This window comes from Candidatus Scalindua japonica, assembly GCF_002443295.1.
GTDB lineage: Bacteria > Planctomycetota > Brocadiia > Brocadiales > Scalinduaceae > Scalindua > Scalindua japonica.
Genome location: NZ_BAOS01000043.1, coordinates 1 through 81,777, shown reverse-complemented (window position 1 = coordinate 81,777; position 81,777 = coordinate 1). Strand labels below are relative to the sequence as shown.

The 81,777-nt window shown below is 39.6% G+C and carries 70 protein-coding genes, 3 tRNA genes and 6 pseudogenes; 34 read left to right on the top strand and 45 right to left on the bottom strand.

Going from position 1 to position 81,777, the window contains the following annotated elements; all coding sequences use genetic code 11:
• Nucleotides 1-376: 376 nt before the first annotated feature.
• Nucleotides 377-689: pseudogene (locus SCALIN_RS24205) on the bottom strand (GIY-YIG nuclease family protein).
• Between the two features lie 542 nt (nucleotides 690-1,231).
• Here SCALIN_RS24205 and SCALIN_RS20015 point away from each other — a divergent pair.
• From SCALIN_RS20015 to SCALIN_RS20010, 3 genes and pseudogenes are all read left to right on the top strand, one after another.
• Nucleotides 1,232-1,699: a hypothetical protein gene (locus tag SCALIN_RS20015; RefSeq protein ID WP_096896205.1), complete on the top strand. Its 468-nt coding sequence runs from the start codon at nucleotides 1,232-1,234 to the stop codon at nucleotides 1,697-1,699.
• A gap of 65 nt (nucleotides 1,700-1,764) precedes the next feature.
• A pseudogene (locus SCALIN_RS24200) lies at nucleotides 1,765-2,085 on the top strand (putative transposase); the annotation flags it as partial.
• Nucleotides 2,082-3,461 carry a putative transposase gene (locus tag SCALIN_RS20010; RefSeq protein WP_096896204.1) on the top strand — a complete coding sequence of 460 codons (1,380 nt, stop codon included), beginning with the start codon at nucleotides 2,082-2,084 and terminating at the stop codon, nucleotides 3,459-3,461. The pseudogene SCALIN_RS24200 and the gene SCALIN_RS20010, both read left to right, overlap by 4 nt.
• A 254-nt stretch (nucleotides 3,462-3,715) precedes the next feature.
• On the opposite strand, the gene SCALIN_RS20005 is transcribed toward SCALIN_RS20010, so the two are convergent.
• From SCALIN_RS20005 to SCALIN_RS19940, 15 genes and pseudogenes are all read right to left on the bottom strand, one after another.
• A complete protein-coding gene (locus SCALIN_RS20005) occupies nucleotides 3,716-4,888 on the bottom strand; it encodes a radical SAM/SPASM domain-containing protein (protein ID WP_162532432.1) in 1,173 nt (390 codons plus the stop codon).
• Nucleotides 4,881-6,044 carry a radical SAM/SPASM domain-containing protein gene (locus tag SCALIN_RS20000; RefSeq protein WP_133112096.1) on the bottom strand — a complete coding sequence of 388 codons (1,164 nt, stop codon included), beginning with the start codon at nucleotides 6,042-6,044 and terminating at the stop codon, nucleotides 4,881-4,883. Before SCALIN_RS20000 ends, SCALIN_RS20005 begins: the two co-directional genes overlap by 8 nt.
• A 151-nt stretch (nucleotides 6,045-6,195) precedes the next feature.
• Nucleotides 6,196-7,398, bottom strand: a complete 1,203-nt coding sequence (locus SCALIN_RS19995; protein ID WP_096896201.1) for a radical SAM/SPASM domain-containing protein — start codon at nucleotides 7,396-7,398, stop codon at nucleotides 6,196-6,198.
• A 99-nt stretch (nucleotides 7,399-7,497) separates the two neighbouring features.
• Nucleotides 7,498-9,207 (bottom strand): cytochrome D1 domain-containing protein, encoded by a 1,710-nt coding sequence (locus tag SCALIN_RS19990; RefSeq protein ID WP_203415591.1) that lies wholly within the window; start codon nucleotides 9,205-9,207, stop codon nucleotides 7,498-7,500.
• An 812-nt stretch (nucleotides 9,208-10,019) separates the two neighbouring features.
• A complete protein-coding gene (fusA, locus tag SCALIN_RS19985) occupies nucleotides 10,020-12,080 on the bottom strand; it encodes an elongation factor G (protein ID WP_096896199.1) in 2,061 nt (686 codons plus the stop codon).
• Nucleotides 12,081-12,122: 42 nt separating this feature from the next.
• A complete protein-coding gene (gene hisH, locus SCALIN_RS19980) occupies nucleotides 12,123-12,794 on the bottom strand; it encodes an imidazole glycerol phosphate synthase subunit HisH (protein WP_096896212.1) in 672 nt (223 codons plus the stop codon).
• Nucleotides 12,794-13,465 (bottom strand): OmpA/MotB family protein, encoded by a 672-nt coding sequence (locus SCALIN_RS19975; protein WP_162532431.1) that lies wholly within the window; start codon nucleotides 13,463-13,465, stop codon nucleotides 12,794-12,796. Before SCALIN_RS19975 ends, hisH begins: the two co-directional genes overlap by 1 nt.
• A gap of 157 nt (nucleotides 13,466-13,622) precedes the next feature.
• Complete coding sequence (locus tag SCALIN_RS19970; protein WP_230406665.1) at nucleotides 13,623-14,222, bottom strand: prepilin peptidase; 600 nt, start codon at nucleotides 14,220-14,222, stop codon at nucleotides 13,623-13,625.
• Nucleotides 14,223-14,504: pseudogene (locus SCALIN_RS24195) on the bottom strand (prepilin peptidase); the annotation flags it as partial.
• Nucleotides 14,505-14,546: 42 nt separating this feature from the next.
• Complete coding sequence (gene recJ, locus SCALIN_RS19965; protein WP_096896196.1) at nucleotides 14,547-16,487, bottom strand: single-stranded-DNA-specific exonuclease RecJ; 1,941 nt, start codon at nucleotides 16,485-16,487, stop codon at nucleotides 14,547-14,549.
• Nucleotides 16,488-16,656: 169 nt separating this feature from the next.
• Nucleotides 16,657-17,412, bottom strand: coding sequence for a hypothetical protein (locus SCALIN_RS19960; RefSeq protein ID WP_096896195.1), 756 nt, complete (start codon nucleotides 17,410-17,412; stop codon nucleotides 16,657-16,659).
• Nucleotides 17,409-19,055: an NADH-quinone oxidoreductase subunit NuoF gene (gene nuoF, locus SCALIN_RS19955; RefSeq protein WP_133112092.1), complete on the bottom strand. Its 1,647-nt coding sequence runs from the start codon at nucleotides 19,053-19,055 to the stop codon at nucleotides 17,409-17,411. Before nuoF ends, SCALIN_RS19960 begins: the two co-directional genes overlap by 4 nt.
• 16 nt (nucleotides 19,056-19,071) lie before the next feature.
• Nucleotides 19,072-19,545 carry an NADH-quinone oxidoreductase subunit NuoE gene (gene nuoE, locus SCALIN_RS19950; protein ID WP_203415590.1) on the bottom strand — a complete coding sequence of 158 codons (474 nt, stop codon included), beginning with the start codon at nucleotides 19,543-19,545 and terminating at the stop codon, nucleotides 19,072-19,074.
• A gap of 104 nt (nucleotides 19,546-19,649) precedes the next feature.
• Nucleotides 19,650-20,471 carry a phosphoribosylformylglycinamidine synthase I gene (purQ, locus tag SCALIN_RS19945; RefSeq protein WP_096896194.1) on the bottom strand — a complete coding sequence of 274 codons (822 nt, stop codon included), beginning with the start codon at nucleotides 20,469-20,471 and terminating at the stop codon, nucleotides 19,650-19,652.
• A gap of 290 nt (nucleotides 20,472-20,761) precedes the next feature.
• On the bottom strand, nucleotides 20,762-21,049 hold the full coding sequence (locus SCALIN_RS19940) for a ribbon-helix-helix domain-containing protein (RefSeq protein WP_096896193.1): 288 nt from the start codon (nucleotides 21,047-21,049) through the stop codon (nucleotides 20,762-20,764).
• 520 nt (nucleotides 21,050-21,569) lie between these two features.
• Between SCALIN_RS19940 and SCALIN_RS19935 the strand changes: the two genes are divergently transcribed.
• On the top strand, nucleotides 21,570-22,406 hold the full coding sequence (locus SCALIN_RS19935) for a PEP-CTERM sorting domain-containing protein (protein WP_096896209.1): 837 nt from the start codon (nucleotides 21,570-21,572) through the stop codon (nucleotides 22,404-22,406).
• A gap of 144 nt (nucleotides 22,407-22,550) precedes the next feature.
• Here the strand turns inward: SCALIN_RS19935 and purL are convergent, their stop codons facing one another.
• Together purL and SCALIN_RS19925 are read right to left on the bottom strand one after the other, a co-directional pair.
• Entirely contained in the window at nucleotides 22,551-25,457 is a 2,907-nt protein-coding gene (gene purL / locus SCALIN_RS19930; protein ID WP_096896192.1) for a phosphoribosylformylglycinamidine synthase subunit PurL, read from the bottom strand.
• Nucleotides 25,442-26,308: a prephenate dehydrogenase gene (locus SCALIN_RS19925; RefSeq protein ID WP_096896191.1), complete on the bottom strand. Its 867-nt coding sequence runs from the start codon at nucleotides 26,306-26,308 to the stop codon at nucleotides 25,442-25,444. The genes purL and SCALIN_RS19925 overlap by 16 nt, the downstream gene beginning before the upstream one ends.
• Before the next feature lie 267 nt (nucleotides 26,309-26,575).
• Here SCALIN_RS19925 and SCALIN_RS24190 point away from each other — a divergent pair, with 267 nt between their 5' ends.
• The 11 genes from SCALIN_RS24190 to SCALIN_RS19870 all read left to right on the top strand — a co-directional run bounded on the left by SCALIN_RS24190 (nucleotide 26,576) and on the right by SCALIN_RS19870 (nucleotide 33,399).
• Nucleotides 26,576-26,773 carry an AbrB/MazE/SpoVT family DNA-binding domain-containing protein gene (locus tag SCALIN_RS24190; RefSeq protein WP_096896190.1) on the top strand — a complete coding sequence of 66 codons (198 nt, stop codon included), beginning with the start codon at nucleotides 26,576-26,578 and terminating at the stop codon, nucleotides 26,771-26,773.
• Nucleotides 26,770-26,988 carry a PIN domain-containing protein gene (locus tag SCALIN_RS19915; RefSeq protein ID WP_133112090.1) on the top strand — a complete coding sequence of 73 codons (219 nt, stop codon included), beginning with the start codon at nucleotides 26,770-26,772 and terminating at the stop codon, nucleotides 26,986-26,988. The genes SCALIN_RS24190 and SCALIN_RS19915 overlap by 4 nt, the downstream gene beginning before the upstream one ends.
• Nucleotides 26,989-27,291: 303 nt before the next feature.
• Nucleotides 27,292-28,248, top strand: coding sequence for an acetyl-CoA carboxylase carboxyltransferase subunit alpha (locus SCALIN_RS19910; RefSeq protein WP_096896188.1), 957 nt, complete (start codon nucleotides 27,292-27,294; stop codon nucleotides 28,246-28,248).
• A 193-nt stretch (nucleotides 28,249-28,441) separates the two neighbouring features.
• Nucleotides 28,442-28,621: a hypothetical protein gene (locus tag SCALIN_RS19905; RefSeq protein WP_133112088.1), complete on the top strand. Its 180-nt coding sequence runs from the start codon at nucleotides 28,442-28,444 to the stop codon at nucleotides 28,619-28,621.
• Nucleotides 28,602-28,895 carry a Fic family protein gene (locus SCALIN_RS19900; protein ID WP_162532430.1) on the top strand — a complete coding sequence of 98 codons (294 nt, stop codon included), beginning with the start codon at nucleotides 28,602-28,604 and terminating at the stop codon, nucleotides 28,893-28,895. The genes SCALIN_RS19905 and SCALIN_RS19900 overlap by 20 nt, the downstream gene beginning before the upstream one ends.
• Nucleotides 28,896-29,094: 199 nt before the next feature.
• Nucleotides 29,095-29,619, top strand: a complete 525-nt coding sequence (locus SCALIN_RS19895) for a DUF4878 domain-containing protein (protein ID WP_096896185.1) — start codon at nucleotides 29,095-29,097, stop codon at nucleotides 29,617-29,619.
• Nucleotides 29,620-29,647: 28 nt separating this feature from the next.
• The gene (locus SCALIN_RS19890; protein ID WP_096896184.1) at nucleotides 29,648-30,169 is read left to right on the top strand and encodes a hypothetical protein; all 522 of its coding nucleotides are present in this window, start codon (nucleotides 29,648-29,650) and stop codon (nucleotides 30,167-30,169) included.
• 7 nt (nucleotides 30,170-30,176) lie between these two features.
• The gene (purN, locus tag SCALIN_RS19885) at nucleotides 30,177-30,875 is read left to right on the top strand and encodes a phosphoribosylglycinamide formyltransferase (protein ID WP_230406664.1); all 699 of its coding nucleotides are present in this window, start codon (nucleotides 30,177-30,179) and stop codon (nucleotides 30,873-30,875) included.
• Between the two features lies 1 nt (nucleotide 30,876).
• Nucleotides 30,877-32,985, top strand: a complete 2,109-nt coding sequence (locus SCALIN_RS19880) for a tetratricopeptide repeat protein (RefSeq protein ID WP_096896183.1) — start codon at nucleotides 30,877-30,879, stop codon at nucleotides 32,983-32,985.
• A 235-nt stretch (nucleotides 32,986-33,220) separates the two neighbouring features.
• Nucleotides 33,221-33,296: transfer RNA gene (locus tag SCALIN_RS19875), tRNA-Cys, on the top strand.
• A gap of 17 nt (nucleotides 33,297-33,313) precedes the next feature.
• Nucleotides 33,314-33,399: transfer RNA gene (locus SCALIN_RS19870), tRNA-Leu, on the top strand.
• A gap of 98 nt (nucleotides 33,400-33,497) precedes the next feature.
• Here SCALIN_RS19870 and SCALIN_RS19865 read toward each other — a convergent pair.
• From SCALIN_RS19865 to pyrB, 3 genes are all read right to left on the bottom strand, one after another.
• Complete coding sequence (locus tag SCALIN_RS19865; protein ID WP_096896182.1) at nucleotides 33,498-34,109, bottom strand: hypothetical protein; 612 nt, start codon at nucleotides 34,107-34,109, stop codon at nucleotides 33,498-33,500.
• 61 nt (nucleotides 34,110-34,170) lie between these two features.
• Nucleotides 34,171-34,620 (bottom strand): aspartate carbamoyltransferase regulatory subunit, encoded by a 450-nt coding sequence (gene pyrI / locus SCALIN_RS19860; RefSeq protein ID WP_096896181.1) that lies wholly within the window; start codon nucleotides 34,618-34,620, stop codon nucleotides 34,171-34,173.
• The gene (pyrB, locus tag SCALIN_RS19855) at nucleotides 34,617-35,540 is read right to left on the bottom strand and encodes an aspartate carbamoyltransferase (RefSeq protein WP_096896207.1); all 924 of its coding nucleotides are present in this window, start codon (nucleotides 35,538-35,540) and stop codon (nucleotides 34,617-34,619) included. The genes pyrI and pyrB overlap by 4 nt, the downstream gene beginning before the upstream one ends.
• A 203-nt stretch (nucleotides 35,541-35,743) precedes the next feature.
• On the opposite strand from pyrB, the gene SCALIN_RS19850 reads away from it, so the two are divergent.
• A complete protein-coding gene (locus tag SCALIN_RS19850) occupies nucleotides 35,744-36,940 on the top strand; it encodes a cofactor-independent phosphoglycerate mutase (RefSeq protein WP_096896180.1) in 1,197 nt (398 codons plus the stop codon).
• On the opposite strand, the gene miaB is transcribed toward SCALIN_RS19850, so the two are convergent.
• From miaB to truA, 8 genes and pseudogenes are all read right to left on the bottom strand, one after another.
• Entirely contained in the window at nucleotides 36,905-38,302 is a 1,398-nt protein-coding gene (gene miaB, locus SCALIN_RS19845; RefSeq protein ID WP_096896179.1) for a tRNA (N6-isopentenyl adenosine(37)-C2)-methylthiotransferase MiaB, read from the bottom strand. The two genes, SCALIN_RS19850 and miaB, sit on opposite strands and share 36 nt — an antisense overlap.
• A gap of 417 nt (nucleotides 38,303-38,719) precedes the next feature.
• Nucleotides 38,720-38,956, bottom strand: a complete 237-nt coding sequence (locus SCALIN_RS19840) for a hypothetical protein (RefSeq protein WP_096896178.1) — start codon at nucleotides 38,954-38,956, stop codon at nucleotides 38,720-38,722.
• Between the two features lie 197 nt (nucleotides 38,957-39,153).
• Nucleotides 39,154-40,353 carry a diguanylate cyclase gene (locus SCALIN_RS19835; RefSeq protein WP_096896177.1) on the bottom strand — a complete coding sequence of 400 codons (1,200 nt, stop codon included), beginning with the start codon at nucleotides 40,351-40,353 and terminating at the stop codon, nucleotides 39,154-39,156.
• A gap of 290 nt (nucleotides 40,354-40,643) precedes the next feature.
• A complete protein-coding gene (locus SCALIN_RS19830; protein WP_096896176.1) occupies nucleotides 40,644-41,345 on the bottom strand; it encodes a type 1 glutamine amidotransferase in 702 nt (233 codons plus the stop codon).
• Nucleotides 41,326-42,609 carry a phosphomethylpyrimidine synthase ThiC gene (gene thiC / locus SCALIN_RS19825; protein ID WP_096896175.1) on the bottom strand — a complete coding sequence of 428 codons (1,284 nt, stop codon included), beginning with the start codon at nucleotides 42,607-42,609 and terminating at the stop codon, nucleotides 41,326-41,328. The genes SCALIN_RS19830 and thiC overlap by 20 nt, the downstream gene beginning before the upstream one ends.
• 102 nt (nucleotides 42,610-42,711) lie before the next feature.
• Entirely contained in the window at nucleotides 42,712-43,434 is a 723-nt protein-coding gene (locus SCALIN_RS19820) for a pseudouridine synthase (RefSeq protein ID WP_096896174.1), read from the bottom strand.
• A gap of 48 nt (nucleotides 43,435-43,482) precedes the next feature.
• Nucleotides 43,483-43,806, bottom strand: a complete 324-nt coding sequence (gene metG / locus SCALIN_RS19815) for a methionine--tRNA ligase subunit beta (RefSeq protein ID WP_096896173.1) — start codon at nucleotides 43,804-43,806, stop codon at nucleotides 43,483-43,485.
• 106 nt (nucleotides 43,807-43,912) lie between these two features.
• Nucleotides 43,913-44,643 (bottom strand): annotated as a pseudogene (gene truA / locus SCALIN_RS19810) (tRNA pseudouridine(38-40) synthase TruA).
• A gap of 786 nt (nucleotides 44,644-45,429) precedes the next feature.
• Here truA and SCALIN_RS19805 point away from each other — a divergent pair.
• Both SCALIN_RS19805 and SCALIN_RS19800 read left to right on the top strand, forming a co-directional pair.
• Nucleotides 45,430-46,539, top strand: coding sequence for a glycoside hydrolase family 99-like domain-containing protein (locus SCALIN_RS19805; RefSeq protein WP_162532429.1), 1,110 nt, complete (start codon nucleotides 45,430-45,432; stop codon nucleotides 46,537-46,539).
• Entirely contained in the window at nucleotides 46,529-47,464 is a 936-nt protein-coding gene (locus SCALIN_RS19800) for a radical SAM/SPASM domain-containing protein (RefSeq protein ID WP_162532428.1), read from the top strand. Before SCALIN_RS19805 ends, SCALIN_RS19800 begins: the two co-directional genes overlap by 11 nt.
• Here SCALIN_RS19800 and SCALIN_RS19795 read toward each other — a convergent pair.
• Entirely contained in the window at nucleotides 47,428-47,940 is a 513-nt protein-coding gene (locus SCALIN_RS19795; RefSeq protein ID WP_096896170.1) for a hypothetical protein, read from the bottom strand. The genes SCALIN_RS19800 and SCALIN_RS19795 overlap by 37 nt on opposite strands.
• Before the next feature lie 603 nt (nucleotides 47,941-48,543).
• Here SCALIN_RS19795 and lsrF point away from each other — a divergent pair.
• Both lsrF and SCALIN_RS19785 read left to right on the top strand, forming a co-directional pair.
• Nucleotides 48,544-49,332, top strand: coding sequence for a 3-hydroxy-5-phosphonooxypentane-2,4-dione thiolase (lsrF, locus tag SCALIN_RS19790; protein WP_096896169.1), 789 nt, complete (start codon nucleotides 48,544-48,546; stop codon nucleotides 49,330-49,332).
• Nucleotides 49,333-49,549: 217 nt separating this feature from the next.
• Entirely contained in the window at nucleotides 49,550-49,990 is a 441-nt protein-coding gene (locus tag SCALIN_RS19785) for a universal stress protein (protein ID WP_096896168.1), read from the top strand.
• An 18-nt stretch (nucleotides 49,991-50,008) separates the two neighbouring features.
• Here SCALIN_RS19785 and SCALIN_RS19780 read toward each other — a convergent pair whose 3' ends face one another.
• A complete protein-coding gene (locus tag SCALIN_RS19780) occupies nucleotides 50,009-50,728 on the bottom strand; it encodes a DDE-type integrase/transposase/recombinase (protein WP_096896167.1) in 720 nt (239 codons plus the stop codon).
• A gap of 320 nt (nucleotides 50,729-51,048) precedes the next feature.
• The gene (locus SCALIN_RS19775; protein ID WP_096896166.1) at nucleotides 51,049-51,204 is read right to left on the bottom strand and encodes a helix-turn-helix domain-containing protein; all 156 of its coding nucleotides are present in this window, start codon (nucleotides 51,202-51,204) and stop codon (nucleotides 51,049-51,051) included.
• A 228-nt stretch (nucleotides 51,205-51,432) separates the two neighbouring features.
• On the opposite strand from SCALIN_RS19775, the gene SCALIN_RS19770 reads away from it, so the two are divergent.
• Both SCALIN_RS19770 and SCALIN_RS19765 read left to right on the top strand, forming a co-directional pair.
• Nucleotides 51,433-51,657: a hypothetical protein gene (locus tag SCALIN_RS19770; protein ID WP_096896165.1), complete on the top strand. Its 225-nt coding sequence runs from the start codon at nucleotides 51,433-51,435 to the stop codon at nucleotides 51,655-51,657.
• Nucleotides 51,635-51,708 (top strand) — tRNA-Ile (locus tag SCALIN_RS19765). Before SCALIN_RS19770 ends, SCALIN_RS19765 begins: the two co-directional genes overlap by 23 nt.
• A gap of 751 nt (nucleotides 51,709-52,459) precedes the next feature.
• Here the strand turns inward: SCALIN_RS19765 and SCALIN_RS19760 are convergent.
• From SCALIN_RS19760 to SCALIN_RS19750, 3 genes are all read right to left on the bottom strand, one after another.
• The gene (locus tag SCALIN_RS19760) at nucleotides 52,460-52,978 is read right to left on the bottom strand and encodes an MBOAT family O-acyltransferase (protein WP_096896164.1); all 519 of its coding nucleotides are present in this window, start codon (nucleotides 52,976-52,978) and stop codon (nucleotides 52,460-52,462) included.
• Between the two features lie 62 nt (nucleotides 52,979-53,040).
• Nucleotides 53,041-53,565, bottom strand: a complete 525-nt coding sequence (locus SCALIN_RS19755; RefSeq protein ID WP_096896163.1) for an MBOAT family O-acyltransferase — start codon at nucleotides 53,563-53,565, stop codon at nucleotides 53,041-53,043.
• The gene (locus tag SCALIN_RS19750; RefSeq protein WP_162532427.1) at nucleotides 53,555-54,220 is read right to left on the bottom strand and encodes a hypothetical protein; all 666 of its coding nucleotides are present in this window, start codon (nucleotides 54,218-54,220) and stop codon (nucleotides 53,555-53,557) included. Before SCALIN_RS19750 ends, SCALIN_RS19755 begins: the two co-directional genes overlap by 11 nt.
• 521 nt (nucleotides 54,221-54,741) lie before the next feature.
• Between SCALIN_RS19750 and SCALIN_RS19740 the strand changes: the two genes are divergently transcribed.
• Genes SCALIN_RS19740 through xerD form a run of 3 tightly spaced genes read left to right on the top strand, consistent with a single transcriptional unit; the run spans nucleotide 54,742 to nucleotide 58,099 of the window.
• Nucleotides 54,742-55,113, top strand: coding sequence for a cyclophilin-like fold protein (locus SCALIN_RS19740; protein ID WP_096896160.1), 372 nt, complete (start codon nucleotides 54,742-54,744; stop codon nucleotides 55,111-55,113).
• Nucleotides 55,114-55,119: 6 nt separating this feature from the next.
• Nucleotides 55,120-57,213 (top strand): glycine--tRNA ligase subunit beta, encoded by a 2,094-nt coding sequence (gene glyS, locus SCALIN_RS19735; protein ID WP_096896159.1) that lies wholly within the window; start codon nucleotides 55,120-55,122, stop codon nucleotides 57,211-57,213.
• A complete protein-coding gene (gene xerD / locus SCALIN_RS19730; RefSeq protein ID WP_096896158.1) occupies nucleotides 57,203-58,099 on the top strand; it encodes a site-specific tyrosine recombinase XerD in 897 nt (298 codons plus the stop codon). The genes glyS and xerD overlap by 11 nt, the downstream gene beginning before the upstream one ends.
• Nucleotides 58,100-58,231: 132 nt before the next feature.
• Here xerD and SCALIN_RS19725 read toward each other — a convergent pair whose 3' ends face one another.
• Entirely contained in the window at nucleotides 58,232-59,803 is a 1,572-nt protein-coding gene (locus tag SCALIN_RS19725) for a phosphomannomutase/phosphoglucomutase (RefSeq protein ID WP_096896157.1), read from the bottom strand.
• Between the two features lie 781 nt (nucleotides 59,804-60,584).
• Here SCALIN_RS19725 and dnaA point away from each other — a divergent pair.
• Together dnaA and SCALIN_RS19715 are read left to right on the top strand one after the other, a co-directional pair.
• A complete protein-coding gene (gene dnaA, locus SCALIN_RS19720) occupies nucleotides 60,585-61,940 on the top strand; it encodes a chromosomal replication initiator protein DnaA (protein ID WP_096896156.1) in 1,356 nt (451 codons plus the stop codon).
• A gap of 254 nt (nucleotides 61,941-62,194) precedes the next feature.
• Nucleotides 62,195-63,571: a nucleotide sugar dehydrogenase gene (locus SCALIN_RS19715; RefSeq protein WP_096896155.1), complete on the top strand. Its 1,377-nt coding sequence runs from the start codon at nucleotides 62,195-62,197 to the stop codon at nucleotides 63,569-63,571.
• A 233-nt stretch (nucleotides 63,572-63,804) separates the two neighbouring features.
• Here SCALIN_RS19715 and acsA read toward each other — a convergent pair whose 3' ends face one another.
• Entirely contained in the window at nucleotides 63,805-65,532 is a 1,728-nt protein-coding gene (gene acsA, locus SCALIN_RS19705) for an acetate--CoA ligase (protein ID WP_096896153.1), read from the bottom strand.
• Between the two features lie 23 nt (nucleotides 65,533-65,555).
• Nucleotides 65,556-65,687 carry a hypothetical protein gene (locus tag SCALIN_RS23565; protein ID WP_261341059.1) on the bottom strand — a complete coding sequence of 44 codons (132 nt, stop codon included), beginning with the start codon at nucleotides 65,685-65,687 and terminating at the stop codon, nucleotides 65,556-65,558.
• 210 nt (nucleotides 65,688-65,897) lie between these two features.
• Here SCALIN_RS23565 and SCALIN_RS19700 point away from each other — a divergent pair, with 210 nt between their 5' ends.
• Together SCALIN_RS19700 and SCALIN_RS19695 are read left to right on the top strand one after the other, a co-directional pair.
• Complete coding sequence (locus SCALIN_RS19700) at nucleotides 65,898-66,947, top strand: 2-hydroxyacyl-CoA dehydratase family protein (RefSeq protein WP_230406663.1); 1,050 nt, start codon at nucleotides 65,898-65,900, stop codon at nucleotides 66,945-66,947.
• The gene (locus tag SCALIN_RS19695) at nucleotides 66,941-68,002 is read left to right on the top strand and encodes a CehA/McbA family metallohydrolase (protein WP_096896152.1); all 1,062 of its coding nucleotides are present in this window, start codon (nucleotides 66,941-66,943) and stop codon (nucleotides 68,000-68,002) included. The genes SCALIN_RS19700 and SCALIN_RS19695 overlap by 7 nt, the downstream gene beginning before the upstream one ends.
• 17 nt (nucleotides 68,003-68,019) lie before the next feature.
• Here SCALIN_RS19695 and SCALIN_RS19690 read toward each other — a convergent pair whose 3' ends face one another.
• Nucleotides 68,020-68,370 (bottom strand): hypothetical protein, encoded by a 351-nt coding sequence (locus SCALIN_RS19690; protein ID WP_133112084.1) that lies wholly within the window; start codon nucleotides 68,368-68,370, stop codon nucleotides 68,020-68,022.
• 419 nt (nucleotides 68,371-68,789) lie between these two features.
• Here SCALIN_RS19690 and radC point away from each other — a divergent pair, with 419 nt between their 5' ends.
• Together radC and SCALIN_RS19680 are read left to right on the top strand one after the other, a co-directional pair.
• Complete coding sequence (gene radC, locus SCALIN_RS19685; RefSeq protein WP_096896150.1) at nucleotides 68,790-69,551, top strand: RadC family protein; 762 nt, start codon at nucleotides 68,790-68,792, stop codon at nucleotides 69,549-69,551.
• Nucleotides 69,552-69,572: 21 nt separating this feature from the next.
• Entirely contained in the window at nucleotides 69,573-70,163 is a 591-nt protein-coding gene (locus tag SCALIN_RS19680) for an MlaC/ttg2D family ABC transporter substrate-binding protein (RefSeq protein ID WP_096896149.1), read from the top strand.
• A gap of 65 nt (nucleotides 70,164-70,228) precedes the next feature.
• Here SCALIN_RS19680 and SCALIN_RS19675 read toward each other — a convergent pair whose 3' ends face one another.
• From SCALIN_RS19675 to SCALIN_RS19660, 4 genes are all read right to left on the bottom strand, one after another.
• Nucleotides 70,229-73,384 carry an efflux RND transporter permease subunit gene (locus tag SCALIN_RS19675; RefSeq protein WP_096896148.1) on the bottom strand — a complete coding sequence of 1,052 codons (3,156 nt, stop codon included), beginning with the start codon at nucleotides 73,382-73,384 and terminating at the stop codon, nucleotides 70,229-70,231.
• A gap of 144 nt (nucleotides 73,385-73,528) precedes the next feature.
• Entirely contained in the window at nucleotides 73,529-74,650 is a 1,122-nt protein-coding gene (locus SCALIN_RS19670; RefSeq protein ID WP_096896147.1) for an efflux RND transporter periplasmic adaptor subunit, read from the bottom strand.
• Nucleotides 74,643-75,074, bottom strand: coding sequence for a MarR family winged helix-turn-helix transcriptional regulator (locus SCALIN_RS19665; protein WP_096896146.1), 432 nt, complete (start codon nucleotides 75,072-75,074; stop codon nucleotides 74,643-74,645). The genes SCALIN_RS19670 and SCALIN_RS19665 overlap by 8 nt, the downstream gene beginning before the upstream one ends.
• A gap of 301 nt (nucleotides 75,075-75,375) precedes the next feature.
• On the bottom strand, nucleotides 75,376-76,080 hold the full coding sequence (locus tag SCALIN_RS19660; RefSeq protein WP_203415585.1) for a type II secretion system protein: 705 nt from the start codon (nucleotides 76,078-76,080) through the stop codon (nucleotides 75,376-75,378).
• Between the two features lie 81 nt (nucleotides 76,081-76,161).
• Here SCALIN_RS19660 and SCALIN_RS19655 point away from each other — a divergent pair.
• Both SCALIN_RS19655 and SCALIN_RS23660 read left to right on the top strand, forming a co-directional pair.
• Nucleotides 76,162-77,069: pseudogene (locus SCALIN_RS19655) on the top strand (tyrosine-type recombinase/integrase).
• Nucleotides 77,066-78,185, top strand: a pseudogene (locus SCALIN_RS23660) (IS91 family transposase). Before SCALIN_RS19655 ends, SCALIN_RS23660 begins: the two co-directional pseudogenes overlap by 4 nt.
• Before the next feature lie 110 nt (nucleotides 78,186-78,295).
• Here the strand turns inward: SCALIN_RS23660 and SCALIN_RS22450 are convergent.
• The gene (locus tag SCALIN_RS22450) at nucleotides 78,296-78,457 is read right to left on the bottom strand and encodes a hypothetical protein (RefSeq protein ID WP_162532133.1); all 162 of its coding nucleotides are present in this window, start codon (nucleotides 78,455-78,457) and stop codon (nucleotides 78,296-78,298) included.
• Between the two features lie 305 nt (nucleotides 78,458-78,762).
• Here SCALIN_RS22450 and SCALIN_RS19640 point away from each other — a divergent pair, with 305 nt between their 5' ends.
• A complete protein-coding gene (locus SCALIN_RS19640; RefSeq protein ID WP_096896143.1) occupies nucleotides 78,763-81,294 on the top strand; it encodes an O-antigen ligase family protein in 2,532 nt (843 codons plus the stop codon).
• A gap of 114 nt (nucleotides 81,295-81,408) precedes the next feature.
• Here the strand turns inward: SCALIN_RS19640 and SCALIN_RS22445 are convergent.
• A partial coding sequence (locus SCALIN_RS22445) for a hypothetical protein (RefSeq protein WP_162532426.1) occupies nucleotides 81,409-81,777 on the bottom strand: 369 nt, incomplete at its 5' end.

The window sequence follows — 81,777 nt, the reverse complement described above, 5'->3', positions numbered from 1 at the left end:
TTATGATTCCTGTTGAATTTACTAATGATAATGGAGAAACTATTCTTTTCCACCAAACTAAACCAAAAGTCTCAATGCCTGATAATGAAATTATCCTTGTAAGTATCATTCTCTTTCAATATGAGGAAATTTAGACTCTCGTTAACAATTATTGAATTTCCTATACGTCAAGTTATGTCATCTCAGGAATAGCATGCGTAAAGAGTGTGATACCTGAACATGTTTCTCATATACTTACCCTCGCATATTTGTATCCAGAAACTTGCGAAAATGACATCTTTGGAACAATACATGAAACAAGCAATAATCTAACCAGGCAATGCTGTTTAAGCACATACTTACAAAATACAACGTGAAACAATAACACCACTATTTGTCATTCCCGAATGCCTTTATCGGGAATCCAGCTCTCTGCAATATCATTCCAATCAGGATTAACCCGTTCAACTAGCTCCAACTTCCATTTTCTATTCCACTTCTTTAACTGTTTTTCTCTTTGTAGTGCCGTATAAATATCATTTGTCTCTTTATAATAGACAAGAGAATGAACCTTATATTTTTTGGTAAAACCCCCCAACTAGATCGTTTTTGTGTTCATAGATTCGCCGTTCAAGATTATTAGTCACTCCGATATAAAGTGTTCCATTTCGCTTACCGGCAAGGATGTATACATAATAGGTGTTTGCCATATAAATATGCCCTTGAAATATTCAGTTTATAATTACTTCCAATATTTTATTAGCTCTCAGTAGTATTCGATCAGGTTCTTACACTTACCAATTTTGTCATCTCAGGAATAGCATGCGTGAAGACTGTCATACCTGAACATGTTTCTGATATACTTGCTCTCGCATATTTGTATCCAGGAACTTGTAAAAATGACATTTTTGGGACAATACATGAAACAAGCAACAATCTAACCAGACAATGCTGTTTAAGCACATACTTACAAAATACAACGTGAAACAATAATACCACTATTTGTCATTCCCGAATGCCTTTATCGGGAATCCAGCTCTCCGCAACAGCATACCAATCAGGATTACCTCTCTCCATAATCAAATAAGCAAGGCACATTTCCAATAGTAACTTCACACCTCCTGACCTCGGTACAAAGCCCAATTAGCCCTAACACTTCAAGAATATGTAGCTTATGGCCTTAAAAGCGGTTAAAGTAATAAGCATACTGGTGATTTGGAAAAGAGACTGAAAACAGGAAGGAGTCCCTCTTATGCCACAAATGCTTTTACCTATATTTACGACTGAAGTAACTTTAATAAACCCACTTATTGGTTTTGCCAAAAGGGACGGACGTGTCTATTATTTTAATGGTCAGATGCCAATCTTTGTACACGATGAAGGAGATTTGAATTCATTTAAGATGTTTATGGCACAGCTTTTTGTAACAGGCAATGCGACACAGTCTGAGATTAATAAAGTCTTTGGGTTAAACCCGATCAATATGAAACGCTGGTCAAAGAGATATCGAGAGGGTGGGCCGGGAGCTTTTTATCAAAGAGAAATAAAACGAACACCACGAGTGATGACACCTGAGGTAATAGACACAGCACAAGCATTGCTCGATGAGGCACATACCGGTAAGGAAGTAGCTGAAAAATTGGGATTGAAGGCTAATACATTATACAAAGCGATCCGGGAAGGGAAATTGCGTCAGAATAATGATTTAAAAAAAAAGTAGAAAGTCCAAGTAATAAAAGCCAGAGAAGCAAAGAAGATAGAGAAGCGGTATTAGGGCAAGGATGTACACGGCTACAGGAGCGTATTAGCGCAAGCATTGGAGAATTAGCAGAGGCAACAACGTGTTTTGAAAAAGCCAGTGATGTTACAAATGGAGGAGTTCTTTTTGCGTTACCGGCACTTTTAGCAAATGGATTATTAAAGCATACCAAGAAGTATTTTTCACTTCCCAAAGGTTATTACAACCTGCAACATATATTTATCACATTAGCCTTTGCCGCGTTGCTGAGAATAAAGAATATTGAATCTCTACAGTACCATAGTCCCGGTGAGCTGGGAAAGGTGGTTGGCCTTGATCGAGGTGGCAGAGGTAAAGACTATGCGTGAAAAGCTTGGTATATTGGGCAAAGCAGAATAATGCGCAGCAATGGAATAGTGAGTTGTCAAAAGAGTGGATGGGGTCTGCAGGTGTGATAGCCGGGTTGTTGTATGTTGACGGCAGAGTAAGAGTTTATCATGGAAAAAAGACAAAACTGCCTAAAAGGTTTGTAACACGTGAAAAGCTTTGTTTAAGGGGAATGAGCGATTACTGGGTTAATGATGCTATTGGTCAGCCGTATTTTGTGGTTAGCAGCGCTCATAATAAAGGGTTGCTGTCGATATTGAAGACCGAGATCATACCGAAACTCCTCAAAGAAGTCCCCAACCAACCTACTGAATCAGAGCTTACAAGAAACCCACAATTATCAAGATTTTCAGTTATCTTTGATAGAGAGGGTTATAGTCCTGAGTTTTTCAAGCAGATGTGGGAAGAGCAACGTATCTCGTATTATACATACAGGAAATATGCGGGTAAGGATTGGCCAGAAGAGATGTTTAAAGAAGAGGAGGTTAAATTGCATAATGGTGAGGTAGTGCGAATGATGCTTGCGGAGAAGATGACAAAGCTGTCAAAGAAAGTTAATGTAAGAGAGATTCGCAGGTTGACTCAAAGTGGTCATCAGACGGCAATAATCACAACGGATTTTATCCCTGACATGGCGGTGATAGCGGGTACAATGTTCGCCAGATGGTCACAGGAGAACTTTTTCAAATACATGCGTGAACACTTTGGGATTGATAGACTTATCGAGTATGGTACAGCTCCTGTTGATGAGACAGTGAAGGTGGTAAACCCTGCTTATAGAGATATTGAGAGTAGGATAAGAAGTGTAAGCCAGAAGCTTGGAAAGAGGGTGTCTGAATTTGGGCAAATAACCTTGGAACTCGAAGACAAAAACATTACAGAAGAAGATGAAGAGATGAAAAAGTATGTAATAAAAAAATCACAATTGCAGGAAGTAATTGAATTGTATAGAAATGAGGTGGCAGGTTTAAAGGAACAACGCAAACAGATAGAGAAGAGTATTGAGATTGGAGAGTTGCCGGAGTGCGAGCAATATAGTAGTTTAACAAATGAAAAGAAGCATATTGTGGATACAATAAAGATGATAGATTATAGAGCAGAGACAGCTATGGCAACAATGATCGAGCCAAAACTATCACAGAGGAAGACAACAAGGGTGTTGTTACGGCAGATATTTTCGACAGAAGTAGACATTGAACCAGACATAGAAAACAAGATATTAAATGTATCACTTCATAGTCTAAGCAATGAGAGGTCAAACAAAATAGCACTTAAACTTTGCAAGCAACTCAATGAAATAGAAACAGTTTTTCCTGGCACAGAAATGCGGCTTGTTTACAAATTGGTCTCCTTGTAAAGTCACCGAAGTCAGGATGTGTGAATTTATTGATACCGGATTCCCGATAGGCTTGTCCTCATAAAATGGTGAGAAATTCAGGAATGACAGATGGTGAAATCATATTGGGCATGTTGGATATATCCTGGTCTCTGACTTACCATGTTTCGGGACACAAGAGACCTGGGTACTATGTTCAAGGGCACGCGTTCGTTCCCCTACGGGTCAGAAACTTTACAATAAAACGCTCTTATTTAATTTTCTGTGTTTCACCATCATTTATTGCCTGCAATTGGAACTGCCGCTGTAATTTCGTCCTCAGTCAGATAGCAGGCCGGGTCCGCTGCGAAGGAATCGCCGCAAATTTCGTCTGCCCTGGAGCCGCATCCCCTGCAAAGATCTTTATACAAACATCTCCCACACCTGCCTTTGAGATAATGCGTTTTATCCCTCAACTTAGTAAGAACCTCGTTTCCTTTATCAAAACAGATGTCGCTTAGTTTATTCTCCCGAATATTGCCAATCGTCCGGCCCTTCCAGTATGGGCAAAGGTGTACACCACCCCGGTAGTCCACATTAACAATTCTGTCTCCTGCCGGACATCCGCCCTGCCTGGTAAGGAGTTTTTTTATCTCAGCAGCAAGCTCCGGTTCGTTTTCCGCAACACGTTTCATCAGGTAAACGCCATCGTCATATAATTGTTCGGTAACAACTTCCATCTCCGGGTTCTCCATCGCGTAATCAATAAGAGAGTCGATGATTTTACGTCTTTCTTCTTTAACGGTCTTCCAGTCTCTTTCTCCAAAATGCTGACAAACCGCGAATCTTTTCAGTCCCGCATTTTCAATAGCCTTGATTATGGAAGGCATCCGGGATAGATTGAAGTCTCCAATTGTAATCCTCACACCACATCCCACACCTGCATTTCTGAGGTACTCCATCACAGGAGAAGCTTTCTCCAACCCTGCAATAACGTCCATATTTCCACCTATCTGAGAAAACCCGTCCATATCAATTCCTACATAAGAAATACCGGACTCCGCAATTTCCCTGGCAATGCCCTCTGTTATTAGAGCGGCATTGCTGGATAAAATAACTCTCAGTCCTTTATTATGAGCGTGTCCTGCAAGTTTGAAAAAATCATCCCTGGTTAAGGGCTCGCCCCCGTAGACAGAAATCATAGGGACCTTTATTAACGCCATCTGGTCTATAAACGCTAAAGCTTCCTGCATAGTCAGCTCATCACTCTCCGCCTCAAGAGCTGAGTCGAGATGGCATATATCACAGGAAAAATTGCACTTACGGGTAATATTCCAGGCAACCATGGGAGTTTTAACATTTGCGTACCTGATGAGATGTTTTGGCACCTCATCAGCCCTTTTGTTGTGGTGTTTTTTAACATCCCTGGCCGTCTCCCTTACCTTGAGCAACCGGCTGAAGTTAATCATGCCGTAGCTCCTCATGCACCGGTTTATGAATTTCCTCTTCGGTTAAGTAGCAGCTCGGATCAGGGGTGCAAAAGTCATCATAAACCGCGAGGGCCCTGGCCCTTGAGCCGCCCCTGCAGATTTCCAGAAACCTGCATTCAGCGCACTTGCCACGAAACAGACTTTCCCTGTTTCTGAGTTTCCAAAGAAATTCATTATCACTGTTCCAGATTTCTTTAAAACTTCTCTCCCTGATATTCCCCAGTTTAGCCTTCAGGTGTTGACTGGCATAAACATTACCTAGTTCGTCTATATATGCGAGTTTTTCCCCGCAACCTTCTCCACCGTTACGCAGAAAGTGTTCATACACTGATTTTGCTTTTTGTGGGTCTTCTTTCAAAACTTTCATGTAAATATAAGCGGCATCAGCATAGTTTCCAACAGTGAGAACTTCGAGGTCGTGGTTGCAGCTATTTATCTCAACAGTTTTTCTGAACAAGTCATCTACGGCCCGGCGTCGTTCATCAGGCGACAAGTCGTTATTCATTAGTTCTATCCCCCGTCCCGCATATTCAAGATGATAAACGCAGAGACGATGAAAACCTTCCTTAACCAGTAATTCCATAATCTGTGGAAGTTCATGGCAGTTGTTCCGGGTTATGGTGAACCTCAGACCTGTTTTTATCCCTGCATCGCGGAGGTTGCGCATTCCCTGAAGAGCATTGTTATAAGCATCTCTACTACCCCTGAAGTAGTTGTTCGTCTCGGCAAGGCCATCCAGGCTGACACCAACATAACCAATGCCGGCATCTGCCGCATTTGATGCTATCTGCGGGGTTACTACAGTACCATTGGAAGAGGCTATGATCATCAATCCTATTTCCCTGGCATAACGTCCCAATTCGAAAACATCCGCCCGTAAAAAAGGCTCACCACCGGAAAGTATCATAAATGGAGAGCCACAGTCTGCCAGTTCATCAAGCATTTTTTTTGCTTCATCAGTCGAGAGTTCACCAACAGAGGCAGTGTTACCTCCGGAATAACAGTGCATACAGTTCAAATTACACCTTTTCGTCGTACACCACACCACAACCGGGGCAGTACCTTCCTTTCGCTTGTGGCGAAGGGCCTTGTTTTCAAGCGTCTCCGATACCAGTATTCTGCTAACTTCTATCACCTGGAAATCCTAAGTTAAAGTGATTAAAAAAGTCTAATTTATGAATGTTGTACTTCATGGGATGCGGAAAACATGGACAAACAGGAAGAGTGCTTGTCCATGGCACCCCGGTTGTGAATGTTTCTGTCTATGCTGAGTTTATTACCTGAATTTACCGGGTGTTAAGCAATCTGACCTTTTCTCCGCTAATCTCCTCCTCGGTCAGGTAGCAGGCGGGGTCTTCGCCAAAAGGGTCGCCGCAAGCAACCTCTGCTCTGACTCTACATCCCTTACAAAGGTGATTAAGTTTGCACCTGCCACACTTGTCTTTGAGATAACGCGTTTTGTCCCTCATCCTGGCAAGGATCTCTATTTCTTCGTCAAACCAGATTTCGCTGAACTTCCTTTCCCGAATGTTGCCTATTGTCCGGCTCTGCCAATATGGGCAGAGATGCACATCTCCCCGATTGTCTATATTCGCAAGCCCGTCACCTGCGGGACAGCCGCTCTGCATGGAAAGGAGTTTCTCTACCTCAGCAGCACGTTCAGGCTCGTGTTCTGCTACATCCTGCAGCAGATAAATACCATCGGCATAATTATCGGCGGTAACAATGTTCATGCCGTTGCTTTCCCTGGCCTCCTTTATTACGTAGTCCATTACCTCTCTCCTCTGATCGTTGAAGATGTCCCAGTCAATAATCTCCTTACCTCTCCCCCCGTACACGAGCTGAAAGAGTGAGAATCTTGGTATTTTTTCGCTCCTGGTCACCTCAAGGACCTTGGATAACTCATTGTAATTCTGATTGGTAATGGCAAATCTTACGCCTGTTTTTACCCCGGCCTCCATGAGATATCTCAATCCCTGAATCGATTTCTCAAATGCCCCTTCGGCACCCCGAAATTTATCATGAACTTTTTCTGTACCATCCAGGCTGACTCCTACATAGGCGAAGCCGGCCTCCTTAATCTTCTTCGCTGCTTCTCTGGTAATAAGTGTACTATTGGTCGATAGTATAGTTCTGAGCCCCTGTTTCATAGCATACACGTTAAGATCATATAGATCGTCCCGCAGCAGTGGTTCTCCGCCGGAAAAAACCAGCATGGGTGATTTGATCGCCACCAGATCATCGATCATGTCTATCGCTTCTCTGGTAGTAAGCTCTCCATTATCAGGTTCTTCCTCTTCTCCAACCGCGTTAATATAACAATGAGAACAGCTCAGATTGCACTTCCTGGTTGTATTCCAAACTACCATGGGAGAGGATGTTTTAGAGAAACGAAGCATCCATTTTGGCGTCTCATTCTTTACTGCCGAATATCTTTTTATCTCGTTCAGTGTTTCTGTGCTTTGTAAAAGCTTCGTACAATTTATCATCTAACACCGCGTCTTTCAATCTTGAGAAAACAAAGAATAAAAGAGGCACGGACAAACAAAATTTACCCGTGCCTTCCTATAACCTACTAAAACAACCTGTTAATACAAATCATGCACTGTGTTATACACATTGAACTTACCTGTAGGGGTGAGAAGGTTAGGAATCCTCGTTTTTACTTCCAAGGTCTTGTCGTCCATTACCACTATCTCACCTGCCTTACCCTTCTCAGCATCGCCCAAATTACCCCAGATACTTATCCAGACTTCGTCTCCAGCTTTATTATACTCCATGTGCACTGCCTTACCATAGTCCGCAAGTTTTATTTCCTTGAAAACACCTGCTGCCATATTTGCCTTATCATATACAGCAACAGTGGTTCGATACTTCGATTTCTTACTGAGTGGAGTATCAAGCCAGACCCATTTACTATTCGGATGGGTCTTTATAAACAGGTTGCCAGAGCTAAGCGATTTTATTGTTCTGACTACTTTCCACGCACTATCCGGATGATTCTCCGGGTCCGTACCTATCACTGACACCACACTATCACCAATGTGCCCGGAAGCCCAGACCGGACCAAACTCAGGATCAACCCAGTTTGCCCCTCTTCCCGGATGCGGCTTAATGCCTCCCGTCTCGACAAGGGCAGCAAGTTTCTTTTCCTTGGCATCTATTACGGCTATTTTGTTCCTTGCGTTCGCAGCTACAAGGAAGTATCGTTTGGTTGAATCCCAGCCTCCGTCATGCAGGAAACGCTCTGCCTCAATCATTTTAATTCCCGGATTGCTTGGGCTTGAATAATCTACAAGCCATACCTGTCCGGTTTCCTTAATATTCAATACCCATTCAGGCGCGAAGTGTGACGCAACAATACTGGCCACACGAGGCTCTGGATGAAACTCTTCTGTGTCGTATGTAAAACCGAGAGTGCTCACAATTTTAATAGGCTCAAGAGTGGCACCGTCCAGTATCACAAACTGAGGCGGCCAGTATCCGCCCACCACAGCCAGCTTGTCTTCATAGCCTTTGAATTTGCTCACATCGATGGATCTCGCATCAAGCGAACATCTGATCTCTGCAACTGTATCAGGCTTTTTCATCCAGAGGTCTATCATAGTTGCCTTGCCATCCCTGCCTATGGAATAGACGTATCTTCCTGACATTGACATCCTGACAATGTGTACCGCATAACCTGAATCAATCGTGCTCACTACTTCTTTGGTGTCACCATCAATAATTGCTATCTGACCGGCATCGCGCAGAATAACGGCAAACATATTATCAACATCTCGATCGTGCTCCGGTTTAGTTGGGCGTTCTTCCGGTGGAATTATCACTTTCCAACTGCCTTTAACCTTCTTCATATCCCACTGAGGCGGAACAGGTGGTTCGTTCTGAATATACTTTACCAGGAGATCTGTCTCTTCCCTGGTAATAGTACCCATTTTCCCCCAACCAGGCATTCCACCACCAGTCCCAAACCATATGAAATCTCTGAGCTTTTTATTTCCCTTTCGTTTCATTTGATTTGGTGTCAGATCCGGCCCAGTGGCCCCTTTTCTTAAAACACCGTGACAACCAGCACAGCGATCAAAATAAATCACCCTGCATTTTTCAAACTCTTCAGGAGTCAGGACAAACTCCGTCTCCGATGCGACCTCTGTAGCAGCTTTTGTCACCTTCTCTACAACTTTTTTTAACTCCTTGACAACCGGGTTTGGCTTAGCTGCCTCCTCATTGGCTTCCACCTGTGTACCACCTGCCATAAAAGCAACGACTAACATTAATGCAATTAACAATTCTCGCATAACTTTCACCTCCATGAAATTGGCTTTGATAAAATCATTTTTTCGCTAGAGTCTGCACTTTCCCTTTTGTCTTTAATTCCTTTTCAGCAAAAATAGAACTGCACACATCAATTGGACCAACTGAAACTACTATCATCTAAATTTCTTTTTCAACAAATTTAACTAAAACATCTTCCATCAATGAAAGATTTTACACTCCTCCCTTCATAGTCACAGTATCATAGTTTCTAAAAAAGAAAAAATATTATATTAATTTATAAACTACGTTTTATAGACTTATCAGTATAAACGATATTAAATACCTGTAATCCCAACGCATTCACTATACAAGGCATCATTTGATCGGGTCAACTGCCACCAATGACCTGTTATGTAAATATTCCCCAATAACATATTGTAAGAACTACCATGAAATGATTTCATAAATGATACTGTATTTTATATTACTATCTGAATTATATAAAATACGCCACACATTTAAAAGGATTGAATTTGTATAAGTGAGCAAAATATATACCGTTTACAAGGCAAGCTGTCGAGACAACCCAAGTTTCTGCATCCCATAGACATATGCAAATTTTCTCTATAAAAAACAAGCAACTTGATTATCACTTCTTTTCTTTCTTTTGACAATCTGTAAATTCATATTGTAATTCAGGAAAAAAAGAACAATTTATCGGAATTTAACAGGTTACACAGAAGTACTTAATTCACAAAGACCCATATATTGCTTATCAAGGAACCAACCATGGATTACAAAATTATCAAAATACTTTTTCCAGAACTCTCTGTTAAAAACAACCTTTCCTCTTTTAATCCACCTTTTCAGTTTCCTTCTTTGACTGCTCAATAATTGGCGGAACAAGGTGCGATGGAACAACATCATAATGCGAAAACTCCATCGTATAAGAACCCCTGCCACCTGTCATTGATTTCAGTTCGGTTTCGTAGTTTTTAATCTCCTCCATAGGAATGCTTGCCTGAACAACCTGAAGGTCTCCAAAAGAGTCCATACCCTGCACCCGACCTCTCCTGGAAGAGAGATTACCTGTAATATCACCCATAAACTCAGAAGGAATAGTTACCTGTATGTTAACCACAGGTTCCAGTAAAACGGGTTTCGCATCGTTAAATGCGAGCTGAAATGCCTTTGATGCCGCGATCTTAAATGCAGCTTCGGAAGAGTCAACATTATGAAAAGTACCGTCGTATAGTTCAACTTTGACGTCTACTATCGGATTATTACTCAGGATCCCCTTTGCTATTGTTTCCCTTAACCCCTTTTCCACCGCCGGAATATATTGAGAAGGTATTGCTCCACCAACAATCTTACTTACATATTCAAAACCGCCACCCCTCTCCAGAGGTTCTATACGCAAATATACCTCTCCGTACTGCCCCTTGCCCCCCGTCTGCTTTTTATGTTTATATTGTGCGCTTGCTTTTGTAGTAATCGTCTCTTTATGAGGGATTTTTGGTTGTCGCGACTCTACATCAATGTCATAACGGCTCTTTAATCTACTAAGGATAACATCCAGGTGTAGATTACTCATCCCCGTAACAACTAATTCATGCGTTTGAACATCTCTCGACACCTTAAATGTACTGTCTTCAGCCACCAACCTGTTTAGAGTCTCACTTATCTTTTGTTCCGCCCCGCGGCTTTTAGGTTCAATAGCCAGAGAAGCCATTGGTTTCGGAAATTTGATATCATCAAACTTCACGATAGCATCAGGATCACATAATGTGTCTGAAACCGATATATCTTCGATTTTTGATATTGTAACAATGTCACCCGGTATCGATCTTTCTATTTCCTGCTGCTCTTTTCCGAAAGTCCTGAACATATGTCCAATTTTTTCATTCTTCTTTGAACGTGTGTTATAGATTTCAGGATGGCCTTCCAGAACGCCTGAATATATTCTAAAAAAACTAAGTTTGCCAACGAATGGATCTGTAATAGACTTAAACACCTGCGCGCTGAAAGGAGCACTTTTTGAAACCTCTATCTCCTTTTCCTCTTCTGATACTTCACCCCCACTCACACTCGAGCACTTACAAGTCAAACATTTTTCCGGAGAAGGTGTATATTCCGCAATCACATCTACAATACCCTCGACACCAATCCCCTCCTTGTTCTCGCAACATAAAACAGGCACAATACTACCTGAAGCAATTGCCGTACTCAAACATCCCTGAAGTGTTTCCAGTTTTATTTCCTTTCCGTCTAAATACTGTTCCAATTGTTCATCACATACTGACACAATACCTTCTACCAGCTTCTCACGGTTCTCAACAACATCACCAATCACTCCATCCGGAACTTCATCAGACTGGTTTAATATATCCACCACTCCTTTGAAGTCAGGCCCATGTCCTATAGGTAACATTAACGGAAGACACTCTTCTCCAAACGAACTTTGAATAGAATCAAGAAGTGCAGGAAAGTCAATATTTTCACCATCCATCTTTGTAATTACGACTACCCTGGCAAGTCCTTCATCACTGGCAATATCCCACATTTTCTGTGTGTTTACCTGTATACCACTTGTTGCGGCAACTACTACCACTGCAGTTTCTACTGCATTTAAAGCACCTATTGCACCACCTATAAAATCCGGATACCCGGGCGTATCAATTACATTAATCTCTTTACCATGCCAATTACAATGAAGTACTGAAGAATCAATGGTGGTCTTTCTCTCTTTTTCTTCCGAATCAAAATCGGACACAGAAGTGCCATCATCAACGCTACCTAAACGGGTGGTAGCTCCTGCCTTAAACAGAATACCTTCAATCAGAGAAGTCTTTCCCGACGCACCATGCCCAACAAATGCCACGTTTCTAATATCTTTCGTTTCATATTGCCCCATTGTCGCCTCCTTAGAGAGTTCACTATTATCAATTCCTACAATTTATAATTCACCAAAATTCCTGAGAATTGCCAATCCGTATTGCTGACTCTTCTCAGGATGAAATTGCGTTGCAAATATATTGTCAATTGATATCATGGATACAAATGCGGCGCCATAGTCTGTTTCCGTAGCAACAACATCCTTTCTGTCAGGAACCACAAAATAAGAGTGTACAAAGTACATATATGGATCAGCCGGTAAACCTTTTAAAAGAGGCACTTCCTTTCTGGCCTGTATTGTATTCCAGCCCATATGAGGTATTTTCAGTCTCTGGTTATTTACAACAGGCAACCCGCCAAATACCTCTTTCTGCCCGTTCTCATTATTTACATTCAACCTGTCAGCGTTAAACCTGACTACCTCACCGGAAATTATATCCAGACCTTCATGTACTCCATCCTCATAACTTCTTGAAAAAAGCAGGTGAAGCCCAAGACAGATCCCCAGAAAGAGTTTGTTTTGTTTTATATGGCTTCTTATCGGCCCAATTAAATTTCTTTCCTGTAAACCATCTATCGCGTCCTTAAAGGCCCCAACACCCGGCAATACAATTTTATCAGCGTTTTCTATAATTTCAGCTTTATCAGTTACAACAGCATCAAAGCCGACCTTTTCAAACGCCTTCCCTACACTCCGCAAATTACCCATTCCATAGTCAATTATAGCTATCATCATTTTGATAATACAACAATCTCCACCCGTCGGTTTTTCTTTTTACCGCTCTTATTTTTATTGCTGGCCACAGGTTGATACTTTCCGAAACCTGCAAGATATAGTTTCTGAGGGTCCAAATGACAAGTATCTATCAGGTAATGAAGCACCGTCGCAGCCCTCTTTGCGGAAAGTTCCCAATTGGAATTATAGACTTGTTTTGTGCGCTTAATTGGATCACTATCCGTATGCCCCTCAATCCTGATAGTCTCATTTGGAAAATCTTTTTTAATGACAGAACATACTTTAGTTAAACTAGTTTTTGCAGATTCCTTCAGCTTAGTCTGTCCTGAATTAAATAAAACAGAAGACGGCATGACTACGGAAATATGCCCGTCCTTAACCTTTACACTTGCACCCGTCCCTCCCAGTCTTTGTGACATGCTTCGTCTTGTATTTTCCAGCCTGTTTTTTTCTGCAATCAGTCTTGCATTTTCTCCCTTACTTGCAGAGAATTGACTACTCAAACTATTATTTTGACTACTTAACCTGTTGTTTTCATTTTGTAACTCATCTATTCTCTGAGTCATCAAGGTTTTTTCTTCCCGGAGACTCGTCAACTCCGCACATCCTGCAAAAAGCACGATCAACGACAAAAAGAAACATTTTACAAATCCTGACTTTAAACTCATAAACACCTCCATTCTCTAAAATTAATATCTCATATTTAATAAATGTCGGTAAGAAACCAGACCTACGAGGGAAAAAATGATGTTATTGCATGGCGGGTTTCCCCGCCTGAATAGCGAAGTCTGGCAGGTTACTCGCTGACTTTGAAATTCCCACGCATTAGAATAAATATAAAAAAAGGTTTATATAAACATCCAGATAATTATCAATAATATCAGCAGAAATATCTTTAAACAGTAAACATATGAATGCTGCCAGTGATAAAAACGGACCATAGGGAATCATCTTACCCTTCTTCGAAATAAGCCTGGGTATACCAAACAATAATCCAAATAAAGGGGCTAAAAAAAATGTTGCAACACCTAGTTTCCATCCTAAAAAACCACCTATAACACCCATAAGCTTTACATCACCAAAACCCATCGCATCCTTTTTTAATACCAGTTTACCTATAACACCACAAAGGAAAATCATTCCTCCGGAAACAAAAATCCCTATCATAGATACCTGCAGCGAGTTCATCCATTGGTTGGCACTATTATCAAAAAACCCCAATGCACTATTCAAATTAAGACACCCCGTACACAGAAGACCTGCTATCGGGGCCAGGATCAACCCTGTATACGTAATTTCATTTGGTATGATATAAAACTTGAAATCTATAAACGAACCAACAATAAGAAGGCAGCAAAAGATCAGGTAAAAGATATAAGCACAAATCAAACCGCCTTTTACTATTAGAACACTATGGAATAGCAAAAGGAATACAACACCTGTTATCACCTCTATTATAGGATATAATGCTGAAATCTTATGCTGACAATGTCTGCATTTACCTCTGAGAAACAGATAGCTTAAAACAGGAATATTATCATACCATATTATACGTTTACTACAATTAACGCATTTAGAACCCGGCCACAACAATGAGGTCCTATCGGGGATTCTACAAATACAAACATTTAAGAAACTTCCGATAACGAGCCCAATGCCGAAAACCCATATTTGAATTATAATTCCCTGTAAACTTAAGTATTCCACTTTCTGAATTGTGTGTTATATTAATAAAACGTTATTCCGTTTTCAAGGAGAAATATCTTTGAGCTCAAGCTCTATATTCTCACCATTCATCATATTATTATTGTTATACAGCCGGTTTGTCTCTTTCCTGTATGGATGCCTGAGTACATATGCAATTGAACAATTTCCATTGTTTTGCTTAAGGACATCTATTTTATCCCCCAATCCAAACCCGACTGTTTTGAATGAAACGTCTCCTTGTCGAACATAGAAACCCAAATGTTTACCATTGACTCCAAAACGACGTATTTGGCCGACAGCCTTTACATTCCTGGTAGCAAACACAGGAACCTGATTACCTTCTCCATGGGGAAACAGACATTGCATTTCTTTGAATAAAGAATTCGAAATTGACGACAATCTAACCTCCATGTCTATATTCAGCGTAGGGGACAACCATTCCCCCTGCATCTGCTCTGCTGAAACTGCATTGAATATTTCCCTGAATACAGAAATATCCTTTTTTAATATTCTTAATCCCGCAGCTTGCGCATGTCCTCCAAATGATATCAGTAGCTTCCTGTCTGAGAAATATTCCTGGCATTTTACCAGTGCGTTATATAGATTGAAATCAGGTACAGATCGAGCAGACCCGTGCCCCATCTCACCATCAATCGCAATTATAATAACCGGCCTGTAGAATTCTGATGCAAGCCTGGATGCAACGACACCGACAACTCCCTGATGCCAGCCGTCATCAGATATTATTATTGCCATTTCCGAATTGACATCCACATCATTTAATATCATCTTCCTTGCCGATATTAATATTTCACTTTGTATTTTTTGCCTTCTCTTATTTTCGCTTTCCAGATATTCAGCAAGTTCCTTTGCTTCATTTTCGCACTTTGCAGTCAACAACTCTACACCTTTTTTTGCATTTCCCACTCTACCGGCAGCATTAATTCTTGGCCCTAAATTAAAGCCTACATGATTTGAATGAATTGTTTTGTCTTTTAGCCCCGCAATCTCTTTTAATGCTTTAATTCCGGGATTGCTAGAATTTTCCAGAGAACTAAGACCGTATTTTGCTAATATCCTGTTTTCCTGTTTTAAAGGGACTACATCTGCAATTGTACCTAGAGCGGTTAACCCTATCGCATCCATCAGAAAATCTCTAAACTCAATCGCAACCTTCTTATTCGGTGTTTCTGACTGACGCTCCTTTTTATGTCCATTCATATCATCAGGACGGACCGTGGAATGGTCAGTACGAGTAGAAGCCATTTGTCCTAATGCCCATGCAAGCATAAAAGCGACTCCAACACCGGCAAGCTCTCTGAAAGGATAATTTGATGTTATCAGTTTAGGGTTAATAAGTCCGAAAGCATCATCACAGCCACAAGACACCGGGTTCACTGCGTCAGCATTTTTTCCACTATCAGGCGATTTGTCACCTGGCTCATGGTGGTCAGTGATTATAAGATCAATACCTTTTCGTCTGGCAACTTTAGCCTCATCAAAAGAATTAACACCACAATCAACCGTGATAATAACCTTTGTTCCCATTTCGCTTAACTTCTCGATTGCCTCAACACTTAAACCATAGCCCTCTTCTAAACGATCAGGTATGTAATAATCTATTGTTGATTCATGATTCCAATATAATCCGGAAAGTGTCTCAAGACACTGCACCATCAATGCTGTAGCAGAAATACCATCAACATCATAATCACCATACACTGTGATTTTTTCACCCTTGCTTAATGCATCAATAATCCTCTCGCTTGATTTTTTAATATCAGGCAATAACATTGGATCACTAAGCAGAGACAACTTTGATTGTAAAAATATTTCTGCAGATTGTATATCCGTCAGACCACGGTTAATCAACAATTGAGATAATAATGGAGATATACGCAGCGCGTTAGAAATCTTTGTTTGAAGATTTATATCCAGGGGTGGGAATATCCATTTCTTTTGAAACAATTCTTGAACGGTCATTCGCTTTATAAAAGATTAAGAGAGTCTAAAGTGAACTAAAAGTAGCGACAAAAGTGTGAAGAAAGTTAAAGAGCCTAAAGTTATAGAGTGTTATTATTTACTTAACTTTAGTCACTTCAAACCCGGTAGCCTGTCCATCTTCCTCATTCAGGTGGGAGGACAGGCTACTCTATGATCCAAAAAGAACATCATTCATCTTTTCAACAAACGCTTGATTAGAATAATTTGCTTCTGAACAGGGGTTTACTATGTAAAACGGCACATCAAACCCAAAAGCATACATGTTTTCTATGCATTCGTTAATCTCTTCAGGGGTATGGATTTTTTGTGTATTAATAACAATAAAATCTATTTTATTAAGAAGTAATCTTGCTGATCTCTTAATTTTATCTAACGAGGGAGACACCACTAAAATCGAAACATCAGCACTTTGAACACGAAGAAAACTGTTGCCTTCAATTAACAGATTATGTTCTTTTTCAAAACAATCTAATGCCGCCTTAATTGCAGTTTTCTCTACATTTGCATCAGATTGGACCCAGACAACGTTAGAGGCTCCAGCCCGGAATAATTGATCAGTATCTTTTCCTTTCTCCCTTAAAATGCTATCACTTGTTACAATTTTAAAAGGCTCATATCCATCATCACACGTATGACAATCTGTGTGCCTGGGACAGGAGCCCTCGTGCCTTATTGTAATTTTTAAAGCGCTCCATGGGCGTTCCGCAAGAGATATGTCAGGTGTATGTTCAACCGTCCCATAAGAAGTTTTACCTGCGTGCTGCAAGACACGACTATACCTGCCTGTTTCCTCATTATTTTTATTAAATAATGGCGATTGAACAGATAGATTGCTTAAAATAAATGATGCGATAGTAGTCTTACCTACTCCACTTGACGTTCCCGCAACTACGATTTTTTTCATTTTATAAGAGCTTCATATTCGTTCATGAAATACCTGATTGTAGATAACACTGGATTTGGTGCTGTTTGTCCAAGTCCACAGAGAGAAGCAGTTTGTGTAACATGCGCCATTTCTTTTAAATCCTCTACATCGCCTCTGGTACCTTCACCTTTTGTTATCTTGATCAATTTGTCCAGCATCTTTTTAGTACCAACCCTGCAAGGCACACACTTACCACAAGATTCTTCCTGTACAAACTCCATAAAATATTTTGAGATATCAACCATTGATGTCTCATTGTCCATGACGATCAGACCACCAGACCCCATTATAGCGCCAACGTCCTTTACCGATTCATAATCTATTGGTAAATCCAGATGTTCTTCAGGAACACAACCGCCTGAAGGGCCTCCCATCTGTGCCGCCTTAAACCCATGACGACCCGGCACACCACCTCCTATATCAAAAACAATCTCTCTCAAGGTTGTTCCCATTGGCACCTCCACCAGACCGGTATTCTTTACCTTTCCTGCCAGTGCAAATATTTTGGTCCCCGCACCGTTCTTTGTACCAAGCTGTTTATACCATGTAGCGCCTTCAGCGATTATTATCGGTACATTAGCTAAGGTCTCTACGTTATTAATATTAGTTGGCATATTCCACAATCCGGAATTTGCGGGGAAAGGTGGACGAGGACGCGGCATTCCTCTTTTACCTTCAATTGAGGCAATCAGGGCGGTTTCTTCACCACAGACAAAAGCACCTGCTCCCATTTTAATTTCCAGATCAAAATTGAAACCGGAACCAAGAATATTATTACCCAGTAAATTCAGTTTTCTGGCCTGCGAAATCGCATTTCTAAGATGGTTGACTGCAATTGGATACTCAGCCCGAACGTAAACAAAACCTTTTTCAGAACCAATTGCGCGTGCGGCAATCAGCATCCCCTCAATGACTGCATGAGGGTCGCCCTCCAGAATGGCCCTATCCATAAATGCCCCTGGATCACCTTCATCGGCATTACATATTAAATACTTAGTATCACCTTGTGCCTTTCTACAAAACCCCCACTTAAGCCCAGTGGGAAAACCAGCACCTCCACGCCCTCTCAGACCCGCAGAAGTAATTACACTGATTATCTTTTCCGGATCAAGTTCAAAAAGAGCTTTTGCAAACGCATCATATCCTTTATTTTCTATATATTGCTCAATACTGTTTGGATCAATTATTCCACAATTTCTCAAGACAATCTTATTCTGTTTGCTATAAAATGGTATATCTTCCAGATAAGGTATTTTTTTACCGGCTTCGGCATAACATAGTTTCTTTATTACCTCACCCTTTAAAATTGTGTCGGATATAACATCAGGCACAATATCAACGGTAACCCTACCGTAAAAAATACTAGGTGCATCAGGAGGATCTATAGTCATAACCGGTGCCCTTGCACAGAGACCCTGACATCCTGTCTCAACAACCTCGACCTTGTTCTGTAATTTCTGTTTTTTAATCTGCTTACTGAACTCTGCATAAACTTCTTCAGCTCCCAGGGCCCTGCAGCCGGTCATGCAAATGGACACTTTGACCTTATCCTGCTTACGTTTCTTATCACTTGATTTCTTCATAGTAATAAGATCATCATACGAATTTAATTTTTTCAGCATTTTCTATCCCTAACTATTAGTTTGAATATCCTTTAACAATATCCGTCACTGTATCTGTCGTCAACTTACCAAAATATCTGTCATCTACCATCATTACAGGCGCAAGAAAGCATGTTCCTATGCAGGCAACTGTCTCAAGAGTGAATTGGTAATCTGACGTAGTCTGTCCTTCGACTACGTTTAAGTGCTCCTTTACTCTTTGTTTGACATCTTCCACTCCCTTAACATGGCAGGCAGTACCGGTACAAATTTTTACCGCATGCTTACCACGCGGTATCAGAGTAAATTGTGAATAAAATGTTGCAACTCCAAAGATCCTTGTTAATGGCACATCCGTTACCTTTGAAATCTCCTTCATTACAGATTTTGGCAAATATCCATATTCATCCTGAGTTTTCTGTAAAATTGCTATCAAGTTAGAATCATAATCATGGCTATATTCTGAAATTATCCTGGCCACAGGCTTTAAATTTACGGTTTTCTCTCCCACATCTCCTCCTTATTAAATCAGTACTTTCCCGCCAAAAGATACATTAGGCCGGCAGTCACTAGTTTAAATATTATTTTGCATCATAAAACATAAGCCACTTAATATCACGTACTGAATGTCCTGCGAATATAATTTATGGCATTCCTGAATATGGCAATCCCATCGCCTTCTGATTTCAATCCTTCCCTCGTCCACCTGGGATGCTGAGTTGGATCAATATGACGTTCAGGATGTGGCATCATGCCAAGAACCCTACCCGTAGAATCGCATACCCCTGCAATATTACTAGATGAACCATTAGGATTCCATGGATAGTTTGCTATATTACCATCTTTATCAACATATTTAAATACTATTTGCCTGGATTTATCAAGTTTATCTATATCTTCCCGGTTCCCTGCGACAAATTTACCTTCTGCGTGAGCTATTGGTACATATATTAAACTATCATCATCAACAAAAACAGACTTATTTGAAGATGATTTTAAATATACCCATCTATCCTCAAATTTGTTTGAATCATTGTAAGTCAAAGTATACCGTTGTTTATTACCGGTTAAATATGCCTCTTTTCCATTCACTCCGGGCAACAAACCCATTTTCATTAAAACCTGGAAACCATTACAGATACCGATTATCAGTTTACCATCGTCGATAAACCTTTTAAGTTCATCCAGTATATGATGTCTGATCTGATTTGCCAGGACCTTTCCTGCAGCAATATCATCCCCATAAGTAAACCCACCAGGCAAAACAAAGATATGATAAGGGCCCAAGAGGCCCTTTTCCTTTACTAATTGATTGACATGAACTAAATCAACATCAGCGCCTGCTTTTTCAAGTGCATACTGTGTTTCATAAGCACAATTTGTTCCTGCCGTACGAAGGATTAAAGCTCTGGGTTTATTATTATTTTTAACTTCCATCGTTATAATTTAGCCATTTCAGGTCCAGACATGACTCTCGGCAAAAACCGGGAGTATCTCCTCTCTTTCGAGAGGAGTCCGCAACTGGAATCCTCTCGAAAGAGAGGATGTTTATGCATTTAATATTTATATTTATAAATTATAAAGTAAGGGTTGCCTGATATTTATCCTTTCGTTCTGTATAATAGACATCTTTTTCATCTTCCCACGCTCGTCTTCCCAAGCATAAGTAGTACAAGGGCGAGAATTGAATAAGATAAGTCGTACACAAAAGAACTGAGTAATTATAATCATCTCATAAAGTAAATGCAAACCGTTTTAAAACTACATAATTCCCCATTATGACGCAATCTGTCTTTAAACCCTGCAAGGATTTCGTCACGGAATTTGTCAAGGAAGCCGCTTTTCTCTGACTTAATCAGTTTGGCGCTGATGTATTCGCTTTCGTCCAGTTCTTTCCGAGCTTTGCGAATGAGATCGTTTATAACATCGCTTTTATTACGAAACTCTTCTCTCTTAATTTGGGATTTAATCCATTCGTCATAGGGGGGGGTAAATGAAATACTTGTTCTGCTCATATTTTTAACCTCCAAAAAAGTGATGTAATTATTGTGTGAAAATGCAGCGTTATTTCACCTTTGTCAAGTGTCTTTTTTGTCTTTATTACTTAATAGGATATTTTGTATCAAAGTATGATAATCATATCTGTTTTTTTCTCTCAATCAGGTTGATGTAGTTTCTTATAGTGTACCCTATTTCATCTGATAGAATACCCTGATCGTGAGTGTCTAACCATCTGTAGAAACTCTCAAAGTTTTTATCTCCATAATTAGCTCCTAATTATACAACGCAGTTGATATACGTGGTTTTAATTGTTGATATAAATAAATGTTTGTGGTATAATTAAGTCTCTTTTTAAAAGGGGTAGTTTTATGTAATACCTTCTGGCGCAAGCTTTTATTACTCACATTATAATGGTACAATACATTAATATATATAGAATACGCATTTAGACAAGAGCAATCTCTAGGAACTACAGAGTAAATATTGAGGTTTTACGTAGCGTTATTTTTTAAAATAGAGGGAAGGAGAATAGGTATGAAGAAATTATTAATAGCATTAGTTGCGGCTGCAATATTAATAGTATGTGGAAAAACCTTTGCAGCACCCATTGATCTTTCAACATGGCTTGAAGAAGGACCAGGTGGGGGTACATGGAATGTAGCTGCCGATAATAACTCAGTGTTACAAACAGTTAATTCTGCAACACCCACCTTTTTCATAAGTGATAACCCATTTTTAAATAATACATTTGAAAGTACGATCAGCGTTAATAGCTCATCAGGTGACAATGATTTTATAGGCTTTGTTTTTGGTTATAATGCACCGTTCAGTGCTAACGGAGACGCAAATACAGACTTTGATTTCATACTTTTCGATTGGAAACAAGGGGATCAGGATTCTGCGACTGAAGGATTTCATCTTACAAGGGTTTCAGGTGACTTTTCAGATAATGTAATTAATCATAGCACCACAGGAGTTTCAAATTCTTTTTGGAGCCACGTAGACCAGGGACAGGCAAACGACGAATTTACTGTCCTTGCATCCGATACAGGTTCAGGTAAAGGCTGGGCATACAATACTGATTACGACTTTGAACTAATATATCAACAGAATAGAATACAGATATTCATTGACGGGGGAACATATAATAACGAAAATATTTTTGATATAAATGGCGTATTTGGTGCCGGTAGTTTTGGCTTCTATAATTTCTCTCAGAGCCAAGTGACATATGCGGGAATAACACAGGTAGTTACTCCTCCAGCCATTCCCGAACCTACAACCATAGCCCTACTCGGCATCGGACTAGTCGGACTTGCAGGTGCAGAAGCAAAACGCAGATGTAAAAAGAAAGCAGCTGAAAAAAGCTAGGTAATTCTTTAACAATATTGCTAAATTATACAAGACACCTACATTCTTCATAAGCAGGGATGTAGGTGTTTTCCTCTCTTTCGAGAGGAGTTCAATTCTGGAATCCTCTCGAAAGAGAGGCTGATTACGTTTTTTACATTTAAATCACAACCTCAGCGTTACCTGCCATGCCTCTTTAAGATCAGAAAGTTTTTCTGAGATCACTTTTTCACCGCTTAATGAAAGAATAGTAAAAATATCATTATCCATAACTTTTCCTATACAGCCATACGGAGCGCCTTTAATTGCCACCTCAAACTCTTTCTGTTTTTCCGGCTGCACTTCAACAATGAACCGTGTATTAGATTCCGAAAAAAGAACAGTATCGTCCCTGACTGTCCCTGTGTCAAAAGGCACTTGTGACAAATCAAGCTCCATTCCATATCCGCCAGCAAAGCTCATTTCTGCTGCAGCAACAGCAAGCCCGCCTTCCGAACAGTCATGACATGATCTTACCAGGCCATTTCCTGTCGCATTTGCAAGTAGATCCATCGTTTTCTTTGCAATCTCTGTATCTACTTTTGGGACTGAATTTCCTGTAAAACCGTGTGTAAAATAATAGTGTGAACCACCAAGCTCATTTTTTGTCATACCAACAATATAAATCAGATTACCGGGTGATTTCACATCCATTGAAATCGCCCTGGTAACGTCAGGCATTACACATATGGCAGAGATCAGTAGTGTCGGTGGTATAGCAATAGTTTTGTCTCCCGCCTTAAACTCATTATTTAAGCTGTCCTTGCCGGATATAAATGGGGCCTCATAATGTAAAGCAGTATCATAACACCCTTTTGACGCCCTTACAAGCCCTCCAAGACACTCAGGTTTATCTGTGTTGCCCCAACTGAAGTTGTCCAGAAGGGCAACTTTTTCCAGGCTGCCGCCCACGGATACAACTTGTCTCAGGGCCTCATCTATTGCCGAAGAAGCCATATGATAAGGATCTATTTCACCATATTTAGGATTCATACCATTTGATACAATTATTCCTTTGTTGGAGTCTAAAACCGGCCTGACAATGCACGCATCACCCGGGCCCTCATTATCTACTCCCAACAGAGGCTTCAGAACACTTCCACCCTGCACTTCATGATCATATTGCCGGATTACCCACTCTTTGCTACAGACATTCCATGAAGAGAGGATTCTTTTTAAATCTTCACCATAATCCGTTTTCTCCTTCAACTCAGGCTCTTTATGTGACGGCAGATGCCACGTTGCCTTCCGTGTAATCCTGGGGAGCCCATCATGCAGAAAGGCCATTTCAATATCAGCAACAGTCTCACCCTTATATCTTAAGTGCAGTCTTCTATCTCCAGTAAACTCTCCAATAAATGTAGCGTCTACTTCTTCTCGTTCAAAGATATCTCTAATCTCTTCCCTGTTTTCAGGTGGTACGGAAAGCACCATTCTTTCCTGGGCCTCGGAAATCCAGATCTCTGAATACGAGAGTCCTTCATATTTAAGGGGTACTTTTTCAAGATCAACAACCGCGCCAAGCGATTCTCCCATCTCTCCCACGGCTGAAGAGAGACCTCCAGCACCGCAATCGGTAATATTATTGTATAACCCTCGGTCCAGTGCTATCAATAGTGCGTCCGCAACTTTCCTCTCCATTATAGGATCACCAATCTGGACAGCGCCCCCGGATACGACCTCTGATTGATGAGTCAATTCTACCGATGAAAAGGTTGCCCCGTGAATACCATCCCTTCCCGTTCTGCCGCCCACAAGCAAAATTAAGTCACCTTTATATGACTCCTTTTCACACTTGTCCTTTGCAATTAACCCCGCGTTACCACAATAAACAAGTGGATTGCCTGTATACCTTTCATCAAAAAAAATAGCTCCATTCGATGTAGGGATCCCCATACGATTACCATAATCCCTGACACCCGAGACAACACCTTTAAACACTCTTTTTGGATGAAGGACCCCTTCCGGAATATTTCCATGAAGCATATCCAGCGGTCCAAAGCAGAAAACATCTGTATTTAAAATGGGCTTGGCTCCCAGTCCTGTACCCAATGTATCCCTTATGACGCCACCGATTCCAGTATTGGCGCCACCATAAGGCTCAATTGCAGATGGATGGTTATGTGTTTCAACCTTGAAACAGATATTATAATTTTCATCAAATTCAATTATACCGGCATTATCCTTAAATACAGAAACGCACCACGGTTTATTCAATTCCGAAGTAGCTTTTACTATTGTATTGGCAAGAAGATCATCTATATACTCTCCATTATAATCTATTATTCCCTTAAACGTTTTATGCATACAATGTTCAGACCACGTCTGAGCAATTGTCTCCAGTTCAACGTCGGTCGGGTTTCTACCAAGTTTGGCAAAATGCTTCTGGACAGCCTTCATCTCAGTAACAGTCAAATACATCTGTCCCTTCTCACTAATCGCCAGAAGCTGTTCATCATCCGCATCCAGTATTGCAAGAGTCTGTTTTTTGAAAACATAGTCTACTGTTTTATTTTTATCTTCATAAAACAGATTATCTTTGCCGATGAAAACATCTTCTATAATTTTGTTAGCAAGCACTTTATTTGCTATAGTTTCAAGTTGATCAGTCGTTAGTTGACCGGTTATCAGAAACCTCTTTGCAGTTTTTACAGACCTTGCACTCAAACCCAGATCTTTGATTCCCTTGATCACAGTGGATTCCACCGGGTCCATCACACCTCGTTTACGGGTTATCTCAATTGTATGAATATTATTACTACTCCATTTCCGGCCAATCTTGACTTTTTCTGCCTGTATATCATCAGACGGTCCATCAATGCAAATATAATCCTGTGTAAGTCCGTCTATCAACAATTCACTGCAGATTTTCCTGATCTCTCCTCTGGACAGGTCCCCCTCTACCAGGTACACCTGTACCATACGGATTTCATCTACAGATGTAATCCCAATATGGACAACCTCTGAAACTATTTCATTCCCGATAGCATCAGGAAAGTTTTCTTTAGTAAAAACCTCTATTCTTGTTTCCATTTTTTCTTATCACGTACCGTCTTGGCCTTTATTAATTTTTCTAATACATTATTATCATTTCCATGCTCCAGGTCATCTAAAGTAGACTTTACATCCTCAGAAAAGCATCTCAACGCATCAATTATTTTTTCCTTATTCTGCCTGCTGATGCTCAACCACAGTTCAGGATCTCCTGAAGCGATCCTGGTAGTATCTCTCAAACCGCTGGCGGCAAACTTCCAATGCTTCTCTTTAACAACACCGGCAAGAATAGATGCGACAAAATGAGGCAGGTGGCTGACAAATGCCAGAATTTCATCATGTTCAGATGGAGACATAATACTGACTTCAGCACCCAGCGCCTGCCACATATCTGAAAGTTTTTTTATGTTTTCTTTTATATTAAGAGTTGTCGGGGTAAGCACACAGACGCTACCATCGAAAAGGTCTGGTCTTGCCGATTCGATACCTCTCTGCTCCGAACCGGCCAGTGGATGAGCGCCTATGAAATCAGGTGGTACCCCATCATATTGACTCCTTATCTTATCGTTTATCTGAGAAACTATATAATCTTTTGTACTCCCGACATCAGTAAGAATTGCCGATTTTTTCATCAAGGGAATTATTTTCTCAGCATAGTCAGGTATGAGACTCACAGAAGTTGCTAATATTATAATGTCAGCCTGTTTTACCGCTTCTTCAGCTTTAAGTGTACCTTCATCTATTGCATTGATCTTAAGTGCTTTATCTATAGATGTCTTACGATGGCCAACACCTATGACAGAAGTTGCCAAACCCCTCTCCTTCAGACCAAGTCCTATTGAACCTCCTATTAAACCCGCCCCAACTATGGCAACAACTCCAAAGTTCACAGAACTTAGCTCCTTTCACTTGCGGACTTCTTGTATTTTAAAAATAACAAATTTATGGGAAACTGCCGAGGTATAATATAACAAAGCGCTTAACCATTCAAGTAGAAATGAAAACACTAATTTCAATATTTTTCACAAATAGGTATGATCGATTGGGTTTATTGACTCATTGACATACCATTTGAATATTGTTACACTCTCGCAGTACGTAAAACACATTTTGCGAGGTAAAACATGCCTGTTTCAGTCGTATCATGAAAAGGACAATTGGTAATACCAAAAGAGATAAGAGATAAAATTGGTATAAAACCTAAACAGAAAGTACTGTTAAAGGTAGTAAAAAACCATGTAGAAATAGAACCTATTCCTGGCAATCCTATAGACTATTTTTGCGGTATATTTAAAAGAAGGAACTTCTCGTACAACAGCATTGTTAAAACAAAGAACCAAGGACAAAAAGCGTGAAGAAAAAATATTTGCTTGATACATACGCTCTTCTTGCATATCTAAAAGAGGAAAATAGTTATGAAAAAGTAAAAAATCCTCTTTCTTCAGACAATACGCAAATGTTAATGAACGAAATAACTATCGGTGAAACATTTTATATTCTTGAAAGGGGGCGAGGTATGGAAAAAGCAGAATACTTTTTGAATATTTTTTTCCATCACTGCCCAAAATAACCGTTGGAAATAGACTGCAGGAAGTAATTGCATCAGCAAGAAACAAAGCTGAATACCAAATCTCTTATGCCGATTGTTTTGCGGATGCTACTGCATACAAAGAAAAGGCAACTACCAACACAGGTGATCAAGAATTCAGACTTGTCGAAACGCTTGTTAATGTTGAGTGGTTGTAGGACCAACTTTAACAACTCTATATTCCCTTGATTTGCATAAAAAAACTGCTAAAATTAACTGAGTTTCACATGAACAGTTAAATAATTCAAAACCTTATAAAATTTTTAGAAAAACAGATTTATATATATGACTAAAGGCACTCAAACAATCGAAGATACAATTCTTGAATTAGAACAACGAATTCAAGAGCTCAAGGATGATACAGAACAAGACAACTCATCTGATCAAATAGAACAACTGGAAAAACAGAGATTAAGCCTCCAGAAGAAAATGTATTCCAACCTTACCCCATACGAAATTGTAAAAATTGCACGTCATCATTTAAGACCACCTTTCTCTGATCATCTTAAACTGATAGTTGATGATTTTATAGAGCTCCACGGAGATCGCAATTACGGGGACGATAACGCAATAGTCACAGGTTTTGGTACTATTGGAGGCAATAAGGCCCTGATTATAGGTCAACATAAAGGAAAAACAACAAAAGAGAGAATTGACAGTAATTTTGGGATGCCCAATCCCGAAGGTTACAGAAAAGCATTACACAAAATGAAACTGGCAGAGAAATTTAAGCTACCTATAGTTACCCTAATCGACACACCGGGTGCAAATCCTGATATAGGAGCAGAGGAGCGTGGTCAGGCACATGCTATCGCCATTAACATTGCGGAAATGAGCAAGCTGAGAACTCCTATAATCTGTATTGTGATTGGGGAAGGTGGAAGCGGTGGCGCGCTGGGAATCGGCGTGGGTGATAAGTTCTCTATCCTTGAATACGCCTATTGCTCAGTTATTTCACCTGAAGGTTGTGCGGCTATTTTGTGGAAAAGCAAAGATAGCACAGAAGAAGCTGCAAATGCACTGCATTTAACGGCAAAGGAGTTATACAAGTTGAAAATAGTAGACGAAGTCATCCCTGAACCAACAGGCGCGGCGCACAATAACCCGGAGGAGATGAGTAGGATATTGAAAGAAACAATAGTCCGGTATATAGAAGAACTCCAGGTGATACCTATAGACAAATTAGTCGATAAAAGATATCAAAAATATAGGAAAATTGGTAGTTTTCTGGGTGGAGAGTAACTAACCGAAGTCTGAACATTTAGTTTTTATGTATGAGTTGCTACCTAAACAGCCTTTATAAGAAATATTTTTTTGCCCGCCTTAACAACTTATTATTATTCGGGCAAGGAAAACCAACCCTTCCGATATGGCCAAATCCTATGCTATTCAGCAGACATCGGTATTAAGTAATCTGCTTAAGGAGGTAGAGAGCTTGAAAACAGAAACAGAACGCTACCGACCTTTCGCTGAGAATATATGGGAAACTATTCAAGAAAAATTACGTCTGGACTGGACTTATAATTCTAACGCCATTGAAGGAAACACTTTAAACCAGAGAAAAAACTGCTTTCTTCCTGAAAGAGGGGCTTACAGTGCAAGGCAAACCTTTTAAGTACTTCCTGGAAGCAAAAAACCACCACGAGGCCATAGGTTTTCTACTTGAAGTAATAACTGAAACAATTACCCACTATAATTTTGTAAGAATCCATCCTTTTGATGACGGCAACGGCAGATGCGCACGGATATTGATGAATCTAATCCTTATGAAGAAAACCTACCCTCCTGCTGTGATTAAGAATGAGGAAAGTCAGATTTATCTTGAAACATTAGGCATGGCAGATCGAGGGGACATGGCCTCATTTGTCGAATTTGTAACAAAGTCGTAACTGGATACTCAGGAAGTGATGATTGATGAGCTCAAAAAAGAGAAAAAGCACACATAACTAAGCTTACATTCAAAAAGAAACGAGAAGAACAAAACATATTTTGCTTGATTGTATATCTCAAAATCCCATAATAGATAGTATTAAGTATGAGAAAAATCAGTAGCATCCAGGTGATAAAGCCAGGAAAAGTAAGAAATTAATGAGAAAACTTACGACGATTATCTTGATTCTTCTGATTTCCAGTCCGTTCTTTGGCTTTGGGAAGAAAACGCCTGATCGAATAGTGATAAAATACCTGAAATCTCTCTATTCAAATAACCCGAAAGAAACATACAGCTATCTATCAAAAGCAGACAAAAATATAATAAGCAAAAATGAATTTATCAAACAGAATAGCCTTGAAGACCCTTTTATTCAGGATATTGCCAAAACCGTCTCATCGTTGCGTAAGTACAAAATAAATGAAACAGTAATTAATTGTAATTATGCGACAGTTAGAATCACAGTTACTTCTCCGGACATGTCTAAAGTTTATGGAGAGATATTTGGGCCTTTTCAAGGCCCGAAAAATATGAAAAACACTCAGAATGCGGCAAGAAACCTGCTAAAACAGTTCCTGAAAAAGGGCAACGTACCAATGATTAAAGAGAGAGGAACTTTTACTTTGGTAAATGAAGGCGGCTTCTGGAAAGTCCTCCTAAACCTGAAAAAAAGTAGTACTTAAATCGATTTATTAAATTAAGGATAACATTATGAGAGAGATTTTATTAGATATTGCTAAAAGAATCAGCTTCAATTTTAATCAGTTACAGAAAAATTTCGAAGATTGGTTCAGAAGTAAATTTGAAAATATTGTATCTATCAAAGAATCCTATGAAGAAACCAGTTCATGTACATACGAACAAAATTATACACAATTTGGTAAAGAACGTGAGTATCTGATTGATTTACACAAAAGAATCCTTGAGAAAGAACATCACGAAACAGAAGATTTGAGGATTCTCATACAGAATTTTTATAATGACTATGATGAACTGCTCCGCAAATACCGTGGAATAATACCTCTGGACTATTCAACAGATATTATCCCGGACAAAGCTCACGCGGAAGAAGGATGTGAGATCGAAACAGAAATTCTACATTTCTTTCCGTCAAATTCCAAAAGAGAATTAATTATTGAACAGACAACAGAAATCATCAAACATGTTCAGGAGGAGTCCCTATCTGACACTCCTGTTTGGATTAAAGTTACCCAACATAAGGGAATAAAATAGGACCAGAGTGCAATACAAAAACAGGCCGATATCTCGACAAAAGAGAACATTGAATCCCAATACACCAGGTAATTTACCTGTATCCCAAACCATTAATCTGGCAGTACTTGTATCCGGTAGCGGCACAACACTTCAGAACCTTATTGATAAAATAGTTAATAACACACTTAATGCCATAATCCGGATTGTCGTAAGCAGTTCTCCTGATGTCTATGGCATAAAGAGAGCGGAACAAAACGGTATTCCTGCGGCTATAGTTCATTACAAAGATTATAACCAGTCTGAAACTTTCAGTAACAAAATAATAGAAGAGATTGAAAAATATCCAGTAGATCTGATAATACTTGCCGGTTTTCTGCATCTTTTCAAAATACCAGATGCTTACACCGGCAAGGTGATGAACATTCACCCTGGATTAATTCCTGCTTTCTGCGGTAAAGGATATTATGGTCATCATGTCCATAAAGCCGCAATTGAAAGTGGTGTCAAAATCTCAGGTTGTACAGTCCATTTCGTTGATAACGAATATGATCGTGGGCCAATAATTATCCAGAAAACAGTAAATGTTCACGCAGATGACACTCCGGACACACTTGCACAAAAAGTCTTTAAAGAAGAGTGTTTAGCGTATCCTGAAGCAATACGCCTCTTTGCCGAAGGAAGATTAAAAATTGAGGGAAGAAAGGTCAGGGTTTTAAACCAATAATATGAAAATTAAACTTTTATCAGACACAAAACAGTTTCCATTTTTACCTGTCAGCAAGCTTTTGATTATTTCAATAATTTGCCTTATTTTAGTACAGAAAAGCACTCCGTCCTCTGCTGTTTCTGTATTGAGAGTTGAACCTTCAGTAATCGAACTCCAGAACCTGGCATTTTATAACTTAAGAAGAGGAAAATATGTTGAGGTTTTCAAGAACTGTGAAGAATTACTGACAATCAACAAAAAGAGTATTCTCGCCTATGAGCTACTTCAAGTCGCGTATGCCAGTATCGGTAACGTTGACAGGGCACAGGAGTTGATTGATTCATTAAAAGATGTTTCAAGTAATCTATCGCTTGCACATCTCTCCAAAGGTATAATCCTGCTTTCTCAGAAGAAATTTGACAAAGCAATTGAAGAGTGCCGGGAATCTATAAACTTAGACAAAGACAACCCCCTCGCACTCTATTACCTCGGAAGGATATATTCAGACAAGAAAGAGTTTGAAAAAGCAGATGAATATTTCAGGAAAGCGGTTGAGAGTGAACCGGAACTTGCTTTGGCTTACACAGGTCTTGGCGTAAACTACCTGCTCCTGGGAAATGCAGAAGAGTCCTTCAAAAACTATAACAAAGCCCTTGAAATTGACCAGAATGAGCATATGGCGCGGATGGGCCTTGCAACAATATTTATAGGGTTGAAGAACTATAACAACGCTATAGAACAATTTAAACTTGTAATTAAAAAAGTCCCCACTTTTATCAGGGCGCGTCAGAGCCTTGCCGCACTTTATCTTCAACTTGGGAAATTCCAGGACGCAATCGAACAAGCTAACGAAATCCTTGAAATTAATGCAGACATTGCACCCGCATATCTGATTCTGGCCAGATCTTTTTCATATTTGGACAACTTTGATGATGCCGTCAAAAGTATTAAAAAGTTTATAGAAAATCAGAAAACTAGCTTTGAGGGGAATTATCTATTAAGCACTTTTTATTTGGCAAGCGGAGATATTAAATCAGCAAAAAGCGCAATAGAGAAAACCGAAAAAATAGATGCGACAAGAGGCAACATGATGATAGCCATGGCGCTGATCAATCACATTGAAGGTAATTATAATCAGGCAGAAGTTTATCTGAAAAAAGCGCAGAAACTTACTCCGGAAATCCATCAACCGATGATCAACATTTTTTTAACAAACCTCTACCTCTCACTAGAGAAGTACAAATCGGCAGAAAAGAGTTTAAAAATCTCCGATAATTTCATTAATGGATTCAAGTCAAATAATCTTGATCTGAAATCTGATGAAGAAAAAGCAAAATCCTTTGCCCACACAAACCTGGCAATTTTCTTCTATCTGAATAAATGGTATGACAAGACAATTAAGATGTGTGACGCGGCATTAGTTATCCATCCGGATAATCCTGTCACTTTGTATGTAAAGGGTAAAACATTTATTGATAAGAAAGATTTCAGTCAGGCATTTATACAATTTAATAAAATAGTTGAAGTAAATCCGGACTTCTTATCTCCACACTATGATTTAGCAAGGCTTTATCTGATAATGGGCAAAACAGAAAAATCTATTGAAGAATACAATAAATTGACAAAGTTAGACCCGAAAAACGCGTCAGTCTACCTATCGCTCGGAAATATCTATTCCAGACAGGGGAAAACCGATAAAGCCCTGGAAAAATACAGACAGTTTATTACATTGGCACCAGACTCTCCTATTGGACATAATGAACTGGCGTATCACTACGCTGAAAGTGAAACTAATCTTGATGAAGGACTGGAACATGCCCTGAAAGCAGCAAAGCTATCGCCAAAGGAACCGTCAATCCTTGACACATTGGGCTGGGTATACTTCAAAAAAGGCGATTATAACAAAGCCATCGAAAACCTGAAATCTGCAAGTGTATTAAGTCCAAACAGACCAACAATACGGTACCATCTTGGAATGGCGTATTATAAAAACGGTGATATCAAAAACGCTTTAAATGAATTTAACAATTCCCTGAAAATTTCTGGAAGATTTAAAGAGACATCAAAAGTGAAGGAGATGGTTACATTAATTGAAGGCAAATTGAGTCGGACAGAGGAGAAAAATTAAGAACCTGACCTGACAAGTCGGAAAAATGAGATTATGTTCCTATCAATATTATTCCTCTTGCAATTTATGCTTTAGCATATATAATCGCATCTTTAAATTTATCGCATTTTTTACAGTAAAAAGAGTCCTCTTTTTCTTTTTACTGTGTTATGCGGTGGTGAGTAGAAGAGACAACAACTGTGTGAATTGATTAACAAATCATCACAGTGCACATAAGAGAACAACCGATTTAAGAGGCGGCATGGCCAAGTGGACTAAGGCAGTGGATTGCAAATCCATTATCCAGGGTTCGAATCCCTGTGCCGCCTCCATTTTTTTATGATTTGTTGGGCGGGTGGTGGAATGGCAGACACGAGGGACTTAAAATCCCTTCCCCGCAAGGGGGTGAGGGTTCGACTCCCTCTCCGCCCACCAATCAGATACTGCTGTAATTTCTAGCGAATGACACGGACAAACGAGTTTGTCCATGCCACCATTTAACTGCACCCGCACAGAAATTGCCGCGTGAGATATTATCCATAAATAGCTTTCTCACGCGCTATACGTTTGAGTTCCTGTGTATAATCTTCTGAGGCGATCCCTGTCCCTACAGCAACCTTCTTTATATGCCTATTCAGCTTTATTATCTTCCCTGCAACCTGCTCTACCTCTTCCAGCTCTTTGCTGACTTTCCCCTGCATTTTCTCTATCTTCTGTTCAAGACTACCTACGCCTTTACCTTTACCTTTTGAATTTGCCTTTGTCTTCCCCTTTGATCCAGCGGGTTTTATCCGTATCTTTGCCTTTTTCGGTTTCGCTTCTTTGTCAGCCTCTATTCCACTAATCTCCTCCTCGATTTTAGAAGAGAACTCTTTTACTTCTGAATCAGAAAACTTTCCCAACTCACGGATATGCTTCTCCATCTCTTCATTCATCTGGTTTAGCTCTATACGAAGACACTCTATCTTTAAAACATAGCGTTTAATTGAAGCCGCGTATTTTGTCTGTTCCTGAAAACTCTTCAGATCAGCAAGCTTCTCTTTCCATTGAGAAACAGCACTCATATATTTCTCAATTTCATTTCTTATCGAATTCTTTTTAGCAATATTACTCTTAAGCCTCTTTTCAACAATTGTTTCTGCCATCTCTTTCTCTCCATTCTCAAACCAAATTTAATTTCTAACTCTCTTCTCTTTTTTATTTACGTCAAACCAACTCAATATCATCCACACACATATGACGTTCACAATAGTGACATCTTATCCTTATAGGATTTTTGTTTATTACATGGAATCTACTTAGTATCTTCTGATGATTACTTACACAATTAGGATTAAAACATTTCATAAATTCCTCTATAGAGTCCGGAATATCAACAGTAAATTTCTTTACAACTTCCGAACCCTTGATGATATTTACTGTAGCATCCGGCGCTATCAGTGATATCTTATTTACCTCCTCCTGTGTAAGTAGCTTACCGCCGATTTTTATAATACCTTTTTTACCTAACTTCTTGCTGGACAAATTAAAACCAATCAGCACTACCTGCTCTATTTTCTGGATGTTCAAAATATTGGCAACCTTGAATGTGCTTTTATTTGCGATCTGGTCAATTACAGTACCTTCTTCAATTGCTGAAACCTCTAGTTTTTTCATTGTATAACACCTAGTACTGAGGCTAAAAGCGCTTCTCTTACCGGAACTCCACTATGGGCCTGTTGAAAATATACCGCGTACTCTGTGGAATCAAGGCTTTCATCCATCTCATCCACTCTCGGCAACGGATGAAGTATTTTAAGGCCGTCTTTAACATTAAGCTCATCCATAACTGATTTGCTGAGCTTATAAAGTCCTCTTACCTTCTCATACTCCACAGGTTCAGCAAATCGCTCTTTCTGTATCCTTGTACAATAGAGAATATCAAGCTTATCGCTGACTTCAGATATAGAATTGACTTCCTGAAACGAAACTTTCTTCAATTCCAACTCCTCCAGATAGTCTTTAGGCATTCTGAGACTTGGAGGTGAAATAAAGTACATATCAGCATTAAAATGAGCGAGAGCATACGCCAGCGAGTGAGCAGTTCTGCCATATTTCAGGTCACCCAGAAATCCAATCGACAGATTCTCAATCTCACCTTTTGATTTCTGTATAGTATAAAGATCTACAAATGTTTGGGTCGGATGCTGGCTCGCCCCATCACCGGCATTAATAACAGGTATATTTACTGAGTCTGCCGTAAGCCGTGAAGCACCCTCAAGAAAATGCCTTAAAACAATAATATCACAATAACCCTCAATAATTTTAACGGAATCCCTTAACGATTCACCTTTTACGGTAGACGTAGTACCTAAATCATCAAACCCTATAACTTCTCCTCCCAGCCGTTTCATTGCCGCTTCAAAACTGAGTCTCGTCCGTGTAGAAGGTTCAAAGAACAAGTTTGCAAGTATCTTTCCACTTAAAATACCATGGCGATCTTCTTTTTCCATCTTCCCTGATATTTCCAAAATATATAATATCTCTTCTTTCGTAAAGTCTAATATCGAGATTATATCTTTGTCTTTTAAGCTTATCATTCTTCGGTATTAACCTGTTGGCTTATATTTAACTCCTGATATTATCAGAGAGGATTTAACATGACAAGGAAAAAACATATGAATGGTAATGGCAAGTAGTGTTTTTACCGTTATTTACACTCAAATTGTATTGATATAATATCTGGTGTCTGTTATATTGAATATCTTAGAATAATAAGGATGTAGAAAGGTTAAATTTAATGAAATATTGTATCATCATCCCGGATGGAATGGCCGATTATAAATTGGAGAGACTCAATGGAAGAACTCCTCTGGAAGCGGCTAGAACACCAAATATGGATGATTTATCATCTAATGGAATTTTAGGTGTCGTTAATACCGTACCTGAAAAATTTAAACCAGGCAGTGATATCGCTTGCCTTTCGGTATTAGGTTACAACCCGGAAGTCTATTATACGGGTAGAGCACCGCTTGAGTCTGCAAGCCTGGGTATCGAACTGGGGGAAAAGGATTGGGCCGTTCGTTGTAACCTGATCACGGCAAATGATGGTATTCTGGAAGACTTCAGTGCTGGTCATATTTCGGACAATGAGGCAAAACTTATCATCTCTATACTTAATGAAAGCTCAACAGGAAAAAACGTAAGATTCTATGCAGGAAAGAGTTATAGAAATTTAATGGTTTATAGCGGAGATGTTGAGCTAGAAGCTGACTGCACCCCCCCTCACGATATCATAGGTAAACCAATAACACAAAATTTACCGAAGGGTAAGGGTAGTGAAGTATTACTGGACTTAATGCAGAATTCTTACCAGTTACTTGAAAATCATAAGGTAAATAAAGTCAGGATTGATCTCGGGGAAAACCCGGCAAATATGATCTGGTTGTGGGGACAGGGGCGGCGTCCATCATTAGCAACTTTTGAGGAGTTACATGGAATCTCTGGCGCAGTCATAACAGGTGTAGATTTATTAAAAGGCATGGCGAATTATATTGGTTGGAACATTATAGATGTGCCTGGAGCCACTGCATATTTAGACACAGACTATGACGCGAAAGCACAATATGCGATCAAAGCGATAGAGACACATGATCTGGTTTTAATACATATTGAAGCACCGGATGAAGCGGGACACGAAGGAAATACTCATGAAAAGATCCGGGCAATTGAAAATATTGATAAAAAAATCGTCGGTCCTGTTCTAGACGCACTGAAGAAGCATGATGACTTTCGAATTCTAGTCCTCCCAGACCATTATACACCAATAAGCAAGCGCACCCACACTTCAGAGCCGGTACCTTTTGCCATTTATGGCTCTATTTCAGGTAACAAAAGTAAACTGACATTCTCTGAATCAAACGCGGAACAGACCGGATTGAGGGTAAAAAAAGGGTATCAATTAATGAGTCATTTTATTGAAGGGACTATCTCTTAAAACACCAAAAAGAGTTAAATCCGTTGAATCTTCAATTTCAATATTGACAAGTTTTCCCGACAGGGAAGCAGAGACATCAGCTTGCTTAGTTCCTTCAGGCAGGTTAAATACAACAATCTGGTTCTGCCTTGTCCTTCCGCTTAATCTGCCCGCGTTCGTTTTACTACCGCCCTCCACCATAACCTCAACAAACTTTCCATGCATCTTTCTGTTTTCTTCAGTACTTATTTTTTTCTGTAAATCTAACAATATATGATTTCTTCTCTTTTTTATTTCTTCATCCACGCTATCAATCAATTCTGTTGCTGCCGTTCCTGTCCTCGGTGAGTATTTGAAAATAAAACTGTTTTGAAAACGAACATCATGAAACAGTCTCACTGTATCTTCAAAATCTTCTTCCGTTTCACCTGGAAACCCTACAATAAAATCACTTGCAATCTTAATACCGGGCACCATTGACTTTGCCATATCAACAAGCCCTTTATAATGTGCTGAAGAGTACTGCCGTCTCATTTTTTTTAATATTTTATCTGAACCTGACTGTACCGGCATATGTAAATATTCACAAACTGTGGATAACTCTCCAACCGATTCTATAATCTCTTTAGTCATGTCCTTCGGATGTGAGGTAACAAAACGAACTCTTTCTATACCATCTATTGGGTCAAGTTCTCTCAGCAGGCTAGCTAAAGTAACTTTCCCTTTCAAACCTTTTCCATATGAGTTTACATTCTGGCCCAATAGCGTAATCTCTTTACATCCATCATCTGCAAGTTTCTTAACCTCGTCAACAATGTCTGTAACGGACCGGCTAAACTCTCGCCCTCTGACGTACGGTACGATACAATAAGAGCAGTAATTATCACAGCCCCTCATAATGGATACAAAAGCGTTGTGTTGATTTTGTCTCTGAGTAACCAACCTGTCGAAATTCACCTCTCCGTCTTCATCAATAGCCAGAATTTGTCTGTTGTTTCCACTGATTTCTCCAAGTAACTCTGGGAGTCTGGAAAACATCCTGGTTCCGCAAACAAGGTCAACATGAGGCATACGTTTGAAAATCCTGTCTCCCTCGTTTTGAGCCATACAGCCAAGGACACCCAGGATCAATGCCGGGTTCTTTTCCTTTTGGTCTCTCAAACTTCCCAGTTGTGAGTATACTTTATGTTCAGCCTTATCACGTACACTGCATGTATTCAAGAGGATAACATCCGCGTCGTTCTCATCTTCGGCAAAAGAGTAACCTTTTTTTACAAGAGAACTTATTGACAACTCCGTGTCCAGCTTATTCATCTGGCAGCCAAAGGTCTTGATAAACACTCTCGGCAAATTGTTTTTTAAAGCTTCTGGATCACTAATCATCTTTCAGTTTTCACTTAATCAGAAATTTATAGGCAATTTATGTAAGAAAAAAAATTATCCTCTTTGTATATTACAGAACCGGACAACTCCCGGCAAATGGTGATATTTTTCACCTGGCTTATTTTGTTTATAACACTATCAGCGAGGTTAAATCTGCCTGGATATGATAAGTTTGATTACCTGCCCCGACATACCCAACACTGACAGGCGACAATCATTCTGGTTCAGACGAGGTAACTTTTCGGGCAAGCATCTTGCGCTACTGACGGGAAGAACAAATAAGGCTTTAATAGAACTCTGTTTAAACGCCGTCACACTTTACCCCTGCCAGATGACCACATTAATGGATTATCACTATAAACCGACCTTGACAAGGTAAAGCTTTTTAGTAAATAATTTGCTAATCAATTTTCAGATCTAATCCATATGACTGGCGGCTTCATTAATTAATGGGAGAAGAGCTTCAATCTCATCTTTCGTTAATCTCCCCAATTTAGCGAATCTGAGCTGCCCCTGACTGTTTTTGTTCTCTCTGGTAAGCTGCAGTTTTTTGGTTCCCTTATTATAGGAAAAAATACTTGCAGTCAATCTCTCTTGATCATTTTCCCAGGATTTTGCGAAAACACATTTATCCAATTCTTTGTCATACGGCATTTTAACCTCCTGATATGCTTTATTAAGTTAAAATAGTACCATCAAATTGTATTTGTGATAATTCTTTCCTCTTATTTATTTAAACATCATTTATATATCAATAAATCTCTTAATGTTGTAATTATATTATCGTCAATCACAAAAATGTGTATGTTTTGCACAAATATACTAAATGTGACAAGTCATAATGTCAATGATTATAATTGCTTATTATTGACTTTTTTGTCTAATGTTTTTTTCTCACATATACATTTCCGGATATATTTTGAAAGATCGTTCTTAACGGCATTATCAACTTCGATGAATGAAATCCCAATATCTAATTGATTGGAATTGAATTTCTCAACACGGACAACTGTCCCGATAATTAAAAGTGGGTTATCAGATATACCAGTGGGTATCTGAAGTTGTACTTTAGTGCCTATATCTATAGAATAGTCCGATTTAAAAAGAAGCCCTCCAGCACTCAGGTCTGAACTTTTTGTTTCACCGGCAACGATGTTCTCTTCAGAATAGACTTCCTTAACGCGAAGGTCAGTGATAAAATCCACTCGAATGAAACGTCGCCTGTTCTCTGAGTAAATTACAACGTTATTCTTACCTGCTTCTTTCGCTTTATAAACAGCAATATCAGCATTTTTCAATAGACATTCTGCATCAGTTGCATCTATTGGCAATGTTGCCACACCTCCACTAATTGTCAAATTGATTAACTGGCCTTTATAGTCAAATTTTGTATTTTCCACCTTCTCACGGATCCTCTCTCCCACTACAAAAGCATCAGCTTTTCCTGTTTGTGGAAGAATAACTACAATTTCTTCACCCCCATATCGTGCGGCAATATCTATAGCTCGTATTCCTCCAATAACTATCCGCGCAACATGCTCCAGGGCACTATCACCTGCCAAATGCCCAAAGGCATCATTTACTTTTTTAAAATCATCAATATCAAAAAACAAAATTGATAACTCCTGTCCATACCGATTAGCACGTTCCGTTTCACGCAAAAATATTTCATCAAAAGTACGTCGGGAATGAAGACCCGTAAGGCTATCGTATCTCAAAGAATATAGCGCATCTTCCAGGACGCATATCTCAATTATTATAGGATTTTTCATGGATTTATTAATTGTGCAAAAGTAGTCACAAATTGCGGTTCTCAAGTTGACACCCCAACCCAGTGATTCACTCATGCTTTTTCTATGAGAGACAACCTGTTTCCAATAATCTTTTGCCTGATCAGGCGTTAAATCGAGATGTGTTAATACACTGAAAATAACCGGACACACCTCGTCGCCAAATTTGTCGATAATGCAATTAAGCTCAGCGATAAGCTTATCATCATCAATAGAAAATTCATCCAGACAGCTCAACACTAGATTTCGTATAGTTTCCACAAATAGATCTTCCTTATATTATCATTAGAAAAAGAACAAGGTGTCTTGTCTTAAATATTGCCGGTATCGAGTTATCATAAAAACAGTTAACAACCCTTATGAAATCCATCACTATTTCAGCAACGGTTTATTATTTGTAGATTAATGAAAGAGTACTGATTTTATTTAATGGCTAACGATGCGCATAATTGTATAGTACGGCAAACAATATATACACAACAGCTTATAGTAGAAATGTTGGATATTAAAAGCAAGTGGAAAATGGTTGAAACCGAATAGTTACTAATAAACTATATCATTTTAACGAAGTTTGAGCAAAACAGCCTTGCCTGTGCCTTGTAACTCTCAGATTTTATTTTTGTATCAGCAATAATCCGGTCAGGATCAACAATACCTTTTAATGAATCGACCTCATCTCTATAAGCATCAATCCATTGATAAATCATTTCGTCAGTGACTTCAACGTGAAACTGCAGGCCATAAATGTTACTACCTACCCTGTATGCCTGATTTGGACAAAGATCTGACTCGGCAAGTCTAACAGCCCCGTCAGGAATATCAAACGTGTCGCCATGCCACTGAAATACGTCAAACACTCCATGAAAGCCTTGAAACAGAGGGTCACCGAAACCACTCTCAGTCAAAGATACGTTAAACCAACCGATCTCTTTTTGAGGATTTTTCTTTACTGATGCGCCCGTTGCTTTTGCGATTAGTTGAGCACCAAGACAAAAACCTAACGCCGGTAACTTATTTTCTATAACCTCTTTTAAATATTCATTTTCTTGTTTTAGAAACGGATGTTTATCCTCTTCATATACGTTCATAGGTCCACCAAGTACAATAACTGCAGAGGTATCAGAAAGAGAATCCGGTAAAGCTTCTCCGTTGAAAACGTCTATTACGTCATAAGAGATGCCGTCGTCATTTAAGAATTCGCCTATAGTTCCAGGCCCCTCAATATCAATATGTTTAATTATCTGGACTTTCATCTGCCACTTTAAAAACACAGAATTCAGCACACATTGAACATACGTCGATATTCTGTGGCGTGCCTTTTTCTCTTATTTTCCTTGCATGTGCAGGATCAATACACGTTGAAAATTGCCCTTCCCAGTCACGCTTTCTCCTTAGTTGAGACATCGTCCTGTCCCATTCCCAGGCAGATTTTATCCCTTTTGCAATATCAGCAGCATGTGCTGCAATACGCGCCGCAATCACACCATCATGCACATCTTCAGGCTTTGGCAGCCCCAGATGCTCTGTTGGTGTTACATAACATAGAAAATCAGCTCCAGCGGATGCCGCGATAGCCCCCCCTATTGCAGAGGTGATATGATCGTATCCCGGAGCGATATCTGTTACAATTGGTCCAAGAACGTAAAATGGTGCTCCTTTACAAAGTTCTTTCTGCAACTGGATCTGAGATTGGATCTGATTCAGGGGAACATGCCCGGGACCTTCTACTATCACCTGCACATCCGCATCCCACGCTCTTTGAGTAAGCTCCGCCAATACGTTTAATTCATATACCTGTGCTCTGTCAAACGCGTCCGCTAAAGCACCGGGTCTCAACGCGTCACCCAGGCTCAAGGTTACATCGTATTCATACGCAATTGCCAATATTTCATCAAACTGTTCATAAAGAGGATTCTCTTTCTTATGAGAAGATATCCAATCTACAAGAAAAGAACCACCCCTGCTAACGACGCCACAGATTCTTTTATCGTCTACCAGATGTTTTAAAACACCCTGTGTGACGCCGCAATGGACTGTAATATAGTCAATTCCATCCTCGCAATGGCGCTTTATCGCATCAATCATACTTGTAGCGGTCATATCTCTGACAGAGTTTTTCTGTTTAACAGCATCAACCGCAGCTTCATATATCGGAACGCTACCTATGGTAATCGAACAGTTTCTCATTATTTCCTGTCTGATTTCACGAAGATTACCCCCCGTGCTGAGGTCCATAACTGTGTCTGCCTGTGCGTCTTCAGCAGCACGAAGTTTTTCCAGCTCTTCTTCCACTCCGTGATAGTCAGCCGATGTGCCTATGTTTGCGTTTACTTTAGTTCTGAGGTCTTTGCCGACACCACAGATTTTCTTAATCGAATGCTTCTTATTGCATGGAATCACGGCTTTTCCATCAGCTATGTTTGACCTTAAAGTTTCGACATCGCAGTCTTCAAGCTGTGCAACCCTCTCCATCTCAGGCGTGATTTTGTTTAACCTTGCCTGCTTCAACTGCGTCATTTATATTTCTCCGTTTTTCTTTTTGTAACAGAAACTAATCAACTGACTGTACGCTGGGCAGTGCACACCCTACAGACATATCATTAATGTTCGCTTAAAGTGCTAATTAACAACCGCAAGCGAGTACAAACTCTTAACCTCTTCTTTGCTTAATGCCCTGTATTTTCCAACCCTTAGACTATAATGCATTTTCAAAGGCCCGATTTTAATTCTTTTCAGTGAAATCACCGGATGGTCTATTTTAGCAAGAATACGTCTGATTTCTCTGTTCTTACCTTCTCTTAGCACTATCTCCAAAGCACTGTGCTTGTATCTTCTGGAAATAATTTTCACCCTGGCAGGCATTGCCTTACCCTCAGAAATCCAGACACCTCGTTTAAGAACCCGTATTGCCGGATCTGAAACCCTTCCTTTTACTACTACCTGATATGTTTTCTCTATTCCATACCTCGGATGGGAAAGCAGATTCGCCAGTTCACCATCGTTAGTTATTATGATAAGCCCTTCACTATCTTTATCCAGCCTGCCTACTGTATATACCCTTTGCTCTATATGATTTAACAAATCAATAGCCCTGGGATCTCTGGATTTCGCCACATTTGTACAAACATATCCCCGTGGTTTATTGAGAAGAAAATATATCTTTTTCTGCTTTTTTATGAGTTCTCCGTCACAATAGACATTGTCCCTGCCCGGGTCTATCATATGACCAAGCTTTGTTACTCGTTTACCATCAATTGATACTCGACCTGATTCTATTAAGCTTTCACATTTACGCCTGGAACCCAGACCTGCCTGTGCCAGGAATTTATGGAGTCTTTCCATGATTTATTATATAGAAAACTTAAGAATATACGCACTATTCTAGTTATTTTACTGGACCCTGGAACCGGGCCCAACATCTTTCTCTGTAGTGAGCAGTACTACATCATCACCATCCCTTGCGGCAAGGAGCATACCCTGGCTTTCAACACCTCTTAAAACAGCAGGTGCAAGATTATTGACAACAACTATTTTCCTGCCAACAAGTTCTTCCATACTGTAATGGTTCTTTATGCCTGCCACCAGCTGCTTCTCTCCATCCCCTGCGTCAACCCTTAATACCAATAGCTTGTCCGCATTAGGGTGTTCTTCTACCGCTTTTATCACTGCTACCCTTAAGTCTATTTCAGAAAAATCCTGAATACTAATTGTCATATTATCCTCACTGTAACGCCATTAAGATTCACTTTTTGATTGGCCATCGATTCTAACAGATGTCTTTCTTGATTAGCAAGCTAAAACTGTATCCCAAACAGTACCGCTAATACTTGACCTTCAAAAGGCACAAACCATTTGCCGAAACAGTATTCCCCGCCTTTGCCCTGACCCCGGATTTTACGATCTTCTTAAACTCTGTTAGCGTCATCTTCCCCCTGCCAACTTCAATCAACGTGCCAACAATTGACCTGACCATTTTGTATAGAAACCCGTCGGCCTCTATAGTAAACGTCAAAAAGTTTCCCTTTTTTTTATCTCCAGCCTTATTATAGTCCTTACACTACTGATAGCTTCTGATTTTGATTTAAATGCGCTGAAATCATGCTTGCCTATCAGGGCCTTTGATGCTTTCTGCATCTTCTCAGCATCTAAATGCATACTGTAATGAAGACAATAATCCCTGCCAATAGCATTTCTGTTTTTCCTGTTTAAAATAGTGTAACGGTAAATTTTGGATTTTGCGCTATACCGGGAATGAAATTTATCAGGAACTTTTTTCGCTGATTTGACTACGATATCTTTCGGAAGATAAGTATTGATAGCCTGTACTAAATTATAGATGGTAATATTTGATTTCGTTTTAAAATTGGCAACCTGGCCAATAGCATGGGTACCGGCATCCGTCCTACCAGAGCCATGAAGATCTATCTCTTCGTTAACAACTCTCTCAATAGCCTTTCTGAGTTTCTCATGGATTGTAATTCCGTTCATCTGCTGCTGCCAACCAGCATAATTCGTACCGTCATACTCGATAATGAGTTTAATATTATTCACGAGAAGTTTCTACAAGTAGTGAAGCACTTTTAAAATACAAACAGTGCCTTTTAAAGAGTGGTTAAAGATTTGATAATATACAAAATATATTGATAAATAAGATTTTTCATTCTGCTTCGCTCTATTCAGAATTATACTTACTGCAAGTCATTCTGAGGAAGGAACAACCTCTGCCAGACTAATGGCAGGCGGGGAAGAATCTTTACTTTTGAATTTCCAATACTATGAACTCAAAAACGAGCGAACAAAAAGGGGTGTTCGGTGGCGAAGCTACCCAGATAAGCCCAAAACTGGGTAATTTACTGTCAAGGCTTTTCCCCGACACCAACACCCCCGTTATATGACAAGACCAGAGTTAATCATTTAATAATGTTTGCCCTTGCAAGCACAAAGCATTGCAATCCCTGTTATTTTATTTACTACCTCTTTATTTGTCAACCATGAAAAAATGAGTCAGTTTACCTCAGAAACATCCGGTTAGATTTTTGCGTATTACAAATTAATGCTCCAAAATTTTCATTCCAGCCCGGCAGTCAGGTCGGCAATCCGTTCGGACGTGAACGGGTACCTATTCCGGGAGGCATGCTTTAAGCGGGTATCCAGATTGAACGAACCACCCGGATACCCGATAAAGGAATTCTGATATGATAAAAATGGTATCCGCAAAAACCTAACCCGACACGACTGAAAAAAAATGGAATAATTGAGAAGAAAATGATACAAATTAAAACTATATGCAATATCGACATTTGAACTTTGCATTTTAGTCTGAAAGGATATAAAAGGTTGAACTATTCAATAAATAATACAAAAATCGGCGCGTATGTATATCCGGGCTGGCACGCATGTGATGAACGGGACAGCAAATTCCAACCGGGCTGGAGTGAGTGGGACCTTGTCTTGAAAGCGCCGGAACGTTTTCCTGGTCACAACCAGCCGCGATTACCTGCAGATGGGCCTTACGATGATTCAGTCCCCTCTACCGTTCAGAAACAGGTAGGACTTGCCCGTAAATACGGTGTGGACTTCTTTGTATATGGTTTTTTCTGGTCTCGAGGAAAACGTGTTTTCGACGCCGCATTGGATAAGGGATTTCTCGGTATGGATAGTGGTGACAACTTTCCTTTTACCCTGATGTGGGCAAATCGTATGCCACGTGGAATTCTTCCGGTTAAACACAATTCCAGTCCCGAAATTGGTCCGGGCAGACTTGTTTACACAGACCCGGATGATTTTGTGGAATTGATTAAATATCTTGAGAAAAAATACTTCTCAAGACCAAACTATCTTCGTGTAAACGAAATGCCCATGTTCTCCATCTTTGACAGTACTTTTTTTCTACGACAGTTGGGAGAAGGGCTCGCGTCCCTGGCAATCCATAAGGCGAAAGACTATCTTAGAAAAAAAGGATATCCCGGACTTCATCTTATGGCAATAAATCCGGCGCCTGCTAAAATTGGTGAGTTTAAAAAGGCAGGATTTGACAGTATCAGCCACTATGTCTGGCTTCCTGACTGGAAGGGTAAATACCAGCAGGATTATGCAGAATTGGTAAAAAAACGAAGCCGTGAATGGAAAGGCTTTGCTGATAAATCAGGACTTACATACTTTCCATCTGTATCACCCGGTTGGGATGCCACACCTCGTGCCGCAATAAAAGGCTACCATAAACCTGAACGCTATCCCTGGTGGCCTGTTGTGGTAAACGAAAATCCCGCACTCTTTTCCAATTTTCTTGGCCACGCAATAAACTATACAATGAAATTCAATAAACCACAACTCTCCTTCATTGCGTCCTGGAACGAATGGAGTGAAGGACATTATCTGGAACCGGACAAGCGTTATGGTACTGCCTGGCTTGAAGCGGTCAGGAAGGCAAAACAGGATGCCTTCTGACTGGACATTTGTATCTGTAGACATCGAACTTACCAACCGGTGCGTAAGCGAATGTCTAATGTGTCCGCGAGATGATATCACCAGACCGAAAGGCATGATGTCAGAAAGTGTGTTCAATGTCGTTTCAGAGAAGCTTGTCAGAGAAGGAAGCCTGATTACTTTTTCAGGTATTGGTGATCCTCTTTCTCATCCTGAGGTTTTCGAATGGATATCTGGCATACGTGAAAACAATTGTGATGTGGGAATAGTGATAAACCCTGAATCATTAAATAAGAAAATCTCACACAAGCTTATTGAGTCCCGACCAAACTCAATTACCGTTTCATTTCCAAGCATAAAAAAAGTGGTATTTGAAAAACTTTGCCCAAAGATATCTTTTGAAGATGCTTTAGAACGGACACTGGGATTGGCTGCCCTATCTCGTGGTAATGCGGGTTTGAGAGTGTCGGGCATAACGACTGAAATAAACAGTGATGAGCCGGAAGATTATCTCTGTTTCTGGAAAAAGCGGGATATAAGAGCTGATATAACCGCATGTCACGGACGAGGAGGAAACCTGAAGAACCTGGAAATATACAAACCGGAAACTATTGGGTTGGACTCCGGAAAGTGCGGCTTGTTTCAATTTCACACTTTTGTAACATGGGAAGGTGAAGTACTGGCGTGTTGTCACGACCTGACCGGTGCTACAAGTATCGGTAACCTGAGCAATGATGATGTTTCTGTTATTGCCGAAAGGAAGCGGAATATCCTGAGAGGCCCTATGCCCTTTCCACTCTGCCAACAGTGTGACGAACCACTGAGACTCCAGCCTCCTGTTCAAAGAGATCCGCCAAAAAACAAAAAAGAGCGATGGAAGTTCTTTAGTTCAATCAGGCAGGATAATTTTTATTCTCCTGCCTCTTCTTCTATAAAAGTCCCGTAAGGACCTCGAATGTTAATAGAATCATGCTCTTCCAGTGCTTTTTTGTTCGGTGTGGTAATCTTAACTCTTCCGTTTATCGTCTTAAAAGGAGATTGTGATATCCCTACCCTGAAGGAATTGCCCAGAATTTTTGCTTTATTAAAATGCTCTTGAGTATAAGTGTAAACCAGATGGACAGGACTCTTACCTTTTTTACTTACAAGAGATTTCCCTTCCTGGTTATAGAGAGTTATAGTCAATGCTTTATACTCCGGTTCCCAGGAAGCATCAGCCTCAATATCACCTGGATATTCTGCTGTAAACAGTATTTCTCTTGATCGCACATCACTGCCTTCCTTAAAAACACTGGGAAGATAGAATGAGTGCTCTGCTTTACCGGCAAGAACATATTTCCGGTTAATTGTTGCAAAAACAACCACCATTACAATGCTTATCAGTATTACTATATATATTCTGCCGGACAAAAAACGACTCATTTCCAACCCTCCTGTATAGAGATAAACCTCACTACACTAATATGTTATGCATAGTTATCCTGCAAAGATGGAATTGTCATAATCCCTGTACTTGCCATGTTTAAATTATTTGTTAATAATAAGTTACTCGATATAAAGCAAACAATATACCCTGACGAGTAAGTTCAGAAAAATGAAGTCTTCATTTCTATATTTCCCTCTTTATTTCTCACGCCAAGCCACAGAGATCACCAAAAAATCACAATAAAAGAAATTGTAAGATAAAAGCCTTTTTTTCTCTTTGCGTTCTTTGCGGCTCTACGTGAAAATTTTTTCCTTTTGAGGTATTATAATATGATGGGTTTTCCGTTGACAGAACAAATTGAATTTCCTATGCTATCACTCCGTCTTATATGAAAAAGGAAGTTTTTTCTGAGTAAAGCTTAAGAAACGAACTAGATATCGAGTACAATGAAAACTTCCTTCGACTCCGCTCAGGATGACGTCACACTGTGAGTTCTGAACGACGTCACACTGAGCATAGTAGAAGCGTTATCAACACTGAATCTTATACATTAAATTGATAAATATACGAAATAACATTTTAATTATGGAGGTGAAGAAATGGATTGGGGAATGAAAAACAGGCTCTCTTCGATAATGGGATCTGACGGCAAATGTATGTTCATGCCTATAGATCATGGGTATTTCCTGGGACCCACAAATAATCTGGAGAAACCCGGAGAGACCATTAAACCGATTATTGAATACTGCGACGCGCTTTTTGTCACAAGAGGAGTTTTGCGTGCAGCCATAAACCCGGATGACAGCAAACCGATCATCCTTCGAGTATCCGGAGGTACCAGCGTGGTTGGAGGAGATCTGGCAAACGAGGGGCTTACTACTTCGATAAAAGACGCTGTCAGGCTCAATGTCTCCGGTGTAGGTCTGTCTGTCTTTATTGGAAGCGATTACGAGCGCCAGACACTTCTTAATCTTGGAAAACTCGTAGACGAGTGCGAAGAGTACGGTATTCCGGTAATGGCAGTTACTGCTGTCGGAAAAGAGCTGGAAAAACGTGACGCTAGATACCTTGCACTATGCTGTCGAATCGCTGCAGAAATTGGCGCCAAGGTAGTTAAAACCTACTGGTGTGAAGAGTTTGAAAAAGTTACTGAAGGCTGTCCTGTTCCAATAGTTATAGCAGGCGGACCAAAGTTTGATACTGAACTTCCGGTGTTTGAGTTCGTCCATGACGGAATGACAAAGGGAGCCATCGGTTTAAACCTTGGGAGAAACATCTGGCAGCATAAGCATCCTGTAGCGATGGCTAAGGCCCTGCATGCAATTATCCATAAAGGTGCAAATCCTCAGGAAGCCAACGACATATTCAACGATACAAAGAATGGATAATACCTAATAACTAGCGATTCCCCACGAAAATCACGAAATACATTAAAGTATTTTTTGTGAATTTCGTGGGGTTTGCAAAATCCCTATGTGCGTCGTTGTGGCACCGCTTCGAGAGTGGAACATGACCAGGGATGAATCGTTTGCAAAATCCCTATGTGCGTCGTTGTGTATCTATTAATATAATTAATAGACTTTTTTGACAAACCGGAGAAGGTAAATGAACATTTTAGTTGCAGTTGATTTATCCAGTGCTTCGCAAAAGGTGTTGTCTAAGGTAAAAACTATGGCCTTGGCTTTTTCCGCAAAAGTATGGATACTGCATGTTGCTGAACCCGAACCTGATTTTGTTGGTTATAAGCCTGGGCCACAGACCGTTCGTGATCAAATTGCACAGGAATTACACGAAGAACGAGAGAAACTGCAAAAAGAGGTAGATAATTTTCGCGCATCCGGAATTGATACAACATCTCTTTGTGTTCAAGGTGCAACGGTTGAAGTTATTTTGCGTGAATCTAATAAATTAAAAATTGATATGATAGTAGTTGGTTCCCACGGCCATGGCACTGTACATAACTTGATAATTGGTAGTGTAAGTGAGGGAGTATTGCACGGCTCTTCTTGTCCGGTCCTTGTCATACCAACACATGGACGTGCTTAATGAAAGAGGACATCACATTTAACCCAGGTTGCCACCGTTTAAATACGCCTTACGGGCTTCTATTGGCGTGTTCCAGTTCAACAACCCATGTATTCTCTCAGTATTGTATTTGTCAATAAACTCTATTGTCTCATCATATGCCTGACCATAACTATGAAAATATCTCACCTGCATAAACTCAATTTCCAATATTGAATTAAATGCCTCCACATGGGCATTCTTGTTTGGTGTTGCAGGTGGTATTAATTCATGTATTACCTCATTGTTATAACTTTCCATGTTCTTTATAAACACCTTTGAGGTCATCTGGCTTCCATTATCGCTCCTTATTATCAGTTGGTTTGTATCTAATTTATGCTTCTCTACAGCTATGTTTAATGCCAGTACCAGGTCTTTGCCTGTACAACTCAGACCTATGTGGTAATTCACTACATAGCGTACAAATACATCTATTATTATTAATATGAAATAAAATCTCTCTTCACCATGTATATATCCATATTTCAAATCCAATTCCCATAGCTCATCCGGCTTACTTATCGTACGGTTCTGGCATATACGCCTACCTTTTACCTTTGACACCTTCTTTCTTCTGGGCAACAATAATTTGTTCTCTTTGCATAAACGGTATACCTTCTTGTGATTCACTATGTAACCATAATCTCTCCACAAATAATGACTTAGTTTGTGATAACCTCCGGCATTGACAAACTCAATCTTACTTCTGTAAGCCTTCAAAGCACATAGTATTGCTTCATCGTATACTCTTTCTCCTTTTTGATTAAATGAATATCCTGGCAGAGGACGTCCTCTGCTCTCCTGTCTCTTATCCGTTCCTTTCTTATTTACGTGATTGTACCAGGTTGCGTTTGGTACTCCACTGTACTTTATTACCTGCTGAGTTTTATTTCCTCCATCTATAAATATCTTACTGACTACTAATCTTTCAGCCAGAGTTGGTGGCTTTTTTTTAAAAGTTCCTTCAATATCTCATTTTCTAATTTCACACCCTTTAGTTCGGTTTCCAACTCTTTTACGTTTCTCTTGCTCTCTTTTTTCTACTTGTTCTTATACCTCCTGATCCATCCATAAATCGTCGTTACCGGTATATCATGCTTACTGGATACCGCACCATAATTATTAGTTTCAATACATTCTTTTACTACTTGTTCTTTCTGCTCTTCACTATAACTCTTTAATAAACGTCTCTGCATTTCTGGCCCCTTTCTGGTATTTATACTATCAAATTAGGAACTTTTTCTCCCCATTATATAGGGGGCTAAAGAGGAAGCAAACCAGGGAAAACATGCTTAGTTCTACCAACTGCCTTACTAAAGAAGAGAGCTGATGCCTGCTTTTAATTATATGCAGGATGCAATTGTTTGAATATACGTTGATTGGTAAGAAAACCCAGATTTACTTCTCAAATCAGAAAGATCAGAATGAAAATCAAAGCAAATAATACACCTATAAGAGAACTAAAGATCCAGACAGTAAAAAAGAGAAAAAGCCCTCTCGACTTCCAGCATAACTTAAGAAAAACAAAACACTTGAAACCAGACCGAAAAATTGATAAACTCATACTCTTGTATTGTAGTTTTTTTGTTACAAGATACTTGAGTATTAAGAGTACTGATCATTTCGGGGCCCATAGCTCAGTTGGTTAGAGCAACGGACTCATAATCCGTGTGTCCTAGGTTCGAGTCCTAGTGGGCCCATTTATTCCCTTATTTCTATTCACGCCTGGCTTATTGATAGTTCTCTCCTGTTATATTCTGTTTTTCTATCGTAATGTTACTACAACCTAACCAGATAAACTGGAAAACTAGAAATCCGAATGTCAAAGAAACAAATGTTCTAAACAAAAAATATGTTTAACACTGAATGTTTAAGATTTTAGCATTTGGGTTTTGTATTTATTTCGAATTTCCGATATCCCAATCTGTAGGGCAGGGAAATTCGATTTTCTTTGCCATAATTGATCAAAATATTTTTGTTAAGAGACTAAGTTTGACAATTCTTGATTATTATTGATGCGATCTCTAAAGAATAATCTGGCAAAAAACCGTTTTGCAACACAAGTTTTAAAACTGAAAATAGATAAATTGTTTTTTCCCATATACACCCAAAAGTATCAACGCAATTATCAATCCATCGTAATAGGCCATACGGAGATAATACCTTGTGTTCTGCCCCAGTTTCTGGTGTAAGCGTAATATGCCGCGCATAGTATCATGCATCATTACAATCAATATGAGCGCCAGACTAAGACAACATTCAAATCCGGTTATATTTATGAGTATGAGTGAATCTTACAAACACCTCTCAAATCCATTGTCAGAATCCTATAGATGTCATAAGGGAGACCGCTAAACATATTTGAGAGGATAATACCCGCATCTCTAATAGAATTAGCCCTGAAAAAAATCCACGCTACAAGTACCAGGTGGAAGGTAAGAAATACAGCTACTATTTTTTTAATCCGGGAGAGTTTTCTATACCAATAATATTCAATATTTTAGCCTGTAGTTTTTTTGTTCGCATATATATTATCAAATAGAGGCCATGTATTGCTCCCCAAACCAGAAATGTCCAGTTCACGCCATGCCACATCCCGCTGATAAGGAATACAGCCATAATATTATATATCCAGCGAGATTTAGATACACGATTGCCGCCCAAAGGCTTATATACATAATCCCGAAACCAGGTGGATAGTAAAATATGCCATCTTTTCCAGAATTCAGAGACTGAAGCAGCTAAATAAGGATAATGGAAATTTTCCATAAGATCGAAACCCATTATCTTTGCAGAGCTGATCGCAATCGCAGAATATCCGGCAATATCAGCATATATCTGAAAAGCAAAGAAGTAAGTAGCCAGCAAGAGCGGTGCTCTATAAAATTGATGCGGAGCACTGTAAACAGAGTCGACATAGACAGCTAAACGATCAGCCACAACTACTTTCAGAAAAAACCCCCAAAGCATTATTCTGAACCCACTGACAAGGCGCTGGTAATTAAATTGATGGTCTTGCAGAAATTGGGGAATTAAATGCGAGGCCTTTCAATAGGACCAGCTACCAGCTGCGGGAAAAATGCCACATAAACTGCAAAACGTCCCAGATGTTTCTCCGGTTCAATGTGACCACGGTACACGTCTATGGTATAGTTAATGGTTTGAAATGTATAAAATGATATACCTAAAGGCAGAAGAATATCCAATTGGGGTACATTGTAGATAATATCAAACTTGTCACATAATCCCTGCAAACTTGCATTCAAAAAATTGTAATATTTGAACGTAAATAACAGCCCTAAATTGGTCACCAGACTTGTGGCTAATAAACCCTTTCTTTCTATCCCACCCTCAGGAAACCTGACCATGAGTAGACCCGCTATATAATCCACTATTGTGGAAGCTACAAGCAAAATTGCGTAATTAACTTTCCAGCGGGTATAAAAATAGTAGCTTGCCAGTAGAAGAAGCACCCACCTCCAACGCTGCGGTATAGAATAATACAGCAATACCACTATTGGAAAAAAGAATATAAAATGAAGAGAGTTAAAAAGCATTCAGCACCTTTTCTTTTCTAAAAACCTTTTCAGGTATCAAAATTCGGTAAATAAAATTATGACCATCAACATTCAAGTGTCCGTCACGGATAAAATAGAGTTGATTACCCTTAGATACAGCATTTTTCACTGCGGGCAACAGGTCAAGACAGGCGATATCGAAGCGTTCACATAGTTGAGCTAATCGCCTGTTTGGTTTTTCTAAATCAATACTTGACGGATCCTTACCGTATTTTCTTGTAAATCTTTCATAAAGTATGTTTGAACTCTGAAACTCAAACGGAATAAAAACAACATAGAGTTCTGCGCCCGCTTTACCGGCATAATTTTTCATCGTTTCAAGAGTCTTAGACAATAATTTCCAACCATAATCTATTTCAGGAGAGTCTTTTATTCCGTCAAAGTCTAAGCAAATAATAAAATGGATAGGTGTTCTCCTCAGAACTTCTAATCCAAATTCTGTTTTCTTTGAAGAGAGAATTTTTTTAATGGTTGTATGAGTAGTAAAATAGTCCATAAAACTCAAGTACTTTTTGGTATTATTCTCAAAGATAAATTCTTCATTCCACTTTGCTACATTAGAATGACAAGTCAGCATGTCATTCTGAGGAAGTAACAACCGAAGGATCTCAACGTCTCCAACTTTGACATTCATATACGTTAATTTAATTGGACGGTCATTCATCAAAAAAAAGTCGCATATTTACCAGGCAGTCTTTTTCTGTAGCTCTTTTGGGAAACAAACGCTACTTTTAACCACTTACCTGATAATGTTTCAGGATTGCTCAATTCAGATTAAACCTATATAAACGATATTCCTTGTAATGGTTTTTAACTTATGATAGATTGATCAGGTGTTTCCAGAAAAACTATAATTAACGGCTATAACCTCTGATTAGAGATTTGAGTGTTCAGGGATGACAGCTTATGGGTTATTTCGGATAAGTGGGGCGATTTTAAAAAACATCAAGAATTTGGGAGGGTAAGCGCGTTGGATATACTGAATAATAGAAACAGGTTGTTAATGCTGATGGCCGGTGTTTTGATGGCGTTGTCCTTAACATTGATAATTTTTAATTTTACTGGTACTATAGAATATTCGAAGCGTAATACAATTACGTTTTCTATGCTATTTGCTGCAGCAATATTCTTTTTTATTAAAAACATGAGACGGCAATGAGAAAGATCAGGATAATTACATGTGACGTTTCTGCCGTCGCAGGGCTTTCAAGCAGTAATACGTCTGACGCTATCTGGGATGCTTTACCCATTGAGAACAGTGTAAATACATGGGGAGATGAAATATATTTTGACATTCCAGTAGATTCACCGCTAGATGAAACAGCAAAAGAGGTAGTTGAAAAAGGTGATTTGGGTTACTGGCCAACGGGAAAGGCCTTCTGTATATTCTTTGGCCCGACACCGGCCAGTCAGGGTGATGAGATACGTCCTGCCAGTGCTGTTAATATTGTTGGCAAGGTTGAAGGTGATGTTGATATATTTAAGAGTGTGCGGGATGGTACGAGTATAAAATTAGAAAGAGTTTAAAATATTATGTCAAATCTGTTATTAGAAATAGGAACTGAAGAGATACCGGCAGGTTATATCGTTCCTGCTCTTAAACAAATGGAAGAGTTGTTTGCGGAGCAGGTTAAGAAGAACCGTCTGTGTTTTGACACTATACATACTACCGGTACACCTAGACGCCTGGTGTTATTTGCCAGCGGTTTACCACAGAACCAGGAGGATATTGTTCAGGAGATAAAGGGACCTTCAGCAAAAGTTGCTTTTGATGAATCAGGAGTGCCAACGAAAGCGGCTGTCGGCTTTGCGAGTTCACAGGGTGTAAAAGCTGAAGATATGATAGTTAAGGACACATCCAAAGGGGAATATTGCTTTGCCGTTAAAGAGATAGAGGGGAAGAAAATATTTGATCTACTACCGGAAATGTTAACATCTATCATAACATCAATCAACTTTCCAAAATCTATGAGATGGAAATCTGATAAATTATATTTTGCACGACCGATACGCACAATTATGGCACTTTTTGATAAAGACATAGTCAACCTCGAATTAAACGGTATAAAAGCAGGACGTAGTACAAACGGCCATCAGTTTCTGTCTGACAATGTTATAGAGATTCCCTGCGCCGATTATGAAAAATATAAAGAGAGGTTAAAGAGCGAAAAGGTAATAGTTGAGATCGAGGAAAGAAGAGAGATTATCAGGAAAGAGATAAACTCTCTTCTTTCCGTTTACAACACTACTATGAAAGATGAAGAATTACTTAACGAGGTAACAAACCTTGTTGAGTTTCCTGGTGCGGTAAAGTGTGGTTTCGAAGATGAGTTCCTGGCAATCCCATCAGAAGTTGTTGTAACCTCGATGAAGGACCATCAACGGTATTTTCCTGTTAAGGATAAAGACGGTAAGCTGTTACCTGAGTTTATTGTAATTACCGACAGAGATTCTGCTGATGGCGAGATTATCAAAAAGGGCAATGAGCGTGTTTTACGGGCAAGACTTGCAGATGCAAACTTTTTCTGGAATGAGGACAAGAAGATAACTCTTCATGACAGGCTTAAGGATCTGGAAGGGGTTGTATTTCATGAAGATATGGGAAGTTATCTGGACAGAAGTAAAAGGATTGGCGACCTGGCATGTTTTATTGCTGAGACGCTGGGTTTTTCTTCTGACAAGTTGGCGTTGGTCAAACGTGCGTCAAGTTTATGTAAAACAGACCTTTTGACAGAGATGGTAGGTGAGTTTCCCAAGTTACAGGGAATTATGGGTCGTGAATATGCTTTTGAACATGGTGAGGATGAAGAAGTGGCCCAGTCGATTGCAGAACATTACTTACCACGATATGCCGATGATATACTGCCGGAGACCGAGATTGGCACCGTACTCAGCCTGGCTGACAAATTTGACCTTATTGCCGGATGTTTCGCGGCAGGTCTGATTCCTACAGGCTCTCAAGATCCTTACGGGCTCAGAAGGCAATCACAGGGAATTATACGTATCCTGGAAAAGAAAAGTCTCTGTTTATCATTAAAAGATATTTTTGAGAAATCATTGTCAAACCTGACTAACGTATGCCCTGATGGCGACAGTAGTAAGGTTTATGGACAGATAATAGATTTTCTTAAGGACAGGATAAATAACACCTATCTTGAGAGAGGCTATCGTTACGACATCATTGAATCCGCAATGAAGTCGGGTTTTGACAATATATCTGATCTCTTATGTAGATTAGAGGTTATCACAAAGATTTCCAAAACTACCATCTGGCAAAAGCTTGTGGCAGTTGTAGAGAGAACATTCAATATAGGGAAAAATTGTACAATCCACGGAGAAGTAAATGAAGATCTGCTGGAAGAGGAAGAAGAGCGTAAATTGTGGGCTGTATATAATAAGGAAAAAGAGAACCTGCTTGCGTATTTCCCTACAGGGAAATATGAAGAGTTTTCACTTGCATATAATGAGGCATTTGCAAAACCGATCCATGATTTCTTTGAAAAGGTTTTTGTAAATGTAGAGGATGAAAATATAAAGAATAACAGACTCTTGTTAGTCAAAAAAGTGAACGAACTCTATGTTGAAAACATTGCAAATCTGGCGTTTATCGTTGAAAATGATAGATGAACCACTAGTAGAATCATTTCTAAATTATCTCATCGTTGAATGCGGTCTTTCTGAAAATACAATTAAGGGGTATAAGGGAGACCTGCACAATTTCTCAAACTATCTACAGGATGCGAATGTTAAACATTTTCAGGATTTACACGCAAAAATGATAGTAGGCTTTATAGAAAGCGAGAAACAGAGAGGACTTACTGAAAATTCTATCTCAAGATGTCTCGTTACTATAAAAATGTTCTATAAATATCTGGTTATGGAAGGAAAGATCTCTGTAAATCCAATGTCATCTGTCAGTACACTTAAACTCCGGAAACATCTGCCGGAAGTGCTTCATTATAACGCGATAGAGCAGATGCTTCAGGCACCGGACGGTAATGATAAGCTCGGAATACGGGATAAGGCGATGTTGGAGCTTATGTACGCCACAGGTGCGAGGGTTTCTGAAGTCGCGTCAATTAAAGTGAGTTGGATAAACCTTGATTATGGCTTTATCAGGTGTCAGGGGAAGGGTTCTAAACAACGTATCGTACCTATGGGTTCGGAAGCGGCAAAGGCGATCAAAAGATACCTGCAGGAGGTGCGCCCCGTACTTTCAAAAATAGAAAACGATGAACCTATACTGTTTCTGTCCAGAACAGGTAAAAAGTTGAGGCGCGAGAACATATGGAGCATCGTGAAGAAGTATGCCATGAAGGCAGGGATTCGTTCAAACATTTCTCCACACACATTAAGACATTCGTTCGCGACACATCTGCTGGAAGGAGGAGCGGATTTGCGATCAGTACAGGAGATGCTCGGGCATTCCAATATCTCTACTACCCAGATTTACACACACATCGACCGGAAACATCTTAAGTCCACACATCAGAAGTTTCATCCAAGGGCGTAAAACCCTTTGTAATAACTCACAATTACAAACAAATCTAAACCCGTTAGTATAATCGGCAGGTTTTTGTCTTCTGTTCGCCCCATACACACCTGAAAATAACGATCAAAAGACTGGAGTTTGTTTCTTTGGTGTTTATTCTCTCTCAATAATATCTATCACCTGTTTCTTCCTATGTTCCATTATTTCCTTTGTCTTTCCTTCCAGATTCAATCTGAGTAACGGTTCAGTATTAGATTTTCTTACATTAAGCCACCAATCACTATATTCAATAGTAACTCCATCCAGATAATCAACCTTGCCATCTTTAAAGTGTTGGGCAATCTGTTCTATCTTTTTATCCTTATCCTCAACCTTAAAATTTATTTCTCCAGTTGAGCAATATTTTCTCAGAGGCGCAATCAGGTTAGACATTGGCACATTTCTACCACTCAAAATGTTTAAAACTTCTATCAATGCAATTAGTGCAGAGTCCGCAAAGTAGTTTTTTCTGAAATAGTAATGTCCGGATAAGTCGCCTCCAAAAACGGCATTTTGTTCCCTCATGATCGCCTTTATGTGAGAATGACCGACTCTTTCCCGGTACGGATTTCCACCAGCCTTTTTGATCTCTTCAGGCAAAATCCTGCTTGATCTCAGGTCATATAAAATTGTAGCCCCTTTTTCCTTCTGCAGAAGTTTCCGCGCTATTATAGCCGCAATTATATCACATCCTATTTCCCGGCCGTTTTCATCTACAAAGACACATCTGTCCGCATCACCATCAAATGCTACGCCAAGGTTGCTTCCGGTTTCACGTACCTTGGACTGTAAATCACTCAGGTTTCTGCTATCTAAAGGGTTTGGCTCGTGGTTTGGGAATGACCCGTCAGGTTTGAAAAATAACGGTACTATTTTGCAAGGAAGATCTTTGAAGATGATAGGTATCATCTTTCCCGCCATCCCATTTCCCGCATCTATCACTAATTTTAATGGTTTCAGATGTGTGGCAAAGCTAAGGATAAATTTTTTGTATTCATTAATTATATCTTTCTCAATAATATTACCGTGATGTTCAGAGACAGGTAAGTCAGTTTGTCTTGCTATTTCTGATATAGTAGATAAACCTGTATCAAAGCTGATGGGCATAGCCTGCTCATGGCATAGTTTGAATCCGTTATAATTTGATGGATTATTTGACGCAGTAACCATAATTCCAGCATCGTAATTACAACTGCCTACAGCAAAATAAGTAGTATCTGTAGACACCTCTCCAATATCAATGACATTTACTCCTGCTTTAGTAATACCTTTCATCAGGGAGCTTGCTAATGCATTCGATGAGAGCCTGATGTCTCTTGCCACTACAATGTTATTAATATCCTCTTTTATGCTTTTTAAGAAAAGCACTGTTGCTATTCCTATCTTCTCAGAAGTATATTCGTCCAATTGTTCCGGATATTTACCTCGTATATCATAACATTTAAATATCAAACGGTTGATTGCCTCATCCTGATTCGTAGATAATTGCAAAATCTTCCTTGTACCGGTGTCCATGGGCGTATACTCCTCCACCTCTTCTGTAGATGTACTAATAGACTTATCTCTATGGCGACAAACAGGACATTTAGGATAAAGTACTCTCTGCCTGCCTCTACAGACAGACATACTGATCTCATAACCGTCACCAGGGCACTGGAGTTTACGTTTTACAAAATATTTTGCCATAACCTCATAAAAAAATAAATGCTGTATGAAATAATTATCAGGTGCTAATGGTAAAAAAACTTTTCAAATATGTAAAGTAAAAATGAGTAACAGAATATTTACTTTGTATTTGACAAAGGGTTTTCCACAATAGACAAAATCTGAGCATGTCAGTAAAATTTGCGATCCAGATAACTACTGTTGTTTATTAGCCGATTATATTAATTACTTTTTGTATAAAAACGTTTAATGGTTTTCGGTCAGGATTACAAATATCTTTACTCTCAGGTTAAATTATTAATTTATTTAGTATTTAAATAATCTTGATAATTTTATAGGTTCGAAATAATCGCATTTTTAAATTCACAAGTTATCCACAAGTTATCCACAATCAAAAAACATGAAGATTATAAGGAGGAGCACCTATAGACATGGAGAGCAGTTTATATAAATACGCTTGTGTAAACATGTTATGTTGTTCATATTTAAAATAACAAAATCTGCAAAAAAGAAGTTTATTTTTTTATACATAATGTTTTTAAATAGTAAATATTTCAATAAAATTTAAAAAAAGTTATTTCATTGAAGATTAAACCTCAATCTTATTGATATCAAAAGCCTTATGGATTTTGAAATTATTTACCAAAGAAATATAATGAAATATTATCTTTTTAAGTTTGACACAAAGTTTGATTTTGATAATATTTCGTTTCATTAAGGCTTCAAAAAATTAAAAATTCTCTATTTTTATTTTTTAGTTTTTCATTCTCAATTTGTACTGTTCCGACGTTACCCACTTTTCATGAACTGTTCTACAACAAAAAAGTCTACGGATCTCTGGCAAAATGTTCTTGATGCAATCAAGGCAAAGGTTGGCATAAGGCAATTTAATCTGTGGTTTAAAAATACCCACGTAATCTCATTCGATAATGGGTCTTTAAATATAGGAGTGCCAAATCAATTTGTCCTGACAAAGATTAGTGAAAACTATGAACCTCTGATAAAAGATTTGATAGAGAATATTACTGAAATTAATCCCTCAATTAATCTTCATGTAAAAGACAACTGCCATTCTGAGAAAAGTACCAAAGCAGTTACCGGCAATATTAAATTTGAAAAACCATTAAATCAAGACAACGGTTTTATAAGTAACAATAAGCTGTTGTTAGACAACTATGTAGTTGGCGGGTGTAACAGGTTGGCTTATGCCGCAGCGCTTGAGATTTCAAAACCTGGACCTGTAGCTTTTAATACGCTTTTCATACATGGGTCTATTGGTGTAGGAAAGACCCACCTCCTTCAGGGTATTTGGAACCGATTAAAAACAGAATCCGGTTCCGTAAGTGCTGTTTATATGCCTGCTGAGAATTGGACAAATGAATTTGTTTATGCTCTTAAAGGCGGCAGGCTTGAATCATTCAGAAAAAAATACAGGGGTGTAGATATATTCCTTGTTGATGATGTTCATTTCCTTGCCAATAAAAATGGAGTTCAGGAAGAATTTCTTCATACCTTTAACACCTTACACGGATTATCCAAGAGAATAGTATTTGCAAGCGACGCGCATCCAAGATTTATGAATCAACTTAAAGAGAGTCTTGTCAGCAGGTTTATGTCAGGGATGATTGCGAAAATTGAACAGCCCGGGTTTAATACCTCAATACAGATTTTACGATCTAAGACGGAGAAAACGAAAAGAAGGATTCCTGATAACGTCCTTGAATTTATTTCTGAAAAGTTCAATGATAGCGTCAGGTCAATGGAGAGCGCAATAACCACGGTAATGGCTTACGCGAACATAAATAAGGTAAAGATTGATCTCAAGCTGGCTACTGAAACCCTCAGCGAACTGTACAATAATAAAAAATGCATTACTTTAAAGGATATAGAGGGAGTAGTGATCAGTCATTATAACGTTTCACGAAATGATATTCAATCCGGCAACAAATCAAAGAATATCGCGCTTGCCCGCCAGATATGTATGTACCTGGCAAAAAAACTTACAGACTTCTCGTATCAGGAAATAGGAAAATATTTTGGGAACAAAAGGCATACTACCGTTATTTTTGCCATTAAAAAGATAAAGGAAAAAAGTAAGAGCTGTGCTGAGTTCCAATCACACATAGAAAATCTGATTAGAATGGCAAAGAAACAATAATTTCCAATTCCTCTGTTTTCTACTCCAATTTAAATTAATAAAAATTATCAAACCTAAATTTATGAGATTTTCCCAGATAGGTTTTGTTAGTATTAATATTAATTTTTCTCCGACTCACACTTCAATTATTTCCTGTAATTTATAAGTTGACAACAATTATGCATAATTGTACAGTGATTAATCTGTAATATACGGATTGTATATTGTTATATACCACTTTGTGGATTTAATAAAAGTAAAAGAGATATTAATTAATGGGTAATGAAAAAACTATTTTGTGTATTGGCGCGGGTTATGTCGGTGGGCCAACGATGGCGATGATTGCCTTGAAAAATCCTGATTACAAGGTGATAGTCGTTGATATTAATAGCAAACGAATAGATGCATGGAATTCTGAAGAACTCCCTATATACGAACCTGGGTTATTGGAAGTTGTGCACAATGTGCGTGATAAAAATCTGTTCTTCAGTACTGATGTAGAAAACAGTATCAAAGAAGCTCATATAATATTTGTGAGTGTTAATACTCCTACAAAAATGTTTGGTTATGGAGAAGGGTATGCCGCAGATTTACAATACTGGGAGAAGACGGCCCGACAAATACTGAAGTTGTCTGATGCTAGTAAAATAATTGTGGAAAAAAGTACCCTGCCTGTTAAAACCGCAGAAGCCATGGAAAGAATACTTAATTCGAATGAAAAGGGTATTATTTTTGACGTGTTGTCTAACCCGGAGTTTCTTGCAGAAGGTACCGCGATTAAAGACCTTGAAGACCCTGACAGGGTGTTAGTCGGATCCAGAGAAACCGAATCAGGATTAAGAGCACGCAATAAAATTGTTCAGTTATATTCTTCATGGATTGGTAAGGAAAAGATACTAACGTCAAATGTGTGGAGTACAGAATTATCAAAGTTGACTGCGAATGCTTTTTTGGCACAACGCATTTCATCAATCAACAGTATTGCTGCACTTTGTGAAGAAACAGGAGCCAATGTACATGAAGTGGCACATGCAGTTGGCACTGACAGCAGGATAGGCCCCAAATTTTTAAATGCAAGCGTTGGATTTGGAGGCTCTTGTTTTAAAAAGGATATCTTTAATCTTGTTTATCTTTGCAGACATTATGGATTGGATGAAGTAGCTGATTATTGGGAAAGCGTTGTAAAAATGAATGAATATCAGGTGGAACGCTTTGTCCTGAAAATGTTGAAGTCAATGTTTAATACCATCGCCGGGAAAAAAATTGCGCTATTCGGTTTTGCTTTTAAAGCAAATACCGGCGATACAAGAGAATCTCCTGCAATTTATGTTGCAAAGAAACTATTAAATGAAATGGCTAATGTCGTGATTACAGATCCAAAAGCACTTGAGAATGCAAAAATTGAACTGAAAGAATTTGATGGAAATGTTGAATATTGCCCAGACCCATATGAAGCCGCGAAGAATGCTCACGCAATTGCGGTATTAACTGAATGGGAGTGCTATAAGTCTTTAGATTATAAGAAGATTTTTGAATCAATGGAAAAACCGACATTCATTTTTGACGGCAGGAATACTTTACCACACAAAGATCTTTTTGAAATTGGGTTTAATGTTATTCCGCTTGGCATGCCGGAGTTAAGTCATTTCTGATAATAATATGAGGAAGTTTAAAATCGGCTGGACAGTTCAAACCTTCAGGTATGAGTTACACTACACCCAGGCCCAGATCCCAGGACATTCGCCTGTCGGACTGACATGGATAGCGCCAGTAGACTGTAACTCTGAGTATAAGGATTTTAGAATCTGGCAGGAATCAACTCCCGTTGGCGATTTCCGTCAGGAGATGGTTCCTGCTTGAGTGCTTAATTAATATCAGTAGCTTATTACTCTTCTAATGTAGATAAATCTCCTGTAGGTAGTCCTAATTCTCTTGCCTTCAATAATCTCCTCATTATTTTACCACTTCTTGTTTTAGGAACATCTTTTGTAAATTCAATTTCTCTGGGGTACGCATGAGCAGCCAACCGTTTTTTTATAAATCCCTGTATCTCCTTCTTAAGCGTCGGTGATGGTTTGTATCCCCGATTGAGAACAATAAATGCTTTTATGATTTCACTTCTTTCTGTATCAGGTATTCCAATAACACCTGCTTCAGCGATTGCTTTATGCTCAACTAAAGCACTTTCTACCTCAAACGGTCCTACGCGATGACCGGCAGTATTGATGACGTCATCCGCTCTTCCCACAAACCAGAAATAACCGTCATTATCCATATAAGCCGTATCTCCTGTGGTGTACCATCCGGATATTTTAAAATATTCATTATATTTTTCCTCATTTGCCCATACCTTTCTCAGCATGGATGGCCAGCCGCTCTTTAAACCCAAAAGGCCATGTTTCCCGGGGGCCAGTACTTTGCCTTTTGAATTAATAATCTTCGCGCTGATACCCGGAAACGGTTTACCCATCGAACCGGGTTTAATTGGAAGACTTGGAAAATTGGCTATCATTATTGAACCGGTCTCCGTTTGCCACCAGTTATCGTGAATAGGCAGATTATAAACCTGAAGTCCCCATTTAATAACTTCCGGATTGAGTGGCTCTCCCACACTACATATATATCTAAGGCTGCTTAAATCATACTTTTTAATAATCTCATTGCCTGCCTTCATAAGCATCCTTAAAGCAGTTGGAGCAGTGTACCATACGGTTACTTTATATTTCTCTATAATTGAGTACCATTTATCCGCATCATACCTGCCGTTGTATACTACTTGCGAAACTTTATTTAACCACGGACCCCATATACCGTAAACAGTCCCAGTCACCCATCCGGGATCTGCTGTACACCAATACACATCATCATCTCTCAAGTCCAAAGCCCACTTAGTAGTAATATAATGGGAAATCATATCATTATGGACGTGAGTAACTCCCTTTGGCTTTCCGGTAGTCCCTGATGTATACAGAACGAATAGATCATCTTCCGGGTCTACCCATCTTATTTTAAATGACTCTGATGCTTTATTTGTTTCTGATTCATAACTGTGTTCATCCTCATCAAGATTTTTTTCAGCATTTACCAGTATAGTGTGTTTAAGCGCAGGCAACTCTTCTTTTATTTCGTCTATTCTCTGACTTAACTCAGGTGTAGTTATAAGTACGGTTGCTTCACTGTCATGAAGACGATCTTTTACCGCTTCGGGTCCAAACGCGGAAAACATTGGCCCTGCAATGGCGCCAAGCTTTGCTATTGCAATGATGCTTACATATAGTTCATGTGTCCTGGGTAAAAACAGAAAAACCCTGTCTCCTTTCTCTACACCCAGATTTCTTAATACGTTGGCTAATTTAGAAGATTGCCTTTTTATATCTGAAAAGGAGAACCGTTTCTCAACGTTATCTTCGTCCTCCCAGTACATGGCTATCTTATCCTTGCAGCCATTTTCAGCATGCCTGTCGATTGCCTCGTGAGCAATATTTACTCCATCATCAGAGAAGTGATCAAAACATCTGTTGATATCATCCCAGTTAAAATTTTTATAGGTTTTCTCATAATTTACTAATCCGTGCTTGACGGGAGTTTTATAAATTGTCTCTTTATATTCCATAGTGTAATCTCCAAAATGATATGTTATTGTCTATAAAAAATCTCATCCATTTGCCGGTTAGTTGAAAATTTCTTTTCTCCAATCGCAATACCGTCAAGTTGAAGAAATAGACAGTCCTTATCAACGATATTATTTTGAATTGGCCCCAGATCCATTACCGGTCATCCACGATAAACCATAACCATTCTTTTACCCTGTCTTGACCAGCGAACGATTTTTTACATTGTTTCTAAATTCTAAAACAGAAACAGATTTCAGTATTTTTTGTCTCTGAAAAGCTGACATAAAGCAATCTTTAGTTTCATGTTCATTATATTATGATGTTTGTGTTGCATATTCAACTATTTTCCGTGATAATGTCACTTATGAATTCTGCAAATCTGGTTAATGTCGGTATGTCTTTCCCAATGTCTTACCGAATTTCTGTTGATAAAGCGATTGGGATCACGACAACTGTGCCAATTGAAATTGTTTATGCCGCTGGATATGTGCCTATCGATCTGAACAATATCTTTATCTGTAACGACGACTCAGATGCGCTTGTTGATTTTGCTGAAATTAAAGGATTGCCCAGAAATACGTGTGCATGGATAAAGGGTATATATTCAGCAACAAAGAAGACTGGAATAAAGAAAATCATAGGGGTTGTCCAGGGAGATTGTAGCAACAATCACGCCTTAATCGAAATCCTGAGAAATGAAGGTATTGATGTAATTCCTTTTTCATATCCTCACGATAGAAACAGGGATTTACTTTATAAACAATTAGATTTTCTCGCCAATTCTCTGGGGATCGATCTTGATAAGGCACATCAGATGAAACTTGTATTGGATGGAGTGAGAAAATCCGTTCATGAAATTGATCGTCTGACGTGGGAGGAAAACAGGGTCACAGGTGATGAAAATCATATCTGGAATGTCTCTACCAGTGACTTGATGGGAGACTATGTACTTTTTGAAAAAAAAGCTTCAGACTTTCTTGAGGAAGCTGAAAAACGACCGGCTTTTGACCCTGAAGTAAGACTTGGGTATATTGGTGTACCTCCGATCTGCTGTAACCTGTACTCTTTTCTAAATGAGTTGAGAGTACATGTCGTTTTTAATGAAGTACAGAGACAGTTTAGCATGCCGTATCAAACCAAGACTTTAATAGATCAATATACCAGTTACACATATCCCTATGATATGCGCTATCATATTGATGACATAAAGAAGCAGGTTGCAACGAGGAAAATTGATGGAATTATTCATTATGTACAGAGCTTCTGCCACAGGCAGATATTTGACAGGCTTATTCGTCAATATATAGATACTCCCGTGTTAACACTTGATTGTGACCGCCCCGGTAGATTAAGCGGGTCCATGCGAACAAGGATTGAGGCATTTGTTGAAATGCTTAAAAATACCAAATGTTAAAAGACTATAAAGGTGCCTGTCATATACATACAGAGTATTCTGATGATACGAGCATTCAAATACCCGATGTCATAACAAGCGCGCAAGCTGCAGGTCTGGACTTTGTGATACTATCAGACCACAATACTTTTCTGCCAAAGTCGGATGGATGGGAAGGTTGGCATGATAACCTGCTGGTTGTAATAGGAATGGAGGTTTCTCCAATTCATGACGGACATTTCCTGACACTTGACTCTAAGCCGTTAGCTGACAGCAAGTACATTGATATTAAGAATTACATAAATATGCCGTCCGTAGAATGCATTGAAGAAGTTCTTGTCAGTGGAGGCTCCGTGTATCCTGTACATCCCCTTGGTAAAAAAAAATGGTCATTTGTTGTAAATGTTGAGGCATGGCGCAATTGGGAACATACCGGATTTGCGGGTATTGAGATATGGACTTACATGCATGACTGGATCGATGACCTTAAACTATCAAACCTATGGCACTTCTATAAAAATCCAAACCTGCAGATAAAAGGACCAGACCCGGAATTACTGTCTATATGGGACAAGTTGGGGCAGGAAAGGAAGGTAGTTGGAATATCCGGGCTTGATGCTCATTACAGAGAAATCCCGATTATAAAGAAGCCACTCTTCACATATGAAGAACTCTTCAAGACAATTCGTACTCATATTCTTGTTGAACATGAACTATCAAAGTCTGATGATGCTGTTCGATTAGTCTGTGATGCGCATAAAGAGGGAAGGTGCTATGTATCATTTGATTTACTGGTAGATGCAACAGGCTTTAGCTTTACTGCTGAATCAGGAGGCAATATTTATTTTATGGGAGATGAGGTCTGCGATGTTCAAAAAGAGCTTCGTTTTTACATCAAATCTCCTCACTATGCCAATATTAAACTCCTTAGAAATGGAAAAATTCTTAAGGAATTAGAAGGCGACTTCTTAGAATTTTCAAGTACCGAGAAAGGTGTATACAGGGTGGAGGCATACATAGAAAATCGCCCCTGGGTGTTTACCAATCCGATCTACATCAGAGAATATAGTTCCTGAAGCCCGAACATAGGAGGTCAGTATAATCCTCTATTTGACAATTCCGTTGTAATATCCGAAAGTCTTAACTTATACTGTTCTATTTTTGTTGTCATATTCTCCATAGTATATGCATTTAGCGCAATGACCAAAAATATTGCGGGATTACCGGTAAAGTCTATGTTTGTGACATTAATATGTGAAGATTTACGCTCATTGATTTTTTCTTCCAGTTCGCTTATTTTGTGTTCTATCTCAAGATATTCATTCTGCAAATCATATGTAGACATTTTTTCGATTGAGGTTACCGGTGTCTCTCGCGTTGCAGGTTTTAATGTGGCACATCCAGTAAGTAAAAGTATAGCAAATAATATGATGATTTTCTTCATTACAATCTCCGTGAAATGCACCTTATCATATTTTGTAGTATCAAACAATATTAATAATGTAATTTAAGAGCTTCCTGGACTTGCCAGAACACACCTTGACACTTCCTTAGCGTATAATAATCATACTATCACTTTTTCCTATTGCTTTTCATAAGCAACCAGACTAATATAATCCAGGTATCTGTATTGACTACTGTGTTTCATAATCTCACAGATTAGATACTCCAATGGATTATGGATACGCATGCATAATTAAGTTTATTTTTACATGGAAGTAAATTAAAGAACCATCTTGCTAAATATAGCGTTCACAAAATATTCACGCGAAGAGCAAAAACGGCAAAACTATTTTCTTTTGTTTTCTTATCATTCTGCGGCTTAGCGAGAGGTTCATAAGATTTAATAGGGCAATAAATACTATGACAGGGAGGTCAGAAGAAAAAATTTATGAAGACTCAATAACCAATTGGCCTGAAGAGGAGAGACCAAGAGAAAGGTTGTTAAAGTCAGGCGCGCATGCCTTAACAAATGCAGAGTTACTTGCGATATTACTGCGAGTCGGGGTTAAAGGGAAGAGTGCGGTTGATCTGGCGAGACAGATAATCAGGGAGGCGAATGGTCTGAGAGGGCTGGACAGGCTGGAACCGAAAGATTTGTACAGCATTAAGGGACTGAGTCACGCAAAAATAGCACAAATAAAAGCATCTGTAGAGTTGGGCAAAAGGATTATTGAGGAGTCTAGAAAGGTTGAAGGAGTCGCCTCATCATCCAGAAAAGCATATGACCTACTCTTCCCGAGGATGAGGGACCTTAAAAAAGAGGTTTTCAAAGTGGTGTTTCTTAATAGTCAGAACCAGGTCATAGATGTCGTTACTGCCCATGAGGGCACGGTAACGATGAGTAATGTGTATGTGAGAGAGATTATCAACCTGGCAAATAAGTTTGGAGCGGCAGCCATGATCTTTGCACATAACCATCCATCCGGTGAACCAAAGCCAAGTAATGAAGACAAAGATATCACTGAAGAGCTTGTCTTTGCCGGCAGGATTATGAAAATAAAGGTGTTAGATCATATAATAATTGGTGAGCAAAAATATTTCAGTTTTGCCGATGAAGGGTTGATAAAACGTTATAATACAAATTTTGATATGAAAAAATTAAGTTTGTCTGGACACGGATAAAAAAAGATAGAAAGGAAAGTTATGAAAAAAATTGCCTGTTTATTGTTAGTTATTCTTATGTTTTCTCAGGTTACGGTTGCTGGTGTCGAATCTGAAGCCGAAAAATTACTGAAAAGATCAGTGGATAAAGTATTTACCGTCCTGTCTGATAAAGAGCTATCAACAGATCAGAAGAAAAGTAAAGTTATCAAGGTTACCAATTCAGTCTTTAGCTTTTCCCTAATGGCAAAATTATCTTTAGGTAAGACACATTGGTCCCGATTCAATGCTGAACAGAGAACCGAGTTTTTAGATCTCTTTACTCAATCGTTTCAGAGCTTTTACGTTTACAAACTGGACCTTTTCAGTGATGAAAAAGTTATTTTTCAACCCGCCACTCTTGTAGAAAAGAAGAAAGTCTGGATACCAACGGTTTTAATATCAAAAGGGGAAAAATATTTGATGCTGTACAGGATGTACAAAACCAGAAATGGCTGGAAGATTTATGATTTTGAAGTCGAAGGTGTCAGCATGCTTCGATCGTATCGTTCTCAGTACAACCATATGATTAATAAAGTCGGTATTGAAGGCTTGCTGGCAAAAATGAGAGAAAAAACAGAAGATAATGAGTAGTATACAATTAACGAAGTGACAACTTTTCCAGGGTGGTATGGACAAATTCATTTGTCCGTGAATCTCTATACGGCCTTACCCCATCCTAAACCCACTTTAATATCCATAACCAGACTGAACACTGCCGGGATCAGAAGGAGTGTAAAGACAGTAGAAACGATCAGACCTCCTAATACTACACTGCCAAGACCGCGATAAAGTTCACTTCCTGCACCCGGGAATATAACCAACGGCAACATCCCGAAAACGGTTGTTGTTACGCTCATAAATATTGGACGGATACGTGTCCTCACACTCTCTATAAGTGCCTGACGGGCTTCCATCTTCTCATCCCGTATGTTATTAAGTGCCTGATGCACTATCAGGATAGCATTATTTATCACCGTCCCTATTAATATGACAAATCCAAGCATAGTTAGAACATCCATCACCTGTAATGTAAACAGGTTCAGGAAGGCAAGGCCAGCAAATCCTCCAACAGCAGCTAGAGGAACACTGAACATTATGACTATCGGATACAGGAATGACTCAAAGAGCGCGGCCATTAGCAGATATGCAATCGCAATAGCCAGGACCAGGTTCCACTGTAACGCTCTGCGCGCCTCCTGAAGCTTGTCAGCAGTACCAGCCAGATTAGCTTTATAAAGGCCTCCCAGTAAACCTTTCTTCACCATTGGTGTAATTATTTTCGTATCTATTATGTCAAGCGCTCTTTCCAGCGGAACTATACGCGGAGGGATTACCTGTATTACGATAGAGCGCTCCCTCTCAATATGGTCTATCTCTTCCGGCCCTACTCCTAACTGTATATCCGCAACAGTACTCAAAGGTACATAATCACCTGAAGGAGTATAAATGAATATCTGCTCCAGGTCCTGAGTTCGTTCAATATATTTGCTCTGTCCGAATATCACAAGATCTATTTTATCTCCCTGGTGCCAGTAATCACCGGCATAAGCCCCGTCAACCAGAGCGTCTGTAATATATCCAATATCAGCAGAGGTCAATCCCAGTTCAATCGCATGTTCCAGCCGAGGCCTGATCTGCAGTTCCGGACTCCCAAGCTCAAGGCTGGGTACAGGACGGGCCTGTGTACCGGGAGGAAACACCTGTTTCACCTGCTCAAACACCTGGAAACCATAATATATAAGACGGTCCAGATCAGGCCCGGAAAGTTCAATATCTATTGTACGGCCTCCACTCAATCCGCGTTCAAACAGACTTGACTGTTGTACAATCGTTATCATGCCTGGTATATTCCCACATACCCGCCTCAGAATGGGGATAAGCTCCGCCGCCCTTTCAGGTTCAGCAGATATCATACCCATGAAGACCATTCTCCCACGGGAAACATAAAACCCGTGCTTGATAGGCGGCCCATCCAGCATTTCAGCCTCTTTTGTTCCAACTTTGGCAGACCAGTAAGGACTCAGTTCCTTTTCCAGGACTAACCCGATAGATTTCTGTTCTTCCAGGCTATAACCAGGAGGAGGCAACATGATAGCCAGAATCAAGTTCCGATTACCTTCAGGCAAATACTCCATTTCCGGAACCATCCACCATGTGAGAAATATTGAAATAACAATCAAAACAACAATCGTGATCAAACGTCTACTTAATGTATTCGTTAAATAAACTACAACTCCTACAATCTTATCAGTTAAATTACGTCCAAATAAAACCAGTCGATTATTGCTTGATGAATCAGTCTTACCGAGAGACCCATCCTTCTTTCTGTGGGAAAGAATTCTTGCCGCCGTAGTCGGTATTACCGTGATGGCAACAATGAGTGATAAACCTACCGCAAAGCTTATTGCCAGCGCTATATCCCTGAACAGTTGTCCGACTTCCTGTTCAACAAGGATCACAGGAATAAATACTCCGATTGTAGTCAACGTGGACGCCAATACGGCTCCCCATACCTCAGTGGTCCCTTTGTAAGCCGCATCAAAAGGCCCCTCACCTGACTGCCAGTGGCGAAATATATTTTCCAGGACTACAATAGCACTATCAACCACCATTCCGACAGCAAAAGCTATCCCAGCCAGGCTAACCACATTCAGTGAACGTCCCAGGAGGGTAACCATGAGAAAAGTACCTATTGCGCTGATCGGTATTGCCAGACCAATAACAAGTGTACTACGCCAGCTTCTGAGGAATAAAAGGAGCACCATTACCGCCAGGAGACCACCGACAACAACATTCTGCTTCACAAGGCCGATCGATGACTTTATATATTCAGTCTCATCATAAACCTGTTCCAGCGCTAACCCCCTGTCTCTCAACAAGTCTTCATTTAACTCACTGCACGCCTCTCGTAATCCCTCCATAACTATCAGAACATTAGCCCCCACCTCCCTCTGTGCGTTTACAGCAACTGACGGTTCATTCTTCTGTCTGACAAATGCTTCTAGCTTTTTGTATCCAAGCTTTACTTCTGCTATGTCCCTGATATAAACGGGGATATCATCACGCCTTGTAATGACCATGTCCTCTATATCTTCAACGGACTTAAACTGCCCCAAAGTCCTTACCGTAAACCTGTTTTTACCCTCATCTATATCTCCTCCACTTATATTTATATTTGTAGAAATAAGGGCCTTGCGTACGTCTAAGATTGTAAGCTGACTACTGGCCAACGCATGTGGGTCTATAACAACCTGCATCTCCCTCTCCGCGCCACCATAGATATTACTGTTTGCAACCCCCGGCACTCTTTCAAACCTTGATTCGATATGGTCTTTGGCAAAATCCCGCAACTTATTAATATCAATATCGTTTCCCGGAAGAGTTCGTAACGTAAACCACGCAATAGGACGGTCACCGGTATTTACCGCACTGATAACCGGTTCGTCCACATTCTCAGGATATTCCTGCACCTGGTCCAGCTTATTAGCAACATCCAGAAGTGCCGCATTTTTATCCACTCCAACCACAAATTCCAGTAAAATCTCACCACGCCCATTAAAACTCTTAGATGTTAATTTTCTCAGGTTTTCAACACTTTTCAGCATCTCCTCCTGTTCATGAATAATCTCCTGCTCAACTTCCTCAGGACTCGCCCCAATCCAACGGGTCACTACTGTTATCTGGGGTTTTTCTACATCGGGAACGAGTTGAACAGGAATACGGAATAGAGCAAGAAGGCCAAAGAGTAATACAAATATCGACCCCACTGCCACCTTAACCGGATTGTGTGTTGAATATTCTATAATTTTCATAATTTAACGATGGACGACATACGATGCATGCAGGATGAAAGACGACGGATAATAGAAAGCGAAACTATCAACCTCTAAACCTCTCACACTTTTAACCCCACCACCCTTTTTCTCTCTTCCATAATCCCTCTTCTTTTATCCTTCTTAATTTACCAGATCTTCTCTATCGTCAATCTCACCAATATCCATCCTTCCGATCACCTGAATGTCTTGGGTATTACGTACACGCTCATTACCCCTTACAATCACATCAACTCCCGGCTTAACATCTCCCGTAATCTGAATTAGATTTTTGTAAGCAATACCGGTCTTAACGGGAACCTCTCTAACCTTTCCATCCACTGCCAAGTAAATAAACTCCCCACCTCCACGTCTCACGACACCATCTTTCAAGATCATTGTTGCGGATAATAAAGATCCTATCTCAAATGTCGCCTCCGCAAACATGCCACTTTTAATGGCCTCATCTTTGTTATCTATTTTAACAAAAACCGGAAATGTTCTGGCACGTTTGTCTGCCTGGGGGACGATGTGGACAATATGACCGGCTCTTGTCAGGTCCCCCAACGCCGGGAATCTGACATTACTCTCATCACCAACACTCAAGCCTTGAATATACTTTTCCGGGACCGGGACCCTGACTTTCACAGAGTTCATCTGCAACATGGAAACAACGCTATCACCCTTTTTAAGCCATTGACCAACTTCAGTACTCTCTTCAGTAATCCTGCCATCAAATGGTGCCGCAATTGTACACTTACCAATATCATCCTCAATAGCTTCTACCACTGCCTCCTGTGCTACCAACCTGGTCTCAAACTCGTCAAGTTCCTGATGTGAAATCGTCTTACCCTCATAAAGCTCCATGGCACGTTGATACTTAATACGTGCAAGATGTTCATCCGCCTTTGCTCCTTTAAGCTGGATTTCCAGAGTAGTTGTTCTGAGTTTCGCCAACACCTGCCCCTTCGTTACATAATCACCTCTTTTTGCGGGAAATTCCACCACCAATCCTTCTACCTCACCGGCTACAATACTTTCCCTGAGCGGAAAGACAGTACTCACCATTGTAACCGGTTTGCGCACATCCTTCCGGACAATGCGTGATACAACTACAGGGGCTTTGTGCACTTGTCCCTGCGCCAGACTTTTGTTAGAAATAATAAACAAAAAAAGTGTGCAAAAAACTACTATTACCAAATATAATGACATATTATCTCTTTTCTTTTTGCTATTATATATAGTTTTCCACCCCGAATTATCCATTCAGATTCTCCCGTATTTTTTTCAAAATCTTTTGAAGATTTGCAACATCCTTCGTTGAAATCGCTTTAACTGCCTCGCCTCTCACACCATGAGCACATTCAGTCATTTTCTTCCATACATCTTCTACCTTCTTTGTTGGAGAAATTAATTTCTGTCTACGGTCACGAGGAGATACTTTACGTCTAATCCAGCCCTTTTTCTCCATTCTATCAAGTATCCGTACCATTGTGGGACCCTCAACACCAATCAGTTCTGCCAGTTTAACCTGAGAGATTTCTCCCTCCATGGCAAGGCATGAAAGAACCTGCCATTGACTGAAAGTGGTCCCATAGTGCGCCAATTCAGCATTTAAGGCTTTTCTTAAAGCCCGATATGCCATCGCTACGGAATAACCAATATTTTCCTTAAAATCATATTCTAACATTTTAGTTAGCCTGCTATTTAATAGTAAACTATCATTCTATAAATATAATAATAGGAAATCAAGATAGAAAACTTCTCGGCTTAAGCGGACTTTGAAGAGAATCTTAAGAGTGGACAATGCCCACCCTATCCTACTATCAAATTAATTATTACAGACAAGAGAGGGGGATTTTTAAGTAATAAATGAATGAGCATTTAAAGGAAGGTATAAGATGCTGTCTTATAAAAAAAGAGGAACTTAACGTTTAAACAACGTAAGTCCCTCTTTTTATAAAATATTCTGTTATTTCTAAAACTAATAATTATTGAGTACTGTCTTGAGTTATATAGGTATCAGTTCCACCTGCAGTAGCTGCATCATCTCCATAAATATCATCTCTCGTAATACCATCAGCCGCATACCAACCTGCATTTTGTGAAATAACAAATTCTACGTGCCCATCCACATAAACTACGTTTTGTCCTCTGCCGGCAACGTCTGCTGCATTTGCCGGTTTTACAGTACCACCATGGTTTGGTGAATTGGTACTTGGAATTGCAGGCACATTGGCGTTTGTATTTGAAGGACGGTCTGCGACAAGGGCCACATCGGCATCATCAGCCTGTGTATGAAAGCGATCATATCCATAGCTACATTCGTCCTTTTCAAAAGGATCATTTGCAGTAATACCAGCATTAGTTGCAGTAGTAACAAATTTATCGCTGGGGCAGTTAAACGTACGTGGATCTGAAACATAATCCGGCCAAAGCAAATTGAGAGATCTCATTGAGATTTGAGAGCCAGCAGTAGACGATGGGAAATTCTCATTATTTTCATTTGCAAACATGATTAACCCCATACCTATCTGTTTCACATTACTGGCACATTGCGTCCTCCGAGCTGATTCCCGTGCCCTGCTCAATACAGGGAGTAATATTCCGGCAAGAATACCGATAATTGCAATTACAACTAATAGTTCAATAAGTGTGAAACCTTTGTTGGACGAAGCCGCTATCGCGGAGAACAAAATCGGAAATTTATTATATAATGTAACCTCACACCCTCAACGGGAGGGTGAATCTATTAACAAATAGGAGGTTACAGGTCTATGAAAACATTATCTCAATCCGATTTCAACAAAAATTACCAAACGCATCTAAAGCACCTACGCTTGAAAGGACTCCGGCCAAAAACAATCGAGGCTTATTCACGTGCCATCCGACGGATCGGTGATTATTTTGACAATCAGATACACGATCTATCTGAACAGCAACTACTTGACTATTTTTCCAATCTCCTCAATACCCATTCATGGAGCGCAGTCAAATTAGACCTCTACGGACTAAAGTTTTTCTACACTCATGTGCTTCATAAGCGTTGGGAGCAAGTAAATCTTATTAAACCACCCAAAACGCAACGTTTGCCCGATATTGTCACCATTAATGAAGCCCACCAACTTTTCCAGGTGACGAGAAAACTCAGTTACCGGGCCTTCTACTTTGTTCTTTACAGTCTTGGTCTCCGCCTGGGTGAAGGACTACGTCTTGAGGTTAGCGATGTCGACCCTCAGCGAATGCGGGTGCATATCCGCGATAGCAAAGGCAATAAAGACCGTTTCGTACCCCTGCCAAAGGTAACCCTGAATCTCTTACGCCGTTTTTGGCTTGTTCATCGCAATCCTGTCTTTCTATTTCCAGGCCGTCATGGTGGCTTGAAATCAGCCCACCTGGCAAAAACACCTCTGAATAGAAATGGCGTTCAGGCCACTCTGCGTAAGGTAGCCCGGGAGTGTGGAATTAAAAAAAAATTACACCACACAGTCTGCGACACAGCTACGCAACCCATCTGATTGAGGCGGGTGTTGATCTGCTTGAAGTACAAAAAATCCTCGGCCACCACAGTATTTTAACCACTGCCAAATATACCCACCTGACCTCTCATACAAATCGTAATGCCTTGCAATTAATTAATGATTTGATGAATGGTTTTTCCATAGAATGGGGGAATGTTATATGATATCTCTCTCCTCTATAATTGAGACCTTCATTGCTGACTTTATCACTCTTTATCATGGTTCGATCCTGCCAAGTCAATTCAAAGCCCTGGCAGCCATGAAGGATTGTCGCACTACGCAAAGCCGCGTCATGCTGGTCCAATGTAATGACTGTGAAAAACAGGTTTTTGTACCGCACTCCTGCGGTAACCGCAATTGTCCTCATTGTCAGAGTCATGAGTGTCAGCAGTGGTTGGAGCGTCAACTGAAAAAAGAAGTGCCTGCTGACTATTTTATGCTCACCTTTACTATACCCAAAGAGCTTCGATCATTAGCATGGCAGCATCAACGCTTGCTTTACTCGATAATGATACAGTGTTGTTGGGAAACCGTAAAAACCTTTGTCCAAAATGACAGCGTATTACAAGGAAACGCTGGAGCCATCACTGTTTTGCACACCCACTCTCGCTCTCTCGATTACCACCCGCATATCCATCTGGTAATGCCAGCCGGGGCCATCAATCAGAAGAAAAAGCTTTGGAGCTTCAAAAAAAGCGAAGGAAAGACGCGGTACCTTTTCAATCACAAAGCGCTGGCTAAAGTGTTTCGAGCAAAAATGCTCGATGCCGTGAACAAAGCGGCTCTTACGCTTCCAGTTAATTATCCCCTAAACCTTGGGTCTCGATTGCAAATTTGTCGGCAACGGTGAAAAGGCACTGGTCTATCTTGGTCGTTATCTCTACAAAGGGGTCATTCAAGAGAAAGATATTATTACGTGCAAAGATGGTCAGGTGACCTTTCGTTACCAGGATAGTAAGAGCAAAAAAATGCTCACAAGAACACTTCCCGGCCCGCAGTTTCTCAGGTTGATTCTCCAGCATGTTCTACCCAAAGGTTTCAGGCGAACACGGAACTTTGGTTTCCTCCACCCTAATAGCAAACGCTTGATTGCATTGCTTCAGTACCTTACCGGTATCAACCCGAATAAGTCGTCAGCCTGGTTCAGAGAGCGTCCAAAGCTTACGTGCAAATGCTGTGGAGGAATAATGAAGATCATAAAAACGATGATACCTCCATCACACAAATCCAGGTCTTTCCCCTACAAGTTAACAAAAGAGGAGGCTGTTCTGGTTATGTAATCGAATCCGCTATGCATCTAAGATTTGCAAAAACGGCATTATCGGGTCGAGATGGCCCCCGTTTGCCCAAATTTGAGGTAAAATGGCCGAAAAACCATGTTCTGTAGCTCCTAAAGCATGACGACAGCAATTGAAAAATCCACTTCTTTGGCTTCATAGCTTCTGCGGTAAAAAAGAGAAGCAATCTTCATAAGATATTTTCTTATACAATGTTTAGCACCCAAACAACGGGCTTGTCCAACAAACGGTTCAGATTGTGGTTCGTCCCTCACACAATCTAACCTTATTCGTTAGATTTTAATATTTTCATCAATACACATCCCCTTCCTAGTTATGTGTTACAAACAAGTGTTTATTTTATATTATCAAGGAATAATTTTTACATTGTATTTGGTTCATGCAAGCATTAAGGTAAGCATTTACAAATTAGCTATGTATTTGGGGGGATTATAGCTTTGCAAAAACACTTGTGTCAAGCGTTTATTGTGTTTGATCTTACAAGCACTAAGCCTTGTCTATCTGAAAAAAAAAGAAACCTTTTTTGATTTTACCACTAGTCTTTTGTTAAGAAATTTGTATGAATAAAGAACCTCTTGCAGCGAGACCAACAGGAACGGGAACAATTCCTTACTGTGATCAAATAATAATAGCAATGCTGTTAGTCATCATCATCGCTGTTCCACTCTTCTTTGATATTCATATTCACAGCGTCTTCGATCTGAGCAAGATTACAATTCTTTATATCTTGACCTTTTCCATACTGGCAACATGGTCTATAAAAACCATGATAACAAGAGAGTCTAAATTCACTGCCAAGTTTGAAGATATCCACGTTTTACAACTCTTACAGCAACCATTGATGCTGCCAGTTTTAGCTTCCCTGTTTATCACCGGATTTGCCACGGTATTTTCCATAAATCCGTTTTTAAGTTTAGCAGGTACTTACAAACGATATGACGGTTTGTTATCAACTATTGTTTATATCTCACTCTTTTGTGCAATTATACGTTTCATAGATAAAAAGAGGTTGAACTCGCTTTGTAACATAATAATCTTAACGGCATCTCTTGCCTCTATATATGGAGTCTTACAACATTTTGGTTTTGATTTGTATAAATGGAGTACATCCTTTGGTTTTGGAATCAGGGTTTCCGCTACTTTTGGACACCCAGCGTTCTTTTCTACATTTATTATTATGGTCACACCTCTTATTCTTATTAAAATTTTTTCAAATTCAGTTTTCCGGTATTCCACAGTTCTCTATATGGGAATCCTTACACTGCTTATCGTTGCGTTTTATTACACAAAGACACGGGCCTCTTTTCTTGGCCTTCTTATCTCAAATATATTTTTCTTTTCTCTTATTGGGAAAAATAACCTTTTGGCAAACAAGACAAAAACGATTGTTACCATAACCATTATAACAGGTATTTCCATTTTCTTTAATATCAGTGATAGAACATCGGTTGTCGGTAGGTTCATAGACGATGTAGAACCCGCCATATCAGCTTTAGATAGTAAGGACACCTCTCTCTTTACGGAAGATTCTTATAAGGATATCGGCATTGCAGGCAAATTGAAGGGTACAATGTTTTTGAGGGCTTTTCAATATATGAGCGGTATTAAGATTATTCAGGACTATCCCATCCTGGGAATCGGACCGGAAACATTGGGCATGATTTACCCTCAATATCTTTCAAAGGTTTACCGTGAAACAGGTGAGCATCGTGCATTCAAAAACCAGAACAGAATTCACAACGATTTTTTAGACATAGCTGTCTCCAGAGGTTTGACAGGACTGGGAATCTATTTGTGGTTTATCTTTGCCTATGCAAGAATGGTCTGGAAGGGGTGCAGGAAAGCCGATACGCCTGATAAGATACTCATAATAGGCCTTTGCGCCAGCTGCATTGCATACTTTATACAAAACCAGTTCAGTTTTGGACATGTTCCCATACTTACTCTATTCTGGTTTCTTATTGCGATGTCGGTTGTTGCATCTCGTACTGGATATTCCCTGCCTCATGAGATCCCCGTCCGTGCCCGTACCTGCCCGACTGCGTCATTCAGGCGGGCGGACGGGGAAAATCCAGAAACACATAAACCAGAATCAACCAGGTGGATTGGCCGTCTCAATGTCAGGACATGCGGGAAAAATATTTTCTGCAGCTTTATTGTATGTTTAATGGCCCTGTTTACCACCCTCAGTCTATTTCGCTATAAGGCAGACCTCTACTTTGAACATGGGCGGAGGTCGCTTAACAAGAATGAGTTAAGAGAGGCAATCCTGAGCTATGAAACAGCTGTAAAGTATAACCCTTTAACATTAAACTATCGTAATGTACTGAATGGTATCTATCTGAAGATGGCAGAATCATGTGTAAATAAAGAGAGTAAAGAAATTACGAAAGACTTGCCTGGCATTTATTCAAGTAAACAGACATCAGCGTGGTTTACAAAAGCAATTAACGGAGCAAAACAAGTACGAAAACTCTATCCGGGAGATTACCATTCCGCCTTTACCCTTGGACAAGCCTATCATATTCTGGACAGAATAACTAACGAAGATATGAGTAAGGAAGCAATTAAATATTATATCAAAGCGACCACTCTACACCCTTTTAAATTTGAGCTACGGAATAAACTTGCGCGGCTTTACACGGAAAAAGGCCAATATCAAAATGCAATTAATGAATTAAAAGAGGCAATAAATATTTCGCCTGCCAACCATGCTCCCTGCTTAAACCTTGCCAATGTATTTATAGATGACGGAAAACGATATGAAGAAGCGGAAGCGGTCCTACTCAAATTCACTGAAAGAAACCCTGATAAAAAGATAATCGATATTTACAGACTCTTATGTTTTGTCTACGCCAAGACAACAAAATGGGAAAAAGTCCTGGACCAATCAATGAATATAATTCAAATCGACCGGAAAAACCTGGAAGCACATAAGTATGCAACCATGGCTAATTTTAAACTTGAAAGGTACGACGATACGCGAAAATTGTGTAATGACATTTTAGAGTTGGCAGAACACACAAACAACACGTACAACCAATATGCAAAAGAGATACTGGAGCTCTTGTCAAAGAAACAAATGTTCTAAAAAAACATGTTCAATACTGAACGTTTAAAATTTTGCAATTGGATTATGTATTTGTTTCTAATTTCAATATTCAAATTTTTTACAAAAATCCGTTAAAATGTTTTTTCTAAGAGACTAAGGATTACACTCTGGGCAGGGTATTCCACCATTAGTTTTTGCGTTATCTTTCGATAGAAACTCTATCAATTCATCAGAGCTGATGATAAGCGTGTTGCAATCCGGACGGTGGAATAAACGGGAATAGCTTGTTGAGTAGACTGCTCCACTCCAGGGATCTGGAGCAGGCATGTTTTTATTCTCTGGCATATCATTAACCGGCAAACCAACTATTTCACGCAACTCTTCCACATGAACAGCCTCCGCCGCTTCCAGGTCTTTATAGCCACCCCATATAATACCAACCACCTCACCCTTTAAATTCACAACAGGGCTTCCACTACTACCGGGAGCATTCTTAATAAACAGTTCAATGTATTTTATCCC

Bases quoted from the DNA above. Each gene is read 5' to 3' on its own strand.
- SCALIN_RS19820 (WP_096896174.1), bottom strand. From the start codon at position 43,434: ATGGAAAGACTCCATAAATTCCTGGCACAGGCAGGTCTGGGTTCCAGG.
- recJ (WP_096896196.1), bottom strand. From the start codon at position 16,487: ATGACCGTTCAAGAATTGTTTCAAAAGAAATGGATATTCCCACCCCTG.
- SCALIN_RS19800 (WP_162532428.1), top strand. From the start codon at position 46,529: ATGCCTTCTGACTGGACATTTGTATCTGTAGACATCGAACTTACCAAC.
- SCALIN_RS20005 (WP_162532432.1), bottom strand. From the start codon at position 4,888: ATGATTAACTTCAGCCGGTTGCTCAAGGTAAGGGAGACGGCCAGGGAT.
- SCALIN_RS19640 (WP_096896143.1), top strand. From the start codon at position 78,763: ATGAATAAAGAACCTCTTGCAGCGAGACCAACAGGAACGGGAACAATT.
- SCALIN_RS19775 (WP_096896166.1), bottom strand. From the start codon at position 51,204: ATGCAGAGACGTTTATTAAAGAGTTATAGTGAAGAGCAGAAAGAACAA.
- SCALIN_RS19750 (WP_162532427.1), bottom strand. From the start codon at position 54,220: ATGAATGTCAAAGTTGGAGACGTTGAGATCCTTCGGTTGTTACTTCCT.
- SCALIN_RS19795 (WP_096896170.1), bottom strand. From the start codon at position 47,940: ATGAGTCGTTTTTTGTCCGGCAGAATATATATAGTAATACTGATAAGC.
- lsrF (WP_096896169.1), top strand. From the start codon at position 48,544: ATGGATTGGGGAATGAAAAACAGGCTCTCTTCGATAATGGGATCTGAC.
- SCALIN_RS19990 (WP_203415591.1), bottom strand. From the start codon at position 9,207: ATGCGAGAATTGTTAATTGCATTAATGTTAGTCGTTGCTTTTATGGCA.
- SCALIN_RS19680 (WP_096896149.1), top strand. From the start codon at position 69,573: ATGAAAAAAATTGCCTGTTTATTGTTAGTTATTCTTATGTTTTCTCAG.
- SCALIN_RS19725 (WP_096896157.1), bottom strand. From the start codon at position 59,803: ATGGCAAAATATTTTGTAAAACGTAAACTCCAGTGCCCTGGTGACGGT.
- SCALIN_RS19995 (WP_096896201.1), bottom strand. From the start codon at position 7,398: ATGATAAATTGTACGAAGCTTTTACAAAGCACAGAAACACTGAACGAG.
- acsA (WP_096896153.1), bottom strand. From the start codon at position 65,532: ATGGAATATAAAGAGACAATTTATAAAACTCCCGTCAAGCACGGATTA.
- SCALIN_RS19690 (WP_133112084.1), bottom strand. From the start codon at position 68,370: ATGAAGAAAATCATCATATTATTTGCTATACTTTTACTTACTGGATGT.
- SCALIN_RS19755 (WP_096896163.1), bottom strand. From the start codon at position 53,565: ATGCTTTTTAACTCTCTTCATTTTATATTCTTTTTTCCAATAGTGGTA.
- SCALIN_RS19740 (WP_096896160.1), top strand. From the start codon at position 54,742: ATGAGAAAGATCAGGATAATTACATGTGACGTTTCTGCCGTCGCAGGG.
- glyS (WP_096896159.1), top strand. From the start codon at position 55,120: ATGTCAAATCTGTTATTAGAAATAGGAACTGAAGAGATACCGGCAGGT.
- SCALIN_RS19715 (WP_096896155.1), top strand. From the start codon at position 62,195: ATGGGTAATGAAAAAACTATTTTGTGTATTGGCGCGGGTTATGTCGGT.
- thiC (WP_096896175.1), bottom strand. From the start codon at position 42,609: ATGACGCAGTTGAAGCAGGCAAGGTTAAACAAAATCACGCCTGAGATG.
- SCALIN_RS19940 (WP_096896193.1), bottom strand. From the start codon at position 21,049: ATGAGCAGAACAAGTATTTCATTTACCCCCCCCTATGACGAATGGATT.
- SCALIN_RS19670 (WP_096896147.1), bottom strand. From the start codon at position 74,650: ATGGATAATTCGGGGTGGAAAACTATATATAATAGCAAAAAGAAAAGA.
- purL (WP_096896192.1), bottom strand. From the start codon at position 25,457: ATGGAAACAAGAATAGAGGTTTTTACTAAAGAAAACTTTCCTGATGCT.
- SCALIN_RS19975 (WP_162532431.1), bottom strand. From the start codon at position 13,465: ATGAGTTTAAAGTCAGGATTTGTAAAATGTTTCTTTTTGTCGTTGATC.
- SCALIN_RS19785 (WP_096896168.1), top strand. From the start codon at position 49,550: ATGAACATTTTAGTTGCAGTTGATTTATCCAGTGCTTCGCAAAAGGTG.
- SCALIN_RS19665 (WP_096896146.1), bottom strand. From the start codon at position 75,074: ATGTTAGAATATGATTTTAAGGAAAATATTGGTTATTCCGTAGCGATG.
- dnaA (WP_096896156.1), top strand. From the start codon at position 60,585: ATGAACTGTTCTACAACAAAAAAGTCTACGGATCTCTGGCAAAATGTT.
- SCALIN_RS19700 (WP_230406663.1), top strand. From the start codon at position 65,898: ATGAATTCTGCAAATCTGGTTAATGTCGGTATGTCTTTCCCAATGTCT.
- miaB (WP_096896179.1), bottom strand. From the start codon at position 38,302: ATGATTAGTGATCCAGAAGCTTTAAAAAACAATTTGCCGAGAGTGTTT.
- SCALIN_RS19760 (WP_096896164.1), bottom strand. From the start codon at position 52,978: ATGCTTTGGGGGTTTTTTCTGAAAGTAGTTGTGGCTGATCGTTTAGCT.
- fusA (WP_096896199.1), bottom strand. From the start codon at position 12,080: ATGGGGCAATATGAAACGAAAGATATTAGAAACGTGGCATTTGTTGGG.
- SCALIN_RS19840 (WP_096896178.1), bottom strand. From the start codon at position 38,956: ATGCCGTATGACAAAGAATTGGATAAATGTGTTTTCGCAAAATCCTGG.
- SCALIN_RS19770 (WP_096896165.1), top strand. From the start codon at position 51,433: ATGAAAATCAAAGCAAATAATACACCTATAAGAGAACTAAAGATCCAG.
- SCALIN_RS19960 (WP_096896195.1), bottom strand. From the start codon at position 17,412: ATGAAAAAAATCGTAGTTGCGGGAACGTCAAGTGGAGTAGGTAAGACT.
- SCALIN_RS19880 (WP_096896183.1), top strand. From the start codon at position 30,877: ATGAAAATTAAACTTTTATCAGACACAAAACAGTTTCCATTTTTACCT.
- hisH (WP_096896212.1), bottom strand. From the start codon at position 12,794: ATGATAGCTATAATTGACTATGGAATGGGTAATTTGCGGAGTGTAGGG.
- pyrI (WP_096896181.1), bottom strand. From the start codon at position 34,620: ATGAAAAAACTAGAGGTTTCAGCAATTGAAGAAGGTACTGTAATTGAC.
- SCALIN_RS19850 (WP_096896180.1), top strand. From the start codon at position 35,744: ATGAAATATTGTATCATCATCCCGGATGGAATGGCCGATTATAAATTG.
- radC (WP_096896150.1), top strand. From the start codon at position 68,790: ATGACAGGGAGGTCAGAAGAAAAAATTTATGAAGACTCAATAACCAAT.
- SCALIN_RS19675 (WP_096896148.1), bottom strand. From the start codon at position 73,384: ATGAAAATTATAGAATATTCAACACACAATCCGGTTAAGGTGGCAGTG.
- nuoF (WP_133112092.1), bottom strand. From the start codon at position 19,055: ATGCTGAAAAAATTAAATTCGTATGATGATCTTATTACTATGAAGAAA.
- SCALIN_RS19935 (WP_096896209.1), top strand. From the start codon at position 21,570: ATGAAGAAATTATTAATAGCATTAGTTGCGGCTGCAATATTAATAGTA.
- metG (WP_096896173.1), bottom strand. From the start codon at position 43,806: ATGACAATTAGTATTCAGGATTTTTCTGAAATAGACTTAAGGGTAGCA.
- SCALIN_RS19865 (WP_096896182.1), bottom strand. From the start codon at position 34,109: ATGGCAGAAACAATTGTTGAAAAGAGGCTTAAGAGTAATATTGCTAAA.
- xerD (WP_096896158.1), top strand. From the start codon at position 57,203: ATGATAGATGAACCACTAGTAGAATCATTTCTAAATTATCTCATCGTT.
- SCALIN_RS19695 (WP_096896152.1), top strand. From the start codon at position 66,941: ATGTTAAAAGACTATAAAGGTGCCTGTCATATACATACAGAGTATTCT.
- SCALIN_RS19890 (WP_096896184.1), top strand. From the start codon at position 29,648: ATGAGAGAGATTTTATTAGATATTGCTAAAAGAATCAGCTTCAATTTT.
- SCALIN_RS19895 (WP_096896185.1), top strand. From the start codon at position 29,095: ATGAGAAAACTTACGACGATTATCTTGATTCTTCTGATTTCCAGTCCG.
- SCALIN_RS23565 (WP_261341059.1), bottom strand. From the start codon at position 65,687: ATGGATCTGGGGCCAATTCAAAATAATATCGTTGATAAGGACTGTCTA.
- SCALIN_RS20015 (WP_096896205.1), top strand. From the start codon at position 1,232: ATGCCACAAATGCTTTTACCTATATTTACGACTGAAGTAACTTTAATA.
- purQ (WP_096896194.1), bottom strand. From the start codon at position 20,471: ATGGAAGTTAAAAATAATAATAAACCCAGAGCTTTAATCCTTCGTACG.
- SCALIN_RS19830 (WP_096896176.1), bottom strand. From the start codon at position 41,345: ATGAAAGTCCAGATAATTAAACATATTGATATTGAGGGGCCTGGAACT.
- SCALIN_RS19910 (WP_096896188.1), top strand. From the start codon at position 27,292: ATGACTAAAGGCACTCAAACAATCGAAGATACAATTCTTGAATTAGAA.